Source organism: Fluviicoccus sp., from assembly GCF_030646115.1.
Taxonomy (GTDB): domain Bacteria; phylum Pseudomonadota; class Gammaproteobacteria; order Pseudomonadales; family Moraxellaceae; genus Fluviicoccus.
This window is the reverse complement of record NZ_JAUSMX010000008.1, coordinates 1-114543: the sequence shown is the minus strand read 5'-3', so window position 1 is coordinate 114543 and position 114543 is coordinate 1. Positions and strand designations below refer to the sequence as shown.

The window sequence follows — 114543 nt, the reverse complement described above, 5'->3', positions numbered from 1 at the left end:
ATGCCTGAGCACCGGCAGGCTTCACTGACAGCGCCACATACTCCATCCCGACGGGCACCGGCAGGGTGGCAGCCAGGTTGGTGATGATCTTTTTGCTGACATTGCTGTAGACCGCCCGGTATTCCAGGACTTCGCCTGGCTTGGCGGTCTTGCTTTCGGTTAAGGTTTCCTTACCGTTGACATCCACCACCTTGAAGGCCTGAAGAGCAACCTTGACTGGTTCGGCCGCAGGGGCCGCATGAGCCATAAAACTGAATGAAACGGTGAAGGCCAGCAGGAACTTGACGACCGTAGAACTGAAACGCATACAAACCTCACAAGGAGCAGCTATGGAATCCGGCATCTTGGCATGAACCATCTGCTATTGGGCGGCAACGCTAACCCGTATCGTGTTCAATAAATGTTAATTCATTTACGAAACACATTAACAAGAGACCGTGACATCCGCATGAACGCAAACGCAAAACTACGTCATCGACTCTGGTTAACATTGTGTAATCGTATCAGGGAATTTTGTGACGCGCTTTGCACAAACACCCACACTGGATGAACGGTCAAAATTCGGCGACGAATGTAGCCTTGACCCGCACCCAATGCATTTTGTATGACGTGTCACACTTTATATTGCCGCAATGGCAAGCGGTTTTTTGCATCTGGCGGCCAGGTTGCGTATCCTCAGGAAACCGACAGCCCACCCTCTCCGACCCTTCATGGACAAGACTTTTTTCCAACAGCTTTCACAATTGGTCGCCTTGCCCAGCGTGTCCTGCACCGACCCGACACTGGACCAGGGGAATCTGCCGGTGGTGAGCCTGCTTGCCGAGTGGCTGGAAGCCGCCGGATTCCGTTGCGAGATAATGCACGTTGCACCGGGCAAGGCCAACCTTATCGCCACCCTGGGCTACGGGGAAGGCGGGCTGGTGCTGGCGGGCCATACCGACACCGTCCCCTTCGACCGGCAACTGTGGAAAAGCGACCCGTTCACCGTCACGGAACGTTTCGGCAAACTTTACGGCCTGGGCATCGCCGATATGAAAGGCTTTTTCCCCGCTGCCATCAACGCCGCCCGAGCCTACAGCAAGACCCCGCTGAAAGCCCCTCTTATTATTATCGCCACCTGTGACGAAGAGTCCTCCATGGCCGGGGCCAAGGCGCTGGTGGAAGGCCGGCGGCCGAACGGACGCTTTGCCGTCATTGGCGAGCCCACCAGCCTGAAACCGGTACGCCTGCACAAGGGCGTGATGATGGAGCGCGTGCGTATCACCGGCAACTCCGGACACTCCAGCGACCCATCGCTGGGCAACAATGCCCTCGATGCCATGACCGTGGTGATGCAGCGGCTGATGGCCTTCCGCGCCGAGCTGGCGAAGCAATACCGTAACCCGGCTTTCAGCATCCCCTCCCCCACCCTGAACCTGGGCTGCATCCACGGCGGCGACAACCCCAACCGTATCTGCGGCCAATGCGAGATGCAATTCGACCTGCGGCCGCTGCCGGGCATGGACACCGATGACCTGCGTCAACGCATCCGCGAGCGCATCCGTGATATTCCGGCGCAGTTCGGCGTCACGGTGCTCTACGAGCCCATTTTTGAAGGCACGCCCGCTGCCGAGACCCCGGCGGATTCGCCGCTGGTGCAAATGGTGGAGAAATTGACCCAAAGCGAGGCCGGATCGGTCGCATTCGGCACCGAGGCGCCCTACTTCCGCCAACTGGGCATGGATACGGTGATTCTGGGCGCGGGCAGCATTGAAACCGCACACCAGCCCAATGAATATCTGGACATCAAAAATATCTCCCCGCTCTTGTTGTGGCTCAAGCAATTGATACATCATTACTGCGTTCAGGGCCATGCGGCCCTCTGATTCAGGAACCCCCAGCGTGACCGACGAATTTCTCTCTCCGGACGCAATGACGGAACAGTATGTGCACTGGTTCCGGAATTCCGCTCCGTATATCAACGCCCACCGGGGCAAGACCTTTGTATTGATGTTTGGCGGCGAAGCGGTCAACCACGACAACTTCCGCAACATCATTCACGACATCGCACTGCTGCACAGCCTGGGCATCAGCCTGGTGCTGGTGCATGGCGCGCGACCGCAAATAGATGAAAACCTGGTCGAGTACGGCCTGACCACGCCGTTCCATCAGGGCATCCGCGTCACCACGCGGGAATCGCTGCGCTGCGTGATGGATGCCGTCGGCTCCATCCGTCTGGAAATCGAGGCGCTGTTGAGCATGGGCCTGGCGAATTCGCCGATGTACGGTGCGCGCATTGACGCCGTCTCCGGCAACTTCGTCACCGCCAAGCCTTACGGCATTCGTGACGGCGTCGATTACCAGCTGACGGGCGAAGTGCGTTCCATCGACATCGAGGCCATCAACAAGAATCTGGTCAACCGCCATATCGTCATCCTCGGCCCTACCGGCTACTCCACCACCGGCGAAGTGTTCAACCTGCGCGCCGAAGATGTGGCGGTGCGCACGGCGATGGCCTTGAAGGCGGACAAGCTGATTTTGCTGGGCGAGCGGGAAGGCATTGCCGACACCGACGACCGCCTGCTGCGCGAACTGATCCCCAATGAGGTGGACCAATATCTGCGCGGCAAGACTTTCGATACTGAAATCCTGCGCTACATGGATGCCGCACGCGGAGCCTGCCGTGGCGGCGTGCGCCGCGTGCACATGATTTCCTACGCCCGCGACGGTGCGCTGCTGCAGGAGTTGTTCACCCGCGACGGCTCCGGCACGCTGATCACCCAGGACCCGTACGAAGAAATCCGCACCGCCGAAATTGAAGATGTGGCGGGCATGCTGGAGCTGATGCGGCCGCTGGAAGAAGAAGGCATCCTGGTGCGCCGCTCCCGCGAGCGCCTGGAAACGGAAATCAGCCAGTTCTGTGTCATTGAACGCGACGGCATGATTGTCGGCTGCGCGGCGCTGTACCCGTTGCAGGTGGATGCCGGTTCGGACCCGGCCGGGGAAATCGCCTGCGTGGCGGTGCACCCCAGCTACCGCAACTCCGACCGTGGCTCCGAACTGCTGGATTATCTCGAAGCACGCGCCCGCACCAAGGGCTTGAAGCTACTGTTTGTACTGACAACGCGCACCGGCCTGTGGTTCATTGAGCAAGGCTTCGAACCCGCCTCCGTGGACGACCTGCCAAAGGAACGCAAGGACATGTACAACTACCAGCGCAGTTCGCAGGTTTACCGCAAGAAAATTTGATTCACTACCGACCGAGATTTGTTTCCATGTGCGATACCCCCAACACCCGCAAATATTCCTCCGAAATGGTTGACGGAATCGAAGCCGCGCCTGGCCGCGCCATGCTGCGCGCCGTCGGTTTCACCGATGAAGACTTCACCAAGCCGCAGGTCGGCATTGCCTCGACCTGGGCCATGGTCACCCCCTGCAACATGCACATCAACAAGCTGGCCGAGGAAGCCGGGCGCGGCGTCGACGCCGCCGGCGGCAAGTCGGTGATCTTCAACACCATCACTATTTCCGACGGCATCGCCAACGGCACCAGCGGCATGAAGTACTCCCTGGTGTCCCGCGAAGTCATTGCCGACTCCATTGAAACCGTGGCCGGCTGCGAAGGCTTTGACGGCCTGGTCGCGGTTGGCGGCTGCGACAAGAATATGCCCGGCTGCATCATCGGCATGGCGCGCCTGAACCGCCCGTCCATCTTCGTTTATGGCGGCACCATCAAGCCCGGCGCCGGCAACACCGACATCATCTCGGTGTTCGAGGCCGTCGGCCAGCACGCCAAGGGTGAGCTGAACGCCATCCAGGTCAAGCAGATTGAAGAAGTAGCCATCCCTGGCCCCGGTTCCTGCGGCGGCATGTACACCGCCAACACCATGGCCAGCGCCATTGAAGCGCTGGGAATGAGCCTGCCGGGCTCCAGCGCCCAGGACGCCATCAGCACCGACAAGACCGACGACTGCTTCCGCGCCGGCCAGCAGGTGCTGGAACTGCTGAAGCGCGACATCAAGCCGCGCGACATCATGACCAAGAAGGCTTTCGAGAACTCCATCCGCGTCGTCATCGCGCTGGGCGGTTCCACCAACGCGGTTCTGCACCTGCTGGCCATGGCCAACTCCGTGGACGTGGACCTGACCTTGGACGACTTCGTACGTCTTGGGGACATTACGCCGCTGGTCGCCGACGTACGCCCGTCCGGCAAGTACATGATGAGCGAACTGGTGGCCATTGGCGGCATCCAGCCGTTGATGAAGCGCATGCTTGACGCTGGCATGTTGCACGGCGACGTCCTGACCGTGACCGGCAAGACGCTGGCCGAAAACCTGGCGGACGTGCAGGACTATCCGGAAGGACAGCAGATCATCATGCCGCTGGACAAGCCGATCAAGAAGGACTCGCACCTGGTGATCATGAAGGGCAACCTCTCGCCCACCGGCGCGGTCGCCAAGATTACCGGCAAGGAAGGCCTGCGTTTTGAAGGCACCGCCCGCGTCTATGACGGCGAGGAAGCGGCGCTGGCCGGCATCCTCAACGGTGAAGTGAAGGCTGGTGATGTGATCGTGATTCGCTACGAAGGCCCGAAGGGCGGCCCCGGCATGCCGGAAATGCTGTCGCCGACCTCGGCGGTGATGGGCAAGGGCCTGGGCAAGGAAGTGGCGCTGATTACCGACGGCCGTTTCTCCGGCGGCAGCCACGGTTTCGTGGTGGGCCACATTACCCCGGAAGCGGCGGAAGGCGGCCCGATCGGACTGCTGGAGAACGGTGACCGCATCACCATTGATGCCGAAACCCGCGAAATCAGCGTTGACGTCAGCGATGCCGACCTGGCGGCGCGCAAGGCCAAGTGGACCGCGCCGGAACCGAAGTTCAAGCGCGGCGTGCTGGCCAAGTACGCCAAGCTGGTCAGCAGCGCCTCCACCGGTGCGGTGACTGACTTGCCCTGAACCGGCTGGCAACCCGGCGCTTCCTGCCTGATCCGGCTTGAAGCGCCAGCCCCTCAAGCCCGCCCGGCAGCGGCCTGTTGCTGCCGCCAACGAGCCACCCGCATACGGATATCATCCAGATCCCTGACGATATCCACCTCTGCGATATCCCTTCGGCAAGAAGCCACCCCACTGCCCCCGGCCCACATATGGATATGAATCGGCAATTTGAGGCGCAATGCCTCCAATAACGGCACTGCCCTGCTGGGCGCAAACGACGCGCTGAATGAGAGCCCCACCACATCAATCCGGTGCTGAAACGCCGCATCCACAATATCCTGAAGTGACATCTCAGCGCCTGAATTGAGCACATCCACCTCATCCAGCCGCAATAAGCCCTCCACCATCAGCAAACCCAGCGTATGCAACTCATCAGGCACTGTCGCCAGCAAAATACGCGGCCTCAAGACCCCGGGGGGCAAACAACCAAGAGCCTTTTTCATTATTGATTGAATTTTTTCAGAATATAAATGTTCCTGTTCGACAGTGATTTTCCCGGTCATCCAGGCATCGCCCACCATCACATTCGCCAAGCGCATGAAATTCATGATAAAAGAGTGCAGGCCCATTTTATCAAGTTGCTGCTGCAGGTAATTTTCCAGGCTATCGGGATCTGCGCGGCATATCTCCCCCAGCAACTCTCTTTCCAGTTCACTGAGCAGGAAAAACCGGCTTCCCTTTGGGTCAGCAACACACAGCTGCTCCAGCTCTGCAATACTTAAACCCACTATTTTTCCAGGCCTGAAACCGCTATCAATCAAACGCCGGATAATACCCAGTTTATAAACTTGATTTTGCGAATATACCCGTTCTCCAAGCGCGTTTCGTTCCGGGTCAGGAAACCCGTAACGGCGCTCCCACATCCGCAATAATTCCTTGGGTATTCCGGTTTCACGTTCAACCGCATGAATGGGCAACAGTACAGACTCGGCATCCCCCGGTGACTGGTCAGGGCAAGCGGAGTAAAGAGGATTATCCATTGCCAAGCCCCTCTATATATTATTGTTATTGCCTGCAATTGACCTGCAACCCAGGTGACGACAACGATTCCCCCGCAATTCCGCCATAACGAACCAATTGATTATTGTTAATTGCAGGAGCCCACAATCAACCCAAGCCCACCCCCCCTCAAGTCTACAAACCCAGTTTTATGTGACGCATATCTCATTTATACAATTTTGTACAGGCGACAGCCGCCTTTGTATTGATAGCTTATGAAATGAGTTCTATTCTCACCCTATCGGGCGGCTGTTCTCCTCCCGATGGGGTGGTTTTGATTGCATGTACTAACGGTTTTCACGGGCTTCCCAAAGGCCTTGCGCGATCCACGGTCTGCAGCCACTGCAAAATGCCCCCTGTCCCAAAAAGGCAGGGGGCTTTTTTGCCACTGCCCCGGGTGTTCCCGCCGCTCGTTACTTCACTGGTTCACTGGCGCGCGGCGCCTCAACGCTTGCCGCCTTGGCCTGAACAATCAACTCCTGTACGGCCTCTCGCCAGGCTTGGGGAAAACGGCTGGCGTCGGTCAGCCAGCCCGCCAGAGCGCCGACAGCATTTTGAATCCCGCTGCGTTCGTCCACCACCGCAGAAACCAGCAAGCCGCCCGTTCCGGGCATCTTCCGGGTCCACTCCGCATCTGCATGCTGGTCAAACCAACCGGCCAGCATCTCAAAACATGCGTCGTCTATGCAGCGCTGCCGCCGCTGGTGCAGGCGATGCGCCGCCAACAACAGCCGCCGATATGTTTGATGCTTTTCCGGAACCGCCGTCACCAACTCGTCATGCAAAATATGCAAATGCGACTCCAGCATCCAGGTGGGCATGCCCCTGACCGCCAAAAGCCCGCCCAACCAGTGGATCTGCTCATCCACCACCACCTGTTCATTCTCCGACAAGGCGGTCAGCCAGGCGCTGTCACTGTGGGTAAAGCGCTCCCCCCTTTCCCCGTAGCGCAACCGGCAATATGGAAATACCTGCCAAGTGCGCTCCCCCGCCCTGAAGACAGCCTCCAACTCCCGGATATCATTGGTCACCACATGTTTGCCCGCTTCGAAATTCAATGCGTCAGCCCGGAATGAACAGGCGTCGGCATCCAGAGGATGCAGCGCTATAAAAATATTCGTCATGGCCTCAAAAGCCTCGTTGGCTGCCGCTGCGAGTCCGGCAACTTCGGAAGGCTTCCAGTCCATGGCCTGCATTTTTTGGCCGAATTCCTCCCACTGGCACTTTACGGACAGGCCGTGGCAAGACAGATAATCCAGGCCGCCGGACAACGGGTCCAGATGAAAACATCGTGCATATTGTATTTTCAGCAGCGTCCCGCCCAGCATGGAGCCTTCGAAGACATACCAGTACCCAGGCAGGGACCGGGGCTCCAGCAGAGCCCGGCGGCGGATTTTCTGGGCAAACAGATGCGCCTGCAGCATGGCCCGCACCGGTTCCGGCAGGCCCCGGGCTGTAAAATGCCGCCAGTCCTGCTCCACCAACGCCCTTTTTCCCGTCACTTCCACCCCCCATGACACGACACCCGGACAGGCCGCCCGCTGGAATGCCTGCTCCAGCACCTCGAAAACAACCCGCAACGCGGCCAGCCATCCGGCATAGGACGCCATCTCCAGTTTTTGCCCCTCCAGAGCCGTGAAATATGGCAGGCCGTGCAATGCCTGATGCTGCACCAGCGTTCCCTGCTTCAGAATTTCCATGACATTGAGGAGAATGCTCATAAGTATCCAGTCAAAAAATCATGCTCGCCTGGGTGATCACCATGATTCCCCATCTTGTTTTTTACAGCAGTGTCAGGCTTTCCAGTCCGTAATCCACCATGATGCGGCTCAGCACCCCCCGGTCCACCACACGGGCATCCCGGGTCACAATAATGCAGTCCGCCAGATCCTTCACGTCCACGTCCAGCTCACGGCCGCCGGAAAATGTCAGCAGGTCGTAGGGTGACGGAACCAGGACGCCGACAATCCTGCCGGGCTCGGGCCATGAACAGACCTTCAGCCAGCCATAGCCTTCGTCACCTTGTGCATCTAGCTTGATCCTAAAGACAAAAATCAGATCTCCCGGTTGCTGACTGTACTGGCGGAACAACTCCGGCAGACCCGCCTGCAGTTTACGGGTGGCCATGGCCAGATACGCCCGGGGATCACCCGCCTTGTCCGGCGAGACCACTTCAAGCCCCAGGAAACTGGCGATGCTGTATATCCAGCGGTTGTAATCATTTTCCCCGTCCCAGTCCCGGGGCGGCTGCGGAGTCACAAACAGGCAGTCACGGTCACAAATAACATCCCTCGCCCCGTCCGGCGCCGGCAGCAAGGCCAGGTGCACCGTCACCTTGCCGCCATGCCGGTTCTTGCGCGGCTGGTATCGCACCAGCGCCGGGCAGGTCTCCACGTCCAGCGTCGATATCTCCAGCGCCTCGGGAACCCGGTCCAGGGTTTTCAGCTTGAAGGCGATCAGTTCCGCCAGAAAATACCCCGCCCGGCAATGATTCGGGGCCACCGGGGATATCTGCAGGCCGGTGTCGCCATCAATGGCATAGAACCAGTGACGGCCGTCCTTCAGGGATGAGTGCATGACCATACCGAAATCAAACATGGCGTCCCTCTGTTTAATAGTCGCTCCACGGGATTCCGGAGCTATTTCTGGACCATGCCGGTCAGATAAACCGGCAGCTTTCCCAGCCGCACTACTTCAACCACTGCATCCAGCGCCAGCGCCGCCCCCGGCATGCCATAAACCACGGCGCTGGCGTTATCCTGGACAACGGTATGACAGCCCGCACGCTTCATCGCCAGCAGGCCGTCGGCGCCGTCCTCGCCCATACCGGTCATCAGCACGCCGATGCCCTGCCCATGCGTAACCTTGGCAACCGAGCGGAACAACTGGGTGACGGAGGGTCTCGCGCCATGAACCGGAGGACCATCATCCAGCCGGATGACCAGCCCGCCCATGCGCCGCTCCACTTGCATGTGGCAGTCATCCGGGGCGAGATAAACTGTTCCCGGCGTCAGCTTCATGAAGTTTTCCGCCAGGCAGATCTTCAACGGGGTATGCGCCTGTAGCCAGGTCACCAGACCGCCCACAAAGCCCTTGCTCATGTGCTGGGTAATGACAATGGGGACGGGAAAATTACGCGACAGCCCCTTGAGCACAGAAAGCAGGGCCTGAGGCCCGCCGGTCGAGCTGCCGATGGCAACGACTTCGGGGTAGTCGCCCAGAACCAGTTCCGGCGGCCGCCAGGCATCCGCCTCCACCGGGGCAGGCTCAGCTCTTGTCCGGGTCACCACCTTGATGCCGGACATGGCCCTGACGACGTGGACCAGCTCCCGGCGGTTGGCCTCGAAATCCGGATGGGAAAAGCCCACCGGTTTCTCAATGACCGCCAGCGCCCCCTCCTCAATGGCCCGGAACGAGGTTTGGAGTTCTGCATCGTTGATGCTGGTGCTGATGACCACAATCGGCAGCGGAATGTGCGTCATGATCTCGCGCGTGGCTTCAAAACCGTCCATGACCGGCATGCGGATGTCCATGGTGACAATATCCGGCTTCAATTCCAGGGCCATACGCACGGCGTCCAGGCCGTTCATGGCCTGGCCGACCACCTCCATATCGCCTTCCTGCTCAAAAATGGTCTTCAACAACAAACCCACGACGTTGGAATCCTCGGCTATCAATATACGTATCATCTTGTTTTCTCCTTTGGGTGTGCTTAACCGCTCATATCAACTGGTTGATGATGTTGAGCAGTGTGTCTGTCTCAAACTGGCTCTTGACGATGTAGGCGTCGGCGCCAGCGTCGATACCCCGTTGCTTGTCGGCTTCACTGGCCAGCGATGTCACCATCACCACAGGAATTCCGCCATAACGGGCATCGGCCCGGATGCGCCTGACCAACTCGAATCCGTTCATTTCCGGCATTTCGGCGTCGGTGACGACGAGATCGAAATCTCCGCCCTGCAAGGCTTGCCAGGCCAGGCTGCCGTCTATCGCCGTGGTCACTTTGTAGCCATGACTTTCCAGAATGTTCTTTTCCAGGGAGCGGGTGGTGATCGAATCATCCGCGACCAGAATATGCGGCGCTGAAACCGATGCTGCATCCCGTGCATGAATGCGGCCCGGGAATCCCGGCTGCAGCGCGGACTGCACCAGCTCGGCAGGATTGAGCACGATCAGCACCTTGCCGCTGCCCATCAGGGTGCCGCCGGTGACGTTGCGGACCGCCGCCAGCGGCGGCTTGAAGCGCTTGATGACGATTTCCCGCTCGCCGATAATGTCATCGACCATAAACGCCACCATTTGCCAGCCTTTCTCCACCACCACCGCCAGCAAACGCCCGCGATCGGCATCCGGTGCGGTATTTTGCAGAACCGCCGCCAATTCACAGACCGGCACGGCCTTGCCCTGGAAGCGTATGGCCTGCCGGCCGCCGACATTGACCAGTTCACGGGCGGCCACTTCCATGACCCGCACCACCGAGGTACTGGGCAGGACATAGCATTCGCTGCCAACCCGCACCATCAGCCCGCGGTCAATCGACATACTCAATGGCAGCGCTATCGTGAAGCGGGTTCCCCGCCCCTCCTCGGATTCCACCTGCACGGTTCCTTTCAGTTTCCGGATATTGGACAGCACCACGTCCAGCCCGACACCCCGGCCGGAGACATTGGTAATGATTTCATTACTGGAAAAGCCAGGCCGGAAAATCAGGTTCAGGGTGTCGGCCGGACTCAGCGCCTGGGCTTCCGCCGCCGACAGCAACCGCTTGCGAACCGCCGCTTCCGCCACTTTTTTCAGGCTGATCCCGGCGCCGTCATCCTCCACGGTCATGAGGATGCGGCTGCCTTCCCCCCGGACGCTGATGCAAAGACGGCCTGCCGACTCCTTGCCCTGCCGCAGGCGCTGCCCGGACTTTTCAATGCCATGATCAATACTGTTGCGCAGCAGATGCATCAACGGATCCTTGACTCCCTCCAGCAGCGGCCGGTCCATTTCGAACTCTTCGCCGATAACCTCGTAATTGACCTGTTTGCCCAACTCCAGGGCCAGGTCGCGAACCGTGCGGGCCATCGGCAACAGCAGGGTCGATACCGGCACCATGCGCATCATGCGCACCTGATCCTGCAAATTGCCCGAGATCAGGCCCAGGCGGTTATTGCCCGCCCGCATTTTCTTGAAGATCCGCTGGCTGTCCTTACGGAAATCGGCCAAGGTGGCGGCGGCGGCATCCAGCGGGTAGACATCCCGCAACAAGGCCGTGTTCACCGACGACTGCTGCATCATTCCCGAACCCAGCCTGGCCAGCAGCCGGGCGGAAGCGTTGGCCGCTTCAAGCAGCTGCTGGACCTCCAGAAAGTGGTCTTCCATTTCAATCTTGGTCGCCATCAGTTCCTCCACCAGCGCCGAGGCGGAATCCAGCCGATGCATGGCGATGCGGGTCAGGCCGGGGTCGCGCGCTGTCGCAATGACAGCTGCCGCCACCGCTGGCGGCTCGGCCCGGATAGCTGGCTCTTCCGGCTGCGACGCTTCCACAACCGGCTGCGCTTCCTTGCCGGCTTCTGACGTCAGGGAGTCCTGCCAGTGATTCAGCCGGTCCAGCAAGGCCTGCAAGTCAAACTCCAGCGGGCGGAACGGCATGAAGGCATCCATGGCCTCCTTCATGCCGTCCACACCCTGCAGGCACAGATCAATCATCCGGGAATCCGGCTCCAGCAAGCCCTGGCGCACGGCGCTCAGCATTGACTCCAGGCCATGGGCAATAAGCTCGACGTTGCTGACATTGACCCCGCGCGCCGCCCCTTTAATGTTGTGTGCGTCGCGAAACAGGTTGTCAACGCAGGTTTGACGCTCTTCGCCGCCCTTCAGCCGTTCCAGCGCAATCAGCCCGTCGGTCAGGGACTGCAGGTTCTCCTCCAGTTCGGCCCGGAACATCTGCACCAGTTGCGCCATGAACTCCGGATTCAGTGCATTAGCCACCGGCCTTCTCCAGGACTCCGGAGCCGCCCCCGGGTCGGTTGAACCTAGATTTTGTAAACACTGACACTGTCACGCAGTTTGCCCGCCACCACCCCCAGGCGGGTGGAGGCGGTTTTGGCTTCCTGCGTTCCGGCGACAAACTGGGTGGTCACCTTGTTGATCTCGCTCATGGAGAGGGTCACCTGTTTGATTCCGGTGACCTCCTGGCGGACGGCGGCCACAATCTGCTGGCTGGCCAAAGCGGTTTCATGAATGACTTCGCTGAGTTGCCGCATGACTTCGCCGCTTTTCTGAACCAGCAACACACCGGCGTCCACGCCTTTGCTGCCTTCCTCGGTCGCCATGACTGCCCGGTCGGTGGCCCGGCGGATGTCCTGCAATATTTTCTGGACTTGGGCGGTGGACTGCTGGGATTGCTCGGCCAGATCTTTGACCTCGGCGGCCACCACGGCAAACCCCCGGCCGGCATCCCCGGCCTTGGCGGCTTCGATTGAGGCATTGAAAGCCAGCATTTTCGATTGCTGCGCCAGATTGGTGACCACGGCCGTAATTTCCCCGATCTGCTGGGTGTGTTCGGACAGCGCCAGAATGGTCATGGCGATGTTTTCCACCCGGGAGCGGATTGCCTCCATGCCGCTAATGGTCTGTTTCACCGTCATCAGACCCTGCTCGCCTTCACGTCGGGTTCTCTCTGCCGACTCCCCCAGCTGCTGGGCCTTGCCCAAGGTCTGGGTGGACGTAGCCATGATTTCTTCCAGCGTCACCGTCGTTTCATTGACGGCCGCCGCCTGTTCGGAAGCTCCGGTTGACTGCACATCCACGGCCGACTGCAATTGCGACAGCGTGCTGAAAATCTCATTGCCGGCCTCGCCCACCTCTCCCGCCATGCGCGCCAGGCTTTCCGTCATGGCGTTCAGGTTGCCGCCAATCAGGCTCAGTTCATCATGACCCTGGGCATTGACCCTCTGCCGCAAATTGCCATGGGCCACTTCATCTATGAAGGCGCTGTAGCTTCTGACCCGCGCCTGGTAGACCACGTTCTGGGTTTTCTGGCTGGTAATGTCGTTGGCGTACATGACGATCTTGAAGGGCTTGCCATGCTTGTCGAGAATGGGGTTGTAGGTCGCCTGGCACCAGATTTCCTTGCCGTTCCTGGCAATCAGCTTGTACTCGCCGGCATCGTATTCGCCCCGGTTCAGCCTTTCCCAGAAAATCCGGTAATCGACATTATTGACATAGGAGGCATCCACCAGAATGCTGTGCGGCTTGCCGTATATTTCTTCCGGGGCATAGCCGAACATGTGCAGTGCGTTGGCGTTGGCATTGAGAATCGAACCATCCAGGCTGAACTCAATCACCCCCTGGGACATACTGATGGCTTCAATCTGGCCTTGATAGTCGGCAAATTTATTGTCCAGGCTGACCTTCAGATACGACTTGATCGCCAACTGGACATCTATGAAGACAATTTTATTCAAGGCCAGCAAGGCTTGGCTGCGAGCCATCCCGTTGAATCGGTATTTACGCAGGATCAGGGGCGTGATTTCCTGGACATAGACACTGAACGCGCCCAGATACCAGCCGGAGGACAAGCCGATACGCTGGTGAATCTCGCCAATGCGCAGGCGGTTCATGAAATAGTCGGAGTCATATTCACCCTGGAACAACTCCAGCAGGTAACGCTTCTGGACCTTTTTAAGGCGTTCGATAGTGGAGTCGGCCTTCTCAAGGGTGCTCATCAACTCCGGATGATGCCGGATGTTTTCATAGAACCGCTCCACAATGGCGTCTGCATTTTCCGTAACCACCGGCAGCAGCTCCTTCAGCGCCACTACATCCCCATAGGTAAAACCGATAAATGACTTGATACCCGCCGGATTGATGTCTTCATCAAAATCCTGCCGGTTGTCCGGATTGTCTTCGTTTCCATGGTTCATTATTTATCTTCCACTCCTGTATTGGATTCCCGCACCCGTTGGCTTAACGCCCGGGCGGCTCATTGACGGTCAACGCCTTATCGTTAAGCAACGCACTCGCGCTCAGAATCATCACATTGCCTTCATGAATCCCTACGACACAGGCATGAACTGACCCGGCGGCCGTCGCGATGAACGGCGTCAGGCTCTGGTTGGCATAGGCCGCTGTCGACACCACTTCGTCCACCAGCAACCCGGCCATTACCCTGCCCGCCCGGATCACCACCACCCTTGCCTCTGCCTCAGAGTCATGTTCAACGGCCTGAAAAAAGGTTTTGATGTCCAGAACACTCAACAGTTCCCCGCGGTAATTCGCCACCCCGGCATAGATATCCGGCGTACAAGGCACCCGGGTGATTTCCGGTAAGGAAATGATCTCCTCAATTTCCGTAAAGGGTATGCCGTACAGTCCGGCCAGACCCAGCCGGAAACACAGGTAAGGTTCCTGTTCCTGCTCACCGGAGAGCGGGCTGTCCAACCGGCGCGCCAACAGCCTGGCGCGCTCTTTCAATATGCCGCTGACCTGGTCATCGGACTGCCGGCCCTCCGTCACGGCAGGGTCATTGGCGGACACTGGCATCATCACCTCTGCTTGGTTTTATCCGGTTTTCAGCAATATGCCGTCGGCCCGACGCTGATAATGAATGGAGCCATCCGGGCCATGCACCCGAAGCAAGGACCTGAGCGACGCCGGGACATGGTCAGATGCGCCAAGCAACAGGGCGCCGCCCGCCGCCAGACTGCCGGCCAGCCGCGAGATCAGCGCCGGCACGCGTTCCGGCGACTGGTACACCAGTACATTCCGGCACAACACCAGATCCAGATTACCCTGACCGCCGTGCAGGGACGGGAACAGGTCTTCGGCCAGATTCAGATAGGAAAACCTCACCATGCGGCGCACATCATCGCAAATCACAAACTCGTACTCCGCCCGGTGGAAATAATGCATCCTGATGCCAGGAGGCGTGGACCGCAGCGACCATTTCCGGTATTTCCCCACTGCCGCTTTCTTCAGCGCCGATCGGTTGATATCCGTCGCCAACAGGGATATGCACCATGACTTCAGGTCCGGGATCAGTTCACGGAGCAGCATGGCCATCGTGTATATTTCCTGCCCCTCGGCGCAGCCGGCGCTCCAGATGCGCAGCGAAAGATCGCCGCTGAGGCGCTTGTCGGCAATGATCTCCGGCAACAAGCGGTGCTGCAGCAAGGCCATCTGGGAGGCGTCGCGAAAGAAATAGCTTTCACTGATCGTTATCCGGTCCACCAGAAAGTCGAATTCAGGTGTGCGGGACCGTGTCCGGAGGACCCGCAGGTAATCATTCCGGTCGGTGCGGCCGAACAACGCGCAACCTTCCTCAACCAGCGCCGGCAACTCAGCATACTGATGTTCCAGCAACACGATGCCGGTTCGCCGGCAGACCATATCGGCAACCTCATGTACCCCTGCGTCCACGGCCGGACGGCCCGCTGCGCCTTCCCCCCTCTCACGCACAAGCCCTGGCATGACCGTCCTCCTTTCCGGGCGCAATGCAGCCCTCCTCCATGGCCCTATCCGCCTTGCCATCACCCAGGCCGGACACCTCCAGAATGCCCGCCGTATCCAGCAGCATCACCAAGCCGTCCGGCAGGCTCACCACCGCCTTGAACGGCGTGTGGCCGACTCCCGGATCGGCCTGCCTGCTGATGGCGTCCACCGGCGACTTATCTACCCCCGTCACCTCGCTGACAATAAACGCCAGTCGATGCGCTCCGAGACGGCAGAGAATGACCGGTGTTTCCAGGCTGTAGGGGCGCATGGCCCCCATGCCCAGCCAACTGCCGAGGTCAATCACGGCGATGCCCTGGCCATGGTAATTCATCAGACCCGCGCAATAGTCGGGTCGTCCGGGAACCTGGATCAACTCCATGAACAGATAGACCCGCTCCACCTGCGACAGGTCAATGGCGCATTGCAAATCGCCCACGGTAAACCGCAACAGCGGCCTGAACCCTCCGCCTGCCTTTTCGGCGGGCTCCGTACTCAACGCACTTTGAAAAAACATCATGAACCTCCCTGGGCCTTGGCCCCGTCACCCGTTGCTTCCTCATGAATTCCGCCGCCAAACCCCGGTCTGCCTTCAGTTCCCCTCCTCAAAAAGTATTCAAACTCTTCCGGCGGAACCGCCGGTGAAAACAGGTAGCCCTGGGCGTAATCACAACCGGCGTCATAAAGCAGATCGCGCTGCGCCACAGTCTCCACGCCTTCGGCAATCACCCGCACTCCCAGTTTGTGCCCCAGGACGATAATCGCCTCAACAATGGCGCGACTCCGTGCGCTGACGGTCATATCCCGCACAAATGACTGATCAATTTTCAGGAAGTCCACGTCCAGATTTTGCAGGTACGCCAAGGACGAATAACCGGTGCCGAAGTCATCTATGGAGAATTCGATACCGGCCGCCCTCATCCCGGCCAACTGTTGCTGAACCTTGGGCGTCATGTTCAGCAACAAACCTTCCGTAATTTCCACCACAATGGCGCAGCCGGGCAATTCCAGCCCGCCCAGGCAATCAGACCAGTCCCCCGTGAAGTCATCCGACATGAATTGCGCCGGCGAACGGTTGACGCTGATCTGGAAGGTCTCGCCGCACCAGGCGCTCCAGCGCTGCGCCCACTGCGCCGCCTCACGGAACACCCAGTCCCCCATCTGCTTGATGACCCCGGAGGTTTCGGCGACCGGGATGAATTCCGCAGGCGGCACCATGCCCCGCAGCGGATGCAGCCACCGCATCAGGGCCTCCGCCTTGAGCACCCGGCCGGTCGCCAACGCCACGATCGGCTGGAAATAGACCCGGAATTGACCCAGCCCCAAGGCAAGGTGCAGATCATTCTGCATCCGCAGATGCGCCAGCGCATGCAACTGCATGTCCTGGCGAAAATAGCCGAAGCCATTACGGCCGTCTTTTTTGGCGGCGTACATCGCCTGGTCCGCGCCTTTCAGCAGACCGTCCGGGCTATCCGAATCGTCAGGAAACAATGCAATTCCGATGCTGGCGGACAGGAACAGGTTTTCGTCCTGCTGGGAAAACGGCTGCACGAGCTTGAGCAATATTTTCTGCGCCAGTGCGTTGACTTGCGCCATTTGTCCAACGCCGCTCAATATCACGGCGAACTCGTCGCCGCCCATCCGGGCGACCGTATCCGATTCACGCACACACGCCTTGATGCGCAATCCCGCCTCCATCAGCAAGCGGTCGCCGAACTCATGCCCCAAGGCATCATTGATGTCCTTGAAATGATCCATATCCACCAGCATCAATGCGAACTGCGTTCCTTCACGCTTAGCCTTGCGTATTTCCTGCTCCATCCGGTCCCTGAGCAGCCGCCGGTTGGGCAAATTGGTCAACAGATCAAAATTGGCCTGCCGCCATAACAGCGCGTCCGTATTTTTTTTCCCGGCGACATCTGAAAAAAGGATGACAAACCGGCTGTTGCGACCGCCTTCGTCACGCAGCGCATTAATATTCACCGACACCGTAAAGGTCCCGCCGTCCTTGCGATGCCCCACCAACTCCCCTTTCCAGGATCCCGTCGAAGCGCTGAAGGCCTGATAAAACTGAACGCCCGATCCGACGCCGGTTTGCCTGAAAATGGTTCCGGCCGCCCGGTCCAGAACCTCGGCCCCGGCATAACCGGTAATGCGGGAAAAAGCGGGGTTAACGGTGAGGATGCGGAAAACACGATCGCAAATCATCAGGGCTTCTTCACTGTATTGATAAACCACCGCCGCCACCTGCGAAACCACGCTAAGATCCATGTGCTCCTGTACCGTGGACTTCAGCGCCAGCGCCTGCTGCTGCAGGCTGGCGACCGAGCGATGCCAGGCCTCACCTTGCAGATCCGCCAGGCTTTCCGTGGGATACACCTGGTCATGGGCATGGCAGATGCGCTCAAAATGGCCTGCATGGCCTGACTGGTGGAACAGGCCAAGCGGATAGGCGCACAGCACATCGAGCCGGTGGTAGGGGGCGAACCGGCTCCAGATCTGTTCGAGCCGGACCGCCGCATCCATTTTCCCGGCGGCATAGAGCAAAGCCACCATTTCGCCGAACGCCGCCACCGGCCCGGAGGCTTCCGGCGACAGCAGCAACAGCATTTCATGCAGAACTTCCCTGAAGCGATCCTCGTCGGGGCTGTCGCCAACCATGAAGGTTTCCAGCATTCTCACGGCATCCAGGGCCAGATAAAACCCGTTTTCCGCCAGCGCCTCCACGTCATGACCGCCCTGGCCCCGCAACAGTCCGCCCAGCGCTTCGCGATGAGCCGCCGTCGCAATCACCATGCACGCCCGGCCCGCTGTCAAGCCGGAGTGAATATGCCCGTACAGTTTCCGGACCAGAAAGCCGTCGTCTTCATAGAACTGAACTGCATGGTTGCACATGGCCTTCAACTCCGCTCAGGAGACATCCCGGTCAGATATGCTTCCAGCCGCACCAGCAGAGCGATCAGCTCACGGGCATGGACAGGCTTCGGCAGCATCAGGGAGCTGACCCCCGCATGCTCCGCTCCATCGCCGTAATGCACCAGAATTTTACCCAGTGCCCTGGCCTGTTCCATGACGGCGTCGCCCGCAATTCCCACCGGTCCGATCACCACATCCGCTCCTGCCCCGGCCACGCATAGCCAGCGATGAAACTCACGGCGGCCGAAAGAAACCAGCACACTTCTGAGCAAGGCCTGTTCGTGTTGCAGTTCCGGCGTGAATCCAATGGTGTATGTGCGCATCTCTTCAGACTCCTTTCCCAAAAAATCGCGACTGCCCCGCCAAGGAGCATTAACGCACCATTAACAATACTGGATCATATCCACTGAACAACAAGTATAAATATGCGCAATTGATCACATATTTCAGAAATATATGCTATGCCATGCAGCACCATGGGTTTGCCAAAGGCCCCGGCCGTGAAAATCACGCTCTTGCGTATGATTTTCATGGCGTTATAGTGTCAACAGAAAGAGGACAGCTCATGCCCCTGCCACGCCGTTGGCTGCAGCCACTGTATTCCCGCGTCATCACCAGCCCGGTCACACGCCGACTCTGGCGCGCCGGTCATGACTGGCTGAGCCGGGCCACCCGGCAAGCGCCGGTGCTGACACTGTGGGCGGGCTTCGACGATCCGGAATCCTTCCTGCTGGTCCAGTCCCTGCCGCCGCTGCTTGAGCATTACGCCTTGTCGCTGGAGGTCAACCTCACTCCACCTCGCGCACCAGTGACCGGACTGGACATTCAGAATGCCTGGCATCTGGCGCAACAGCACCAACTGTCCTTTCATGCACTGACTCCGCCGCACCCGGCAGACTGCCGCCTGGCCGAGCGCATCCTGATGGCGTCCGCAGGCATGCCTCCTGCAGACCGTTTATGCCTGCTGCGGCAACTGTTTGTCTGTGTGTGGGAGCATCAGGCGGGCAAACTGGAAACCCTGGCGCTGCGCTTTCCCCCTGTCTCTCACGACGAGGCCCTGCAAACGCTGCAAACCTGGAGCGAAGCAAACTCCCACGACACCGAATCGCGCACAAAGGCGCGGCTGGTTTACCAAGGGGAATCCTTCATCGGTCTGGATGACCTCCCTGAACTGGCGGAGCGACTGGAGGAGTCTTCCCCTAACCTGCCGAACGCGAACCCGGAATTGACGACAGGCTTTTCCCCCGGCAGCGGCTTTCTGGTCAACGATCCGGAAATGCTGGCCGGGATTCGCTCACACCGCTATTGTCTGGATTTCTATTTCTGCTTCCGTGATCCATACTCTTACCTGAATCTGGACGATGTCATCGCCCTGTCCGACCACTATGGCTTGCGATTGCGATTGCTTCCTGTCACGCTGCCAGATGGCGGGGCCTCAAGTCCGGCTTTGCTGCCGCCCGCAGGCCTGCTGTGGCGCAGCGCCCGGCGCGCTGCAAGGCGCCGCCAGCCGTTCGGTGAGGTCTGCATGCCGGACCCGTCGGGCATCCGCCACTGTCATGCCTTGCTGGCCTATGCCGCCGGGCACGGACGCGAACGGCAGATGACCCGCAGTCTGTTGCAAGGCATCTGGGCCGGGGGACGGGATTTGACCTGCAAACCTCATCGGGCAAGCGTACTGCGGCAATCCGGATTCAGCACCACCGAACCGGAAGCCATCCCGTCGGCAGACGCGACGCTTCACAAGGCGCATGAGGCGCTGATCCGTCTCGGCCTGGCCTGCGTGCCCGCCCTTGTGCTGCATGCTGGCTCCACCCTGGCGCTTTGCGGCAGCGACCGGCTGGGAGCGCTGGACATGGCTGTGGCAGATACGCTGGACAACAAAAATACGGAATAGACCAGGACATGGCCGGACAACGGAAAGCACTCCTGTGGTTGCAATCATTGCTGCCCCGCAGCCTGGTCAGGTTGCTGGCTCTCCTTTCCGCTGCCTCCCTGCTGGCCGCGCTGGGCCTGTTTGCGCTCAGCATTTATCAGCAGCAACGTTACATCAACCAGCAGAACGCCATCGCCCAGGCATCGCTGATCGTCCGCAACCTGGGCACGGTGGTGGCCCAGGATGTACTGGCCTCCGACCGCAAGGGCATCCGCAGCCTGATGGCCAGCACCGCCATCTTCCCCGAAGTCCGTGAACTGGTGGTGACCGACTGGAACGGGGAAGTGCTGGTAGCGCTGGCGCACACCCCGGACAGCGATCCTCTGGAAGTGGAAAACCGCAAGGCGCTGGACCCTCCCAAGGGCAAGTCAAAAGGACAGTTCTACCGCACCAACGCCAATGACACCACCGAGGTCTGGCAGCCCATCGACAACAACGGTTGGGTCTATATTGTCTATGACTACTCCGCGCAGTCGCGTGACCAGTTGCGGGTGCTGGTCAAGTCGCTGATCAGCGGCATCATCCTGGCCATGATCGCCTCTCTGCTGTTCTTCTTTGTATTGCGCAGTCCGGTGCATGACCTGCACCAGCTGATCCGTTTCGCCAAGGAACTGGATGTCTATCGCGGCAGCCGCCAGATCCACATCACCTCGCATCTGGATGAGATCCGCGACCTGAATTCCGCGTTGAACCAATCCGCCATCCGGTTGTATGAACAAAGCCAGCAGGTGATCCAGTCAGAAGCACGCTACCGGCATGTGGTGAACCATGTGCATGAAGTGATTTTCCAGACCGACAACCAGACCGCTTTCACCTTCCTGAACCCGGCCTGGCACGAAGTCACCGGACTGCACGCCGAAGCCACGCTCGGCAAGCTGATGACGGACTTCATCCACCCCGATGACCAGGAAGACCTTTACCGCTCCCTGCAAAGGCTGTTCCTGAACGAAGCCGAGCAGGTGAGATGCGACACGAGGCTGCTGACTTCCGACCATGATTTTCGCTGGGTGCACTTGTGGATCAGCCTGCTTTATGACGAAAACCACAGCATCAGCGGCACCACCGGCACCATCAATGACATCACCATCCGCAAGCAGACGGAAGGGGCGCTGATTTCCGCCAAGGAAGCCGCCGAGGCCGCCACCCGCGCCAAGAGCGAATTCCTGGCGACCATGAGCCACGAAATCCGCACCCCCATGAACGGGGTGCTGGGCATGGCGCAACTGCTGCTGGAAACACCGCTCAATAACGAACAGAAAGAATATGCCGGCACGCTCTACCACTCCGGGCAGGCGCTGCTGACCATCATCAACGACATCCTCGACTTCTCCAAGATCGAGGCCGGCAAGCTGGGCATCGAGAAAATCCCCTTCAACATGCAACGGCTGGTGGAAGAAGTCTGCGACCTGCTGCAAGGGCAAATCCAGTCGAAAGGGCTGGAGATGGTGCTGTGCTACCACATCAACTGCCCGCGCCTGCTGATCGGCGACCCCAACCGCATCCGCCAGATCCTGCTCAACCTGCTGGGCAACGCCATCAAATTCACCCATACCGGCTACATTGCGCTGCGCATCAGTGCGCCGGTGATCACGCCCGCCAGCGTCAATATCTCACTGGAAGTGATCGACACCGGTATCGGCATACCCCAGGAGAAACAGGGCAAGCTGTTCCAGCTGTTCTCGCAGGCAGACGCTTCCACCACACGGCGTTTCGGCGGCACCGGCCTGGGGCTGGCCATCTGTAAGGGTCTGGCGGAACTGATGGGCGGTTATATCGAACTGAGGAGCAGCCAGCAGCAGGGATCGTCTTTCCGGGTGGAGTTACCGTTGAACCGGCAAACGGCGGTGGAGCGCACCCTGCCCCATTTCCCGGAACTGTATTTCTCGCCGGTCATCGTCATTGATGCTCTGGAAATCAACCGCCATTACCTGAACGAAAGCCTGCAGCGCTATGGCATGCGCGTGGAGCTGGCGGCCACCGCCGAGGAAGGGCTTGCCCACCTGAAGGCTATCCGTCTGGCCACCCACCGCATTCCCTTCGTGCTGATTGACAGCAGCCTGGTGCGCGGGGAAGGCGGCGCCACCTTTGCTCTGTCCATCCGCCAGAACCCGCAACTGTCGGACAGCTATTTGATCCTGATGAGCCAGACGCCCTTGCGGCAGATGGAGCCGGGCTTCTACCTGCCCTTCAACGGCTATCTCAACAAGCCGCTGCGCTTTTATGCCGTCATCAACGAAATCGCCTCGATCTTTGCGGGCAAGAAAACCATCATCCAGCCGCATGAATACCAGAAGGAACTGCCGCTCATCCCTACCCTGACGCCGCGCGCGGAGTCCCAAACCCGCAACTATGGCGGCCTAAAGGTGTTGCTGGCCGAGGACAACGCCGTCAACCAGAAGGTGGCGATGAAGATGCTGGAGAAGGCCGGAGCCTCGGTGGATGTGGCGCCCAACGGCAAGGAGGCCGTGCGGCTGTTCGGCCTGCGCAAATATGACTTGGTGCTGATGGACTGCCAGATGCCGGAAATGGACGGTTACGACGCCACCCGCGCCATGCGCACCTGCGACAAGGGCGTCAACGATCCGGCCTTGCCGATCATCGCCCTCACCGCCAACGCCCTGGAGGGTGACCGCGAGGCCTGTCTCGCCTCGGGCATGACAGATTTCCTGCCCAAGCCGCTGAAGCAGGAAACGCTTTACAAGCTACTGCAACAATACCGGCCTAGCGATACGTAGCCTTGGCCACGGAATAGCAGTCCTCTACATGCCGGTAGGCAATCTTGCGCATCACGAAATAGCCCAGCCCCGCCGCCACCAACTGCCCGCCCAGCGGCACGAATTTGGCCACCTGCTTCGAGATGATTTTGGTCGCCATGCCCTGAATGCTTTGCCGCACAATGGTCCGCGTCACCACCAGCCCCAGGAACTGCGAACCGCGCCGGGCAATTTCCCCCCAGGCCAGCTTGCGGGTTTCCGGGTCGAACGCCTCAATCTGTTCGGGAGCCAGCCCGAAACGGCGGCTGATTTCAGGAATCAGGGCCGTGAGGATGCCGGCGTCCACCACCACGTCCAGAAACGGCACCGGCACTACCGCCACCCCGGCAGACACCAGCGCGCGCTTGCGCACCAGCGCCTCGCACTCGGAGCGGATACGGTCAAGTTCAGGATTTCGCGAAGCCATCGGGTTACACCGCTGAGAGAAAATGGAAGTCCCGCAAAAACTACCTGAAAAATCCGGAAAATGCACCACGACCGTCATTGGCACGAATTGCCAATTCCCATCCGGCACGTTATGTTATATTGTAACAATAACAACATCCGGAGTGACATCATGCCCCGCCATTTCGCCCTGCCGGCCTGCCTGGTCCTGGCCATCCCCTTCGCCCATGCCGACAACAATCAGGCCGTTTCATCAGCAACCGGATTCAATCCGCAAATCTCGCTGATCCTGGACGGCAACATCTACCACGACAACCAGAACGGCGGCGGCGCCGGGCTGCTGGAAGAAATGGCCGGCATCGGCCACGGAGCGGCGGCTCACGGTCACGGCCATGGCGGGCTGGAAAACGGCTTCAACCTGGGTGAATCGGAGCTGGTGATGTCCGCCGTAGTTGACCCTTACTTTGACGGCAAGCTGACGCTGACCGTTGGCGGCGACGGAGCCACCGCCCTGGAGGAGTCCTGGCTGCAAACCCGGCAGCTGCCCGCCGGACTGAAAGTGAAAATGGGCAAATTCCTGAGTGAAATTGGCTACCAGAACAACCAGCACCCCCATGCCTGGGATTTCGCCGACCAGAACCTGGCCTACATGGGCATTCTGGGCGATCACGGGCTGATGGACGCCGGTGTGCAACTCAGCTGGGTCGCCCCCACGCCGTTTTACGCGCTGTTCGGCATCGAAGCGCTGCAAGGCAATGATCAGGAAAAATTCGGTACGCTGATTGAAAACGCGGACACCGTCGACCTAGTCACGGCGGCAATCACGGATCCGTTGCCCGAACACCGTGGCGGCCCCCGGCTGACCACTGCCTTCCTCAAGCTGGCTCCGGACCTGGGCGATGTTCACGCCCTGCAAGTGGGCCTCAGCTTCGCTAAGGCCCGCCAATTCCAGCAAATCATTGACGAAGACGGGACCGCCCAAAGCAGTGATGAATACGCCCTGGACGGTGACCAGACCCTGACCGGCCTTGATCTGGTCTATAAACGCGACAGCGCCGGGGAATACGGCGCCGGGGATTTCAAGCTGGCGGCTGAATACTTGCGCCTGAAAAAAACCATGACCGTAACGGCGGCCGATGCCGGTTCGCCGCTGGCCATGGGCGACAAGGTCGACGGCCTGCAGGACGGCTATTACCTCCAGGCCTCCTACGGTATTGCCCCGCGCTGGCAAATCGGCCTGCGGCACGATGTCAACGGCGACACCAATGAACTGGTTGAAGCCGGGGCCAAGGTGGCTTTCCAGTCCTCTCAACGGCAGACGCTGGCCCTCAGTTTCCACCCCAGTGAATTTTCCCGCTTGCGTTTGCAGGCCGCTCAGGGGGATATTTACGATGAAACCGGCGCCAAGACCGCGTTGAAGCAGATTTTCCTGCAATACACCCACAGCCTGGGTCCGCATGGCGCGCACAAGTTCTGACGGGAAAAACACCATGAAAAAAATACTGATGACCCTGGGCCTGTGTCTGACCAGCACCCTGGCGCTGGCCGACCTGAAAATCGTCGCCACCACCAGCAGCATGGGCATGCTCGCCCGCACCGTTGGCGGCAACCATGTCAAGGTCACCGAACTGGCCCCGCCCGACCGCGACGCCCATACCCTGCAAGTCCGGCCCTCCATGATGCAGGCGCTGCGGCAGGCCGATCTGGTGGTGTCGGTGGGGGCGGAACTGGAACTGGGCTGGCTGCCGGCCGCGACGGAGGGAGCGGGCAATCCACGGCTGCTGCCCGGCAACAGCGGCTATTTTGAAGCCGCCGCCCAAGTGCCGAGGCTGGACGCCAAGGGCAATGCCGACCGCAGCCAGGGTGATGTTCATCCGCTGGGCAACCCCCATGTACAACTGGACCCAGTGCGGATGGGCGACATTGCGCTGGCGCTGGCCAACCGGCTGGGCAAGCTGGACGCCGCCAACACCACCGCCTATCTGGCCGCCGCCATCGCCTTCAAGCAGTCCGTCGGCCAGCGCATGCCGCGCTGGCAGCAGGCCACGGCCGGCAGCCCCGGCGTACTGCTTTACCACCATGACGCCAATTATTTTCTGGACCGCTTCAACATTCCTGTGCTGGGATACATTGAACCCGTTCCCGGCATTCCGCCTTCAGCCGGTCATATCCTGAAGCTGGCGCAGCAGCTGCGGGGGAAAAAAGGTGTCATCCTGCATACGGTGTACCAGGGCAACAGCGGCATCGCCCGGCTGGCGGAACAACTGGGCTGGAATGAAGCCGCCCTGCCGCTGGACCCGCCCGCCAACAGCGGCCAGGACGGCTATTTCGGCCTGATCGACCAGTGGGCCGGGGCCGTGGCCCGCAACAAGCTCTGAGAGGCCAGAACATGCTGCTGACGCTGGAAAACGTGACAGTCGGCTACCGCAAGCCGGTGTTGGGTCCGCTTTCGCTGACGGTTTCCCGGGGAGAGGTCTTAGGCCTCTGCGGCAGCAACGGCTGCGGCAAGAGCACATTGCTGAAATCCCTGAGCGGCGAGTCGCGCATTTTCAGCGGCAGGCTGCTCAAAGCGCCCGGCCTGCAGATCAGCCTGCAGAAACAGCATCCGGCGCGGCTGTTCGGCTTCCCGCTGTCCACCAGCGAATACCTGCGGCTGATGGGCGCAGAAAACGCCGACCTGCCCGAGCGCCTGCAAAACCTGCGGCATATCCGGGTGGACAGCCTGTCCGGCGGCCAGTTCCAGCTGCTGAGCGTCTGGGCCTGCCTGGCCTCCGCCGCGCAATTGGTGCTGCTGGACGAGCCTACCAACAATCTGGACCCGGCCGGCGTCACCTTGTTGCAGGACCTGCTGCTGAAGCGACGCCCGGATCAGGCGGTTGTCGTGGTCAGCCACGAACAATCGTTCATGACCGGCATCGCCACCCGGCTGATTGATGTCTCCACCTTGCACAACTCCGAATTCTGATCATGGACCTGCTCTTTGACCCGTTGTTCCGCATTCCCTTACTGACCGGGCTGGCGGCCGCCCTGCTGCTGCCGCTGCTGGGCGCGCTGCTGCATGCCCGTGAGGAATGGCTGGCGGCGCTGGGCGTGGCGCATGTCACCGCCGCCGCCCAACTGGCCGGGGCGGCGCTGGGCCTGCCGCTGATGGCGGGCGGCGCGCTGGGTGCCTTCGTCGCCGTGGCAGCCAAGCAACTGGTCACCCGGCAGGGCAACCTGGGTTATGCCCTGCTGATGTTTGCAGGGTGGGCCGTGCTGTATCTGGTCGCGGTAAACAGCTCACTGGGCGAATCCTTGGCGCATGCCATGAGCGAAGGGCAGATTTTCCTGGTCGGCAAGGAGCATTTGATCGTGCTGGTGCTGGCAGGCTTGCCCTTCCTGATTGCATTACCCTGGTTGTCCCACCGCTTGCTGCGCGCCCGCTTCTTTCCCGGCTTTGAGCAGGCCAATGCTCTGCCGGGCTGGCGCTGGCATTTATCCTTCGACCTGCTGGCGGCGCTGCTGCTGGCCTTCGGCACCTCTTCGCTGGGACTGATGGCCAGTTTTGCGCTGGTGGTGCTGCCCGCCTGGTCCGTTTTCGTGTGGGTCAACAGCTGGCGGCTGGCGCTGTTCGCCAGTGTCGGCGTCGGCGTGCTCAGTTACGTGGCCGCGTTCATGCTGTCGCTGAAATTCGACCAGCCCTTTGCGCCGGTGCAAGTTGCGGTGTTGCTGGCGGTTGCTGTCCTGCTGCGCGGTTCGCACGGCTTGCTGCATCGCCACTGATCCGGGACGGGAGGGCCGGGTTTTCCACACCAAGTGAAGAACTAGGGAACCGACCGTGAATTCGCTGTGAAACCCGGCGAATTCGCTCGGAATCCGATTATCCCGGCTTGACCCTTATCCCTGTCCGGCATAGCCTTGCCTCGCCCGCCGCAAGGTTTCAGCCCCCATACGCCCATGTCCGCCCAAGATTTTCTCCACGCAAGCCAGAACCGTATCCAGGCCTGGCTGGAATGCTTCCTCCAGCGCCAGAACCCCCTGTCCGCCGATCTGACGGCCGCCATGAATCATGCCGTGCTCAACGGCGGCAAGCGCGTGCGACCGACCCTGGTTTACGGAGCGGCGCTGGCTTGCGGCGGCACGCTGAAAGCGGCCGATGCCGCCGCCGGAGCGGTGGAGCTGGTGCACTGTTATTCGCTGGTCCATGATGACCTGCCCTGCATGGACGATGACGACCTGCGTCGGGGTGTTCCCACCTGCCATAAGGTTTACGGCGAAGCCACCGCCCTGCTGGCGGGTGATACCTTGCAAACCCTGGCCTTTGTGGCCTTGAGCGAAGGCGGGCTGGAACCCGCGCTGACGGTGCGACAGATGCAGCGCCTCGCCGTCGCCAGCGCCGACATGGCGGTTGGACAGGGTTTGGATCTGGCTGCCGAAGGTCAGACGTTGAGCCTGCAGGAGCTGGAAAGTGTTCACCGCCACAAGACCGGCGCACTGATCCGCGCCAGCATTTTCCTGGGCGCCATGGCCGCCGGTTGCCGGGATGAGGCTGTACTGGCCGCACTCGAAACCTACGCCGACCGCCTGGGGCTGGCATTCCAGGTTCATGACGACGTGCTGGACGTGATTGGCGACACCTCAAAACTGGGCAAGAAGGCCGGCGCCGACGCCGAGCATGACAAGGCCACCTACCCATCGATTATGGGACTGGACGCCGCCCGCGCCTTTGCCACGCAACTGCACGACGAAGCCGTCGCTGCCATTGAGCCACTAGGTTGCCAGGCCAACGCCCTGCGCTGGCTGGCCGACTTTCTGGTGGCGCGCGACCACTGACCGACATGTATGACCAGACGATGACACGGTTTGGGCTATAATCGCCCGACCCCTGCCGAGGATGTCCGCCGACAATGTTCCACAGCATACCCCTGACCCGTCCCAATACCCCGCTGCTGGACCAGGCCGCCACGCCGGAACAGCTGCGCCGCCTGCCCGAGACCGTGCTGCCCGCACTGGCCCGCGAGCTGCGTGAATACCTGCTGTGGTGCACCGGCCAAACCGGCGGCCACTTCGGCGCAGGTCTGGGTGTGGTGGAACTGACCCTGGCGCTGCATTACGTCTACAACACCCCGGAAGACCGGCTGGTGTGGGACGTCGGCCATCAGGCCTATCCGCACAAGATCCTCACCGGCCGCAAGGAGCAGATGGTCAGCATGCGCCAGAAGGACGGCCTTGCCGCCTTCCCGCGCCGCGAGGAATCACCCTACGACACCTTCGGCGTCGGCCACTCGTCAACCTCCATTTCTGCTGCGCTTGGCATGGCGCTGGCGGCACGACGCCAGCTTTCCGGCCGCAAGGTTGTCGCTGTCATCGGTGACGGCGCGATGACAGCAGGCATGGCCTTTGAAGCCCTGAACGACGCCGCCCATCACGCCGCTGACATGCTGGTGATCCTCAACGACAACGCCATGTCGATTTCGCATAACGTCGGCGGCCTGTCGAACTACCTAGCGCGCATCTGGTCCAGTCGCAGCTACATTGCGCTGCGTGAGGGCGGCAAGAAGGTGCTGTCTTCCATGCCCAGCGCCTGGAATTTCGCCCGTCGCACCGAAGAAAGCGTCAAGCACATGGTTTCTTCCCCCGGTGCGCTGTTTGAAGCCATTGGTTTCAACTATGTGGGCCCCATCGACGGCCACAATCTGGAAGAACTGGTGCAGGTGATCCGCAACCTGAAACACGCCCCTGGCCCGCAACTGCTGCATGTCTACACTACCAAGGGCAAGGGCTTCTCCCCCGCCGAGGCAGACCCTATCGGCTACCACGCCATCACCAAGATTGCCCCGGCCAGCCAGCGCGGCCAGAACCCGCCCCTTAAAAAAGCCAAGTATTCCGATGTGTTCGGCGACTGGCTGTGCGATATGGCCGCCGCCGACCACAACCTGATCGGCATTACCCCGGCCATGTGCGAAGGTTCGGGCATGGTGCGTTTTGCCCGCCAGTTCCCCGACCGCTACCACGACGTCGCCATTGCCGAGCAGCACGCAGTAACGCTGGCGGCGGGCATGGCCTGCGAAGGCTTGAAGCCGGTGGTCGCCATCTACTCCACCTTCCTGCAGCGCGGTTACGACCAGCTGGTGCACGATGTTGCCCTGCAGAACCTGGACGTCACCTTCGGCATTGACCGCGCCGGACTGGTGGGCGAAGACGGGCCCACCCATGCCGGTGCCTATGACTATGCCTACCTGCGCACCATTCCCAACATGGTGATCCTGGCCCCGGCGGACGAAAATGAATGCCGGCAAATGCTCTATACCGCCTACCAGCACCCCGGCCCGGCCGCCGTTCGTTATCCGCGCGGCACCGGCCCCGGCGTGGCCCAGGAAAAGGCCATGACCGCCCTGCCGCTGGGCAAGGGTGAGATGCGCCGTCAGGGCCAAAAAGTCGCCATCCTGGCCTTTGGCAGCCTGCTGGAGGCCGCCCTGCTGGCGGCCGAACCCCTGGATGCCTCTGTCGCCAACATGCGCTTCGTGAAGCCTCTGGACGGCGAACTGGTGCGTGAACTGGCCGCCGGACATGAGCTGCTGGTGACGGTGGAAGAACACGCCGTAATGGGTGGCGCCGGCAGCGCCGTCAACGAATGGCTGGCGGCGGCGGGGATTGTCGTGCCGGTATTGAACCTGGGCATTCCGGATGCCTTCATTGAACACGCCGCCCACGGCGACATGCTGGCCTCCTGCGGCCTGGATGCCGCGGGCATTGAACACGCCGTCCGCGCCCGGCTGGCGGCCCTGCCACTTTAGGAGAACACCATGAGCAAAAACAAACAGTTGATCGGCGACGAAATCGCCCGCGCCCGCAACCACCTGCAGCAGCAGCCGCTGGCCGCCCCGCAGCACGACGAACTGTCGCGCACGCTGGCCGACATGGAACTGCACCTGCAACTTCACGAGAACCCCAAACCTGAAGAGTTCCTGAACACTCTTCAAGCTATGGAAGTGCAACTGGAAGCCGAGCATCCGGTGCTGGCGGGAGTCATTGGCAACATCGTGCGCGTTTTGGGCAGCATGGGCATCTGAACCCGTGTGCTGCACCGGTGTGGGTCGGGCATCCGCCTGAACCTGCACCCGCCGCCACCCCGATACGGAGCTCCGCTGCCCCGCTGGCGATCCGTTCATCAGCCAACCAGAACCGCCGGTCATGGATTCTGTCAGCCCCGTCACACTTCCCACTCCTTACCTGAGCCATTCCTGCCAGGTGGCCTGCTTCTTGCCTCTGTGTCAGTATCGTCTGCCGCAATAACTCAATGCCGAGCGCGGCCCCCTCATGGCGATCTTCCCGTTTCATTTTGACAACGACGTCAAAAGCCACCCGCATGGAGAATGCCCATGAATGCCCCGACGCTGTTCCATACTGCCCTGATGGCCCTGCTGGTGCTGTTGCCCGGCGTCCCCGCCTTTGCCCTGACCGATGCTGAAGCCGTCAACATGTCCGGCTTGCAGCGCATGCTGAGCCAGCGCACGGCGAAAACCTGGCTAATGCTGGGCCAGGGCGTCAAGGTGCTGGAGGCCCGCGAACAACGCACCAAAAGCGTTGCCCTGTTTGACAACAACCTGAAGACCCTGAAGGAATATGCCCCGACACCGGAAATCCGCGAGTCGTTTGCCAAGGTGGAAGCGGTCTGGGGCGGCTACAAGACCCGCATCCTTGGCTCCCCCGACAAGAGCGAAGCACTGAAAATGCTGCGGCAAAGTGATGAGTTGCTGAAGCTGGGCGAAGCCGCTGTCAAACAGATCCAGGACCATACCGGCGTCGCCAACGCCCGCCTGGTCAACGTCTCGGGACGGCAGCGCATGCTCAGCCAGCGCATTGCGCGGCTGTACCTGACCAAAAGCTGGGGGCTTAGTTATGAAGGGCTGGACAAGGACTTCCAGACGGCGATGCAGGAATATGAAAACGGCTTGAACGAGCTGAAAGGCAATCCGCAGAACACTCCGGAAATCAGCCAGGGACTGGCGCGGGTGCAAAGCCTGTGGAAATTTTCAAGGGCAGGCTTTGAACTGTCGAAGGAGGAGCTGTACGTTCCGACCGCCATCTGCGGCACCACCGAGAACCTGCTGAAACACATGCAGGGCATCACCAAGCTTTACGAAGTGGAAATGCAGCGGGTGGCATCGCGCTAGGCGTTCGCGTTACAGCAGGTGCCCCATCTTTTCCTGCTTGGTATCGAGGTACTGGTCATTGTGCGGGTTGCGGCCGGTCATCAGCGGCACCCGCTCCACGACCTGAATGCCATGTTTTTCCAGGGCCTCCACCTTGAGCGGGTTGTTGGTCATCAGCCGCACCTGGGTCACGCCCAGATGGCGCAGCATGTCCTCGCACATGGAATATTCACGCAGATCGGGGGCAAAGCCCAGTTGTTCGTTGGCCTCGACGGTATCCGCACCCTGATCCTGCAATTCGTAGGCGCGCACCTTGTTGACCAGACCGATGCCCCGGCCTTCCTGCCGAAGGTAAAGGATGACGCCGCGCCCTTCTTCCGCCACTTTCTGCATGGCGGCCTCCAGTTGCGGGCCGCAATCGCAGCGCAAGGAACCAAAACCGTCACCGGTCAGGCATTCGGAATGGACACGCATCAGCACCGGCTGACCGTTACCGACATCGCCCATGCTGAGGGCCACATGTTCCTGGCCGGTCTGCGGTTCTTCAAAGGCGTGGATGGTGAACAGCCCGTGGCGGGTGGGCAATCGGGAGGACGCGACAAAATCGACGGACACGCGCTTTATCTCGCTGGGGAACCGAAGGTGGGCGATTGTAGCAAGTGAAAGCTGCTTTGGGGAAATCCGCAACGCTTACCGGCCGGTCAGTTTCAGGCGGTTGTCCGCATGCTCCAGCTTCACACGCCCCAGAAAGGACATGCCCAGCAGCACCGGCGCACCGTCATCGGTATCACGCACGGCGGCATCCACGGCATCCACGACAATCGGCCCGACCTTGACCCGGCTCAGCAGCACCATCCAGCAGCGCACCGGGCCGTTGGCGGTCTGGCTGAGGCAAGGCTTGCCAAAACGGCGGAAATCCACGCCCAGACGGGTGGCCTGACCACGCGTCATCGAGACACTGCTGGCCCCGGTATCCACCAGGAATTCCACGATGCGGCCATTGATCATGCCGCTGGTCATGAACTGGCCCATGGCGTTGGCGCTGATTTCAACCACCCCGCCGCCGGACGTGTTACGGGCGCCGCCGCGATCCTGGCCCATGGTCAGCCGCTCTTCACGATCGCCGATACGCAGGCGCGCCTCACCGGCATTGACGCCCAGCAAGGTCATGTCATCCAGCGTTTCACCGATTCTCAAGAGGCGGGTTTCACCGTCGACCTTGAGGATGGCGCGATCCGCCATCAGCCCCACCACCACAATGTCACGGGCCGAAGCGGCTGCGGCGGTCAGCAACAGAATCAGAACAGCCAGTGATTGTAAGCGAGCAGCCATACACAGCCTCCTGCCGCCGCACCGGCCAGCACATCATCAAACATGATGCCGAAGCCGCCTTCCAGATGCTTGTCGCACCAGGAAATGGGCCAGGGCTTGAGGATATCGAACACCCGGAACAGGATGAAGCCGAGCATGACGTTGAGTACCGTCGCACCGTCCCACGCCGCCTCGCCCAGCAAGGGCAGCAGCGTCATCCACTGGCCGACGAATTCGTCCCAGACAATGCCTTCATGGTCATGCACGCCCAGGATTTCCGCCGCGCGGCCGCACAGCCAGACGCCGAATATCGCGGCGGCCACGATCAGGGCAACGCTACTCCACAGACCCAGCGCCGCCAGCACCGGAAAAAACAGCAGGGACAACAGCGAACCCGCCGTACCGGGCGCCTTGGGCGACAGCCCGGAGCCCAGTCCGAAGGCCAGGAAGATGACGGGATTGCGTATCGGATACTGGGTCATGGCTCACTCAAAAATGTTGATAGCCGGAGAATTCATGTTCAACCCGCACGCCGCGACTGGTCAAAACCAGCCCCGACGCGGCCGTCACCGTGCCGATACGGGTAACAGGCACATTGCCCGGCAAGGCCTGTGGCGAAAATCCGGGCGGCGCGGTGAAGCACAGTTCGTAATCATCCCCGGCGGCCAGCGCCAGTTGCCAGGCCTGAGTTTCCGGCAAGGTACGCAAGGCGGACGACAGCGGCAGCGCCTGCAAATCCAGCTCAGCCCCCACCCCGGAAGCGTCCAGGATATGTCCCAGATCCTGCGCCAGCCCGTCGGAGATGTCCAGACAAGCCGTCGCCTGCCCGCGCAAGGCTATGCCCAACGCCAAACGCGGCTGCGGATAATCCAGCCGCTGGCGGACAAAAGCGGCCTCGAAGGCGGACAGACTTGCATGGCCGGGCTGGAGCGCCTGCAGCAGACCCAATCCGGCGTCGCCGACCGTCCCGGACACGTAGATGCCGTCTCCCGGCCTGGCCCCGCTGCGGCGCAAGGCTTGGCCCGCAGGGACGCTGCCCATGGCGGTGATGCTGATGGCCAGCGGGCCGCGCGTGGTGTCGCCGCCCACCAACGTGATACCGGCTTCATCGGCCAGCGCAAACAGGGCGGAGGCGAATTCCGACAGGAAAGCGTCGGAAGCGTCAGGCAGGGTCAGGGCCAGCAGGAACCAGCGGGGTGTGGCCCCCATGGCGGCCAGATCAGAAAGATTGACGGCGAGCGCCTTGTGCGCGATGGCGGCAGGCGGGGTGTTCAGCGGGAAATGGCGTCCGGCAACCAGCGTATCCACCGTCACCGCCAGCACTTCCCCGGCGGGAGGCGCCAGCAGTGCGGCATCATCGCCCACCCCCAGCAGCACGCCGTCCGCAGGCGGCCGGGTGAAATACCGCTGGATCAGCCCGAACTCGGACGGCATCAGCCGGCCTGCCGTTCTGCCTGCCGGGCGGTCTTCGACACTTCGTCCAGCACGCCGTTGACGTACTTGTAGGAGTCGGTGGCGCCAAAGTCCTTGGCCAGCTCCACCGCCTCGTTCAACACCACCTTGTAGGGAATCTCGGGGTGGTGCAGCAGTTCATAGCTGCCCAGGCGCAGGATGGCGCGTTCCACCTGATTGATCTGGCTCATCTGACGATCCAGGAACGGCCGGAATACTTCATCCAGCTCCTCCGCCCGACGCACTGCCTGGTGCAGCAGTTCGTGGAAATACGGCAGATCGACCTTGTGCATCGCGTTTTCGACACGATAGCGGGCTTCGATCTCGAAGGGGGCGTTGCCCGACAGTTGCCACTCGTAGAGGCCCTGCATGGCAAAGCGCCGCGCCTTGCGGCGGGCGGCGGGGGTATTGACTTGTTGCTGGTGCATTACAGGGCCTTCAGCAGGGAAACCATCTCGATGGCGGTCATGGCGGCGTCGGAGCCCTTGTTGCCGGCCTTGGTGCCGGAACGTTCAATGGCCTGCTCGATGCTGTCAGTAGTCAGCACACCGAACACCACCGGGATGCCCGCTTCCAGACCGACCACGCCCAAGCCCTTGGCGCATTCGCCGGCCACAAAGTCAAAATGCGGGGTGCCGCCGCGAATGACCGCACCGAGGGCAATCACAGCGTCGTATTGCTTCTTCTCGACCAGCTTCTTGGCCGCCAGTGGCAGTTCCCACGCGCCGGGGGCGCGCACCAGGGTGATGTTGTCGTCGCTGACACCGTGTCGCTTCAGGGTATCCAGCGCGCCGTCCAGCAGGGCTTCAACCACAAAGCTGTTGAAACGGCCGACCAGGATGGCGTACTTGCCGTCGGCATTGCGGAAATCACCTTCGATAACTTTCATGAAACTCTCCAACAGGTTTTGTAGGTCGGGCTTCAGCCCGACAAATCACGGGTGTTCGATATTCGGTTTGGGCTCTGGCGGCGGTTGGTGTCGGGCTGAAGCCCGACCTACAGACCGCCAAGAGGATTAATCGGTCCCCAGGTATTCGACAATTTCCAGCCCGAAACCGGACAAGGCATTGAAGCGCATCGGTGAACTGAGCAGCTTCATGCGGGTAATGCCCAAGTCACGCAAAATCTGCGAACCGGCGCCGATGGTGCGGTACATGCCGGAACCATCCACCGCCGCGCGCGGGCGCTGGCTGAAAAAGCCCTGGATATGGTCCACCAACTCTTCCGAAGCGAAATCCTGTCCCAGCAACACCAGCACACCGGCCTCATGGTTGGCGATTTCCGCCAGACTCTTCTGCAGGTTCCAGCCGATACGGCCCTGATACTTGGCGTGCAGCAGGTCGCGCAGCGGGTTCAGGGCATGCACCCGCACCACCGGCGTACCATTGGCGACGTCACCCTTAACCAAAGCCAGATGGGTCTCGGTGCTGGCGTGTTCCTGATAGGTCATCAGCCTGAACGTGCCGTATTCGGTTTCCAGCGGATTCTCACTGGTGCGCTTGACGGTCTGCTCATTGACCATGCGATAGTGAATGAGGTCGGCGATGGTGCCGATCTTCAGGTTGTGTTCGGCGGCAAATTTTTCAAGATCGGGGCGACGGGCCATGGTGCCGTCTTCGTTCATGATCTCGACGATCACCGAAGCGGCTTCCAGACCGGCCAGGCGCGCCAGGTCGCAACCGGCTTCGGTATGACCGGCGCGGTGCAGCACACCGCCGGGCTTGGCCATCAGCGGGAAGATATGGCCGGGCTGGACGATGTCGGCGGGCTTGGCGTCACGCGCCACCGCCACCTGCACGGTATGGGCGCGGTCATGCGCCGAGATGCCGGTGGAGACGCCGCTGGCGGCCTCGATCGACAGGGTGAAATTGGTGCCATGGCTGGAGCCGTTGCGGTTGACCATCAGCGGCAGGTCGAGCTGGCGGCAGCGCTCCGGGCTCAGCGTCAGGCAGATGAGGCCACGGGCATGTTTGGCCATGAAGTTGATGTCTTCGGGCCGCACATGGCTGGCCGCCATGACGATATCGCCTTCGTTCTCGCGGTCTTCGTCGTCCATCAGGATGACCATCTTGCCGAGGCGGATGTCGTTAATGAGTTCTTCAACGGTATTCAGGGGCATGGGGAGCTCTCAACGGACGCGGCATCGGGACCGGATGCGATCAAAATTAACCGCGGATAATAGCACAGGGGTCCGGATTTCACCCGTCCCCCACCGGAAGGCCGACAAAAAACTAGCGTTTCAGGAACCCGTTTTCGGCCAGGAAGGCCATGCTGATGCCACCCTGGCTCCCGGCAGCGGCCTTGTCGCCCAGCATCAACCGTTCCAGGTAGCGCGCCAGTACGTCTACTTCCAGGTTGACGCGCGCGCCGGGCTGCCAGTCGCCGACATTGGTCTGGTCGGCGGTATGCGGCACGATGTTGAGGTCGAAAACAGCACCATCCACGGCATTGACGGTCAGGCTGATGCCGTCCACCGTCACGGAGCCCTTGTGGGCGATGTATTTCGCCAGCTCGTCCGGCGCACGCACGCGGTATTGCAGCGAACGGGCGTCACGCTTGAATTCGACGATTTCACCGACGGCGTCGACATGGCCGCTGACGATATGTCCGCCCAGCCGGCTGGTGGGCATCAGCGCCTTTTCCAGATTGACGCGGGTTCCGGTCTTCCAGCCGCCCAGCGTGGTATGGCGCAGGGTTTCGTTGGAAACATCAGCGGCATAACCCTGCCCGGTCAGTTCAATGACAGTCAGGCAGATGCCGTTGGTGGCGATGGAATCGCCCAGTTTGACGTCGGCCAGATCCAGACCGCCACTGCGGATGACCAAGCGCACGTCGCCGTTACGGGGAATGATCTGCTGGACAACGCCAACGGCTTCGATAATGCCGGTAAACATGGGTGCGTAACTCCATAAACTATAGCCGCAAGGATACTCAAAGCCAGGGGGTGTCAGCCAGCCTTACCGCCCGTCAGGTCTGATTCTAACCACAGAAAGACAGTGCTAGACTCCGGAGAGTCCCCTTTGGTCATCATATGGAGATACATCATGGCTGACTTTCCCCTGTTGCGGCGTCTGGCAACGCTGACGGCCGCCCTGGCGCTTGCCGGGTGCATCGGCGACAATGACGACGTGCTCTCCGCCCCCGCTCCTGCCGCTACCAACACCATTACCGTGACACCATCCCTGGGACGCATCAGCCATGCCCGGGTCGTGCTGCGCAATGCCCGCACCAACCAGGAATTGCAACGCCAGACCCTGGGCACGGGCGGCAGCATTCAGTTCAAGATTCCCGAATCCGTAGACGCCATTGTCGTGGAGGTGCTGGGCGAGGCTGGCGGCGATTATTTTGACGAAGCCAAGGGCCGGAAAGACCTTCCCGCTGATTTCATCATGCGCGCGGCAGGTCAGGTCAGCGGAGACCTGAATCTGGGCGTCACCGTTTTGACAGAGGCGGCCGTCCAGTATGCTGAAAAGCTGCCGGACGCCCTGACCAAACCGGCCAATATTGAGGCCGCACTGCTCAAGATCGGGGAAGCCGTCGGCATCGCCGACATCAACCAGCCACCCACCCCGGTCAACTCCGAAGCCGACTTCGCTTCACTGCAGGATAACCCGGCAGACCGTTACGCCCTGAAGCTGGCGGGGCTGGTCAAAGCCGCGTCCGAAAAAACCGCCTCTCCAACCCCTGCTCTGGAGCTGGTCAAAACCTTGGCCAAAGATTTGAGCGACGGGCAACTGGACGGCAAGGCCGGCAGCGACCCCGTCGCCGATCCACCCTATTCGCCCCTGCCCTCAGTCTTTGCCGAGTCCTGGAAATTCGGCATGGAAAATGTTCTGGAACACTTGCCGGAAGGTGATCTGAAGGATCAATTCCGGACCGCCGTGGTTGACACCACCGACGTCAAGGAGGACACCGGCAATGTCGTCTCGGGTGACACGGTTTTTGGCGGCGGCGATGGCAAATGGAAGGGGGAAATCTACCTGCTGGATGTCGGCATCGGCCAGTTGCCGGATTTTACGACCCTGACACCGATCGGCTCACTGTTTACCGACATCATCGACATCAGCCCGCGTTCCTTTACCGATCCGTTCCCCGGGGTACCCAGTGACCGGTTTGAATGGTTCGGTGTGCGCTATCAAGGTCCCCTCACCATCCGCGAAGCAGGGGACTACAGCTTCCGTACTGTCAGCGATGACGGTTCCAAGCTCTATGTGGATGATGTCTTGCTGGTCAACCATGACGGCCAGCACGCACCGTCATCCTCCGCCACCGCTACCGTGTCGCTTGCCAAGGGCGTCCACACCCTGCGAATCGAATATTTCCAGGGGCCGCGAACCCAAATAGCCCTGCAGGTCTTCGGCAACAAGGTCGGCAACCCGGAACAATTACTGCGGCCGGTGCTCTAGCACTCCGGCATCAGCCATGAGACAGGCCTGCTTGCAAAAGCAGGCTTGCTCGGTCCGATAACGGGGGCTTACACGCCTCACCACAAAGCTTACAGCTGATGCACTGACATATCCGGAAACATCAACGATGCTGCTCCTGTGACATTTTTATCGCACTTGAGGACGCATTCATGAAGAACCTGACTATTTCCCTACTGGCGCTGGCCGGCCTGCTGGCATCACCGCTGTCCCAGGCCGGAGACAGCGGCGCCGTGGTCGGCGCGGCTGTTGGAGGCGCGGTTGGCGCGGCGGTCGGCCAAAAAATGGATCCCCGGAACGGGGCGATTATCGGCGGCGCGATTGGCGGAGCCACCGGAGCCGCCATCGGCTCGCAAAGCAACCGGCCGGTCGAGAAAGTCGTGGTCCAGGAACGGGTGGTGGTGCAACAACCGGTTCAGTCACGACATGTGGTCTATGTTCGTGACAACGATGAACATCGCGACCATGGCAAGCACCGCGGCCACGGCAAGAAGCACAAGCGAAACCACCGCCACCATCACTGACACCGGTGACGGGTCCGGCTGAACCGGCCCCGTCTCACGCCGCTCCGTCAAACCCGGCCAGTAACCGGATATCCTTCCCAACCTGCCGCACATCCCGGATCTGCAAGGGCAACTGATCCTCCATGCGCCAGAACGGCAGCACAAACAACGGCCGCGCCAGGTTGCCCAACAGCGTCGGTGCAAGATAGATCACCAACTCATCTACCAACCGCTCGCTGACAAACGCCCCGGCCAGGGTGGCACCGGCTTCCACCAGCACCTCATTGGCCCCTTGCGCCGCCAGACGTTGCAGCAGCCCGCGCAGGCCTTCTTCCTCAGACAATTGCCAGACTTCCGCGCCCAGCGCCGTCAAGGCTTCAACCTTGGCCTGTTCCACGCCCGATGACGCCGCAACAATCACTTTGGTGTCTGCTTTCAGCACCTTTGCCGTAAGCGGGATACGCAGCTGCCGGTCGACGATAACGCGCCATGGCTGCACCGGTTCGCCGTAATGCCAGTCGGTCCAGTCCTGCGGCCGCACGTTGAGGCCGGGATCATCCGCCAGCACCGTGCCGATACCTGTGATGATGGCGCTGCTCATCGCGCGCCAATGTTGCACATCGCGGCGGGCATCCGGCCCGGTAATCCACTTCGACTCACCCGACGCCATTCCGGTGCGGCCATCCAGGCTGCCCGCCGTCTTCAACCGCACCCAGGGCAAGCCGCCTTGCATGCGCCGCAGGAAGCCCTGATTCAGCGCCGCCGCCTCGTTTTCCAGCACCCCGACCGTGGTGCGGATGCCCGCCGCCTCCAGGATGGCCCGGCCCTGCCCGGACACCAGCGGATTGGAGTCCAGCCCGGCCATGACGACGCGGCCGACGCCGGCTTCGACCAGAGCGTTGGCGCAGGGCGGCGTGCGGCCGAAATGCGCACAGGGCTCCAGCGTCACATAGGCGGTGGCCCCTTTGGCCAACGCCCCGGCCTGACGCAAGGCAAAGACTTCGGCATGCGGCTGCCCGGCGCTGGGGTGGAAGCCCTCGCCCACAAGTTGCCCGTCACGAACAATGACGCAGCCGACGCGGGGATTGGGATGGGTGGTGTACAAGCCGTGACGCGCCTGTTGCAGGGCGCGGGCCATCCAGACGTGATCGCTCACGGGGCATCATCCGGGGCGTTGAGGCGATCGATTTCAACCATGAACGCCGCCACATCCTTGAAGTCACGATAGACCGAGGCGAAACGGACATAGGCCACCTGATCCAGTTGCCGCAAGGCCTCCATCACCAGCTCGCCTATCAGCCGCGACTTGACCTCGCGTTCGCCGGTGGCGCGCAACTGGTGCAGGATGTGTTGCAGGGCGCTGTCGATCTGTTCAATGCTGACCGGACGCTTCTGCAGGGCGTGAAGCATGCTGCGGCGGAGTTTTTCCTCGTCAAACGGCACGCGGCTGCCGTCGGACTTGATGACGCGCGGTGTCACCAGTTCGGCGGTTTCAAAGGTGGTGAAGCGTTCGTTGCAGACCACGCATTCGCGGCGGCGGCGCACCTGCTCGCCTTCTGCGACCAGACGGGAGTCGATGACCTTGGTATCGGGAGCGCGGCAAAAGGGGCAGTGCATGGCGGGTTGTCAATATCGGGAAAAGATGGGGCGATTCTGCCCCGCCCTTCCCCGGAATGACAAGCCGTATATGACAGGCCTCGTACTGGAACAAGCTTTCAGGCGGAGTACCTGTGGCTGCAGGTCAGGCTAAGGTAGCTGGTCAGGGTGTGTTAATCCATTTCCCGTAGCGAATTCCACCGTCAAATTCCATCACCTCCTTGCCGCCGGGGGCAAAGATGGCCGTGGTGGTCACCGTCGGGTACAGCGCAGGGTTGCCTCGCTTGGGCACCACGCCCAGTACGGCCTTCATGCGCGGATCAAAGAGGACTTCACTGGGCGAAACAGCTTCCGGCACATAACGCACCCCCATCATCACGGTATTGTTGAGCTTTTGCGGCTGCTGCATCTCCTCAATCTTGTTCAAGCGGATGCCCTTGGCAAAACAAAAGCCCGGCCGGTGACGCGCTTCACCCGAACCTTCATCGGATTTGGTTTCACCCGGCGTGCAGGGAAAGCTGAAACCCACGGAGCGGTCATGGATATCCGAGTAATACAGGCCTTTGCCCTTATCTGTCAGGCGGAATGTCACCGTGGTGCCGTAGTTGCCTTCGTCATCCGAATAGCTTTCAGTATCCTTGTCGAGCAGGCCAACCTGATACAACTCCTCGCACTTCGGGCAACCCAGGGATGAGCCCGCCCTGCATTCCAGGGAACCATCGTAACGGCTGACCCAATGCGATCCACCCTGGCGGGTGTTATAGGGAAAGGGGCCGCCTTCCACGCAGACGCTTCTCTCGTTCTCAACCAGCATCCTGGACAATGCCTGCTCGACTACCGGCAACTTGCTGTCCACAACCTGCTTTTCCATCATGTGCTTGCCGCCCCAGAACATCCCGACCACGATGCCGGTGAATACCACGCGTGAAACCAGCTGCATTATTTCCCCCCCGATTTCCAGGAAATGTCACTTTCAACCACCGCCGGCAATGTGCGTGATTCCGGATAGTCCCCGGTGCCGAGAACCCCTTCGATATTCTCACCCCAGGTGTGGAGCTTGCCGTCCTCTGTCAGGGCAGCGGCATTGCGATAACCGGCCGCGATGGCAATCCAGCTGCGGCTGTTGTCCACCAGCGATGGGGCATAATGCGACTTGCCATCCACCGCACCGTTCTGCCCCCAGGCCCACAGCGAACCGTCCGCCTGGATGCCGTAGGTGGTTTGCGGTGCAATGGCTATCTCCAGCCACTGCATCTCGTTGAGCCGCCGAATGCCGGTTTCGGCAATCTTCAGATTGCGCTCGCCGGTACCCAACTCACCAAAGGAGGTACTGCCAAACCCCCACAGGTAATGGTCTTCATCCAGCGCCAGGACATGGTAGGTATTTTCACGGCAAAAGACCCGGCTGAACCGGGTGTCTGCCTTGATTTGCGTCAGCGGCAGACGGTCAGGCATCACGCCGCCATCCCGCTCATCCTTGGCCAAAATGTGCTTGAAGCTGTCCTTGGGCAGGTTGCTGCGCCATAGCCCGCCGTGGCTGTCCACAGCATAGAACATGCCCTGACCGACGCAGATATCGCGCCAGTCAAGTCCTCCATCTCCTGCCGGAAACAGGCGGGGTGCGCCATTTTCTTGCAGGACAGGGTCAGTCCAGTCATAGGCTTCTTCCGCCCACACCCAGAGTTTGTCCAGACCATCAACGCCGACGCCCAGCCGCCAATGCTCCTCAACCTTACGCCACTGGCGTTCGCCGAAAACCTGCCGGAAAGGAGTGTCAGACCTCATGCCGCCGTCTTCCCGACGGTTGGAGCCGCCAAGCGACCAGCGCCAAAGGTGTTTGTCGCTGTCAATGCCATAAACGGTATAGCTCCCGGCATGGATATAACGCCAGTCACCGGTGGTCGGGATGGCATGCGGCAGTGAGGTTTTTTTGACATCGGGAAGATCGAGTTTGCCCCAGCCGTGGAGACTGCCGATATGGTCAAGCACCAGCACCTGGTACCTGCCGGCGGATATGACACCGGAGAGCGTCTGCACCGCCGGAGTGAAGCTTGTTTGGGCGGACGTTGCAAGCGCTGCTGGGCGATGCTGAAAATGCAGCCAGACCATCACCAACAGCATCAGGCCAACGAGGTAACTCATTGTGCGGAGCATGCGAAATTCCTTTTATTAACAAGCATTATTTACCGCACAGACTACAGAAGCTCCTTATTAAAGACAATCCTTCCATCCTCGGCTCAAGCCGTGTCGGGCTGAAGCCCGACCTACAGGCCCCAGCGGAAGAAGTCCTGTCCCTCCGCCAGATAGGCCCGCGACAGCACCATCTTGTGGATTTCACTGGCGCCGTCCACCAGCCGCGCCTGCCGGGCGTAGCGGTAGATCCACTCAACCATGGTGTCCTTGGAGTAGCCGCGCGCACCCAGCAACTGGATGGCAGTGTCGGCGGCTTTCTGCAGCGTGTCCGCCACATGGATCTTGGCGATGGAAATGTCGGTGCGGGCGAAATCGCCCTGATCCAGCTTCCACGCCGCTTGCATCGTCAGCAGCCGGCCGATGTGGATATCCTTGGCGGCATCGCCCAGCATCCATTGCACACCTTCATGTTCAGCCAGCTTTTGGCCGAAACTCTGGCGCTGCGAAACGTAGGCCCCCGCTTCCTCCAGGCAGCGCTTGCTGAGGCCCAGCCAGCGCATGCAATGGGTGAGGCGCGCCGTACCCAGCCGGATTTGCGTGACTTTCAGGCCGTCGCCGACTTCCAGCAAACGGTTCTCATCGGGAATTTCCAGACCCTCAAAAACAATCTCGCAGTGACCGCCGTGCTCTTCCGGCCCCATGATGGCAATGCGACGTTCGATGCGCCAGCCGGGTTGTGAAGCATCAAACAGGAAGGCGGTGAGCCCCTTGCGCTCGTGATCGGAGGTGCGCGCCAGCAGGATAAAATGTTGCGCCCCTTCCGCGCCGGTAATGAACCACTTGCGGCCGGTGATGATCCATTTATCACCACGTTTCTCGGCCTTGGTGTAGGTCAGCGAAGGGTCGGAGCCACACCCGTCCGGTTCGGTCATGGCAAAGGCCGAGCGCACCTTGCCGTCGATGATCGGTTGCAGCCAGCGCTCCTTGAGCGCCTCGGTCTTCAGCAGTTTTTCCAGCACGATCATGTTGCCGTCGTCCGGCGGCGCGGCGTTGAACATCACCGGCCCGAAGGGCGAACGCGCCGCTTCTTCATAACAGGCGGCCATGCCCATGACGCCAATGCCCTGACCGCCCCGCGACTTCGGCATCTGGAACGCCCACAGCCCCTCGGCTTTTGCCAGGGCCCGGACTTGCGCCACTACGTCCTCACGGATGTTTTCATGCGCATCAAAGACGTCAGGACGTTTTTCCAGCGGCAGCACCTGCTGTTCCACAAAGGCGCGCACCCGCAGGCGGTAATCTTCAATTTCTGGCGAGAGGGTGAAATCCATGGTTCAAGGAACTCCGATGTGGAATGACGGATGGTCGGGAAAAGAATCCCCGACAATAATCTGAACCATGATTCGCATTCAACTCGCGTTCGCGGCGGGCGGCAGCTTCGTCACCAGAATCTGGTCAATACGGTAATTGTCGATATCGACGACTTCAAACTTGTAGCCCGCCAGTTCGATGCTGTCGGTGCGCTTGGGAATTTTCTTCAGCAGGTACATCATGAAGCCGGCGATGGTCTGGTAATTGTCCTCGTGCGGCAGCTCCTCGATATCCAGCGCCCGCTTCACGTCCTCCACCGGCGTCGCGCCGTCCACCAGCCACGACACCTCGTCGCGCCTGACGATCAGCTCCTCAATGAAGGAACTGACCAGATCGCCCATCAGCGTCTTCATCACATCATTGAGGGTGACGATACCCACCACCAGCGCGTATTCGTTGAGGATCAGCGCCAAATCCTGATTGGTGACCTTGAAGCGTTCCAGCAGCTCGGACAGCGTCAGCGAGTCGGGAATGGCCAGGATGTTCTTCACCACCAACTCCCGATTCAGGGAAATGGCTTGCTGGTTGAGCGTGCGCTTGAGGATGTCCTTGGATTCGACAAAGCCGACCACGGCGTCCACGTGGTCGTCGCAGACCACAAAGCGGGAATGCGGATGATCGGAAATCTTCGCCTTCAGCACGCTTTCATCATCCTGCAGGCGCAGGAAGACCACGCTTTCACGGGGCGTCATGGCGAAGGTGACGGTGCGGGTATCCAGTTCGAAGACGTTTTCAATAAGGTGCTGTTCCTGCTTGTGCAGGGCGCCAGACGCGGTCCCGGCATCCACCATGGCGCTGACATCATCAAAGGTGATGTGATCCTCACGGGTGATCTGGATGCCCAGCAGCCGGAACAGGCCGGTGGCGATGCCGTCATACATCAACACCACTGGCTTCAGCAGCATCAGGCTCAAGCCGATCGGCTTCACCACCAGCACCGCCACCTGCTCCGGCCAGGTCATGGCCAGCCGCTTGGGCATCAGGTCGGCAAAAACGATGAACAGCGAGGTGACCAGCAGGAAGGCCAGCAGGAAGCTGGCCTGGTCAATCCAGCCGGCCGGACCAAACAGTGCGTGCAACTGCGCGGCCAGATGCGGCGACAGCGCCTGCTCGCCGACGATGCCGCCCATGATGGCGATGGCGTTCAGCGCCACCTGCACCACCGTGAAGAAGATGCCGGGCTGCTCCCGCAGTGCCAGCACCCGCTGTGCCCGCAAGTCTCCCGCCTCCACCATCTGCTGCAGGCGGATGCGGCGCGCCGAAGCCAGGCCGATCTCGGCAAAAGAGAAGAAGGCGCTGACCACAATCAGCGAGGCTATGACCAGCAGGTTCTGGAAGAGGCTCATGGGAGCATGCAACGCCGGGGCGTTATCCTCAAATTCAAGATGGAACTAATATACGCCGCGAATATGACCGCTGCAAAAAAGCAAAAGGGCAGGATTGCCGCCCTGCCCTTCAACCGGTTGCGCAACCGCTGCCGTTTTACTCGTAACGCACTTCCGCAATCTCATACTCCACCTTGCCGGCGGGCGTCTGGATCACCACGGTGTCGCCTTCTTCCTTGCCGATCAGGCCGCGCGCAATCGGTGAATTCACCGAGATCTTGCCGATCTTCAGATCCGCCTCGTCGTCGCCGACGATCTGGTAGGTCTTGGTTTCGCCATTGCCGACATTTTCGATATCAACCGTGACGCCGAAAATCACCTTGCCGGTTTGCGGCATCTTGGAGATGTCGATGATCTGGGCATTGGACAGCTTGCCCTCGATTTCCTGGATGCGACCTTCGGCAAAGCTCTGCTGCTCGCGGGCGGCGTGGTACTCAGCGTTTTCCTTGAGATCGCCGTGGGCGCGCGCTTCGGCGATGGCGGCGGTGATGCGCGGACGCACCACTCCCTTGAGGTTGTCCAGTTCCTTGCGCAGGGCTTCCGCCCCGCCGACGGTCATGGGTACGCGTACCATTATGCCAACTCCTTGTGCAGATCCTGCAGGCGGCAGACCGACAGTTCGGCGTCAGACTTCAAAGCCTGGCAAACTGCATTGGCGCCGCTGATGGTGGTGGTGTAATACACCTTGCCTTGCAGCGCGCTGCGGCGGATCGAGAACGAATCCTGCTGCGCCTGCTTGCCTTCGGTGGTGTTGATGATCAGGCTGATTTCGCCGTTCTTCAGCATGTCGACAATGTGCGGACGGCCTTCGGTCACCTTGTTGACACGGCGGCAGGGCACACCGGCTTCTTCCAGCACGCGCTGCGAACCGCCGGTGGCAACCAGCTCGAAACCGATTTCGACCAGATCACGGCCGATCTGCGGCAGCAAGGTCTTGTCGGAGTCCCGCACCGAGATGAAAGCGCGGCCGCCGGTAGGCAGCTTTTCATTGGAGCCCAGCACCGCCTTGTGGAAAGCTTCGCCGAAGGTGACACCCACGCCCATCACTTCGCCGGTGGATTTCATTTCCGGCGACAGGATGGGGTCGACGCCGGGGAATTTGGCGAAGGGGAACACTGCTTCCTTGACACTGTAGTACGGCGGAATGATTTCCTTCTGGAACTTCTGGCTGGCTAGGGTCTGGCCGGCCATGCAGCGGGCGGCGACCTTGGCCAGCGATGCGCCGATGCACTTCGAGACGAAGGGTACGGTGCGCGAGGCGCGCGGATTCACTTCCAGCACATAGACTTCGTTAGCCTTGACCGCGAACTGCACGTTCATCAGCCCGACCACACCCAGCTCGCGGGCCATGGCGATGGTCTGGACGCGCATCACGTCCTGCACATCCTGCGCCAGCGCATAGGGCGGCAGCGAGCAGGCGGAGTCACCGGAGTGGATGCCGGCCTGTTCAATGTGCTGCATGATGCCGCCGATCACCACTTCTTCACCGTCGGATACGCAATCAACGTCGACTTCGATGGCGTCATCCAGGAAACGGTCAAGCAGCACCGGCGAGTCGTTGGAGACCTGCACGGCGGTGCGCATGTAATGGCGCAGCTCGTCTTCGTTGAAGACGATTTCCATGGCGCGGCCGCCCAGCACGTAGGACGGGCGCACCACCAACGGATAGCCGATCTCCGCCGCCAGGCGCACGCCGTCTTCGGCATTGCGGGCGGTGCGGTTGGGCGGCTGCTTCAGGTTCAGGCGTTCCACCATCTGCTGGAAACGCTCGCGGTCTTCGGCGCGGTCAATGGCGTCCGGGCTGGTGCCGATGATCGGCACCCCGGCGGCTTCCAGGTCTCGGGCCAGCTTCAACGGCGTCTGGCCGCCATATTGCACGATCACGCCCTTCGGCTTCTCGACGCGCACGATTTCCAGCACATCCTCCAGCGTCACCGGCTCGAAGTAGAGACGGTCGGAGGTGTCGTAATCGGTGGAAACGGTTTCTGGATTGCAGTTGACCATGATCGTTTCGTAACCGTCTTCGCGCATGGCAAGAGCGGCATGGACGCAGCAATAGTCGAACTCAATGCCCTGGCCGATGCGGTTCGGACCGCCGCCCAGCACCATGATCTTGTCACGACCGGAGGGCTTGGCTTCGCACTCTTCCTCGTAGGTGGAGTACATATACGCGGTGTCAGTGGCGAATTCGGCGGCACAGGTATCCACGCGCTTGTAGACCGGGTACACGCCCAGCTCCCAACGCTTCTTGCGCAGCTGCTTCTCGCGGACGCCCAGCAGGCCGGCGAGGCGGCTGTCGGCGAAGCCCTTGCGCTTCAGCTGCCACAGCACGTCACGGGTGCAACCGGCAAAGCCCAGTTGCTTGACCTTTTCCTCGGCCTTGATGATGTCTTCAATCTGCACCAGGAACCACGGATCGACGGCGGTGTATTCATAGACCTGCTCGACGCTGAGACCCATGCGGAAGGCGTCGCCGATGTACCAGATACGCTCGGCGCCGGGATTCTTCAGCTCATGGCGCAGCTTGTCCATGGCATCCTTCTGGCCGGGCTGGATCTTCGGGTTGAAGCCGTCGGAACCCACTTCCAGGCCGCGCAGCGCCTTCTGCACCGACTCCTGGAAAGTGCGGCCGATGGCCATCACTTCGCCCACCGACTTCATCTGGGTGGTGAGGCGGCCGTCGGCCTGGGGGAATTTCTCGAAGTTGAAACGGGGAATCTTGGTGACGATGTAGTCGATGGACGGCTCGAACGAGGCCGGGGTCTTGCCGCCGGTGATGTCCTTCTTCAGTTCGTCCAGCGTGTATCCGACGGCCAGCTTGGCCGCGACCTTGGCGATGGGGAAGCCGGTGGCTTTCGACGCCAGCGCCGAGGAACGGCTGACGCGCGGATTCATCTCGATCACGACCATGCGGCCGGTTTTCGGGTTGATACCGAACTGGACGTTGGAACCGCCGGTCTCGACGCCGATCTCGCGCAGCACCGCGATGCTGGCGTTGCGCATGATCTGGTATTCCTTGTCGGTCAGGGTCTGCGCCGGGGCGACGGTGATGGAGTCGCCGGTGTGCACGCCCATGGCGTCGAAGTTTTCAATGGCGCAGACGATGATGCAGTTGTCGTTCTTGTCACGAACGACTTCCATCTCGTACTCCTTCCAGCCGATCAGCGATTCGTCGATCAGCAGTTCCTTGGTCGGCGACAGGTCGAAACCGCGCTCGCAGATTTCCACGAATTCTTCGCGGTTGTAGGCGATACCGCCGCCCGAGCCGCCCATGGTGAAGGACGGACGGATGATGCAGGGGAAGCCCAGCGTCGCCTGGATGGCGAAGGCCTGTTCCATGTTGCCGGCGACAGCGGCGCGCGGGCACTCCAGCCCGATGCGGCGCATGGCCTGGTCGAACAGCTTGCGGTCTTCGGCCATCTTGATCGCATCCTTGGACGCACCGATCAGCTCGACATTGAATTTTTCCAGCACGCCGTGCTTGTCGAGGTCCAGCGCGCAGTTCAGCGCGGTCTGGCCGCCCATGGTCGGCAGCACCGCGTCCGGACGTTCCTTCTCGATGATCTTGGCCACGGTCTGCCAGGTGATCGGCTCGATGTAGGTGGAGTCGGCCATCGACGGGTCGGTCATGATGGTGGCCGGATTCGAGTTCACCAGGATGACGCGGTAGCCTTCCTCACGCAGGGCCTTGCAGGCCTGGGCGCCGGAGTAGTCGAATTCACAGGCCTGGCCGATGACGATCGGGCCCGCGCCAATGATGAGAATGCTTTTGAGATCGGTACGCTTTGGCATGATTCCGCCCTAAGATTTTTTAACGCAACCCTTTCCGCTTGAAGCGCCCTCTCCCGGGACGGGAGAGGGTTGGGGAGAGGGGTATAAACTTTACTTCCGCGCCTGCACCAGCTCGATGAAGTGATCGAACAGGCCGTCCGCATCGTGCGGGCCGGGGCTGGCTTCAGGGTGACCCTGGAAGCTGAACGCCGGCTTGTCGGTGCGGTGGATGCCCTGCAGCGAGCCGTCGAACAGCGACTTGTGCGTGGCGCGCAGGTTGGCAGGCAGCGTCGCCTCATCGGCGGCAAAACCGTGGTTCTGGCTGGTGATCATCACACGGCCGGTTTCCAGATCCTGCACCGGGTGGTTGGCGCCGTGGTGGCCGAACTTCATCTTCAGCGTCTTGGCGCCGGAGGCCAGAGCCAGCAGCTGGTGGCCAAGGCAGATGCCGAAGACGGGGATGTCGGTTTCCAGGAAGGCGCGGATGGCCTCGATGGCGTAGGTGCAGGGCTCGGGGTCGCCGGGGCCGTTGGACAGGAAAATGCCGTCCGGGTTCAGCGCCAGCACATCTTTCGCCGGGGTCTGCGCGGGCACCACGGTCACGTCGCAGCCACGGTCCACCAACATGCGCAGGATGTTGCGCTTGACGCCGAAGTCATAGGCAACAACCTTGAACTTCGGGGCTTCGGCGGGGGTCACGTGGCCCTTGCCGAGCTGCCAGCTGCCTTCGGTCCAGGCATAGCTTTCGGTCACGGACACGACCTTGGCCAGGTCGGCGCCCTTCAGTCCGGGGAAGGCGCGGGCCTGGGCCAGCGCGGCTTCTTCACTTATGTTGTCACCGGCCATGATGCAGCCGTTCTGCGCGCCTTTTTCACGCAGGATGCGGGTCAGGCGGCGGGTGTCGATATCGGCAATACCGACGATACCATGACGCGTCAGGTAGTCGCTGAGCGACTCCTGGTTGCGGAAACTGCTGGGAATCATCGACAGTTCGCGAATGATTAGACCGGCCGCCCAGGGCTTGGCGGACTCGGCGTCTTCATCATTAATACCGGTATTACCGATATGCGGGTATGTCAGGGTGACGATCTGCTGGCAATAGGAGGGGTCGGTGAGGATTTCCTGATAGCCGGTCAGGGCCGTATTGAATACCACTTCACCGCTGGTGCTGCTATCGGCACCAATGGAAATACCCCGGAAGATGCTGCCATCGGCAAGGGCGAGAATGGCGGGCTTACGCAAAAGAACCTCCGCACGGAACTGGGACAGACGCAGGCGTTTGCAGGGCCGTGTCGGGCAGCGCCTGCAAAAAAGCGAGACAGACCTAGACTCAACGGTGATGGGTATCGCCGCTGTCCCTGAATCTTCTCGCTTGCAAATGCGGCGGATTCTACAGAAAGGAGAGGGAAAAGTCGAATTCGGCGTGCGTCAATTCGGAGTGACACTGATGGGGAGTCACTCCGAGGAATCCGGCCGGAATGTGGAAAGGAAAGCTGTGGCGCACGTATGGAGCCGATCCATCAGGATCAAGCCGCCTTGCGCCCTTCCTTCCCCCGCTTCTGCTGCCCCTTCACCCACTTCACCACCTGCCGCACCGGCTTCGGCAGCTTGGGTTGCAGGAACTTGGCGGCGTTGTTGAACCACATCAACAGGCTGAAATCACCTTCCATCTTGATATCACCGGCCTGCATGCCCTTCATGAAGGCCATCGGCGAAGCCTTGGCCAGGGTTTTCAAGGCATATTCGGCATCCTTGAAGGTCAGCGTGAAATCCGGCTTGGCATGCGCCTTGGCGCGGGAATAGACCCGGCGGTTCTTGATGGAAAAATAACGCACCGTCTGGCCATCCGCCGTCTGCAACTGGATCACCGACTTGCGGTTGTGCAGCATGGCCATGAAACCGGCGTCATGCGAAGCCAGATAACGCATGCGGGTTGCCATGAACAGCAACATGAGCTGGAATTGATTCATGCCGTAACCTTCTTTTCTTATACGTTGAATGGGTGTGATTCCGGAATGTAGCAGGTCAAAAGACAAAGCCCAAGTACCGGATCGACCACCGCAGCGACAGAACCGGTCAGTAGCCGATGCCCAGCGTCAGGCTGGCCGCGCGCCGGCCGCCCTTCCCCTGCGCCAGGGTCAGGTACAGCGGCCCCAGCCGCGTATCCGCCGCCAGCACACCGCCCACACTCCAGGCAGCATGACTGAACAGTTCACTATGCCATTCGGTGTCCGGCAAGGCATTGCCCGCCTCCGCCACCACCCCCAGATAGACGCCGCCGCCCAGCACCGGCGGCATCTCCCGCACCTGCCGGTAACCCAGCACCCGGGTCAGGAAAAAGGTGTCGCCCGCCAACTCAGAGGGACGGTAGGCCGACAGGCTCATGGGGCCGCCCAGCTGGAATTCCTCGGCATAGGGCAAGGTGCTGCCCAGCGCACTGCCACCGCGCCCGGTCAGGAACAAGGTATAAGGCCCGCCGGTAAAGGCGCGACGCCAGTCCAGCGACACCTTGCTGTAATGGCGGTCGCTGCCCAGCCCAGTATCGGTGGTAAAGGCGTCCAGCTTCACCCAATTGCCGCTGCGGGGGAAACGGGGGCTGTCCAGCTGGTCATAGATCAGCTTCAGGCCATATCCCGCCTGGGTATAGGTCTCCCCCACCAGCGGAAACACGGTCTGCAAGGCGGAGGTCCATTTCACATGCTCACCTTTCAGATAAAAGCGCACCTCCCCCCACTTGTCGAGTTCCGAACCGAAATCGACCCCACCACCTACCCGCTTGACGCGATTACCCACCACTTTTTCATGATCGATCACCACATTTCGCGGTTCATCACGCAAATCGCCCCACGGCGCCACAAAAAATGCTCCGTTCAGCACCGTGGGCTGGAAGAATTCCGTGCGCAGGCTACGGGTTTCGCCAACTTCCCCCTGCGTCAGCCATTCCGCGCCCAAGCTGTTCAACCAGGTGCGGCGCAGGCTCGCCTTCAGGCCAAAACCGGAATCCCCGGAAAAGTCCGTATTCAGCTTCAAGCCCAGCCGCAGGAAGTCACGTCCGTCCTTTTCAATGGGAATGATGCGCAGCAACGAGCCGTCCGGTGAAGGCAACAACTGGTAGGTCAGACGGACAAAATCACCCCGGGCATAGATACGGTCGATACTGTGATGAAGTTCCGGCTGGTCCAGCGGCTCACCCTTGCGCACATCCAGCAGCGATTTCAGCACTTCCTTGCTCACCCAGCGCGTCGGGGTGATTTCCACCCGGCCGACTTGCCGGTGTTGCGGCTTGCGCGCCTCCACCCCGGCCCGCCACGCGGCATAATCCTCCGGGCTCAGCGCCAGCGCCCGCAAGCCGGGCAGCATGGCGCGGGCAGCCTTCTCACCGGCATCAATCATGCGTTTGGCTTCGTTGAAATCGGTGGAGGTGAGGCCGCTCAGATCCGGGGTAATCAACACGTCGCGCTTGCCCAGCGTTGCAATCTGCGCCTGCATGTCCTTCTGCACTGCAATGTTGATGGTTTGCTCACTGACCGCAAACAAAGACTCCAGCTTGTCCTTGGCAGCATTGGGTGAGGAGACGTTGACGGCCACCACCGCGTCGCCGCAAAGCTTGCGGCCCACATCCACCCCCATGTTCTTGACAATGCCGCCGTCCACCACCATCTGCTCCTTGTAGGAAACAGGGGGGAAAACACCCGGCACGCTCATACTGGCGCGCATCACCAGCGGCAGGTCGCCCTCGTCCATAATGACGGTGTCGCCGTTTTCGATGTTGGCGGCAATGGCGCGATAGGGAATGGGCAGCTGATCGAAACGGTCCACTTCCAGACCGCCGGTCAGCTCCCGGAAAAACTGGGTGATGTAATGCACGCCTACCAGGTTGCGCGGGGCCACCGGCCAGAAATTGCGCAGGGTCAGCGTGAAGTCGAAATAGTCCTGGCCGTCGTCACGCTTGCGGATATAGGGAATATCCCGGCGGTGCGGCTTGTCGCCAAAGAGGTAGTCCCAGTCCGCCCCTTCTACGCGCTGTTGCATCTCTCCGGCCGTCATGCCGGTGGCCGCCGCCCCGCCGACAATGGCGCCCATGCTGGTGCCCACCACGCAATCCACCGGCACCCGCGCTTCTTCCAGCACCTTCAGCACGCCTATATGGGCAATGCCACGCGCACCGCCGCCGGACAACACCAGCGCAACTTTGGGACGCTCGGCCGCCTGGACCAGGACGGAACAGGCAAGGGTCAGCAACAGCAGCAGGGGCCGCTTCATGGCGGAAGACTTCCGGTGGGAAAATTTGAGGGGATTATAGCGGAGGTGAGCCAAAAGCCTACGCGGGAAACGACAACGACGGTAGCGCCTTGGGAAAATATGGGGAAGTCAACCACAGGATGAAGGCCGGAGGTCATTCCCCCGGCGCTGCGCGCCAAGCTGCTGCGGCGGAAGGCTCAGGCCGCGCGAAACTGCGGAGTCGTCGCCACGGACGACTTGAACAGCGGTGTTGCCACCGCCTGTTTTTCGGAAGCTCTGGAATAGGCCTCCTCCTTGCTGCCGCAAAAAAGCACGGTGCGGCCGCAGGTGCCGCATACCCGCACCGCCGTATCTTCCGTGGGGCGCAAGGCGCTCCAGCTGCGCGGACAATCCCCGGTCTGTGTAAAACAGACAGCATCCTCTTCCACCAATATGACTTCACCGGACCCGGTCATCATCATCTCCCTGAAACCCTGGATAAGCACTAACGCGCCGCTTGTTTTTCCGACGCCGCCACCATCAAGAATATGAAACCTGTCACAATCATGAAAGACAGTACACCCGCCAAAACCGACAACTCGTCGGGCAATATCAACGCCACCAGACGCATCATGGCGCAAATCGCCGCCGCAAAAATCACGCCCCCCGCCGCAAAGGCCAGCCAGACACGGTACCGCGACATCAACAACAGGGAGGCTCCCAGAATCAGCATGGACAGCATCATGTTCTTTTTCTCCTGCATGAAGTTTGTGCAGGACCATTATGCAAAGTCTGATTGCGAGGCGGCAGTGGTTGAAACCTGCTCAGCGACCGCCTGTGTCGCGCGGGTTTGTGCGTCATAAACTGTCGTGCAAACAGGATTTCAGGCTTGAGTTCTGCGAACAGGCGGAGTAATTTCCAGCCACTTCAACGGCATTATTAAAAGACAATCCTCATGATGAGCAAGGAAAAAGCCGGCAGCCTACATCGACAATGGCTGATTCTGCAGCGGTTGCCGCAAGGCAAGTGGATCGGCACCACCGACCTGATGAAGTCATTGGTGAAAGACGGCGTCGAAGTGAGCCTGCGCACCATCCAGCGCGACCTGAACCAGTTGGCCGAACGCTTTCCGCTGGAACACAACAATGCCTCGCCCCAGGGCTGGCGCTGGCGCGCCGATGCGCAGATTTCCAGCCTGCCGCACATTACCACCAGCCAGGCCGTGACCTTCCTGATGGTGGAAGACCATTTGCGTCACCTGCTGCCGCCCAGCCTGCTGGATGAACTGCGGCCCTGGTTCGACATGGCGCAACGCACGCTGAACCTCAGCGACAGCAACCAGGGCCGCCACTGGCTGGATTGCGTGCGCATTATCCCGCCGACGCAGCCGCTGATTCCGCCCACCGTGCCGCGTGAGGCCCAGCAATCGGTGTATGAGGCGCTGCTGGCCAACCGCCAGTTGCAGGCCGGCTACCAGCGACGCTATGACAAAACCGCCGCCGAATACACCCTGAATCCGCTGGCCATTGTGCAGCGCGGGCCGGTGATCTACCTGGTGGCGACCCGGGCCGACAGCATGGAGAAAATCCGCTTGTTTGCGCTGCACCGCTTTGTCAACGCGGAGGTGCTGAAGACGGCAGCAGTTACCCCTGAGGGCTTCAGTGTCGATGATTATCTGGAAAGCGGGGCAATGGGCTTTGGCCAGGGGGAGCCGGTGCGGCTGCGGGCATTGTTTGAAGCTAGGGCGGGTGAACACCTGCATGAATGCCAGCTGAGCACCGACCAGACGATTACCGAACAGGATGACGGACGCCTGCTAGTGGAAGCGACCGTGCGCAATACCTCGCAATTACTGTGGTGGTTGCGCGGTTTCGGCAAGGCGGTGGAGGTGCTGGAACCGATGCTGGAGTTGTAGGAGGAAAGGAAGAATCTTTTCACGCCTGATGCAGATTGTTTTACCACCCAAACGAGGCTAATCTCGAACCCAGCGTTAACCATAATCATTACAATGACTGTCTGACGACCCCGACAGCCGCCACGCCACCCCTCAGGAACGAGGTACACAGGATGTCCGGGTTTTCTCTCCGTCACGCCATCGGCCTGACCAGTCTTCTGGCCTGCACGGCCGCCACCGCCAATCCCCTGGTCGTCCGCCAGCAAACCGACTGGAAAGCCGTTGACGGCTGCGCCCGCGAAATCTCCGTTGCTGAATTCGGCAAACCGCTGGTGGTGGGTTGCGCCGCCGGCGGGCCGGGCGGTTTCCAGATCTTCCGCCGCAACGGCTCCCAATGGGATCTGCAACCGGGGGCTGGCGTGAAAATCGCCGACCTGGGCAATGCGCTGACGCCCTTCATCATCGACAAGAACGGCGGGCTGTGGCGCGGCTCCGGAGCCCGGCAACCGGGCTGCGTCCAGGAAATCGCCTCCAGCACGCGGCCCGATCTATGGGCCGTCAACTGTGACCGGGCCTCCGGCGGCTACGTCATCCAGCGGGCGGACAACCTGACGCCGGTGGTGGCCGGTGGCAAACCCGGTGATTATGATGTCAGCACCTGGCAAACCCTGCCCTCCAAAAACGGCGCCTTGAAAGTCGCGGTGGGCGATACCGTCTGGATGATCAATCGCGACCGGCAAATCTACACCTTTGACCGCACATCCTCGCAATGGCAAATGAAGCCGGGCTGTGCGGTGGAAATTGCCGCCAACGGCCCGCATGCCTGGGTCATCGGCTGCGCCGCCGGAGGTGACGGCGGCAACCAGATCTTCCAGTGGAGTGCTTCCGGCTGGAAAATCGTCAAGGGTGCCGCCATGAAGGTGGCGGTGGACAACCTCGGTAACCCCTGGGTCATCGACAAGTCCGGCGGCATCTGGACCTGGACCTTCAAGACTCCCCGCTAATACGTGCGGGGCGCCCCAACGCCATGCAAAGACAACAACAAGCCACGAGGACTTTCCCCCATGTATGCACTGATCCGTATTTCCACCACGCTGCTGGGCCTGAGCCTGGCGTCCGCCGCCATGGCCGGGGTCGATCCCGCCTGCGCCCCGGTCATCAAGTCCAGCCTGGCCCGCGCCGCCGCCCCCGCCTGGGAAACCGTCACCGTAGTCAGCCCCGGCAATTTCAAGATGGAAGCCATCCAGGCTGGCGGCCAATCCTACATGCGCATGAACGGCGAACGCTGGAAAAAAGCCCCGGTGAATCTCGCCAAGGCGGAACAGCAAGTGGTCGCACAGATCAATAGCGGCCAGATCAAGCTCTCCAAGTGCAAGGATGGCGGCGACTCCACCATCGATGGCATTCCCACCCGAATGATTAACTACACCGTGGAAATGGCTGGCGCACCGGCGGCGGCGGCCACCCTGCATGTCGGCAAAGCGGATGGCCTGCCCTATGCCCAGACCGGCGACAAGGTGAAAACCCACATCCGCTATCGCGGCGTCACCGCCCCCAAACTCTGACCGGAGTCACTGCCATGCCCGCCTGCTTGCGCACCACCTTGCTGCTGATGCTGACCCTGATGCTGGGCGCGTGTGAGCAGAAAAAAGAAGCTCCCGAACCCGGCGACCTGCCCGCTTTCGGCGAGCCTGATCAACCGATTGACACTGCTGCGGCCCAAAAACCATTACCCACCCCCTGCTTACTGGTCTCGGCGGCGGATGCGCAGGCGGTCACCGCCCAGCCGATGGCGGTGATGAGCGACGAGCCCAAGCTCTGCGCCTATAACAGCACCGCCAGCGCCGGATCCTTCACCACTCTGATGGTCAACCTCAGCGACAACGACGATGAGGCCATGGCCATTGATGTCTTTCGCGCCATTGCCGGACTGCCCGGCAAGCTGAACAAGATGGTCAATGACCAGATGGGCGAGACCACCAAGAAATCAGGCCAGACCCTGGACGGTCTGGGTGATGAAGCCCGGCTGATGAAAGGCAATACCGACATGATCGGCCAGACTTCTTTGGTGGTGCGTAAAGGCCGGGTGGTGCTGAACCTGTCGGTGATCGGCATGGGCGGCGACCCGGAAACCGGCGCCAGACTGGAAGCCCTGGCGCGCAAGATCGTGGTGGCGTTATGAACAGGGCGCTCCGGCTGGCGGCCGGGGTGTGGCTGGCGGTTTCCGCCTGGCAGGCGGTGGCCGACGAAGCCCCGGTCAAGGCGACCGTCACCGTGCTGGTGACCCCGCCGGCGGTGCAGCCGGGTGAGGCCGTCACCGTCAGCGGCATTGCGCCGCTGGATGCCAAAGGGGCGGTGACAGTGCGCATTTCCCCGCCGGGTGGCAAACCACCGGTGGATCTGCGGGTCAACCCTTCCACCAATGGCGATTACAGCGTGAATTTCCGGGGCACAACTTGGGCCGGGGAATACAAAATCGGGGTTGTTTCTCCTGGCGGGCGTGTGACCGGTCAAGGCGTATTCACCGTCGCCGTGATGGAACCGCTGAACGAAATTGATGAGGCTGGCCAGGAGGCGCGCAAGATTGAAGCCGAGATCCGCAAGGTGGCGGCCGATATCGACTCCCAGGTCGCCCTGTTGCCCACCACCCCGGAAGCCTCACAACTCAAGGCCAAATGGAGTACCCTGAAACCGCAGCTGCTGCAAGCCGCCCGCGATGCCGGGGACATTGACGGCCTGCTGGAACCGTTGCCGGCGGCGGCGCGCCAAGATCCCGGCCTGCGTCCTGCCTTGCTGCCTTTTGCCAAGAAACTGGATGACTGGACCAAACTGGCCCGGCCCGAGCGGGAGCGCATCAGCCGTGAACTGGCCAAGAGCAAGCATGCGAATATCAAGTGTGAAAATCTGGAGAGACTAAAGGAAGGATTCAATTATGCAGCCGCCTTGCTGAACCTGACAGGCGGCCTGCTCAATGCCATCAAGTCAGTCGCCGTCGACTATGTAGCGGCGCAGGTGGCAAAAACCATCGACGACAAAGCCAAGGCCTTCTCCAAAAACTTCGGCTTCCCCGCTGGCGAATCGACCAAGGTGGCTATTGCCTTCACCGAAGCCGCCGCCAAAGGCAAATGGGGCGGCAATAAAACGGTGCTCAAACTGGCCGCCAAGGAAACCGCCCGGGGTTCCGTTTTCGGTCTTCTGGCAGACGCGGCCGCATTTGCGGCTGACCGCCTGTTTAACGCGAGTTGTGAACGGATGTCCGGCCCCATTCAGGGCTTCATGCATGCCGACTTCTTCGCCCGCTCCACCGGGGAGGTCTGGTGGAACTATGATATCCATTACTCCGGAAAGCTGGAGTTGCGTTACCCCAAGAATGCCAACTCCGGGGAAGCTTCGTCCGTGAAAGGAGAGTTCATGGGCCAAGCCACCAAATTCACGCTGTGGGAAGATTCAATGCGCATTGGTTTTCCAGGGCTGACCAACAGCGCCATCAAGTTCAAACGGGTGCTGCTGCCTCGTCCCCAGTTGTTTGCCAGTGGCTCGGCACAAGAGGGGACAATGGCTGGCAGCGAGGAAAAGCCCATTGATGTGGAAGGTAAAGTCGCCGCCACTTTCCTCAAACCGTACTCTTTTTATGTGCCGGTAGAGGGCGAGATCGTCAAAGGAGTATTAACCCTGCGTATCAGCCCTGCAACCAGTGACTACAATGCTGTGGCGCGAGTTGTTTATGTATTTATTTCGCCCCTCACGAATATGATCCCGGTAGCGACAACTTTTGAGCTACCCTACAAAGAAGCTAATTTCTTCTTCACCCGCGTTTCCAAGGGGGCTCCGCTGCAATTTCCCGTTGTCAAGGAGGGCAATGCCCTCAAAGTGGAAGGTACAGCGAAGAACAAGCAAGGCAACAATATCGCTGAGGGCTTTTATCAACTGAAAATCAAGATCTGCAACCCGGAAGGATCATGCTGAAACCCCTCCTCGCCCTGACCGCCGGCCTGTGGCTGTCCAACCTGCACGCCGCCGCCGCGGTTGCCGTCCCCCTGACGCCCGGTCTCACCGTCACCACCGCCCTGCTGGAGCCCGGCCGTGGCGACTACGAGTCCACCAAGCGGCTGGACGCCCGGCAAGGCGCAGGCTGGCGCATCACCTATCGAGCCACCTTCCCGCCCGGCCGCGCCGCCGGCAGCACCGAACGCGTGGACAGCCTGCGCCTGCAAAGCGACGCCGACCTGCAAAAAGCCACCACCTACCGCCAAATGTTTGAAACCGGCGTCGAGGAAGACTATCCCGGCACCACCGCCCTCGGCGCATCCACCCAAGTGCTGCGGCAATTGAAGCAACAGGGCAAAAGCCCGTTCCGGCTAGTGGAAAGCGTCAGCATCTTCCCGGCCGCCGCCGGTCAGGACAGAGCGCTGGGACTGGCCAACCTGTTGACCGAAGGCGAAGCCGAGTTCAAGGGTGAACTGAAGAAGCTGAAGTCCCTGACCGTGCCGGTGATCGTCAACGGCCGCGTGCAGCAACTGCCCGCCATTGCCGCACAGGGCGAATTCACGGCCAACGGCGCGGGACGCATCCCCGCTTCCTTCGTATTCCTGGACGACGAGCAGAACCCGCTGGCGCTGCGCTGGAGCATCGGCAAGAGTACGTTGAGCGTGGTGCGCATCGACTGGCCCAAGGCCGATGACGCGGCGACGCTGAACTCCGAACTGACCCAGCGCAAGCGCATCACACTGCCCGGCCTGTATTTCGACTTCGGTTCGGCCACACTGAAGCCGGAGTCGTCCACGGCGTTGAAAACCATCGTTGCTTTACTCAGGAAAACGGCAGGGCCGTTACGGCTGGAAGGCCATACCGACAACATCGGGGCCGCTGCCGCCAATCAGGCGTTGTCACTGGCGCGAGTGCAGGCGGTAAAGGCAGCACTGGTGAAGCTGGAACCGGCACTGGCGTCACGACTGACCCCGAACGGATTTGGCGCGGCGCGGCCGGTGGCGGACAACACCACGCTGGAAGGCCGGGCGCAGAACCGGCGCGTGGAACTGGTGCTACCGTAATGAATGCAAGGAACCCGGCATGAGCCTGAAATTATCGAAGCCGGTATTGATCATCGGCGTTATCGTGGTGGTGATTCTGGGAGCGTGGCTGCCCACCGGCCTGGAACTGCTGCGCGACACGCTGGCCTCGCCATGGGCGCATTCACTGCGCGGCGAGCCCACCCTCACCGGCCGCTGGCAAGGCCGCCTGGCTTACGCGGGCATCGGCCAGCGTCCTTTCACGCTGGAAATCCGCCACGACCCCATGGACGGCAAACGTGGCCAGTACTACGCCAAGCGCGGCGCCTTCAACGGCACGGCGGAAATGACCGATGAAGAAGGCTACCGCATGCAGTTTGAAATCTCCGGCGCTTCCAACCGCGACGGCTCGAAAATCCACATCAACCTGCGCGACCTGAACCGCAAGGTTTCCCCCCGGCAGCAACCACTGGTGGTGGACCTGAACGGCGTCTGGCATGGCAAGACGCTGGAGTTGAGCGGGGAATACAGCATGAACGTGTTCAACGGCACCGGTAACGTCTGGAACAGTGACTGGGCTTCGGGCAAAGTCACGGGCGTCTTGTCCAAGCCTTGAGTCTGCACCCGGAAAAACCCCGCCTGTCGGCAATCAGTTCCAAACCGGAACTATCTCATTTCGCGGAAAATGATGACGGCGTATAATGCTGAAAATCCCCCACCTCTGGAAACCACGCCATGAAATGGCAAGACATTGGTGACATCCCCTGCTCCATCGCCCGAAGCTTGGCAGTGCTGGGCGATCGCTGGACCTTGATGGTGCTGCGCAACTGTTTTCTGGGCATCAAGCGCTTTGATGATTTCCAGACCAATCTCGGCGTCACCCGGCACGTACTGGCCGAACGCCTGCAACGACTGGTGGAGGCCGGGGTGCTGCAAAAAGTCCCCTACCAGCAAAAGCCCGAACGCTTTGAATACCGGCTGACCGAACAAGGCCGCGATCTATACCCGGTGCTGATGGCTCTTGTAAGCTGGGGCGACAAGTGGCTGGATGAAGGACGGGGAGCGCCGCTTGAATACTTGCACCAGCCTTGCGGGCATAAATTCCGGCCGGTGATGGTCTGTTCGGAGTGCGGAGAGCCGCTGTCGCCCAAACAGGTGATGCCGATGATCGGGCCCGGCTTTCAGGTCGTCAAAACAGCCTGAAAAACAAAACGCTCCCGAAGGAGCGTTTTGCGTCACCTCAACCGCGATTCACGCCAGCATCGCCGGCACTTCCTTCGCCAACTGCGCTTTCAGCGCCGCATCCCCGGCAAAGCTGCCGGTCAGGGCAAATCCCAGCAACTGGCCGTCGGCATTGCGGAACGAGGCGCACACACTGCTGCCATCCTGCGCATCCACCGCCCACGCCCCGGCCACACCCGGCGCCACCGGCGACACCACCACCGGGCACACCGGCGTCTTCACCTGCACCGGCATCGCCGGGTAAACGATCGCCGTCGGCTGGCCGCTCAGGGTCTTGGCCAGCGCACGGGCGCCCGCCATCAATGGCAGCACGTAAGGCAAAACCAGGCCCTCGACCTCAGCACAGTCACCCAGCGCATAGATATCCGGGTTGCTGGTCTGCAACTCGCGATTCACCACCACGCCACGGTTCACCGCCAGCCCAGCATCCTTCGCCAGCGCCACGCGCGGCCGCAGGCCGATCGCCGACAACACCAGATCACCCGTAATCTCACGACCGTCCGACAAGGTGGCGCGCACGCCCTCGCCTTCTTTATTCACCGCCTGCACGCTGACCCCGAAATGGAAGGTCACGCCCAGACCGGCCAACGCAGCGCCTACCGCTTCGGACGCCACCGGCGGCAACAGCGCGGGCAGCACCCGGCCCACCGGCTCCACCAGTTGCACGGCATAGCCGCCGTTGCTCAGGTCATTGGCGTATTCACTGCCAATCAGGCCGCCGCCAATGACAATCACATGCTTCTTGCCGGTCGCCGCTGCCTGGAAGCGGGCATAGCCTTCAAGATCATTCACCGTCAGCACACGCTCCAGGCCGTCACCGGCCATCGGCGGTTGGAACGGATCGGCGCCCTGCGCCAGCACCAGCTTGTCGTAAGACAGGGTTGAACCGTCCACCGTCACCGTCTTCGTCGCCGCATCAATGGCGGTGACATTGGCGTGAGTGCGGATGTCCGCCTTAAGCTGCCCGGCCATTTGTTCGGCCGTTTGCATCGCCAGCTGGTCGGCGGTCTTGCCCTTGGTGTAACCGGTGGACAACATGGGCTTGGAATAGTTGCGGCCGTCGTCCCTAGTGAGGATGACCAGCGGCGCATCGGGATTGAGTTTCCGCCACTCACGGGCGAGGTTGTAACCGGCCAGACCGGAGCCAATGATGACAAGCGACATGGGAATTACCTGTGGAGGGAAATAAAACTCCCTCTCCCCATGTGGGAGAGGGTCGGGGAGAGGGGTGCGGAAAGATGCTGGACACTACGGTAACTCCAGAGTCACCGCAGCACCCCCCTCCCCTGCCCTCTCCCACAAGGGGAGAGGGGGACAAAGCAGGACGATTACAGTGCAACCATCTCGAAGTCTTCCTTGCCGACGCCGCAATCCGGGCAGACCCAGTCGTCTGGCACATCTTCCCACTTGGTGCCGGCGGGAATGCCTTCATGGGGGATGCCGACCGCTTCGTCATAGACAAAACCACAAACGATACATTGCCACTTTTTCATGTTGCACCTCTTGGAAAATTCGGGTTAAAGCCAGCTTCCGGCATGGAACGGAATCTTGGCTGGTTTCATCCTGTCAGACAAGATTAATTTATCACACTGTCACAGTGATCGATGTTTTGATTGTCCGGCAATCCGTTGCCATTCTCCGGCTTATCCGCCCTGCACCTCGTTCAGGCGCTGACGGTAGTGGTTGGCGTGACGCTCTTCCACCTTGGCCAGCGCGGCGAAGCGCTTGGCCGCCTTTTCCAGCACCTTGCGGAAAGCCCCGGCATGCTCCTGCGACTCGGCGATTTGCTCTTCGAACTCCCGCACCGCGTCCGGTTGTGATTCTGCCACAGCTGTATCGCGGAATTCAGGGTACATTTCAGTGTATTCGTAGGTTTCACCGGCAATCGCGATTTCCAGCATCTTCGCGGGTGTCAATTCGGCCGACGGATACAGCAAGTCCAGATGCCCGAAAGCATGCTGCACTTCCTGAGAAGCAGTCTCCTCAAAGGCCTTGGCGGTGTCTTCGTCCCCCATGGCGCGGGCCAGCTTGGCGAAGTAGCTGTATTTCATGAAGGCCATGGATTCACCGGCAAAAGCGCCTTCCAGGTTCCGGGCGGTGAGCGTTTTGGAATTGTGCGTGTTCATGTGTCTCTCCTCGTGATGCCTCGGGCGGTCTGCCCTGTTGAAGCCAGATTAAGCCCGTTCCCCCGTTCAATCCAATTAAATGAACATTCATTATTGATAGCTTTTTGCTATTACATGAAAGCTTGCATTCGCCCGGCGCTCTCGGCATCCTTCTGCGCACCCACCCACAGTCCAGACTCATGCCTAAATCCTCCGCCTGGCTACCGCCGCAACGCTACTGGCTGGCCCGTCCCGCACCGGCGCAACAGCCTTGGCTGCTTTGTGAAGGCTCACTGACGGCCGCACTGGTGCGGCTTAGCCAAGGCAGCTTCCGGGTGCGGGTGACCCACGAAGGCTGGCATCGTCCCCATGCCGATGAACGCGCCGCACTGCGGATGCCAACGCGACTGGTGGCCCGTATCCGCGAGGTGGAGCTGCTGGGCCGGGACGAAGTCTGGGTCAAGGCCCGCAGCGTCATTCCGCTAAATACCCTGCGCGGCAAGGGCCATCGCCTGCGCTATCTGGGTTCCCGCTCGCTGGGCACCCTGCTGTTCAAAGGCCGCGCCCGCCGGGGGCCGTTGGAAATCCGGCGTGAAGGCGGCTGCTGGCAGCGCCACTCCTGCTTCCACTATGACGGTCGGCCGTTGCTGGTGCGGGAACAATTCCTGCCAGCGCTGTTCAAGGCGGCGCAAGCCGGGAAGATGCGCTAAAATCAGCGCCGACTTCCCATCGCCTGTTCCCCGCCCATGTCCGCTTACTCCCTGAAACAACGTCTGCCCCTCTATGCCGAAGTCATGCGCCTGCACCGCCCCATCGGCATCTGGCTGTTGCTGTGGCCGACGTTATGGGCGGTCTGGATTGCCGGCAACGGCAAACCGGCATGGGATATCGTGCTGATCTTTACGCTGGGTGTGGTGATCATGCGTTCGGCTGGCTGCGTCATCAATGACTGGGCCGACCGTGATTTTGACGGCCAGGTGACCCGCACCCAAGGCCGCCCCATCGCCGACGGCCGCTTGCCCTCGCGGGAGGCCTTGTACCTGTTTGCCGCACTGATCCTTTGCGCCGCTGCCCTGCTGCCCTTCCTGAACCTGCAAACCTTCTTCTGGTCCTTCGGCGCACTGGCGCTGGCCAGCCTGTATCCATTCATGAAGCGCTTCACCTACCTGCCGCAGGTGGTGCTGGGCGCCGCGTTCTCATGGGCCATTCCGATGGCCTTTGTCGCCCAGGACCAGTCGCCGGGGCTGCTGTGCTGGCTGCTCTATGCCGCCAATCTGGTGTGGACCGTGGCCTACGACACCCAGTACGCCATGGCCGACCGCGACGACGACCTGAAGGCAGGCATCAAGTCCACTGCCATCCTCTTCGGCCGTTTCGACCTGGCCATCGTTGGCGGGTTGCAAGGGTTCTTCCTGCTCATGATGACGCTGTTAGGCCTGACGCTGCGTCTGGGTCCGGTCTGGCCGGTGGCGGTCGGCATCGCCGGCGGGTTATTCGTGTGGCAATTCCGCCACAGCCGCGACCGCGTGGCCATCCACTGCACCGAAGCCTTCCTCAACAACCACAAGGCGGGTATGGTGCTGTTTGCCGGACTGGCCATTGGCTATGCGCTGCGGTGAATTTGACATATCCTTAGATAGTTCGTGGTTATCGACGGCCGCACACGTGAATACCTGTACCTTGCAATATTTCTGCAATATCGCTGACATCTAATAGGACTATCGCATGTCACAGGCACAGGAGCCGGTCGTGAAGAGTGAACGCATCTTGATTGTCGACGACGAAGCAGCCATCCGCGAGATGATCGGCATAGCCCTGGATCTGGCAGGCTTTGAATGCTTGGAAGCAGAAGATGCCTTGCAGGCGCATCACAAAATTGTGGATGAACGCCCTGCCCTGGTGCTGCTGGACTGGATGCTGCCCGGCATGAGCGGCATTGAACTGTGCCGGCGCATGAAACGCGACGAGACCCTCAATGAAATTCCGGTCATCATGCTGACCGCCCGCGGTGACGAGGACAACAAGATCCAGGGTCTGGATGCCGGGGCCGACGACTACATCACCAAACCTTTCTCCACCCGTGAACTGGTCTCCCGCATCCGCGCCGTCCTGCGTCGCTCTTCCGCGCTCAGCGCTGAAAAAGCCATTGACGTGGAAGGGCTGAAGCTGGATCCGGTCAGCCATCGCATCACCGCTCACGAGAATGCAGTGGAAATGGGCCCCACCGAGTACCGTTTGCTGGCGTTTTTCATGAGCCATCAGGAACGCGCCTATACCCGCGCCCAGATGCTGGACCAGGTGTGGGGCGGCAATGTCTATGTCGAAGACCGCACCATTGACGTACATATCCGCCGTCTGCGCAAGGCGCTGGAACCGCACGGTTTCGACCGCTTCATCCAGACCGTGCGCGGCACCGGCTACCGCTTCTCCGTCAAACCCGACCCCGGAAGGCAAACCGCATCGTGACACTCCTTCTCCGCCGCCAACTGTTTTTCCTGCTGCAACTGCTGGCGGTATTCGCCATTCCGGCGGCGTTTTTCAACCTGGTGGGCCTGGGACTGTTCCTGGGACTGCTGGTCTTTGTCATCATCCATCTGCAACGCCTGCACCACCTTCACGTCTGGCTGAAAAAACCGCCCGGCGAGCCGCCGCCCGACCATCTGTCCGGTATCTGGGAAGATATCGCCGATACCGTTTACCGTTTGCGACGCAATGAGGATTCCGCGCGCACGAACCTGCTGGGCATTATTGCCCGCGCCCGGACCTCCATTTCCGCGCTGGAAGAGGCTGTGGCCATGGTCGACAGCCACGGGGCGCTGGAGTGGTGGAATCCCGCAGCCGAACGCCTGCTGGGCTTCAAACCGGGAGACGCGGGCAAGCCGGTATTGAACCTGATTCGCGACCCGTCATTTATCCGCCAGTACCAGCACCCCACTCCGGAAGGCCTGAAGCTGCCGTCATGGGTCAGCCCCGACCGCTTCCTGCAATTCGAGCTGACGCGCTTCGGCCACAATGACCGCCTGCTGATTGCCTATGACATTACGCGGCTCAACCAACTGGAACAGATCCGCACCGATTTTGTCGCCAATGTCTCGCACGAACTGCGTACGCCGCTGACAGTGTTGAGCGGTTATCTGGAAACGCTCTCCGACAACCCGGACGAAATGCCGCCGCGCTGGGGACGCGCCCTGAAGCAGATGCAGCAACAGGCCGTGCGCATGACCAATCTGGTGAACGACCTGCTGCTGCTGTCCCGGCTGGAAAGTGACGGCCACAAGAGCGCGCCGAAAACCGTGTTCATGGCGCCCTTGCTGGAGCAATTGCGCACCGAGGCGCAGGCCTATGACCCCGACAAGGAACACCGCATTGTGTTGCAGGTGGAGTCCGCCGCCAATCTGGTGGGCACGGAGGCGGACTTGCGCAGCGCCTTCAGCAACCTGGTCACCAACGCCATCAAGTACACGCCGCCACGGGGAGAAATCTTCATCCGCTGGCATGAGGACGGGCAAAACCGTTACTTCAGCGTCCGCGACAGCGGTATCGGCATTGAGGCCCGGCATATTCCCCGGCTGACGGAACGCTTCTACCGGGTGGACGCTGCGCGCAGCTCCGCCACCGGCGGCACCGGTTTGGGCCTGGCGATTGTCAAACATGTCCTGCTGCAACATCGGGCCATGCTCAATATCGAATCCACACCGGGCAAGGGATCGACGTTCAGTTGTGTGTTTCCTGAGTCTACGTCTGAGTCCTGATACACCCCTTCCCGTTTCCAACACGCCCGCCCACAAAGCAGAAACAACACAAACCGCATACTTGGGCGCTGGAAATCTGACCTGCATTCACCGCGGCCATAAAAAAACCTCCGGCCAGCGGAGGTTTTTATGGACTGACGTCTGCTCAGGCCAGACCGCTCAGCTTCTTCTCAATCACTTCATAGCTGGTATGGCGCACATCCGCCCCTTTCACCATGTAAATCAGCTGCTCGGAAATATTGCGGGCATGATCGCCGATGCGCTCCAGGCACCGCAGCACCCACAACACATTCAACACCCGAGTAATGAAGCGGGGGTCTTCCATCATGTAGGTCATCAGCGCCCGCGTCGCGGTTTTGTATTCAATGTCGATGTTGCTGTCTTCACGCATTACCTTGAAGGCCTGATCGACATCCAGACGGGCAAAGGCATCCAGCGTATCGTGGATCATCAACCGCACCTGGTTGCCAATGTGCCGGGTCTCCACATAACCGCGCGGCGACTCCCCTTCCTCGCACAAGGCCTTGGCGTAACGGGCAATCTTCGCCGATTCATCACCAATACGCTCCAGATCGGTAATCGACTTGCTGACGGCAATGATCATCCGCAGGTCGGAAGCCGCCGGCTGGCGGCGCGCCAGAATCCGCACCAGCTCTTCGTCAATGCGGGTTTCCATCATGTTGATCTTCTGGTCATTCTGCATCACCGTCTCGGCCAGGGCAGAGTCCCCGTCCAGCAAGGCATGCATGGCGTCGCTCACCTGCTTTTCCACCAGCCCGCCCATGGCCAGGAAGTGGGTGCGAATCTCTTCCAGCTCGGCATTGAACTGCTGGGAAATGTGGTGGCCGTAATCTTCTTTGTTCATGGCGGCGTGCTCCCTGTACTTAGCCGTAGCGGCCGGTAATGTAGTCTTCGGTCTGCTTGATCATCGGGTTGGTGAACAGTGTGTCGGTGTCCCCGTACTCGATCAGCTTGCCAAGGTACATGAAGGCCGTGTAGTCGGAAACCCGGGCGGCCTGCTGCATGTTGTGGGTCACGATCAGGATGGTGAAGCGGTCCCGCAGTTCGTGAATCAGTTCTTCGATCTTCAGCGTCGAAATCGGATCCAGCGCCGAAGCGGGCTCATCCAGCAGCAGCACTTCCGGTTCAATGGCAATGGCGCGGGCAATAACCAGACGTTGCTGCTGGCCGCCGGAAAGCCCGAGGGCGGAATCCTGCAAACGGTCCTTGACCTCATCCCACAGCGCAGCACCTTTCAGCGACTGCTCCACAACCTCATCCAGAATGCGCTTCTTGTTGATACCTTGCAGGCGCAAGCCGTAGGCAACGTTTTCATAAATGGTTTTGGGGAAAGGGTTGGGCTTCTGGAAGACCATGCCGACCCGGCGGCGCAGGCTGGTGATGTCCATGCTGCGATCAAAAATATCGTCGCCGTCCATCAAAATATTGCCGGTAATGCGGCAGCCGTCCACCAGGTCATTCATGCGGTTGAATGTTCGCAGCAGCGTCGACTTGCCGCAGCCCGAAGGGCCGATGAACGCCGTCACACGCTTGCGCGGAATCAGCATGTTGACATCAAACAGCGCCTGCTTCTCGCTGTAGAACAAATTGAGATTACGGGCTTCCAGGCAGATGTCTTCATCAGCCAGGTTCAGGCTGCGGCCTTCGCGCCCCAGAGCTTCCATATCCATGGCGTGGGTACCGGCATTGACTTGGGCGGGATTCGCATTCATGGTGGTTTTTTCCACTACGTGATTCATGTTGGGTGCCTCCAAAGTGTACAACAGCTGGCCGCTGCTCAGGTTTCAAGCGCCTTGTATTTTTCGCGCAGCCGGTTGCGCAGGCCAACGGCGGACAAGTTCAGCACCGCCACCACCAGCACCAGCAGGAACGCCGTGGCATACACTACCGGACGCGCCGCCTCCACGTTCGGGCTCTGGAAACCGACATCATAGATGTGGAAGCCCAAGTGCATGAACTTGCGTTCCATGTGCAGGAAGGGGGCATTCATATCCAGCGGCAGCGTCGGCGCCAGCTTCACCACGCCCACCAGCATCAAGGGAGCCACTTCACCCGCTGCGCGGGCAATGGCCAGAATCATGCCGGTCATGATGCTGGGCGTCGCCATCGGCAACACCACGCGCCATAAGGTTTCCGCTTTGGTGGCGCCCAGCGCCAGCGAGCCTTCCTTCAAGGCGCGGGGAATACGCGACAAGCCTTCTTCCGTAGCGACAATCACCACCGGCAAGGTCAGCAACGACAGGGTAATCGACGCCCACAGCAGTCCCGGCGTGCCAAACACCGGCGAAGGTGCAGCTTCAGGGTAAAACAGGCGGTCCATGCTGCCGCCCAGGAAGTAGACAAAAAACCCCAGGCCGAACACGCCGTAGACAATGGAAGGCACCCCGGCCAGATTATTGACCGCAATCCGCACCGTCTGGGTGACCACGCCCTGGCTGGCATATTCACGCAGGTAAATCGCCGCAATCACACCCAGCGGCGTCACGATCACAGTCATGATCAGTACCATCAGCACCGTGCCGAAAATGGCCGGGAACACCCCGCCTTCGGTATTGGCCTCACGCGGATCATCCGCCAGGAAGCCCCACAGGTTATGCAGATAGGCTCCGGTCTTGGCGAAAACCCCCATGGCATTCGGGCGGGAAGCCGCGACAATCTTGCCGATCGGGATTTCCCGTTCACTGCCATCGGCAATGGAAAAGACCGCACTGTCACGGGACAGGTCCTGGTTCAGTTTCTCCAGTTGCAGCCGCAAAGTTTCATAGCCTTTGTTCAGGGCATCACGCTCACCGGCCAGACGCTTCAGCGCCGCATCATTCAGCTGATTCTTCAACTGCAGGCGCCGCTCCTCCAGCCGCAATTCTTCCAGCTTGAAATTGATCGAGCCGATAGGGCCTTTCTCAATGTCGGAAATCTGGTCGTGAATGCTATTGCTGCGCTCAAGGCGTTTATTGAATTCCGCCCACGCCGCCTCACCGGAAGCCACCGGATTACCGCTTTCCTTCACGGACATCAGGCGGCCATAGAAGTTGCCCCACTCCAGGCGCTCCAGCCTGACGATGTCTTCAGGATATTGCCGGTTGGTCAGCTTGTCCGCCATGACCCAGCGGAAGTCCTGGCCGGTCACATCCTTGTTGCCCTGCTTGATGGAATAGCGGGTGACATGATGCACACCCGCCGGAATATCCACTCCGGCTTCCCGCAGGCGGGCCGCCGTATCCACCTTTTCATCAAACAACTCACCAATGATGGTCTGGGTGGTGCCATTGTCGCTGTAGGAGGCCTGCATCACATCAGCCGTCCAGAAGTGGCCCAGCCCGCGTGAGGCCACCAGCCCCAGCAAACCCACCACCATGATCAGACAGATGGCCACGGAGCCGGCATTCAGCCAGACCCAGGCATCACCTGTGCGGAAGTACTCACGGACTTTCATGTTTCAATCCTCACAGGGAACCGTATTTCTTGCGCAGGCGAGCCCGAATCACTTCCGCCACCGTATTCAGCACAAACGTGATCACAAACAACACCAGCGCCGACAGGAACAACATCCGGAAGTGCGTGGAACCAACCTCGGCCTCGCCCATTTCCACGGCCACGTTGGCGGACAGCGTGCGCATGCCCTCGAAAATGTTCCACTCCATGACCGCCGTGTTGCCGGTGGCCATCAGCACGATCATCGTTTCGCCCACGGCGCGGCCGAAACCGATCATCAACGCCGAGAAAATACCCGGGGAAGCCGTAGGCAACACTACCCGCACCAAGGTCTGCCATTGGGTGGCGCCCAGCGCCAGCGAACCGTTGGTCAGATGACGGGGCACGGCAAACAGTGCATCCTCGGCAATCGAGAAAATCGGCGCGATCACGGCAAAGCCCATCACCAGCCCGACAATCAGGGCGTTTCGCTGGTCAAACTTCAGGCCAACCGCCGTTTCCAGCCAGCGGCGCACGTCGCCGCCAAAAAACGCCTGCTCTATGGGTGAGGACATGGCAAAGGACAACCAGCCGCCCAGCAGGATCGGCGCAATCAGCAGCACCGGAGCCCAGCCATCAGGAATGCGGCTGCGTTTTTCCAGGGGAATCTGCATCCACAGAAAACCGCAGAGCAGAATTATGACAGGCGTAATCAGCAATAAACTGAATATGCCCGGCAAACTGTTTTCCACCACCGGCGCCAGCCACAACCCGGCCAGGAATCCCAAAATCACCGTCGGCAGGGCCTGCATCAACTCAATGGCCGGCTTGACCTTGGTGCGCAAACCGGGCGACATGAAAACCGCTGTGTACATGGCGCCGCAAATCGCCAAGGGTGCCGCCAGCAGCATGGCATAGAACGCCGCCTTCAAGGTGCCGAAGGTCAGGGGCACCAATGACAGCTTGGACTCAAAATCCGCGTTGCCGGACGAAGACTGCCAGGTATAGGAAGGCTCAGGGTAAGACTCGTACCAGACCTTGCCCCACACAGCGGACGCTGACATATCGGGATGTTCGATATGCAGACTCCAGAAAGCGGCGTCTTTGGCGGACTGGACAAAAACCCCTTCCGAACGCGCAGACACGCTTAACGCCGTAACCGGCCCGGTGACCGCCTGCTGTACGGCGAGAGTGCGTCCCGAGGTGGTGTAGAAATAGCCCACCCGGCCGGCAGCGTCACCGGCGACGAAACCCTTGCGCTTGGCTTCCGCCGCCAAGGCGGTCACCGGAGCATTGCCCATGCTGAACGAGCGGATGCGCTGCATGGTGAATCGCTCTTCACCGGATTTATTGTCACGAACCAGGAACCATTGGCTGACCTGACCGTGGCTGTCGCCCACCATCAGCGAAATTTCGCCCTGCAATGCCACCACGGCGGTGACTTTGTCCGGCCCCGGCGACAAATCAGTTTCGGTATACAACTGCGAACCGTTTTCACCGAAACGGAATACCGAGAGCTTGTCGTCCGGTGAAATGGCATAGGCCCAGCGCGCACCCTGACCGATAACCACATGATCGGCGACAGCGCCGCCCTGCGTCAGCACTTCGCTAGACAAACGCACAAAGGGCAATTCACCTTCTCCGGTGGGTGCCTCCTCCTCCATGGCCAACCCCAGCCCGCCCAACCCGGCACCCTCGGCTTGCTCCTGGCCGAATTTCTGCCAGACGATCTGGTTGCCGATGCCCGCCAGCACCTTCAGGTCGTTCTCACCGGCATGTACCGCAAAATGCTGCAATGGACGCGCCTGGTCGTCCACCGTCAACGGCGTCCTGCCGAACGGATAGCCAATGCCGGGGGTCACAACCCGGCCTTGTTCCTGACTGTCCACCGCATAACCCGGCTTGATGACCAGCAACTGTCCATTGGACAGGCCGATGCCCGCCAAGCCCTGCAATACGGCGCTCCGCACCACGCCCGTCACCTGGACGCCGGCCGGCACCGGCAACTGCTCCTCACCGATGGCTTCCCCGGAACTGACCCGGAAAAAAGTCATCTTGCCTTCCGGGCTCAGACGCATTCCGGTCTGGTTGTATTCATCCATGTCCACCCACAGCGCCGCCTGTTGGGTTGCCTTGTAAGTGCGCTCCTGCCGGAAGTCGGCGTCGCGGAACAACGGCCAGCTTTCAAAGAGCAGATAAAAAAAGATGAGCGCAATCGCCACAATAATGAACACACCGCCGAAGGCGATGGTCAGATTGGCGAAGCGGTCCTTGAGTCGACGTCGACGATCAAGACGAGCCATGGTGGCGTCGTCCAGCAGGGCGCGTACGGCTTTACTCATAACGTTCTCTGGTTACCGGGAAACGGACGGTATTATCAGCGAAAACAACCGGAAAGGCACGAATGCCACATGACAAACGGGGCCCGAAGGCCCCGTTGACTGGCGGATATTACAAACCCAGTCGGGCGCGGACCTTTTTAACCTCGGAGGCCGGCAACGGGACATAACCATCCTTTTCCACAATCGCCTGTCCCTGCTGCGACAGCACCAGCTTCAGGAACTCGGCCTGCAGCGGCTGCAAGGGCTTCTTTGGGTCCTTGTTGACATAAACATAAAGGAAACGCGCCAACGGGTATTTGCCGGACAGCGCATTCTTCGGGGTGGCGGCCACAAACTCACCATCACTGCCCTTCAGCGGCACCGCCTTGACACCGGAGGTCGTATAACCGATCCCGGAGTAGCCAATCCCGTTGATGGAATTCGCAACGGACTGCACCACCGAGGCTGAACCGGGCTGCTCATTGACGTTGGCCTTGAAGTCCCCCTTGCACAGGGAATGTTCCTTGAAGTATCCGTAAGTACCGGACACCGAGTTACGGCCAAATAACTGCAGGTCACGACCCACCCAAGCGCCGCTCAGGCCGACATCACCCCACTTCTTGACTTCCTTCTCGAAGCCGCACTTGCGGGTGCTGGAGAACACCGCATCCACCATCGGCATGGACATGCCCTTGATCGGGTTGTCCTTGTGCACGAACACAGCCAGCGCATCCACCGCCACCGGCACAGCAGTCGGCTTGTAACCGTATTTCTTCTCGAAATCCTGAATTTCATTATCCTTCATGGGGCGCGACATCGGACCAAAATTCGCGGTGCCCTGGGACAACGCGGGAGGCGCCGTGGAGGAGCCGGCGGCCTGAATCTGGATATTGACGTTCGGATACTCCTTCTTGAAATCTTCCGCCCAGAACGTCATCAGATTCGCCAGGGTGTCAGACCCCACGCTGGAGAGGCTTCCGGAAATCCCGGACGTTTTCTTGTAGACCGGAATACCGGCATCCACGGCGGCGTTCGCCAGGGTCATACCGAATGACAGGCCCACAGCCATCGCCAATTGCAGCATCTTCATCGTCTTCTCCAGAGGATTGCGCAGGTTTTTTAACATGATGGCCATACTAGGGGCAGGCTGTGACAAAATTATGACAGTCTGTCATTAAGTGTACTTCTTGCATTTCCCGGCAATGCACTTATCATGGCCCCGAACGATTGTGAATCAACCTCATGCCGCCCGACCACTCCGATCCGGCCCTGCAACCGCAAGGTGCCCCCGTGCTGCAACTCCAGGCGCAACCCGCTGACACCAACGTCCAAGGCGACATGTTCGGCGGCTGGCTGGTGCAGCAAATGGATATCGCTGGCAGCATCACCGCCCGTGAACGCGCCTGCGGCCGCATTGCCACCGTTGCCATCGACAGCATGGTCTTCCTGCGGCCGGTGCGGGTCGGCGACCTGATGAGCTTCCATACCTGCATCCTGCAAACCGGCTCCAGTTCGCTGCAGGTACAGGTCGAAGTCTGGATTCATCCTACCCTGGGCGACCCCTGCAAACTGACCGAAGGCCGCTTCACCTTTGTCGCCATTGATGTTCACGGCCGCACCCGACCCCTTCCGGCGGTATGACCCGCGACAAGTCCCGCCGGGCAAACTTCCGGGCATTTCCATTTGTCGGGTTGGTGTTATACTCGGGTCAGATTGACAGGCCGCAAGGTCCCCTCCGGATACAGGGATCGCCGGAATAGTCCCAATCATGAGGCGACACCTCCCTGCCGTCGCCCTGACAATAACAAAGATGACCCGCATTCAGCGCCCGGATGCCGCCAAATGAATGACCAGCCGGGTGAACTGGAGCCTGCACAGCATGACCGACCAGGACACGCAACGTTCCGGACCGCCGCATAAGGCTGATTTGCCGGATAACTCCGGACAACTTTCTGATCGCCTGGACCACCTGCAAATCCAGCAGGTTGTGCAGCAATTTCCCTTTTTCGGGCTTATATCCCTGGTCGCCATTGTTGCGGTCGCCATCCTGTACGCCAGTGAAATGGAAAGCCGGCCCGCCGCCTATCATGCCTGGATAGCCGGATCGGTATCGCTGGTCATCCTGGTCATGTACGGCATGCGCCTGCTGGGCAGCCAGGCTGACCGCCTGGCCCCGGCATGGCTTCCTCGCATGATCCCGCTGGGCGCGGGCCTGATGGGCGGCATCTGGGGGGTGGCAGCCGTGCTTTATGTCACCGCCATGCCCGACATCGAGAAAAACTTCTCTGAATTCTATCGCCCCACCCTTTTTGCCGTGCTGATTTGCTGGCAGGCAATCAACGCTTTGTCCACCTATATCACCCGCTTCAAGAGCTTCCTGCTGTTTGTGACGCTGGCCTTTGTGCCCGGGCTGTTGTATCTGGCCATCACACCGTCCCTCATCAATAACAGCATGGCCGGTGTCGGCAGCCTGTTTTATTGCTTTATCGTACTCTCCGGACGGCGGCTCAGCGAAATCAGCTTCCGCTCGCAATGGCTGCAATTGCGCAATGAAGACCTGATCCGCTTTTTGGAAAACTCGAAAAATACGGTCGAAAGCGTCAATCGCCAGCTGGCCTCGGAAATCGAGGAGCGCCGTAGCGCCGAAGCGCAATTACAGGAAATCAACCTCAACCTGGAACAGAAGGTCCGGGAAAGGACATTGGCGCTTTCCGACATCAACCGCGCCCTGCGCAGCAGCCAGGAACGTCTGACCCTGGCCATTGATGCCTCCGGCATCGGCCTGTGGGACTGGAACCTGGTCACCAACGAAATTTATCACTCCAATTTCGAGCAATTACTGGGTTATTCGCGCCTGGAACTGAAGGCGTTCATGGGGCAGATGCACAAAATCATCCATCCCGAAGACTACGCACAGGTAAGACGGGCGCTGGTCCACCATCTGCGCAAACGCCGTCCGCTCTATGAGGCGGCCTACCGCATCCGCCACCGCCTGGGTCACTGGATCTGGGTGGAGGACAGTGGACGGGTAGTCGCCTGGAACGAAAAAGGCATGCCCATCCGGCTGATCGGCACCCGTCGCGACATCACGCCGGAACGCGAGACCGAGGAAAAACTCCGGCTGTCGGCCTCGGTATTCGAGCATGCGGCGGAGGGAATTTATATCCTTGACGGCGACATGCGCTATCTGTCGGTCAATCCCCGCTTCAGCCAGATTACCGGTTACAGCGATGACGAACTTCATGGCCGCCATATCTTTGAAGAGGCCCTGACCCAGCCTGGCAAGCAGATGCACTACCCCACCATCCTGCAGGGATTGAACCGGGATGGCGAATGGCAGGGTGAAATCACCGAGTACCGCAAGAGCGGGCAACCTTTCCCGGAGTGGCTGCATATTTCCGCCGTCCACAACGGCCATACCGAAGTCACCCACTATGTGGGCATCATTTCCGACCTCAGCCAACGCAAGGAGGCCGAGGAAAAACTGCGTTACCTCTCGAATTACGACCGGCTGACCGGCCTTGCCAACCGCAACCTGTTCCGCGACCGCCTGCATGCCGCCATCCTGCGCGCCCGTGACCAGAGCAAGGGTCTGGCGGTGCTGTACATCGATATGGACCGCTTCCGCACCATCAATGACAGCCTCGGCCATGAACTCGGTGATGAACTCCTGAAAAAAGTAGGCGAACGCCTGATCAACGCCGCCGTTTCCGCTGACACGCTGGCGCGTATCGGCAGCGACGAATTCACCGTCATTCTCGACCAGCAGGTCAGTCGCGGCAACCTGGAAGCCTATTGCGAGAAAATCATTGATGAATTGCGCCGCCCCTTCCGCATCGGCGAGCATGAGTTGCTGCTGGGGGTTTCCATCGGCGTCAGCCTGTTCCCTGAGCACGGCCGCGAACTGCAGGTGCTGATCAATCATGCCGACCTGGCGCTTCAACAGGCCAAGCGCATGGGCGGCAATACCATGCGCTTCTTCAGCTCGGATGTGCATGTGGTGTCGGTCGAGCAGGTCAATCTGGAGAGCGCCTTGCGCAAGGCCATCTTCCGCGATGAGTTCGTGGTCTATTACCAGCCCAAGGTCTGCCTGAAGTCAGGGCTGATCGTCGGGATGGAGGCGCTGGTGCGCTGGATGCATCCGTCCATGGGCCTGCTGGGTCCGGGGCAGTTTATTCCCTTGGCGGAAGAGGCCGGACTGATTTCCGCCATCGGCGAGATCGTGCTCGACAAAGCCTGCCGTCAAACACGGGCATGGCAGGAACAGGGCTTCGGCCATATTTCCACCTCGGTCAACGTCGTCGCCCAGCAACTCAATCGCGGCAACCTGCTGGAAATCCTTGACCGGGTGCTGGTCAACACCGGTCTTGATCCTGAATTGCTGGAGCTCGAAATCACGGAGTCCTCGCTGATGGAAGACCGTGATGAAATCCAGCATATCCTGGAAGAAGTGCGCATGCGCGGCATCCAGATTGCGCTCGATGATTTCGGCACCGGCTACTCCTCGCTGTCCTACCTCAAACGCTTCCCGATCGACATCCTCAAGATTGACCAATCATTCATTTTCGAGATCGGTCACAATGAAAATGATGAAGCCATCGTCCGCGCCATTTTCGCCATGGCGCAAAGCCTGGGCCTGAAGGTTGTCGCAGAAGGAGTGGAGACCCAGCAGCACATGGATTTCCTGCGGGAGCAGGACTGCGATCTGGTGCAGGGCTTTTTCATCAGCCGCCCCGTTCCGGCCGATGACATTACGGTTCTGCTGGAAAGGCAGCGCCAAAGCCTGCCGCATTCTGCCTCCGCCGGTTAGAGCGCATAAAAAAACCGCCGGGAATACCGGCGGTTTTTTGGCGGGGGCGGGTTTACTCGACTGTCACCGACTTCGCCAGATTGCGCGGCTGGTCAACATCCGTACCCTTGATCACAGCCACGTGATACGACAGCAGTTGCAGCGGCACGGTATAAACAATCGGTGCTACTTCGTCAGCCACACTGGGCATGGGCAGCACGGTGATGCCCGGTTCGGCCGTCAGATGGGCATTATGGTCGGCAAAAACGTACACCACCCCGGCACGGGCCCGAACCTCCTGCAAATTGGACTTCAGTTTGTCCAGCAGGTCATTGTTCGGGGCCACCACCACCACTGGCATGTCGCGATCGACCAGCGCCAGCGGGCCGTGCTTGAGCTCACCCGCCGGATAAGCCTCGGCATGGATGTAGGAAATTTCCTTCAGCTTCAGCGCCCCTTCCATCGCCACCGGGTACTGGCTGCCACGGCCCAAGAACAGGGTATGGTGCTTTTCGCCAAAATCGGCAGCCATACGCTCAATGATCTTATCCATGCCCAGCACACTTTCCAGCACGACCGGCAGGTTCTGCAACTGGCGGATAATGCGCGATTCGGCATCCGCAGCCAGCGTACCCCGGGCCTTGCCGGCCGAGAGCACCAGCAGCATCAAGGCCACCAGCTGCGTGGTAAAGGCCTTGGTGGAGGCCACGCCGATTTCCGGCCCAGCGTTGGTGATGAATGACAGGTCGGACTCGCGAACCAGTGTCGACGTCGGCACATTGCAGATGCACAATGACGCCAGAATACCCTGACGACGCGCTTCGCGCAGGGCCGCCAGGGTGTCCGCCGTCTCACCGGACTGGGAAATGGTGACAAACAGGGTGTTTTCCGGCAACACCGACTTGCGGTAACGATATTCGCTGGCGACCTCGACGTTACAGGAAATGCCAGCCAAACCCTCAAACCAGTAGCGAGCCACATAACCGGCATGGTAGCTGGTGCCGCAGGCGATGATCTGGATATGGCGGACCCGGGCCAGAATTTCCGGTGCCTTGACGCCGAAGGTCTGGATATCGACCCCTTGCGCACCGATCCGTCCTTCCAGCGTCCGCTGGATGGCCTGCGGTTGCTCGTAGATTTCCTTGAGCATGTAATGGCGGTAGCCGCCCTTGTCACTGTTATGCAGCTGGGCGTCCAGCTCGGTCACATCGCGCTGCACGGGACGGCCTTCGCCATCATAGACACGGACCTCATCACGATAAATTTCGGCAAAATCAGCTTCATCCAGATAAATGAACCGATTGGTGACCGGCAGCAAGGCCAACTGGTCGGAGCCGATGAAGTTTTCCCCAATACCCAGCCCTACCACCAACGGCGAACCCCGACGCACGGCAATCAGCCGTCCCGGTTCGGAAGCGCGAATGATGCCCAAGGCATAGGCGCCATGCAGGTAGGTAACCGACGCTTTCACCGCCGCAAAAAGATCGTGGGTGTGCTGGAGCTCGCGATGCACCAGATGCGCCACCACTTCAGTATCAGTCTGGGAAACAAACTCGTAACCCTGCGCCTTCAATTCTGTGCGCAGGGACTCATAGTTTTCGATAATACCGTTATGCACAACGGCCACATCACCGGACACATGCGGGTGGGCGTTATCCTGAGTCGGGGCGCCGTGGGTGGCCCAACGGGTATGGGCAATGCCGATGTGCCCTTTGAGGCCTGCTTCGTTGACAGCAGCCTCAAGCTCCCGGACCTTGCCGGTGCGTCGTTCGCGATGGATACAATCCTTGTCAATCACCGCCAGTCCTGCCGAGTCATAACCCCGATATTCCAGACGCTTGAGCCCCTCAAGAAGAATACCCGACACATTGCGCTCAGCAACTGCACCTACAATCCCGCACATAAACCTGCTCCTGCCACCATTCAAGCTGTTCCGGAAATCCGGACACCATTATCTTATTTACCCGGTTTGCGCGGGCGGTTCCATCTTTCAATATTACGTTGCAATCCCCGGGCCACAGCCAGAGCACCGTCAGGCACATCCCGGCTTATGGCTGAACCGGCGCCGGTGGTTGCACCCTCACCTACCGTCACCGGTGCAATCAAGGAAGAGTTGGAGCCGATGAAAGCGTCATCGCCAATTACGGTGCGATGCTTGAAAGCACCGTCATAGTTGCAGGTGATGGTGCCAGCGCCGATATTGGCGCGGGCGCCGACATCGGCATCACCCACGTAGGCCAGATGATTCGCTTTCGCGCCCTGGTTAAACCGGCTGTTCTTGACCTCGACAAAGTTGCCGATATGCACGTCATCCTCCAGCTCACTGCCGGGGCGAATCCGGGCAAATGGTCCGACTTGCACCCGCTGCCCGATCACGGCATCTTCAATTATCGAATGCGGACGAATGATGGTGCCCTCACCCAGCGTACAATTCTTCAGGACACAGTTGGCCCCTATCCGAACATTGTCACCCAGGTTGACCTCACCTTCAAAAATGACATTGACGTCAATCTCAACATCCGTGCCGCACGATAGATTGCCCCGGACGTCGATCCGGTTTGGGTCGAGCAGGGTCACGCCGGCCTTCATCAAAGTCTCGGCCTGCTGACGCTGATAAACGCGCTCCAGGGCCGCCAACTGCAACTTGTCATTGACGCCCTCCACCTCCCAGGCGTACGCCGGGTGAGAGGTGCGCACACCAATACCGTCAGCCACCGCCATGGCAATGATATCGGTCAAATAATACTCACCCTGAGAATTATTATTACCCAGGCGCGGCAACCAATTGTGTAAATGCCGGTTTGGCACACAAAGAATGCCGGTATTCACCTCGCGGATCGCTTTTTCAGACTCGGTCGCATCTTTTTGTTCAATGATTCTCTGCACTTGGCCCTCGGCGTTGCGGACGATACGTCCATAGCCGGTCGGGTTCTCCAGATGCACAGACAGCAGCCCCATGGTTTGTTCGTCCCGCACCTGGTTCATCAGAATCTGCAAGGTGCTGACCGAGGTCAACGGCACATCGCCATACAGGATCAAAGTCTTGCCGGTCGTCGGCAGCTGCGGCAGGGCCACTTGCACCGCATGCCCCGTGCCTTTCTGCTCTGCCTGCAACACCCAGCCCAGCTCGTCTGCCTCGAAGTGGCGACGAACCACATCCCCGCCATGTCCGTAAACCACCATGGTTTTGACGGAATGCAGATCACGAGCTGTTTTCAGCACATGGGCCAGCAAAGGGCGGTTAGCAAGCGGCTGCATGACTTTGGGCAATATGGACTTCATGCGGGTGCCCTTGCCAGCGGCAAGAATAAGGACGCTCAACTCCATCTGGATGATACCTGTCGGTTAACGAGGAATATAAAAGCAGAAAGGGTAGCATAAGCTACCCTTTCTGGCTGCATATTGCACGGCCCAAGCCACGCGATCACGCGCGGTTTTTGAGCTTTTGCAAGGTTCGCAATTGACCGGCAACTTCTGCCAACGCAGCCATGGCAGCACCCGTGTCCATTTCGGACTTCTGGTTCTGCAATGACGCCATGGCGGCATTACGGGCCTCAATGGCGGCCGCTTCATCAATATCGGCCGCACGAACGGCTGTATCAGCGAGCACGGTTACTACATGGGGCTGAACTTCCAGCACGCCGCCGGAGACGTAGAACAGCTCCTCGTCACCGTTTTCCTTGATGACGCGGACCGGACCGGGGTGTAACTGGGTCAGCAGCGGTGCATGCCCGGGCAATACGCCCAGATCACCAACATTGCCGTGCGCAACCAGCATCCGGACACTACCGGTAAAGATAGATTCCTTCACGCTGACGATGTCGCAGTGCAAACTGTTCGCCATAACAATCACCTCTGGAGAGCGTGTGGCAACCTGAGGCTGCCACACGCCTTGTCCCCTGCTGGATTACAGTTTCTTCGCCTTTTCAATGGCTTCTTCGATGCCGCCGACCATGTAGAACGCCTGTTCGGGCATATGGTCATACTCACCGGCAAGAATGCCCTTGAAGCCGCGAATGGTTTCCTTCAGCGGCACGTACTTGCCGGGCGAACCGGTGAAGACTTCGGCCACGTGGAACGGCTGCGACAGGAAGCGCTGGATCTTACGCGCCCGGTACACCACGAGCTTGTCTTCTTCAGACAGTTCGTCCATACCCAGAATCGCGATAATGTCCTTCAGTTCCTTGTAACGCTGCAGCACGGTCTGCACGCCGCGGGCGACGTTGTAGTGCTCTTCACCCACCACCAGCGGATCAAGCTGGCGGGAAGTGGAGTCCAGCGGATCGACGGCAGGGTAGATACCCAGCGAGGCGATGTCACGGCTCAACACAACGGTGGCGTCGAGGTGGGCGAAGGTGGTGGCCGGCGACGGGTCGGTCAAGTCATCGGCAGGGACGTAAACGGCCTGCACGGAGGTGATCGAACCGGACTTCGTGGAAGTGATGCGTTCTTGCAACACGCCCATTTCCTCGGCCAGCGTCGGCTGGTAACCCACGGCGGAGGGCATACGGCCCAGCAGCGCGGAAACTTCGGTCCCGGCCAGCGTGTAGCGGTAGATATTGTCGACGAACAGCAGCACATCGCGGCCTTTACCGGAAGCGTCCTTTTCGTCACGGAAGTACTCAGCCATGGTCAGGCCGGTCAGCGCAACGCGCAGACGGTTTCCGGGAGGCTCGTTCATCTGGCCGTAAACCATCGCGACCTTGTCAACGACACCGGAGTCCTTCATTTCGTGGTAGAAGTCATTCCCTTCACGGGTACGCTCACCCACGCCGGCGAACACGGACAGACCGCTGTGCGCCTTGGCGATGTTGTTGATCAGCTCCATCATGTTCACGGTCTTGCCGACACCGGCACCACCGAACAAGCCGACCTTGCCGCCTTTGGCGAACGGGCACAGCAGATCAATAACCTTGATGCCGGTTTCCAGCAACTCGGTACCGCCGGACTGCTCGTCATAGGTCGGAGCCTTGCGGTGGATGGACCATTGAATTTCTTCGCCGATCGGGCCGGCTTCGTCAATGGGCGCGCCCAGCACGTCCATGATGCGACCCAAGGTCTTGACCCCGACCGGCACGGAAATGGGGGCCTTGGTGTTGGTCACCGGCAGGCCGCGCTTCAGGCCTTCGGTGGAACCCATGGCGATGGTGCGAACCACACCGTCACCCAGCTGTTGTTGTACTTCGAGAGTGGTGGCGGTGCCATCCACTTTCAGGGCGTCATAGACCTTCGGTACGCTGTCACGCGGAAACTCGACGTCGATAACTGCACCGATAATCTGAACGATTTGACCGCTGCTCATCGGACTTTCCTCTTAAACTGAATACTGCGCTTAAACCGCGGCGGCGCCGCCGACGATTTCGGAAATTTCGCGGGTAATGGCTGCCTGACGCAGCTTGTTGTACACCAGCTGCAAACTCTTGATCAGGTCACCGGCATTGTCGGTCGCCGCTTTCATGGCAACCATACGGGCGGCCTGCTCACAGGCGATGTTTTCCACAACCCCTTGATATACCTGGGATTCAATGAAACGCACCATCAGGGCATCCAGCAGCGGCGCTGCCTCGGGCTCGTACAGGTAGTCCCAGCCATGCTCGCGCTTCAGGTTGCTGGCTTCATCCGTAGGCAGCGGCACCAGTTGCTCCATGACCGGTTTCTGGGTCATGGTATTCACAAACTGGTTGTGCACCAGGTAGATCCGGTCAACCTGGCCCGTATTGAAGGAGTCCAGCATCACCTTGACCGCCCCGATCAGCTGGTCGATGGACGGTGCATCACCCATGTGGGTCTTGACCGCCACGACCTTGCCGCCTACCGACTTGAAGAAGGTAGTGGCCTTTTGCCCGATCAGGGTAAATTCCACTTCGACGCCTTGTTCACGCCAGGATTTCACAGACTGCACGACACGCTTGAACACGTTGATGTTCAGGCCGCCGCACAAACCGCGATCCGATGACACGATAATATACCCGACACGCTTGACCGGACGCTCCACCATATAGGGGTGCTTGTATTCCGGGTTGGCCTGTACCAGGTGGGCAATCACACGACGCATCTTCTGGGCATAGGGGCGACCCGATGCCATGCGCTCTTGCGCCTTGCGCATTTTGGAGGCTGCCACCAATTGCATCGCTTTAGTGATCTTCTGCGTGCTCTTGATGCTGGCGACCTTGCTGCGAATCTCTTTTAAGCCGGCCATAGTCTCACCGAGTTGTTATGCCGGACGGGCCTAAACCCGGCCGGCAAGTTACGACTTACCAGGTCTGGGTAGCCTTGAAGGTTTCAATACCCTTGCGCAGCTCGGCTTCGATCTCGCCATTGTAGTTAGCCGTGGCATTGATGTTGTCCATCAGGGCCTTGTGCTGACTATTCATGTAGCTGTGCAGGCCGGCTTCGAAAGCACCGATCTTGGCAACGGCAACATCCTGCAGATAACCTTCGTTAGCGGCAAAGATGGACACAGACATGTCGGCAATGTTCAACGGTGCAAACTGCTTCTGCTTCATCAGTTCGGTTACACGCTGACCATGTTCCAGCTGCTTGCGGGTGGCCTCATCCAGATCGGAAGCGAACTGCGCGAATGCCGCCAGCTCACGGTACTGGGCCAGCGCGGTACGGATACCGCCAGACAGCTTCTTGATGATCTTGGTCTGGGCAGCGCCACCGACACGGGATACCGAGATACCGGCGTTGACGGCCGGACGGATACCCGAGTTGAACAGGCTGGTTTCCAGGAAGATCTGGCCGTCGGTAATCGAAATCACGTTGGTCGGCACGAAAGCGGAGACGTCACCAGCTTGCGTTTCGATGATCGGCAATGCGGTCAGGGAACCGGTCTTGCCCTTTACGGCACCGTTGGTGAACTTCTCGACATACTCTTCGGACACGCGGGAAGCGCGCTCCAGCAGACGGCTGTGGAGATAGAACACGTCGCCAGGATAGGCTTCACGTCCGGGCGGACGGCGCAGCAGCAGCGAAATCTGGCGATAGGCCACGGCTTGCTTGGACAAATCATCATAAATGATCAGGGCGTCTTCGCCGCGGTCACGGAAATATTCACCCATGGTGCAGCCGGAGTACGGCGCCAGGAACTGCATGGAGGCAGGTTCGGCGGCGGCGGCGGCAACCACGGTGGTGTATTCCATTGCGCCGTATTCTTCCAGCTTGCGCACGACGTTGGCAATGGTCGACTGCTTCTGGCCCACAGCAACGTACACACACTTGATGCCGGAGCCCTTCTGGGCAATGATCGTGTCGATCGCCATCGCGGTCTTGCCGGTCTGACGGTCACCGATGATCAGTTCGCGCTGGCCGCGACCGATGGGGATCATGGCATCAACGGCCTTGTAACCGGTTTGCACCGGCTGGTCGACCGACTTACGCCAGATCACGCCCGGAGCAACCTTTTCAACTGCATCGGTCATCTTGGCGTTGATGGGGCCCTTGCCGTCGATCGGCTTGCCGAGGGCGTCAACGACGCGACCCAGCATTTCCGGACCCACCGGCACTTCCAGGATGCGGCCGGTGCAACGCACCTTCTGGCCTTCCTGCAAGTCGAGGAAGCCACCCAGCACCACAGCACCGACTGAATCCTGTTCCAGGTTCAGGGCCATGCCGAAGAGGCCGCCTTCGAACTCGATCATTTCGCCGTACATGACATCGGCAAGGCCGTGAATGCGGACAATACCGTCAGACACCTTCACCACCGTGCCTTCGTTGCGGGCCTCGGCAGTGGCGTTGAGATCGCTGATACGCTGTTTGATCAGCGCACTGATCTCGGAAGGATTCAGTTGCTGCATGATGCGCAGTTCCTCAAAAATTATGAATTCAGGGTGGCGCTCAGTTTCGCCAGTTTGCCGCGCACGGAGGCATCAATCACCAGATCACCGGTGCGGATGATGGCGCCGCCGATCAATGACGCGTCCACAACCGCATTGACCGTCACCTTGCGACCGAGACGGGCGGCGAGCTGACCGGCGAGGGCCTGCTGCTGGGAATCCGTCATTTCGAAAGCGCTGGTGACCTGGACATCGGCGGTGCGTTCGGCATCGGCCTTCATTTGCTCAAAAAGTTCGGCAATGGCGGGCAGTGCAGCCAAACGCTTGTTCTGGGTAATGAAAGCCACAAAATTAGCGCTTTCAGCACCCAGGCGGTCGCCAGCGGCCGTGAAAAACGCGCCCGTCTGTTGCTCCACCGTCATGCTGGGGCGGGACAGGTATGCCATGAATTCGGCATCCCCGGCCAGCGCCGCCGCAAAGGAAAGCTGGGCAGACCACTCGGCCAGCTGAGCCTTGTCCTGGGCAAAGGCAAAAGCAGCCTTGGCGTATGGACGTGCTACCGTGGTTAGTTCAGCCATGATTCACCGCCTACGGTTAGAGCTCAGCCGCCAACTGGTTGAGCATTGCTGCATGGGCCTGTGCGTCAACCTGGACTTGCAGGATCTTTTCAGCGCCGGCCACAGCCAGCGCCGCCACTTGGGCGCGCAGAGCGTCACGGGCGCGATTGATTTCCTGCTCAATCTCTTCACGGGCCTGGGCCTTGATGCGCTCGCCTTCGACCTGAGCCTGGGCGCGAGCCTCTTCCACCATCTGGGTGGCGCGACGATGAGCCTGATCCAGCAGCACCGCTGCCTGATCCTTCACAGCCTTCATCTCAACGGCAACCTGGTCTTGGGCGGAAGCCAGATCACGCTGCGCTTTGTCAGCGGCGCCAAGGCCGTCTGCAATGCGCTTCTGCCGCTCAGCCAGAGCCTCCATCATCGGAGGCCAGACGAACTTCATGCAGAAGATCACAAAGAGCGCAAACGAAATGGCCTGTCCCACCAGGGTCAGATTAATGTTCACACTAACACCTCATTCGGCAGTTGCGGGAAAAATTGCGTCTGTCGAATTACTGGGGCAGCATGCCGATGAACGGGTTGGCAAACACGAAGAACAAGCCAATACCCACACCAATCATCGGAACAGCATCAAGCAGACCAGCGACAATGAACATCTTCACTTGCAGTTGCGGAGCCAGTTCAGGCTGACGTGCAACGCCTTCCAGGAACTTGCCACCCAGCAGGCCGAAGCCCACGGCGGTACCCAAGGCACCGAAAGCGATCAGGATAGCGGCGGCGATAGCGGTCAAGCCAATCACGGTTTCCATTGTAATTACCTCTGCGTCGTAGTGTTTAAAGGGGAAAAGGGTTTATCAGTGATGCTCACTGGCCATGCTCAGGTACACAATGGTCAGCATCATGAAGATGAATGCCTGCAAAGTGATGACCAGAATGTGGAAGATGGCCCAAGGCACCGACAGCATCCACTGCAGACCAAAAGGCAGCAGGGCGATCAGGATGAAGATCAACTCACCGGCATACATGTTGCCGAACAGTCGCAGGCCCAGCGACACCGGCTTGGCAATCAGGGTCACACCTTCCAGAATCAGGTTGATGGGAATGAAAAACGCCTTGAGCACGGGATTGGCCGGGTTGAACGGATTCAGCGCCAACTCACCGGCAAACCCGCTCACACCCTTCATCTTGATGCTGTAGAAAAGAACCAACAGGAACACCGAAATCGACATGCCCAACGTGATGTTGGGATCGGTGGACGGCACCACCTTCATATAATGCAAACCCATCGCCTGCGCTGCGGTCGGAATGAAATCCACCGGAATCAAGTCCATGAAGTTCATCAGGAAAATCCAGCAGAAAATCGTCAGCGCCAGCGGGGCGATCAAGGATGATGTGCCATGAAAAGTATCACGGACATTGGTATCCACAAACTCAACAATCGTTTCAATGAAGTTCTGCAGCCCACCGGGGACTCCGCTAGTGGCCTTCTTGGCGACCGCACGGAAAATCAGGCAGAAAATGAGACCCAAGCCAATGGACCAGCCCATGGAATCCAGATGGATTGCCTTGAAACCCATGGCCTTGGCTTCGTCACCGCTATGCGCAAGAGTCCAGGTCGCCTCGGTCAGCGTCTCCTGACCATGCTCACCATGACGCACATAACCCGCCGGCAACTCGCCGTAGGTCAGATTGGTCAAGTGATGCTTAATATACTCTGAGGAATTTCCAGCCATAACTGCACCCGTTAGGACCTGTCACGCAGCGCATCCCGCAAGGGACTCAGCCACGCCACAAGCTGCACCAAAAAGAAACCGGTCAGCACCCAGCCCGCCCGCAGATCCGGGATCATGCGAAAGGCGGCGGCGAAGAGGAGGACGGTCAATGCAAACTTGCCCGCCGCTCCCTTGTAGAAACTTTTCACGATCTGCCTGGCTGAAGCTGCGCCGGCATGACGAAAGGCCTGACAGGTGAAATAAGCACTGCCGGCAACTGCGATTCCCGCGCCGATACCTGCGGACATTCCAGAGTGAACGCCTGACAACATAACCAGCAAAGTCAGCACGACTGCAACTGCCACCTGCCCCTTCAGAAGGCGCCAGGCTGGTGTTGCGTCGACGAGCGGCTGGGGTCGGCTCACAATAGTTCCACGCAGGTAACAATGAGCGGCAACGCGGGGATTGCCACTTTCAGCGCCGCGAATTGTATAGATTGCATTCTGGCTTGGCAAGTCTTACAGTAATTTCTGAAAGAACCGTTTATCGGATATTATTTGTGCAAACCTACCCGGATATTCCGGCGTTCCTTAGCCGCCTCCGGCTGACAGCAGCCCTGTTGTGCGTGTTATTTCTCAGCGGCTGCGTTTCGCCTCCGGTCAGTCCGCCCCACCCCGCCGCCCGGCTACCCTGCGATGATTGCATGCCGGGAGTGCTCAACTTCACCCGCGTGTCACCGGCCTTATGGCGGGGCGCGCAACCGACCCGTGAAGGTTTCCAGTCGCTGGCCAAGGCAGGCGTGACAACGGTCATCAACTTGCGGATTGGTGATGACAACAGCGACCTGCCGCTCCTGACCGGCACCGGACTCCGCTATTTACAGATACCCATGAAGGCCTGGAGACCGGACGCCGACAAAATACGGTTGTTCTTGCAGGAAGTTGAGCAGGTGCGCCAACAAGGGGGTGGGGCTGTATTTGTTCACTGTCAGCAAGGGCGCGACCGTACCGGTTACTCGGTGGCGGCCTACCGGATGATCATGGAGGGATGGACCGCCGATCAGGCCATCCGCGAGATGTTTGATTTCCGGTTCAATCGCATCTGGTTCGGCAACCCCGGTTTCTTGCGGGATCTGGATGCTACCAGCCTGAAGCCGCCTCATCGCTGATAAGCGGGCGGCAACTGGCTCATCGCTCGATGCCTCAAGGCATCGGCAGGGAAGGCAAGGGGCGCGTCGTCAACTGCTGCAGGCCCGCCACCAGATAATGCATGGCTTCGGGATCATTCAGGTGCTGCAACAGCCGTACATACTCGGCGTAGGTTTCACTGTTTTTACCCAGGCTCAGGCTCTGCTCCAGACAGGCGCGGGCTGACGCCCAATCCCGGTTCTGCAGGTTGAGCCGCCCCAGGGTCAGCAGCAGCAGGGGGTTGGCCGGATGGCGCGTTTGCCAGGCCTGGGCCTGCCGCAAGGAATCCTCCGGATGTGAACAACGGATGCGGCCGTAGAGGGCAACCAGCCCGTTGTGCCAGTTTCGGGCCAGCATTTCCCGCACCAACGGCTCCGCCTCGTCATCAAAACCCTGCCGCACCATCGACTCGGCGCAGGCCTCCACCAACTCCGGATGCTCCCGCAGGGCGGCAGGCAGACCCGCCCAATAATCTTTCAACCGACGCAGCGAGGCGACACGGTCCATGCGGTTACCGGTATGCGCCATCCAAAGCATCACTTGCCGGTGCGCCTCCACGGCCAGCGTCACCGCCTTCTCACTGCCGAGCATGCCCGACAATTTCGGCAACCAATCGGCCAAATCCTGCCAGGCCTGCAACCGCGTCAAGGCATTCACCAGCAACTCCGCGAGGGCGGGCTCCTTGCGATAATGGGAATACAGGCTTTTGGCGCGGGCGGCAACAGCCTCCCACTGACCGCTGTCCATCCACAGCCGCAGCCGGGCCAACTCCAGCGGCAAGTGGAGCGCACGTGCAGACACCATGTCCAGATAGTCCTCGGCCAGCCGGTATTCCCCCCGCTGGCGGGCGGCCTCGCTGGCCAGCCAGGCCGGAGTAAACGGATGGGGAGAGAGGTGAACGGCCTGCAGCCATTTCTTTTCCGCGCGAACCGCATGGCCTTGTAACAGCAACTCCGCGCCTTCCGCCATGCATTGCTGGGCGCGCTGCACCTTGCGCTGCTCTGACCATTGGCGGATAACCCGCCGCAACCCGAAAACTCCCAGCGACAGTTCGAGAATGATGAGCCCGGCCACGGCCGCGCCCAGCATCAGCAACAACGCCAACGTCAGCGACATTTCCACCGAAGTCTGATGCCAGGCCACCAGCACGTAGCCGGGGTCATGCAGGAACAACCACCCCAAGCCGCCGCCCAGCAGCAGAATGACAAGAACCATCAGAAAGAAATTCATGGCTGGGCAGCCCCGGCAGTAACCGGATGCAAGTCCTTGAGCGCGGTCAGGGCCAGCCGGGACTTAGGCAGCGTCAGGGGTATTGCCGGCAAGTTCTGGACCGCCAGCAAACCCAGTTCCTGCTGCAATGCAGAAAAGGCAGGATCCATGGCCGCATAATCCTTGAGCAACGACTGGACATTCGCCAGGCTCTGGTGATATCGGGAATTCTGGTTTCGCCACAACGCCAGTTGCGCCTGGGTCAACTCCAGATAAACCGATTGCTGCAACAGCCAGCGCTGGTCGTCGCCCAGCAAGGGTCGCACCGGGGCGTCATAGCGCCTGATGGTGATGAGCTCACGGAAAGATTGCCAGCCCTTTTCCCAGACGGCGGCGTGGGGAGCAGCCACCGGCTTGTCCACCGACCCTGAGGGCGGTTGGCCGGCCCGCATCGGCAGGGCCAGCCGGGTGGCCTGCTGCTTGAGTGCATCCAGCCGCAAGGACAACCCGGCGTGGTCGACCTGCTGCACAATCATCAACTCAAGACGGTCGGCCGCCAGGCCTTCGCGCAGCCGGGCCAGGCCGGGATCGGCATGAGGGGCCAGCAGGCTGTCGGCCAACTCGATCAGGCGCATGGCCGGCGTGACATCCTGCTGCAATTGCAGGTGCTGCTCGGCCAGATCCAGATAATAGGCTGTTTCATTCGCCAGCCATTGTCTGCGCTCGACCGGGGACAAGCTCTGGCCCAGCGTATCCAGCCGTCCGCGCAAGCCTTCCTGTTCACGCCGCAGCCCTGACAGCTCCGCTGACAGCGTATCGCGGGAATGCAGCAATTGCTCGAACTGGTGCTGCACGAGCCGGTCATGGTTCTGACGCTCGGCCAGTTGTTGTTGCCAGAACCACCAGAGTCCGTAAAACGCCCCCGGCAGCAGCAGGAAAATCAACAGGATCACAGGCAGACGATAGCGCGTCTTGACCGGGGCGGAATACCCCAGGGAGCGGCGGATGTCTGTCATGGCGCGTGAACCTGTTGTTTATATGGGGCGGGAACCCTAATCAATACCATGCCGGACGGCCTCCCGCCAAGCCTGAAGCGCGGCAACGATGGCCTCCGGGCGGGTTCCATCCGCCACGACCACCTCCGGTATGCCGTCCTGCCGGGCCTGAGCCGCCAGTCGCGGACTGATGACCACCGCCGGAATGCGGGTTGCAGCTCCGGCTGCCAAGGCCAGCCAGTGCCGGAGCGACTCACCGCTGGTCAGGATCACCGCGTCCGGCACGGATTGACTTTCCAGCGCTTGCCACAGGCCCACGGAAGACAAAGGGAAGCGGCGCTGGTACAAGTCCAGATAGTCCACGCGCACGGATTTGGCTTGCAGCCAGTCCCGCACCAGATTGCGGCCGCCTTCGCCACGCAACACCAGCACCCGGTCTCCGGGTCGTAATGCATTCAGTGCAGGAAGGGCCAGCACGCCTTCGCTGGTTTCAATGGCGGGAACCTGCGGATCAAGCCCGGCCTTGACCAGCTCATGCGCGGAGGCCGCGCCCACCGCCACCCACGCTACGCCCGCCGGCCATTGCGGCCAATAATCCAGCAGCAGTTCCAGACCCAGCATGGCGGCCGTCGGGCTGACCACAAAGACGACCTGATACCGGTCCAGATCCATGAGTTGCCGCCGCTGCTCCGGACCCATCTCCATAGGGGCAATTTCCAGCAAGGGCAGAAAATCTACGGCCGCACCGGCCGCCTCAAGCGCTGCGCTCAAGGCTGGCGCACGATCGGCCGGGCGCGTATTGATGACACGCAGCCCGGCCAGTGGGCGCGGCTGAGATGAAGCGGCAACCGGCATCATCATCAAGCCAGGCCGGAGGCCGCCAGCAAGGCGGCGGCACCATCACCCAGCAGTTGTTCAGCCACTTCCACACCCAGGACTTCCGCGCGGGCAGGATCGGACGTCTCGGCCGCAGCGCGCAGAATCCGCCGACCGTCCAGACTGCCCACCAGCCCGCGCAGGCTGAGCACACCCTCCCGCAATACGGCATAACCGGCGATGGGTACCTGACATCCGCCATGCAGGCGGCGATTCATGGCGCGCTCCGCCAGCACACAGGTCGCAGTCGACTGATGATGCAGGGGAGCCAGCAACGCCAGGGTTTCCGTATCATCCAGACGTGCTTCAATGCCGACGGCGCCCTGCCCTACCGCCGGCAGCAGCAAGTCGTCGCCCATATATTGCGTGATCCGCTGCGGCAAGCCCAAACGCAGCAGTCCGGCGCTGGCAAGGACAATCGCGTCATATTCACCGCCATCCAGCTTGCCCAGCCGGGTGCCGACATTACCGCGCAGGTCCTTCAACACCAGATCGGGGCGCACGGCGCGTAACTGGCACTGACGCCGGAGACTGGACGTACCGACCACGGCTCCGGGCGGCAGCATCTCCAGCGAGCCGTAACGACCCGACACCAATGCGTCCAGCGGATTTTCGCGCTGGCAGATGGTGACGATGCCCAAGCCATCCGGGCAGTCCATTGGCACATCCTTCATCGAATGCACGGCGATATCCGCAGCGCCTTCCAGCATGGCGGCTTCCAGTTCCTTGACGAACAGTCCCTTGCCGCCGATTTTGGCCAGAGGGGCGTCAAGAATGCGATCCCCCTGGGTCGTGAAGGTCACCAGTTCGATGTTCAGGCCGGGATGGTATTGCTGGAGCAAGGACTTGACATACTCAGCCTGCCAGAGCGCCAGGGGGCTCTTGCGGGTGGCGATGCGGAGGGTTTTCATGGGGGCGCCTGCCGGTAAAAATAACTGGGGGCATTATGGCGGCTGGAATGCGCCGATAAAAGGGGGATATCCTGTCGGAGCGCCGAAGCAGGTTGAAACCGGCGCGCCCCGGCAGGGACGCACCTTCAGGCCGGAGCGACCGCCTTAGTTGCCGTAAACCACGATCGTGACATCGGCAATGACACCCATAATGCTCTGGGTTTCATAATCGACATGATGAATGCGGCTGATACCGGCGTTCTTGGCCGCCTGTTCGATACTGGCGTTACCCACTGCATAGACCCCGAGGATGGAGCGGGCGGTGGAACGGCCGATCTTGGTGGGCTTTTCCGGGTTGTCAGTAGCCGCCAGCGGGCCGGAGACATTGGTATAGAAAGTGCCGGTAACCGGGCTCATTCCCGTGGCACATCCTGTCAGGGCCGCTGCCAGCAGCGCCGGGCCGATCAGTTTCTTCATGGATCAATTCCTCGTGGTCATGGTCAGTTGTTGGTAGCGCGAACGATAGGCCGTCTTCCCGGACTCTTCATCCTGGCCGGATTCAGAAACTTCAATGTATTCACCCGGATTCTTCGCCCGGTCGGCAATCGCCTTGGCTGCGTGGGTGTCCAGCCAGCCGGTGATGTCGGTCCAGACCTTGTCCTTGTCCACATCGTGCAAAGTGGCGTGGCGCATGCCGTCGTACAGCTTCAGGGTCTTGTCGGCGCTGACCGCCTTGTCCATCAGCAGCTGGCTGCCGGCCTTCGACACCAAGGCGTCACGAGTGCCTTGCAGGACAATAAAGGGAATCCGGACATTGTTGACATTTTGCTGAAGCCGCTGGGTGACATCCTGCATGGCGACCAGGAAACTGGCGGGAAGGGCTTTGTGCGCGGTATTGGGGTCGCTCCAGAAGCGCTCCTTGACCGCCGGGTCCTGAACGACGGTCCAGGTGAAACTTTTCCAGATCGGCAGCACCGGCGCTTCTGGGAAATTCTTGGCGCCCTGAGCGGCTGTCCACAATCCGAAACCGGCAAAACGGTTGGGGATGCCGAGGAATTTACCGGGATTCAACTGAATAGCGGGCGCATTCAACACCAACCCGTCGCTGGCGACCCGTCCGGAGATATGCGCCATCAGCACCACGGCGCCGCCCAGAGACTCCCCCTGCAAATAGACCGGTTTGCCAGGGAAGCGACGGCGCACTTCACGCCGGGCGATCTCGATATCCTCGACGTACTCATCAATCTTGCCCACTGAACCCCGGCGACCATAACCCTGGGACTGGCCCCAGCCGCGCAAGTCAATACCGAACACCGCATAACCGCGGCTGTTCAGGTCTTTGGCCCAGGGATCATAAAAACCGGAATGGACGGCGGTGCCGTGCGCCAGCAGCACGACAGCCTTGGGGCTGCCCGCCGGCAACCACCATTGGCCGAAAAGGCGCAAGCCGCTGCGGGTGAAGAAATGCCGGGATTCGCCAGCGCCGGGGGCCAGGGTATATTTCTCAGGTTCCTCGGACTTGACGGCAGGCAGGCTGCTGCAGCCGGACAGAGCGGCAACAACCACCCATAGCGCCAAAATGTGGCGCATAAACATCCACTTACCCATATAACAACCCCAGCCGCACAGTCGCGGCTCTTCTTTTTGTGACGGCTTTATTCTGATTGTCGGCAACTAACGGCGGCGACAGCCACCCTTTTTATCACAAATTATGCATTTTATCGCGGATATCCGCCAAATGACGACGGCTGACCAGCAGCTTGTCCGGAATGCCTTTCAGCCGCACCTGATACTGTCCGGAAGCCAGCAATTCCAGCCCTTCCAGATAGGTGGCCGACATCAGGGCGTTGCGATGCACCCTGATGAAACGGTTGCCGAATTCGGTTTCCAGCTCCTTCAGCGTCTCGTCAATCAGCACCGTGCCCTTGGTGTGGCGGACGGTGACGTATTTTTGATCCGCCAGAAAGTAATAGATATCGTCAAGCGGCACCAGCTCCAGTCCGCGATGGGTGCGGGCGGTAATGTGGTTGCGGGTGACGCCCGGTTGTCGCTCCTCGTCATTGGCCTGCACCCGCAAACCCTGCAATTGGGCGCGGTTGACACGGGTGGCGCGGGACAAGGCTTCGTTCAACTGGTCACGGCGCACCGGCTTCAGCAGGTAGCCAATGGCCTCGACCTGAAAAGCGGCCAAGGCATGCTCGTCGAACGCGGTAATGAAAATGACGGCCGGGGGGTTGGGCAAGCGGGCCAACTCTTCGGCGCAGGCAATACCATCCATGACCGGCATGCGTATATCCAGCAGCACCAGATCGGGCGTCAACGTCGCGACCTTGCTTAGCGCCTCCAGGCCGTTCTCGGCCTCGCCGACCACTTCACAGTGGGCGGCATCGCGCAACATGCGCACCAGACGGTCCCGGGCCAGGGCTTCATCGTCGCATACCAGAACTCTCATAGGGCCTCCGTTGTTATCTCTTTATTCTTCGGAAGTTTTGCCAACCTGCTGCACCAGAGCAAAAGGATAGCTCAGGTAGGTGGTGTAGAGGTTTTCCGTCGCCTTCGTCTGTAGTTTAGCTTTTTCGCCGTAATGTGCATGCAGACGTTCGCGGATATTACCCACCGCCATCTGGTTACCCTTGTGGTGACTCCGCTTGTGCGCATGATACGGGTTTGTGATCACAATCGTCACCTCCTGTCCGGTCCACGAAACCAGAATGGTGACCTTGGCCGGCTCCGAAGCGGGTTCCACACCATGATAAATGGCATTTTCCAGCAAGGGTTGCAAGGTCAACGCCGGAATTCGCAGTCCGGCGGGCAAATTTTCCACCCGCCAGTCCATCAGCAAACGGTTTCCCAGACGCAGTTTCTCGATATTGAGATAACGCTCGCAGAGGGAAATCTCCTCGGTCAGCGGCACCTCCCCTTCCGCCTTGAGGCTGGCGCGGAACAGCGTGGAAAGATCTTCAACCACCTCTTCGGCCAAATCCGGATCAACCGTGATCAGGCTGGCGATGATATTCATGGAGTTGAACAGGAAATGCGGACGGATACGCGCCTGCAAAGCCTGCAACCGGGCGGTCAGCTCGGTGCGCTGGCGGCGCAGCAGTTGCTCCTGCAGGTAGAAATAACGAAGCACCAGCCCGGCGATAATGCCGCCCATGAACAGATTGCGAACCAGCGACAACCCCAGGTTAACTTCTCCCGGCTGGTGGATGCCCAGAAACAGCAACACGCCTTCCGCCAGAAACGTGAAAAAAGCCACCAGCGCCAGAAACAGGAAAAATATGACAAAGGCTGCCGAGGAGCGCCGCATCTTCTGCAATAGCCCGCGCAAGGCGCAGAACAGGCCGGCCGAACTGATCGCCACCCAGGACAGCAACAGCGATTTCAGGCCCAGCGCCACCCAGGGAAAAGGGCTCAGGGTGCTGATTTCCGACATCAGCAGAAACAGCGCCAGCAATTGGCTGACCACCAGCAGCTTGAACACCGCCGCCATGTTGCAGAAATCGGGCAGGAAAAAATCATCACCGGCGACGGGGCTTCCGGCCTGCGCGGGCTTGGGGGTTTCGGACATGATTCCTGATATACTCTTCGTTATTTTTTCCACCCAGACTCGATTCCTATGAGCACACCTTCTTCTTCCATGTGGGGCGGGCGCTTCAGTGAAGCCACAGACGCCTTTGTGGCCGAATTCACGGCTTCTGTCAATTTCGACAAGCGACTATATCGTCACGACATCCAGGGTTCCATTGCCCACGCCACCATGCTGGCCCGCGCTGCGGTGCTTACCGATGCCGAGCGTGACGCGATCATCGAGGGACTGACCGCCATTCAGGCCGACATTGAGTCCGGCAACTTCGAGTGGCGCGTCGACCTGGAAGACGTGCACATGAACATCGAGTCGCGCCTGACCGACCGCATCGGCATCACCGGCAAGAAACTGCATACCGGACGTAGCCGCAACGACCAGGTCGCCACCGACATCCGTCTCTACCTGCGCGATGAGATCGACTTCCTGCGCGGCGAAATCCACCGTCTGCAAACCGGCCTGCTGGATCTGGCCGAGCGTGAGGCCCACACCATCATGCCCGGCTTCACCCATTTACAGACCGCCCAGCCCGTGACTTTCGGCCACCACCTGCTGGCCTGGTTCGAGATGCTTGTGCGTGACAGTGAGCGCCTGGCTGACTGCCGCAAGCGCGTCAACCGCCTGCCGCTGGGCTCGGCCGCCCTCGCCGGCACCACCTATCCCATCGACCGCGCCTACACTGCTGAGTTGCTGGGTTTCGAGGCCGTCTGCGAGAACTCGCTGGACGCCGTGTCCGACCGCGACTTCGCCATTGAATTCTGCGCCGCCGCCGCGCTGACCGTGACCCACCTGTCGCGGATGAGCGAAGAGCTGATCCTGTGGAATTCCCAGCAGTTCAAGTTCGTCGATATCCCGGACCGCTTCTGCACCGGCTCCAGCATCATGCCGCAAAAGAAAAATCCGGACGTGCCGGAACTGGTGCGCGGCAAGAGCGGCCGCGTTAACGGCCATCTGATCAGCCTGCTGACGCTGATGAAGGGCCAGCCACTGGCCTACAACAAGGACAACCAGGAAGACAAGGAGCCGTTGTTCGACGCCATCGACACCATGAAAGGCTGTCTGCGCGCCTTCGCCGACATGGTGCCGGCGTTGAAGCCTAACCGGGAGTCGATGCGCGAAGCGGCGCTACGCGGTTTCGCCACCGCCACCGACCTCGCAGACTATCTGGTGAAGCGCGGCACCGCCTTCCGCGACGCCCATGAAATTGTCGGCAAGGCCGTGGCCTATGGCGTGCAGACCGGCCAGGACCTGGGCGCAATGACGCTGGACGAACTGCGCCAGTTCAGCGACACCATCCAGCAGGATGTTTTTGATGTGCTGTCGCTGGAAGGCTCGGTGAACGCCCGCAACCATATTGGCGGCACGGCTCCCAACCAGGTGCTGGCCGCCGTGGCGCGGGCCCGCGTCCGTATCGGCTAAGAGGAAATAAACATGACCCGTACCGTGATGTGCCGCAAGTATCAGCAAGAGCTGGAAGGAATGGCGTTTGCACCCTTTCCCGGCCCCAAGGGCCAGGATCTGTTCGACAACGTATCGAAGCAGGCCTGGCAGGAATGGCTGAAGCACCAGACCATGCTGATCAATGAAAACCACCTCAACGTGATGCAGCCGGAAGCGCAAACCTTCCTGTCCGAGCAGCGCGAAAAATTCCTGAGCAACACCGACTACGAACGGCCGAAGGGCTGGACACCGGAAAAGAAGTGAACTGACCGGTCACACCCGCGCACGGAAAACAAGCAGGAATTGCCGTATACACGGAGGGTCAGCCTGCCTGACCTTCCGTTTTCCCCGTTACGCGAGGTGTGTGTCATGAGTCAGCTGTTAGCCATGTACAACAGTGCCGGCAATGCCGCGTTCAGCGGCATGATCGGCCAGATCGCCCCCTTCTTCAGCACCATCAATGCCCAGTTCACCGAACTTCGCCCCAATTTCGCCGAAATCACCATGCCGTTTCGCCGCGAGGTGACCAACCACCTCGGCACCGTGCACGCCATAGCCATGTGCAATATGGCGGAACTGGTGGCCGGGACCATGACCGACGCCTCCATTCCCGCCGGTTGCCGCTGGATTCCCAAGGCGATGAGCGTGCAGTACCTGGCCAAGGCCAAGACCGACCTGCGGGCGGTATCAAGCGGCGAAGGCCTGGACTGGGCGGCGGGTGGCGACATCGAGGTGCCGGTGGACGTGTTCGATACCAAAGGTGTCAAAGTATTCTCCGCAAAGATCACCATGAACGTGAGGCCCGGCGATCTGGTGCTGAGCGCAGACGCGCAGACGCTGGCCTGAGCCGTGTGGCGCTCGCTGCGGTTCTGGCTGCATTTCGGCGCGCTGATGCCGGTGGCGGTGCCGCAAGCGCTGCACACCAAACGCACCGCGCTGCGGCTGCCGGAAGCGGAGGGGCCGCAACATGGGGCCTTTGCAGGGGAAGGCGTGCCGTGGCGGCTGGTGGTAATCGGCGAATCGACGGTGGCCGGGGTCGGAGTGGCGCAGCAGGCGGAAGGTTTGGCCGCCGGAGTCGCCAAGGCATTTTCCGTGCAAACCGGTCGCCCCGCCCACTGGCGGGCGCACGGCCGCAATGGTGCGCGCATCCGCGATGTCCGTCGCGACCTGCTTCCGGACGATTTGCATCAGGCGGACATGGTGCTGGTGGGCATCGGCGTCAACGACACCACCGGCTTCAGCTCGCAACGGCACTGGCGTGAACAACTGCGGCATCTGGTCGCCGACATCCGGCGGCAAACACAGGCCCCAATCGGCTTCTTGGCCTTGCCGCCGATGCACCACTTCACCGCCCTTCCCCAACCCTTGCGCAGTGTCATCGGTCATCGCGCGGGACTGATGGACCATAACCTGCGCCGGGCGCTGGCCGGACTGCCCGGCTGCCGGGTGCTGGATTATGCAAGCGACATGCATCCGCGCTATCTGGCGGCGGACGGCTATCATCCTTCGGCGGAAGGTTATACTGCGATTGGCGAAGCCGTTGCGCTCCACCTCCAGAGTCGCTTTACTCCCTGACCAGCCCCGATATACTGAAACCCAGCCAAACCCCTTCAGAGACCGTCGACAATGACAACAACCGGACTCGTGGCAACCCTCAAGCTGGTCATCCGCGCCGCCAACGTGCTGGGCCTGCTCGGCCTGTTCCTGCACCTGCCGAACGCCCTGCCCGGCTTCCTCGCCTGCCACCTCACCGCCACGCTGGCAACAGTAGGGCTGGCCTTCCACCTGAAACGCTCGGTGCCCGGCTGGGGCTTGGGGGCGCTGATCCTGCCGTTCCTCACCAGCACCTGGCTGACCTTCCGCCCGGAAAACACCCCGGACGCCATGACCGCCGGCGACAACTGCTGGTACAGCATGGAGCGGGAAGTCAACCACATGATCGTGGTCGGCATCCTGTTCTTCGAGCGCACTCCGGAAAAGGCGGCGCTGGAGAAGCTGATTACTGAACGGCTGTTGAAATTCGACCGCTTCCGCCAGGTGCCGCGCCTGCGCAACGGCCACCGTTACTGGGAAGATGACGAAGATTTCCAACTGGACCGCCACCTGCATTTCCGCCCCTTGCCTGAGGCGTCGCTGCAAACCTTTCAGGAACGCGTGGATACGCTGTCCGGGCAGAAGCTGGACTTTGAACACCCGCTGTGGGATCTGGAAGTGGTGCCGAACCATCCGCAAGGTGCGGCGATCATTGTCCGCATCCATCACTGCAACGCCGACGGCATCGCGCTGGTGCGGGTGCTGCTGTCGCTGACCGACAAGGCCGCCTCCACCGTCGAGAACACCACCGAGGCCCCGCGTGCGTCCCGCCCGAGACATCATCCGCTGAAGCTGCTGTGGGAGCTGATCGTCGCCTTCCCGCGCATGCTGATGCTGCCGGACAGCCGCACCAGCTTCAAACACCCGCTGACCGGCCAGCGCGGCACCGCCTGGTCCAGTCCGCTGCCCTTGCAGGACATCAAGCAACTGGCGCATGCCCACGGCGGCAAGATCAACGATGTAGTGCTGGCCGCCACCGCCGGAGCGGTGCGCCGTTACTTCCAGCAGAACAACGAGCCGGTGGACGGCATTACCTTTCGCGTACTGGTGCCCATCAACGTTCGACCGCTGGACGGGCCGATCGTGCTGGGCAACCAGGTCGGGTTCATCTACCTGCCGTTGCCGGTGGGCGTGGCCGATCCGATTGGCCGCCTGCGCGCGGTGAAGGCGGGCATGGATGCGATCAAGAGCGGCAAGGAAGCGGTGCTGGCCTATTTCTCGCTGTCGTTGATGGGAACGCTGCCGCGCGGCGTGCAGCATGCGCTGATGGATGCCTTCAACGACAACGCCTCCTCGACCATGACCAACGTCCCCGGCCCCCGCGAGCAGTTGTTTTTTGCCGGGGAAGCGATCCGCAACATGGTGTTCTTCGGGCCTCAATCGGGGAAGATGGGGGTGGGCCTAAGCGTATTCAGCTATCAGGACACGCTGACGATGGGCATTTCCGCCGACAAGGGCATGATTCCGCATCCCGAGGTTTTTACCGCCTGTTTCGAGCAGGAAATGCGGGAGTGGCTGGCGCATCCGAGCTGAATCTGACCGGCATTTTTTGCAGGACCACTGCCAGAAAATGCCGGACTCTCCTTTAAACCCAAACAACACTCACCCGGATCTTTCTTGTTTTTAAAGACTTTTCATTTAAGTCCAACCTTGGCACTCCGCTTGCTTTTTCCCTGACAGCATCATCCGATGCCTGACTCAGGGAAATACGCCATGAACACGCTGCTAAAACCTCTCTTCGCCGCCTCGGCTTTCAGCATCCTCCTGCTGCAAGGGTGCAGCTCCTCCCCCAGCGCCGCCGGTCTGGCCAAGGCGGAAGCCCAACTCGACCAGAAACGCCGTGACTCCGCCCAGCTTCAGGCCGAAAAAGCCATCGACGCCATGCCCGTCTGGGCGCAGGCGACACCGCGTCCGGACAGTTCCGGCATCTTTGCGCTGGGTATCGGCGAAAGCGACAAGCTGCCGCTGGCATTGAAGAAGGCGCAATTACAGGCGGAATACGCGCTGGCCAAGAACCTGCAACAGGAACTGGCCGGGAACGAACGCATGATCCAGCAGGACAACAACGGCAGCGCCAGTGGCCAGTACGACAGCGTCATCACCTCGCTGGTGGATTACGTGTCGGTGGTTGGCTGTGAGGAAGTGAAGCGGGAAACGGTGGCGGTCAATGGGCGCTTCCAGACCTACATCCTGCTGAAGATGCCTTACGAGGCCTTCAACCAGGCCTTGCAGGCCAAGAAACAGCAGAACCGCGACAGCCAGATGCAGCAGGCTTACAACCGGCTGGAAAAGCAGCTGGACAAACGTCGCCAGACCGCCGTTCCTGCCGCCACGACGATTCAGTAAACACGGTCAGCCGAACACCGTCACCGTTTGCCGGCTGACAGCAACCAGACGCCCGTCGGCCGCCCACAGCCGCGCCCCGGCGTGGCCATAACCGTCGGCGGCGAGGTCGGTGCAGACACGGTAATGCCACCACGCCGCCGGGTCCGGGTCCAAGGCCTCCTCCAGCAACTCCAGCGTCCAGCACAGGGTGCTGGCGGGCGCCAGTGTGTTCATCATCGGCAGCACTGACGGCGGCCAGGTATCCACCAGCGCCACAAAATGCTCCAGCGTGAACGGAACCGAGGTATCGCGGAAACGGACGCTGCCCATAAAGTCAGGCTTGTCCTGGCCGCTGAACGGGAAGCCTCCCTCCGACCACACCATTTCGAACTGTTGCAGGAATTCCGGCATGCGGCCAGGCAGGTATGGCATCGGGCGACCGGCCGCCGGAACCGGGATTTCACTCAACAGGGCGGATGGCACACGCACCGCCGATTCGCGATGCGCACCATAGCTGGCCAGCAGCACCGCTTGCACGCCGCCATTCTGCAGCAGGCGGGCTTCGGCCTGTGTCACCGACTTGCCGCTGCGGAAAACCGTGGTTTCCAGCGTCGCCAAACCCGGCGCGACCGGCCCGACAAAGGATATCGACATTGAGCGCAACCGCCGGTCCGAGGGCACTTCCGCCGACAACCGCGCCAGCAGCACGGCTGCCACCAAACCACCGAAACTGGCGCGTCCCTGCCCCCAGCCCGCCTCGATTTCCACCTGCGCCGACGCCTTCGCGGCTGCCATCATCGTTGCAAACGACATCGCCTTAACCCGAGTTCTGTTTTGGAACCATCAATCTAGCAAGCATGGCGCTTGGGGGAAAGCGGAAAACGAAACCCGCCGGTCACATCAGGGTTTGAGCAGCGGCTTCAGGTGCGGCCAGACGTTGTCGGCCAGCCGGTCCTGCGCCTGCGCGTTGGGATGGATGCCGTCCTCCTGCATCAGTTCCGGACGGCCGCCCACCCCATCCAGCAGAAAAGGCAGCAGCGGCACTTTGACCGCCTTGGCGACTTGGGGGAAGGTGGCAGCAAAAGCCTCGGTATAGGCCTTACCGTAATTGGGCGGAATACGCATGCCGACCAGCAGTACCCTAGCCTTTTGCTGCCGCGCCTGCCCGATCATGGACGTCAGGTTTTTCGCCATCAGCGGCAGCGGCTGGCCGCGCAGGCCGTCATTGCCGCCCAGCTCCAGCACCAGCACATCCGGCTTGAACTGCGCCAACACCTTGGGCAGGCGCAACACTCCGCCCTGCGTGGTTTCACCGCTGACGCTGGCGTTGATCACCTTGTGCTTGCCCGGCTGCTCGCGGTCCAGTCTCTGTTGCAGTTTTGCAACCCAGCCTTTGTTGACCTCCAGACCATAGGCGGCGCTGATACTATCGCCGAAAACCACCACCGTGGCCGCCTGCGCCGACATCGCCGACGCCAGCAGCCCCGCCAGCAGGACAGTCCTCATTCGCATCATGAATACAGCTCCCGAAAACGCACTAGTTGTCCGCCACCTTAGCAAAAGCGTCACCGGTCCGGACGGATCGCTCACCATACTGCAACAGATGGATTTTACGGTGCGCACCGGGGAAAGCATCGCCATCGTCGGCGCGTCCGGCTCCGGCAAGTCCACGTTGCTGGGGCTGCTGGCCGGGCTCGATACGCCAACGGACGGCTCGGTAACGCTGCTGGGCCACGACCTGAGCCTGCTTGACGAAGACGGCCGCGCCGAGGTGCGTCAACGCCATGTCGGTTTCGTCTTCCAGTCCTTCCACCTGCTGCCGCACCTGTCGGCGCTGGAAAACGTGCTGCTGCCGCTGTCTCTAGCGGGACGTGAAGACCGGGCGCTGGCCATCGACTGCCTGCAACGGGTGGGGCTGGGTGAACGGCTGCAACATACGCCGCGCCAGCTGTCCGGCGGCGAACAGCAACGGGTGGCCATTGCCCGCGCCTTCGCCTGCCGCCCGCAAATCCTCTTCGCCGACGAACCCACCGGCAACCTCGACGCCCGCACCGGCCAGCAGATTATTGAACTGCTGTTCGCCATGAACCGCGAACAAGGCGCGACGCTGGTGCTGGTCACCCACGACCCGGCGCTGGCGCAACGCTGCGGCCGCAGCCTGCGCCTGGACAGCGGCTGCCTACTGGAGCCTGAAGCATGAGGGCGCTGGCCTGGCGCTTGCTGCGCCGCGACTGGCGCGCCGGGGAACTGACGTTGTTGCTGGCGGCGCTGACACTGGCCGTCGCTGCGACAACGACCCTGCGCTTCTTCAGCAGCAGCCTGGAACAGGCGATGCATCAGCAGGCCGCGCAGTTGCTGGGCGCAGATCTGGTCGTAGGCAGCACGCGCGGCATCCGGCCGGTGTGGGTGGAGGAAGCGCAGCGCCTGCAACTGCGACAGACGCAAACGCTGGAATTCGGCAGCATGGCCCAGCGCGGCGAACAGTTCCAGCTGGTGTCAGTGAAGGCGATCAGCGCCGGATACCCTCTGCGCGGGGAACTGAAGCTGCGCAACGGCCTGACCGGCATTCCGGCCGCCGGGACGGTCTGGGTGGAAGAACGCCTGCTGGGGCTGCTGCAAGCCCGCGAGGGCGACCCCCTGCAAATCGGCGAATCGACACTGCGCATCACCGCCATCCTCGACCGCGACGCTGACAGGGGCAACGGTTTCTCCGCCTTGTCGCCGCGCCTGATCATGAACCTGGCCGACGTGCCCGCCACCGGCATCCTGCAGCCCGGCAGCCGCGTCAGTTACCGCCTGCTGCTGGCCGGTCCGCCCTCCGCTCTGCAGAAATACCAGACTTGGGGCAAGTCCCGGCTGGAGCCGCATGAACGCCTGCGCGATGTCACCAGCGGCAACAAACGCGTCAGCGGCCCGATCAATAACGCGGGCAGCTACCTCAGCCTCGCCGCCATCGCCGCCGTGCTCTTGTCAGGCATTGCTGTCGCCCTCGCCACCCGCCGCTACGCCGACCGTCACCTGGACGCCCTGGCCCTGATGCGTTGCCTCGGCAGCACCCGGCGGCAACTACTGGCCTTGTTCGGCTGGCAACTGCTGTTCCTGTGGCTGACCGCGATGCTGACGGGTGGTCTGCTGGGCTTTCTCGCCTCGCAAGGGCTGCACCGGCTGCTGGCCAACTTGTTGCCGGTGACGACGCTGGAATTTGCCATCGCACAGCCGCTGCTGACCGGCATCGCCACCGCCACGCTGACACTGGCCGGCTTCGCACTGCCCGCCTTCCTCAAGCTGGCGCAGGTGTCGCCATTGCGGGTGATGCGCCGCGACCTGCAACCGGCCGACTGGTCAACCCTGCGCCTGACCGCACTGGCCTTGGCGGCGCTGTTTGCGCTGATGACGCTGGAAACCGGCAAGTTATGGCTGACCTCGCTGGTGCTGCTGGGGGGACTGGGACTGGCCGCGCTCTGCGGCGGCCTGCTGTGGCTGGGCCTTCGCCGCTGGCGGACGCGGGCGGCCACCGGTCACGCCCCGCTGACACAGGCGCTGGACAGTCTGGCCCGCCAGCCGATGGCCACCATCAGCCAGGTGCTGGCGCTGGGCCTGGGCCTAACCGCCATGCTGCTGGTATTCAGCCTGCGCAGCGAACTGCTGGAACAATGGCGCGCCGACCTGCCCGCCGACACCCCCAACCAGTTCGCCATCGCCATTCCCGCCGACCAGGTGCGGCCCTTGCAGGCAGTGATTCAACAGCACCACTGGCGGTCCTCGCCGTTCTACCCGGTGGTTCGTGGGCGGCTGGTGGCAATCAACGGCAAGACCGTGCAGAAACCGGCGGATGCCGAACCGGATTCCGGCAACCGCGACAACGCCCTGGACCGCGAGCTGAGCCTGACCTGGAGCGACACCCTGCCCGAGAAAAACACCCTGACCGAAGGCGCATGGTTCAAGCCCGGCGCCGCCGAAGTCTCGGTGGAGGCCGAATTGGCGAAGCGCCTCGACCTGAAGCTGGGCGACACCCTGCGCCTGCAAATGGCCGAAGGCAGTGTCGAGGCACGCATCAGCAACCTGCGTACGGTCGACTGGAACAACTTCCGCCCCAACTTCTATCTGGTATTCCCCCGGCAGCTGCTGGAAAACTACCCGGCCAGTTACCTCGCCAGCTTTCATGTGCCGGACGCCGACAAGGCGGAGATGAGCGGCCTCGTGCGCGGCTTTCCCACGGTGGTGTTTGCCGATATCGGCCAGATCATGGCGGAATTGCAGAAATTGATGGATCAGTTGGCGGACGCTGTGCAGGCCATCCTAGTGTTTGTAGTGCTGGCGGGAGGGCTGGTGCTGCTGGCCAGCATCGCCGCCGGGCTGGACAGCCGTCGCCAGGAAGCCGCGCTGTTGCGGGCCTTAGGAGCGAAGCAATGGCAACTGCAACGCCGCGCTGGTGCGGAATTGCTGGTGCTGGGCGGCATGGCGGGTGTACTGGCGGTGCTGCTGAATGAAATCCTGCTGGCGGTGCTGACCGTGCAATTGCTGGAAGCGACACCAACCGTGCATCCGTTGTGGTGGCTGGCAGTACCGGGCGGCAGCGCGCTGTTGACGCTGGTGGTAGGATTGGCAGGGATGCGGCGGGTTTGGACGGTTTCGCCGATGGCGGTGCTGCGGGAAAGTTGAATCCGGCATGCGCCGGACAGGAAAAACGCCGGGCAAGGCCTATACTGACCTCATGCCCGCATCACTGGAGAAATAACATGGATACCGGAAAACACACCCTGCCAGCCCTCTTCGCCCAGTTGGGACTGGCAGCCGATGCTGCTTCAATTGCCCGGTTTGCCGGGACACACTCCTTGCCGTCCGGAACATCACTGGCGAACGCCGGGTTCTGGACTCTGTCACAAGCCGCCTTGCTGCGCGAAGCGCTGGCCGACGATGCCGAGTGGTCGGAAGCCGCCGATGAACTGGCCAACCTGCTGGGCAGCCCTCCATAGCGGTTGCCCGGAACCTGACGGATCACCCCCGCTTGCACAACCCCAGCATCACCCGCCACTGCTCCTCACTCACCGGCATCAGCGACAGTCGGTTGCCCTTGCGCACCAGCGCCAGCTCGGCCAGCTCCGGAAGCGTTTTCAGCTCGGTCAACGACAGCGTGCCGTTGAACTTTTCGACAAATTCGACATCCACCCCGGTCCAGCGCGGATTGTCCGCTGTCGACTTCGGATCGAAGTACTTGTGCTCGGGATCGAACTGCGTCGGGTCAGCATAACCCCCCTTCGCAATGCGCATCAGCCCGACAATGCCCGGAACATCGCAATTGGAGTGATAAAAAAAGGCCATATCGCCCTTTTGCATTTGCCGCAGGAAGTTGCGTGCCTGATAATTGCGCACCCCGTCCCACAAGGCCACCTTCCGCCCGATCAGGTGGTCGATTCCGAACACCGACGGTTCCGATTTCATCAGCCAGTACGCCATCTATGCCTCTCCCGCTTCCGCCGCTCAGTCTGTATGTACATGTGCCCTGGTGCGTGCGCAAATGCCCCTATTGCGACTTCAACTCGCACGCCAGCCCGGCGAGTTTACCCGAAGCCGAGTACATTGCGGCATTGCTGCGCGATCTGGACGAAGATCTGCGCTGGGTGGCGGACCGGCCGGTCCAGTCGATGTTTGTCGGCGGCGGCACGCCTTCGCTGTTTTCGGCGGAAGCCTACCAGCAGCTGATGACGGGACTGAAGGAACGCCTGGTTTTTGCGCCCGATGCCGAGATCACGCTGGAGGCCAACCCCGGCACCGTAGAACACGGGCGTTTTGAAGGCTACCGCGAAGCGGGCATCAACCGCATCTCGCTGGGCATCCAGAGTTTCGATCCGGAACAGTTACAAAAACTGGGCCGCATCCACGGCCGTGACGAGGCCCGCCGCGCCATCCAGTCCGTGAAAGATGCCGGTTTCGACAACTTCAACCTCGACCTGATGCACGGCCTGCCCGGCCAAACCGTTGAAGGCGCGCTGGATGACCTGCGTCAAGCACTGGCGTTCAACCCGCCGCACCTATCGTGGTACCAGCTGACCATCGAACCGAATACCGCTTTCTACCGCCAGCCGCCGGTGCTGCCGGAGGACGATGCGCTGTGGACCATCCAGGAAGCCGGACAGGCGCTGCTGGCTGAACATGGGTTGGTTCAGTATGAAGTCTCCGCCTACAGCGCCGGACGACCGGCCCGGCACAACCTCAATTATTGGCAGTTCGGGGATTATCTGGGCATCGGCGCGGGCGCTCATGGCAAAGTCACCACGGCGGAAGGCGTATTCCGGTATCGCAAGACGCGATTGCCCAAGGACTATCTGGCCGCAGCCCCTCAAGGCTTGGCGCGCGTCGGCCCGGAACAGGTCGCTGATGATGAGTTGCTGTTCGAATTCATGATGAACGCCTTGCGGCTGAAGGAGGGGGTCAATAGCCAACTGTTTGCTGAACGGACCGGGCTGGCCATCGCAACCGTGCAGGATAAAATCCAGGATCTGCAGCGCCGCAGCCTGCTCGAAGACCGGGCCGACCGCTGGCAATGCACGCCGACCGGCTACAACCACCTCAACGCCGTACTGGGACTGCTCAGCTGACGCCGGTCAGGGCGAACCCGATATCAGTCAGCTCGCCCGGCTCCCCCGCCACCCAGGTGCGCTCCACCAAACGGCCACGTTGCCCGTCCAGCAACAGCACTGTCGAAGCCCGCGTACCGTACATCGGCGAGCGGATGAACGCCGTCCCCAGCAACCGCTCCCAGACCAATCCCACGCCGGTATCAGGAAGATCAGCGTCATCTGCGGTCGTGGTGTCTTCCAGTAACTCCAACAAGGCCTGTACATCGGCCGCTTGAGACACCGTCGGCTCCCCCGCCGTGACCTGACGCGCCAAGCCGCTCTTCAAACGTTCAGTTTTCGGCCAGGGACTGTCCAGCAAGTGGTTGCTCAGTCCATACAGTCCGGGCTCCAGCCGTCGCGGTTCGGTGCCCCGGTTGCTGCACACCGCCGCCTCCAGACGATCCCCTACCAGCAGGTTGAACCCGTTGTAACGTCCGGCCTCTTGCGCCACCGACTCGGCAAGCGCCAGCGGCGGGATGTCACCGCAGAGGTAATCCGCCACCAGCTTGCCGCGCGACAGTTCCCCCGGCTGCATGCCGCCCGGCTCCCGGTAATTGGTCAAGGCCGCCCAGCGTCCGGCCCGCGTCACGCCCAGCCAGGTGCCGCCTTCCTTCTCGTCACGCCCGGCCAGCACCTGCGGTGCATCCTCCCAGAATCGCACCGGCGATGCCGGGCGGGCATAGAACTCGTCCCGGTTGCCCAACAGGATCAAGGGTTGCTGCGGCGACAATTGCCAGGCGAAGGCGATCAGACACATAAAGCCACCTCAAACGGGAAACGGTTTTCGATTAGAATGGCGCCCTTGCCCCGGAGAACGCCGCTGATGCTAGTGTATCCCCAAATTGACCCGGTTGCCGTCCACCTCGGCCCGCTGACTGTCCACTGGTACGGCCTGATGTACCTTTGCGCCTTTGCTGCCGCTTATGCCATGGGCAAATACCGCGCCCGTTCGCTGCCAGGCTGGCAACAGAACGCCGAACAGATTTCCGACCTCATTTTCTATGCCGCCATGGGCGTCGTGCTCGGCGGCCGTCTGGGCTATGTGTTTTTCTACAGCTTCGACCACTTCCTGGAAGACCCGCGCTGGATTTATCAGGTCTGGAAAGGCGGCATGAGCTTTCATGGCGGCTTCCTCGGCGTCCTGGCCGCCATGGTGTTGTACGCCCGCCGCTACAAACTGACATTCTGGGGCGTCATGGACTTCGTGGCCCCGCTGGTGCCGCTGGGCATTTTCTTCGGACGCATCGGCAACTTCATTGGCGGCGAACTCTGGGGCCGCCCGGTGGAGAATCCGGATTATCCGTTCGCCATGATCTTCCCGCAGGTAGACCACCTGCCCCGCCACCCGTCACAGCTGTATGAAGCGGTGCTGGAAGGGCTGCTGCTGTTTGCCATCGTCTGGATGTTCTCCTCGCGCCCGCGCCCGGAAAAGGCGGTGGCCGGCGTCTTCGCCCTGGGATATGGCTGCGGGCGCTTCTTTGTCGAATTCTTCCGGGAACCGGATGCCGACAAGGGCTATATTGCCTTCAACTGGCTGACCATGGGCCAGTTGCTGTCCACCCCGCTGATCCTGCTGGGCGTCATCTTGCTGGTGCTTGCGTATCGCACCGGCAACCCTCCGAAAACCGCCTGACTGCGAGCCTGCCGCCATGAAACAGTATCTCGACCTGATGCGCCACATCCGCGATCACGGCACATACAAGGAAGACCGCACCGGCACCGGCACCCGGTCGGTTTTCGGCCACCAGATGCGCTTCAATCTTGCCGACGGCTTCCCGCTGCTGACCACCAAGAAAGTCCACCTGAAGTCGATCATCCACGAACTGCTGTGGTTCCTGCAGGGCTCCACCAACATCCGTTACCTCAAGGAAAACGGCGTCAGCATCTGGGATGAATGGGCGGATACCGAGGGCAACCTCGGCCCGGTCTACGGCTCGCAATGGCGAAGCTGGCCAACGGCTGACGGACGGCACATCGACCAGATCAGTCAAGTCGTGCAACAGCTCAAAACCAATCCGGACAGCCGCCGCATCATCGTTTCCGCCTGGAATGTCGGCGAAATTGAAAACATGGCGCTGCCACCCTGCCACGCCTTTTTCCAGTTCTACGTGGCGGACGGCAAGCTTTCCTGCCAGCTGTATCAGCGTAGCGCCGACGTTTTTCTCGGCGTTCCCTTCAACATCGCCAGCTATGCCCTGCTGACCATGATGATGGCGCAGGTCTGCGGGCTGGGGTTGGGGGACTTTGTCTGGACCGGCGGTGACTGTCATTTGTACAGCAACCACATGGAACAGACCGAACTGCAGCTCAGCCGCGAACCGTATCCCCTCCCCGTGATGCGGATCAACCCGGAAATACAGGACATTTTCGGCTTCAGTTACAGCGACTTCACCCTGGAGCAATATCAGTCACATCCGGCCATCAAAGCGCCGGTCGCTGTCTGAACTCGCATGATTCCCCGGTTGCTGGCGACGTTCTGGATCACGGCACTGCTGGCAGGCTGCGCCGTCCACAACCCGTATTACGACCCGGCCAAGCCGCATCACACTCCGACAGGCTTCCAGAATCTTTACCAGCCCTCCCGGAATCTGGATCTCGACGCCCTGAAATGGCAATGGCAGCGGCTGTTGCAAGGCTTCCCACCGTCACCACCCCATGAGTCTGTTCTGGGTGTTACCCCGGACACCGGATTCCTGCATCACAACCACACCGTCCCCAGCATCACCTGGATAGGCCATGCCACGTTGCTGGTCCAGATCGGCGGCCTGAACATCCTCACCGACCCGGTCTTTTCTGAACGCGCCTTTCCGGTCTCTTTTCTAGGCCCCAAGCGCCATCAGCCGCCGGGTGTGGCCTTGAAAGACCTGCCGCACATCGACGCCGTTGTCATTTCCCACGACCACTACGATCATCTGGACCTGCCCAGCGTCCGCGCCCTCTATCAGCAAGCCGGCGGACCGCCACTTTTTCTGGCACCGCTGGGCATCCATGACTGGCTGGCCAACAACGTCAGCCATGGCGACCGAGACCACATCCGCGGGCTCGACTGGTGGGCCAAGGCTCAGCTTGACGGGGTAGAGTTCCAGTTATTGCCTGTACAGCATTGGTGTGCACGCGGAGTTCGCGACCGCAATCGTCGGCTGTGGGGCGCGTGGGGCATTCTTCACCCCGATCTGCGCTTCTTTTTCGGAGGCGATCTGGCGCTGTCTCCGGATGTCGACACGCTCGGCGCGCAAGCCGGGGACTTCGATCTGGCCGCCTTGCCGATTGGGGCCTACGAGCCGCGTTGGATGATGAAGCCCGCCCATATCAACCCGGCTGAAGCCGTCGAGATCAAGCGGCGAATTCATGCGGCCAAGGCCGTCGCCATGCACTGGGGAACGTTCGAATTGTCCGACGAATCCCTGGATGAGCCGCCACGGGCGCTGACTCGAGCCCGACAACAGGCCGGACTCCCCGAACAGGACTTCTTTCTCCTGAAACATGGCGAAACCCGGGTTTTAAAGACAGGTGACTGGGTCGCTCCAACCCACTAGAATGCGCGGGCTTATCCGGATCGCGGAAGAATTGCCATGCCCCGTCTCGCCCTCATCGCCGCCCTCGCGGAAAACGGCTGTATCGGTATCAACAACCGTTTACCCTGGCATCTCCCGGAAGACCTCAAGTATTTCCGGCGACTGACTACTGGCGGCATCGTGGTCATGGGCCGCAAAACCTACGAATCGATCGGCAAGCCGCTGCCCAACCGCACCAACATCGTCATCAGCCGTAACCCCGACTTCACTGCCGAAGGCATCAAAGTCGTGCCAAGCCTGGACCAGGCCCTCGAACTTGCCGACAGCATGGCCGAAATCAATGGCAACGATGAAGTTTTCGTTATTGGCGGCGCACAAATCTACGCCTTGACGCTGCCCAGAGCGGGACGCCTGTATCTCACCGAAGTTGCCAAGACCGTGCACGGCGATGCCTTCTTCCCCAGCATCGACCGCAGCCAATGGCGTGAACTCGGTCATGAGGCGCATTACTACGAACCTGCCGACACCCACTACCGTTTCTCCGTATACGAGAGAACCCAGTAGCGCAGCATTTTATGGCGGGGTTCCTGGTGCTTGCTGCAGCGCTTCCCGCTCCTTCTGGTACTCTTCGTAGGGCAGGCGGTTAATTTCTTCCAGACAGCGCTGTACTGCCTCATTATCAGCCTTCCTGTAGCATGTCTGCCGTGCCGACTCCTTGCCCCCCTCATACCAGGCTTGCCGGGAGCACGCCCCCACCATCACCGCACTGAGAATCACGATCAACATTCCTGCTTTCTGCAACATGCCTGTAGTCCCCTGTAACAACGTCAATGCACCAACATCCAATCAGTATGTCCCATCGCCAAGAGCATCGCTCCACACTACTATGTCCTTCAACACACAGGGAGTCATCAATTCATGAATATTGCCATATTGGGCGGAGGTTGTTTCTGGTGTCTGGAAGCCGTCTTTGAAGAAGTTCGTGGTGTCGAGAAGGTTATTTCGGGTTATGCCGGGGGCCTGCGCCCCAACCCATCCTACGAACAGATTTGTACCGGCGCAACCGGCCATGCCGAAGTGGTGCAACTGCATTTTGATCCTGCCGTGATCAGCTTCAGGCAGTTGTTGGAAGTGTTTTTTGCCATTCACGACCCCACGACACCCAACCGCCAAGGCAATGATATCGGCAGCCAGTATCGCTCGGTGATCTTCTGCCAGTCCGATAGTCAACGCCTTGATGCCGAAGCATTCATTGCCGAACTGAACAATGGCAAGCACTACCCCTCCCCCATTGTCACCGAGGTCAAGGGCGAGACGCCTTTCTATGCGGCGGAGGAGTATCACCAGCACTACTTCGCCCGCAACCCCCGCCAGGGTTATTGCCAGTTCGTTGTTGCGCCAAAGGTGCTCAAGTTCCGGAACTACTTCAAGAACTGGCAAAAGTAATCTGGCACGTGCTTATTTCGTGGTCTATATCATTAAGAGAGCTCTTCAACTCTTCAACCGCCCTACAGGGAGTCCAAAATGACCACGATCACCTTGCGCGATGTGGATCCTCGCACCATCCACCGACAAATCACCCAACTGGAAACCCTTCATAAGGCCATGATGGCCGATGACGGCGCTGATGCCGAAGCGATGAAGGAAACCCTGCGACTACTCCACCAGATTGAGGAAACCATTCGGCACGACGCACGTGAAGCCCATCATATGCATCATTGATGGCAGATATATCCCCGTAACTCCAAACCCGCCGAGTCGCTTAAAAGTCCCGCGACAGCAAACACCTTAGCTTTGGTCTTTTGATTCCCCAAATCAAAAACCCCTTCAGGATACCCTGAAGGGGTTTTTGGTATTTGATGTCTGGCGATGACCTACTCTCACATGGCGAATGCCACACTACCATTGGCGCGGAGTGGTTTCACTTCTGAGTTCGGGAAGGGATCAGGTGG

The 114543-nt window shown here is 60.6% G+C and carries 112 protein-coding genes and 1 rRNA gene (1 of these 113 only partly in view); 46 read left to right on the top strand and 67 right to left on the bottom strand.

What is annotated here, in order from left to right; genetic code table 11:
• Positions 1-307, bottom strand: partial view of a hypothetical protein gene (locus tag Q7T36_RS04785; RefSeq protein ID WP_304844600.1) — the 5' portion only. 182 nt of this gene lie to the left of the window's left edge; 307 of the gene's 489 nt are visible here — the first part of the coding sequence; the start codon lies at positions 305-307; the stop codon falls past the left edge of the window.
• A gap of 403 nt (positions 308-710) precedes the next feature.
• On the opposite strand from Q7T36_RS04785, the gene argE reads away from it, so the two are divergent.
• The 3 genes from argE to ilvD are packed head-to-tail and all read left to right on the top strand — an operon-like array spanning position 711 to position 4934.
• A complete protein-coding gene (gene argE, locus Q7T36_RS04780; protein WP_304844598.1) occupies positions 711-1865 on the top strand; it encodes an acetylornithine deacetylase in 1155 nt (384 codons plus the stop codon).
• 46 nt (positions 1866-1911) lie between these two features.
• Positions 1912-3228, top strand: coding sequence for an amino-acid N-acetyltransferase (gene argA / locus Q7T36_RS04775; protein ID WP_304844984.1), 1317 nt, complete (start codon positions 1912-1914; stop codon positions 3226-3228).
• Positions 3229-3254: 26 nt separating this feature from the next.
• A complete protein-coding gene (gene ilvD / locus Q7T36_RS04770) occupies positions 3255-4934 on the top strand; it encodes a dihydroxy-acid dehydratase (RefSeq protein WP_304844596.1) in 1680 nt (559 codons plus the stop codon).
• Between the two features lie 53 nt (positions 4935-4987).
• Here ilvD and Q7T36_RS04765 read toward each other — a convergent pair whose 3' ends face one another.
• The 11 genes from Q7T36_RS04765 to Q7T36_RS04715 form a co-directional block, all read right to left on the bottom strand.
• Complete coding sequence (locus Q7T36_RS04765; RefSeq protein ID WP_304844594.1) at positions 4988-5953, bottom strand: MerR family transcriptional regulator; 966 nt, start codon at positions 5951-5953, stop codon at positions 4988-4990.
• Positions 5954-6385: 432 nt separating this feature from the next.
• Positions 6386-7693: a biliverdin-producing heme oxygenase gene (locus Q7T36_RS04760; RefSeq protein ID WP_304844592.1), complete on the bottom strand. Its 1308-nt coding sequence runs from the start codon at positions 7691-7693 to the stop codon at positions 6386-6388.
• 61 nt (positions 7694-7754) lie between these two features.
• Positions 7755-8570: a hypothetical protein gene (locus Q7T36_RS04755; RefSeq protein ID WP_304844590.1), complete on the bottom strand. Its 816-nt coding sequence runs from the start codon at positions 8568-8570 to the stop codon at positions 7755-7757.
• A 41-nt stretch (positions 8571-8611) separates the two neighbouring features.
• Positions 8612-9661, bottom strand: coding sequence for a chemotaxis-specific protein-glutamate methyltransferase CheB (cheB, locus tag Q7T36_RS04750; RefSeq protein ID WP_304844588.1), 1050 nt, complete (start codon positions 9659-9661; stop codon positions 8612-8614).
• Positions 9662-9692: 31 nt separating this feature from the next.
• Complete coding sequence (locus Q7T36_RS04745) at positions 9693-11948, bottom strand: hybrid sensor histidine kinase/response regulator (protein ID WP_304844586.1); 2256 nt, start codon at positions 11946-11948, stop codon at positions 9693-9695.
• 44 nt (positions 11949-11992) lie between these two features.
• Positions 11993-13885, bottom strand: a complete 1893-nt coding sequence (locus tag Q7T36_RS04740; protein ID WP_304844584.1) for a protoglobin domain-containing protein — start codon at positions 13883-13885, stop codon at positions 11993-11995.
• Positions 13886-13928: 43 nt separating this feature from the next.
• Positions 13929-14507 (bottom strand): chemotaxis protein CheW, encoded by a 579-nt coding sequence (locus Q7T36_RS04735; RefSeq protein WP_304844582.1) that lies wholly within the window; start codon positions 14505-14507, stop codon positions 13929-13931.
• A gap of 15 nt (positions 14508-14522) precedes the next feature.
• Positions 14523-15431: a protein-glutamate O-methyltransferase CheR gene (locus Q7T36_RS04730; RefSeq protein ID WP_304844580.1), complete on the bottom strand. Its 909-nt coding sequence runs from the start codon at positions 15429-15431 to the stop codon at positions 14523-14525.
• Positions 15412-15972, bottom strand: coding sequence for a chemotaxis protein CheW (locus Q7T36_RS04725; protein ID WP_304844578.1), 561 nt, complete (start codon positions 15970-15972; stop codon positions 15412-15414). The genes Q7T36_RS04730 and Q7T36_RS04725 overlap by 20 nt, the downstream gene beginning before the upstream one ends.
• The gene (locus tag Q7T36_RS04720; RefSeq protein ID WP_304844576.1) at positions 15969-18347 is read right to left on the bottom strand and encodes an EAL domain-containing protein; all 2379 of its coding nucleotides are present in this window, start codon (positions 18345-18347) and stop codon (positions 15969-15971) included. The genes Q7T36_RS04725 and Q7T36_RS04720 overlap by 4 nt, the downstream gene beginning before the upstream one ends.
• A gap of 5 nt (positions 18348-18352) precedes the next feature.
• Complete coding sequence (locus tag Q7T36_RS04715; protein WP_304844574.1) at positions 18353-18691, bottom strand: hypothetical protein; 339 nt, start codon at positions 18689-18691, stop codon at positions 18353-18355.
• 242 nt (positions 18692-18933) lie between these two features.
• On the opposite strand from Q7T36_RS04715, the gene Q7T36_RS04710 reads away from it, so the two are divergent.
• Together Q7T36_RS04710 and Q7T36_RS04705 are read left to right on the top strand one after the other, a co-directional pair.
• Entirely contained in the window at positions 18934-20262 is a 1329-nt protein-coding gene (locus Q7T36_RS04710) for a DsbA family protein (protein ID WP_304844571.1), read from the top strand.
• An 8-nt stretch (positions 20263-20270) separates the two neighbouring features.
• Positions 20271-23036, top strand: a complete 2766-nt coding sequence (locus Q7T36_RS04705; protein WP_304844569.1) for a response regulator — start codon at positions 20271-20273, stop codon at positions 23034-23036.
• Here the strand turns inward: Q7T36_RS04705 and Q7T36_RS04700 are convergent.
• On the bottom strand, positions 23023-23481 hold the full coding sequence (locus Q7T36_RS04700; protein WP_304844567.1) for a hypothetical protein: 459 nt from the start codon (positions 23479-23481) through the stop codon (positions 23023-23025). The two genes, Q7T36_RS04705 and Q7T36_RS04700, sit on opposite strands and share 14 nt — an antisense overlap.
• A 150-nt stretch (positions 23482-23631) precedes the next feature.
• Between Q7T36_RS04700 and Q7T36_RS04695 the strand changes: the two genes are divergently transcribed.
• The 8 genes from Q7T36_RS04695 to Q7T36_RS04660 all read left to right on the top strand — a co-directional run bounded on the left by Q7T36_RS04695 (position 23632) and on the right by Q7T36_RS04660 (position 31615).
• Positions 23632-24936: a TonB-dependent receptor gene (locus Q7T36_RS04695; RefSeq protein WP_304844565.1), complete on the top strand. Its 1305-nt coding sequence runs from the start codon at positions 23632-23634 to the stop codon at positions 24934-24936.
• 13 nt (positions 24937-24949) lie between these two features.
• Positions 24950-25837 carry a metal ABC transporter substrate-binding protein gene (locus tag Q7T36_RS04690; RefSeq protein ID WP_304844564.1) on the top strand — a complete coding sequence of 296 codons (888 nt, stop codon included), beginning with the start codon at positions 24950-24952 and terminating at the stop codon, positions 25835-25837.
• An 11-nt stretch (positions 25838-25848) separates the two neighbouring features.
• Positions 25849-26424, top strand: coding sequence for an ATP-binding cassette domain-containing protein (locus Q7T36_RS04685; RefSeq protein ID WP_304844562.1), 576 nt, complete (start codon positions 25849-25851; stop codon positions 26422-26424).
• Positions 26425-26426: 2 nt separating this feature from the next.
• Positions 26427-27221, top strand: a complete 795-nt coding sequence (locus Q7T36_RS04680; protein ID WP_304844560.1) for a metal ABC transporter permease — start codon at positions 26427-26429, stop codon at positions 27219-27221.
• Between the two features lie 174 nt (positions 27222-27395).
• Positions 27396-28271, top strand: coding sequence for a polyprenyl synthetase family protein (locus Q7T36_RS04675; protein WP_304844558.1), 876 nt, complete (start codon positions 27396-27398; stop codon positions 28269-28271).
• Positions 28272-28345: 74 nt separating this feature from the next.
• A complete protein-coding gene (gene dxs, locus Q7T36_RS04670) occupies positions 28346-30235 on the top strand; it encodes a 1-deoxy-D-xylulose-5-phosphate synthase (RefSeq protein WP_304844556.1) in 1890 nt (629 codons plus the stop codon).
• A gap of 9 nt (positions 30236-30244) precedes the next feature.
• Entirely contained in the window at positions 30245-30511 is a 267-nt protein-coding gene (locus tag Q7T36_RS04665) for a DUF4404 family protein (RefSeq protein ID WP_304844554.1), read from the top strand.
• A gap of 309 nt (positions 30512-30820) precedes the next feature.
• Positions 30821-31615, top strand: a complete 795-nt coding sequence (locus Q7T36_RS04660; protein WP_304844552.1) for a type IV pili methyl-accepting chemotaxis transducer N-terminal domain-containing protein — start codon at positions 30821-30823, stop codon at positions 31613-31615.
• Between the two features lie 9 nt (positions 31616-31624).
• On the opposite strand, the gene ribA is transcribed toward Q7T36_RS04660, so the two are convergent.
• The 8 genes from ribA to Q7T36_RS04620 all read right to left on the bottom strand — a co-directional run bounded on the left by ribA (position 31625) and on the right by Q7T36_RS04620 (position 37251).
• The gene (ribA, locus tag Q7T36_RS04655; RefSeq protein ID WP_304844550.1) at positions 31625-32209 is read right to left on the bottom strand and encodes a GTP cyclohydrolase II; all 585 of its coding nucleotides are present in this window, start codon (positions 32207-32209) and stop codon (positions 31625-31627) included.
• A gap of 75 nt (positions 32210-32284) precedes the next feature.
• Positions 32285-32926, bottom strand: coding sequence for a TIGR02281 family clan AA aspartic protease (locus Q7T36_RS04650; RefSeq protein ID WP_304844548.1), 642 nt, complete (start codon positions 32924-32926; stop codon positions 32285-32287).
• Complete coding sequence (locus Q7T36_RS04645) at positions 32893-33387, bottom strand: phosphatidylglycerophosphatase A (RefSeq protein ID WP_304844546.1); 495 nt, start codon at positions 33385-33387, stop codon at positions 32893-32895. The genes Q7T36_RS04650 and Q7T36_RS04645 overlap by 34 nt, the downstream gene beginning before the upstream one ends.
• Positions 33388-33394: 7 nt before the next feature.
• Positions 33395-34339, bottom strand: a complete 945-nt coding sequence (gene thiL / locus Q7T36_RS04640; protein WP_304844544.1) for a thiamine-phosphate kinase — start codon at positions 34337-34339, stop codon at positions 33395-33397.
• On the bottom strand, positions 34339-34785 hold the full coding sequence (nusB, locus tag Q7T36_RS04635) for a transcription antitermination factor NusB (RefSeq protein WP_304844542.1): 447 nt from the start codon (positions 34783-34785) through the stop codon (positions 34339-34341). Before nusB ends, thiL begins: the two co-directional genes overlap by 1 nt.
• Positions 34785-35246, bottom strand: coding sequence for a 6,7-dimethyl-8-ribityllumazine synthase (gene ribE, locus Q7T36_RS04630; RefSeq protein ID WP_130410973.1), 462 nt, complete (start codon positions 35244-35246; stop codon positions 34785-34787). The genes nusB and ribE overlap by 1 nt, the downstream gene beginning before the upstream one ends.
• 126 nt (positions 35247-35372) lie before the next feature.
• Positions 35373-36476, bottom strand: a complete 1104-nt coding sequence (gene ribBA / locus Q7T36_RS04625; protein ID WP_304844538.1) for a bifunctional 3,4-dihydroxy-2-butanone-4-phosphate synthase/GTP cyclohydrolase II — start codon at positions 36474-36476, stop codon at positions 35373-35375.
• Positions 36477-36588: 112 nt separating this feature from the next.
• Positions 36589-37251, bottom strand: coding sequence for a riboflavin synthase (locus Q7T36_RS04620; RefSeq protein ID WP_304844536.1), 663 nt, complete (start codon positions 37249-37251; stop codon positions 36589-36591).
• 150 nt (positions 37252-37401) lie between these two features.
• Between Q7T36_RS04620 and Q7T36_RS04615 the strand changes: the two genes are divergently transcribed.
• Together Q7T36_RS04615 and Q7T36_RS04610 are read left to right on the top strand one after the other, a co-directional pair.
• Positions 37402-38763: a PA14 domain-containing protein gene (locus Q7T36_RS04615; RefSeq protein ID WP_304844534.1), complete on the top strand. Its 1362-nt coding sequence runs from the start codon at positions 37402-37404 to the stop codon at positions 38761-38763.
• Positions 38764-38933: 170 nt separating this feature from the next.
• Positions 38934-39305: a glycine zipper domain-containing protein gene (locus Q7T36_RS04610; protein WP_304844532.1), complete on the top strand. Its 372-nt coding sequence runs from the start codon at positions 38934-38936 to the stop codon at positions 39303-39305.
• Positions 39306-39339: 34 nt separating this feature from the next.
• Here the strand turns inward: Q7T36_RS04610 and ribD are convergent, their stop codons facing one another.
• The 13 genes from ribD to Q7T36_RS04545 all read right to left on the bottom strand — a co-directional run bounded on the left by ribD (position 39340) and on the right by Q7T36_RS04545 (position 54506).
• Complete coding sequence (gene ribD, locus Q7T36_RS04605) at positions 39340-40422, bottom strand: bifunctional diaminohydroxyphosphoribosylaminopyrimidine deaminase/5-amino-6-(5-phosphoribosylamino)uracil reductase RibD (RefSeq protein ID WP_304844981.1); 1083 nt, start codon at positions 40420-40422, stop codon at positions 39340-39342.
• Positions 40423-40436: 14 nt separating this feature from the next.
• Positions 40437-40901, bottom strand: coding sequence for a transcriptional regulator NrdR (nrdR, locus tag Q7T36_RS04600; RefSeq protein WP_304844530.1), 465 nt, complete (start codon positions 40899-40901; stop codon positions 40437-40439).
• Positions 40902-41043: 142 nt separating this feature from the next.
• Positions 41044-41820: a hypothetical protein gene (locus Q7T36_RS04595; protein ID WP_304844528.1), complete on the bottom strand. Its 777-nt coding sequence runs from the start codon at positions 41818-41820 to the stop codon at positions 41044-41046.
• Positions 41820-43034: a hypothetical protein gene (locus tag Q7T36_RS04590; RefSeq protein ID WP_304844526.1), complete on the bottom strand. Its 1215-nt coding sequence runs from the start codon at positions 43032-43034 to the stop codon at positions 41820-41822. The genes Q7T36_RS04595 and Q7T36_RS04590 overlap by 1 nt, the downstream gene beginning before the upstream one ends.
• 110 nt (positions 43035-43144) lie before the next feature.
• Positions 43145-44344 carry an acyl-CoA dehydrogenase family protein gene (locus tag Q7T36_RS04585; RefSeq protein ID WP_304844524.1) on the bottom strand — a complete coding sequence of 400 codons (1200 nt, stop codon included), beginning with the start codon at positions 44342-44344 and terminating at the stop codon, positions 43145-43147.
• A gap of 78 nt (positions 44345-44422) precedes the next feature.
• Complete coding sequence (locus Q7T36_RS04580; RefSeq protein ID WP_304844522.1) at positions 44423-45730, bottom strand: hemolysin family protein; 1308 nt, start codon at positions 45728-45730, stop codon at positions 44423-44425.
• A 136-nt stretch (positions 45731-45866) separates the two neighbouring features.
• A complete protein-coding gene (gene greA, locus Q7T36_RS04575) occupies positions 45867-46343 on the bottom strand; it encodes a transcription elongation factor GreA (protein WP_304844520.1) in 477 nt (158 codons plus the stop codon).
• Positions 46343-49561, bottom strand: a complete 3219-nt coding sequence (carB, locus tag Q7T36_RS04570; protein ID WP_304844518.1) for a carbamoyl-phosphate synthase large subunit — start codon at positions 49559-49561, stop codon at positions 46343-46345. The genes greA and carB overlap by 1 nt, the downstream gene beginning before the upstream one ends.
• A 90-nt stretch (positions 49562-49651) precedes the next feature.
• A complete protein-coding gene (carA, locus tag Q7T36_RS04565) occupies positions 49652-50782 on the bottom strand; it encodes a glutamine-hydrolyzing carbamoyl-phosphate synthase small subunit (RefSeq protein WP_304844516.1) in 1131 nt (376 codons plus the stop codon).
• 284 nt (positions 50783-51066) lie between these two features.
• Positions 51067-51510: an SCP2 sterol-binding domain-containing protein gene (locus Q7T36_RS04560; protein ID WP_304844514.1), complete on the bottom strand. Its 444-nt coding sequence runs from the start codon at positions 51508-51510 to the stop codon at positions 51067-51069.
• 106 nt (positions 51511-51616) lie between these two features.
• Positions 51617-53803 (bottom strand): patatin-like phospholipase family protein, encoded by a 2187-nt coding sequence (locus Q7T36_RS04555; protein ID WP_304844512.1) that lies wholly within the window; start codon positions 53801-53803, stop codon positions 51617-51619.
• A 176-nt stretch (positions 53804-53979) separates the two neighbouring features.
• Positions 53980-54237: a hypothetical protein gene (locus tag Q7T36_RS04550; protein WP_304844510.1), complete on the bottom strand. Its 258-nt coding sequence runs from the start codon at positions 54235-54237 to the stop codon at positions 53980-53982.
• A gap of 29 nt (positions 54238-54266) precedes the next feature.
• On the bottom strand, positions 54267-54506 hold the full coding sequence (locus Q7T36_RS04545; protein ID WP_304844508.1) for a hypothetical protein: 240 nt from the start codon (positions 54504-54506) through the stop codon (positions 54267-54269).
• 204 nt (positions 54507-54710) lie between these two features.
• Here Q7T36_RS04545 and Q7T36_RS04540 point away from each other — a divergent pair, with 204 nt between their 5' ends.
• The 8 genes from Q7T36_RS04540 to Q7T36_RS04505 all read left to right on the top strand — a co-directional run bounded on the left by Q7T36_RS04540 (position 54711) and on the right by Q7T36_RS04505 (position 61867).
• On the top strand, positions 54711-55676 hold the full coding sequence (locus Q7T36_RS04540; protein WP_304844979.1) for a YafY family protein: 966 nt from the start codon (positions 54711-54713) through the stop codon (positions 55674-55676).
• 152 nt (positions 55677-55828) lie between these two features.
• Positions 55829-56659, top strand: coding sequence for a hypothetical protein (locus tag Q7T36_RS04535; protein WP_304844506.1), 831 nt, complete (start codon positions 55829-55831; stop codon positions 56657-56659).
• 60 nt (positions 56660-56719) lie between these two features.
• Positions 56720-57220: a hypothetical protein gene (locus Q7T36_RS04530; protein ID WP_304844504.1), complete on the top strand. Its 501-nt coding sequence runs from the start codon at positions 56720-56722 to the stop codon at positions 57218-57220.
• A gap of 14 nt (positions 57221-57234) precedes the next feature.
• Positions 57235-57837 (top strand): hypothetical protein, encoded by a 603-nt coding sequence (locus tag Q7T36_RS04525; RefSeq protein ID WP_304844503.1) that lies wholly within the window; start codon positions 57235-57237, stop codon positions 57835-57837.
• Complete coding sequence (locus Q7T36_RS04520; RefSeq protein ID WP_304844501.1) at positions 57834-59621, top strand: hypothetical protein; 1788 nt, start codon at positions 57834-57836, stop codon at positions 59619-59621. Before Q7T36_RS04525 ends, Q7T36_RS04520 begins: the two co-directional genes overlap by 4 nt.
• A complete protein-coding gene (locus tag Q7T36_RS04515; protein ID WP_304844499.1) occupies positions 59615-60706 on the top strand; it encodes an OmpA family protein in 1092 nt (363 codons plus the stop codon). The genes Q7T36_RS04520 and Q7T36_RS04515 overlap by 7 nt, the downstream gene beginning before the upstream one ends.
• A gap of 19 nt (positions 60707-60725) precedes the next feature.
• Positions 60726-61280, top strand: coding sequence for a hypothetical protein (locus Q7T36_RS04510; RefSeq protein ID WP_304844497.1), 555 nt, complete (start codon positions 60726-60728; stop codon positions 61278-61280).
• 119 nt (positions 61281-61399) lie between these two features.
• Positions 61400-61867 carry a helix-turn-helix domain-containing protein gene (locus Q7T36_RS04505; protein ID WP_304844495.1) on the top strand — a complete coding sequence of 156 codons (468 nt, stop codon included), beginning with the start codon at positions 61400-61402 and terminating at the stop codon, positions 61865-61867.
• A 48-nt stretch (positions 61868-61915) separates the two neighbouring features.
• On the opposite strand, the gene Q7T36_RS04500 is transcribed toward Q7T36_RS04505, so the two are convergent.
• The 3 genes from Q7T36_RS04500 to Q7T36_RS04490 all read right to left on the bottom strand — a co-directional run bounded on the left by Q7T36_RS04500 (position 61916) and on the right by Q7T36_RS04490 (position 64032).
• Positions 61916-63070, bottom strand: coding sequence for an FAD-dependent oxidoreductase (locus tag Q7T36_RS04500; protein WP_304844493.1), 1155 nt, complete (start codon positions 63068-63070; stop codon positions 61916-61918).
• Positions 63071-63234: 164 nt separating this feature from the next.
• Complete coding sequence (locus Q7T36_RS04495; RefSeq protein ID WP_130410991.1) at positions 63235-63399, bottom strand: rubredoxin; 165 nt, start codon at positions 63397-63399, stop codon at positions 63235-63237.
• 150 nt (positions 63400-63549) lie between these two features.
• Positions 63550-64032, bottom strand: a complete 483-nt coding sequence (locus Q7T36_RS04490) for a rubrerythrin family protein (protein WP_304844488.1) — start codon at positions 64030-64032, stop codon at positions 63550-63552.
• Between the two features lie 179 nt (positions 64033-64211).
• Between Q7T36_RS04490 and Q7T36_RS04485 the strand changes: the two genes are divergently transcribed.
• The 4 genes from Q7T36_RS04485 (at position 64212) to phoR (ending at position 67763) form a co-directional block, all read left to right on the top strand.
• Positions 64212-64721 carry a chorismate lyase gene (locus tag Q7T36_RS04485; protein ID WP_304844486.1) on the top strand — a complete coding sequence of 170 codons (510 nt, stop codon included), beginning with the start codon at positions 64212-64214 and terminating at the stop codon, positions 64719-64721.
• A 36-nt stretch (positions 64722-64757) separates the two neighbouring features.
• A complete protein-coding gene (ubiA, locus tag Q7T36_RS04480; RefSeq protein ID WP_304844483.1) occupies positions 64758-65630 on the top strand; it encodes a 4-hydroxybenzoate octaprenyltransferase in 873 nt (290 codons plus the stop codon).
• 130 nt (positions 65631-65760) lie between these two features.
• A complete protein-coding gene (gene phoB, locus Q7T36_RS04475; protein WP_304844977.1) occupies positions 65761-66477 on the top strand; it encodes a phosphate regulon transcriptional regulator PhoB in 717 nt (238 codons plus the stop codon).
• Positions 66474-67763, top strand: coding sequence for a phosphate regulon sensor histidine kinase PhoR (phoR, locus tag Q7T36_RS04470; protein WP_304844481.1), 1290 nt, complete (start codon positions 66474-66476; stop codon positions 67761-67763). Before phoB ends, phoR begins: the two co-directional genes overlap by 4 nt.
• 145 nt (positions 67764-67908) lie before the next feature.
• Here the strand turns inward: phoR and phoU are convergent, their stop codons facing one another.
• The 5 genes from phoU to Q7T36_RS04445 all read right to left on the bottom strand — a co-directional run bounded on the left by phoU (position 67909) and on the right by Q7T36_RS04445 (position 74642).
• Positions 67909-68628, bottom strand: a complete 720-nt coding sequence (gene phoU, locus Q7T36_RS04465; RefSeq protein ID WP_304844479.1) for a phosphate signaling complex protein PhoU — start codon at positions 68626-68628, stop codon at positions 67909-67911.
• A gap of 19 nt (positions 68629-68647) precedes the next feature.
• Positions 68648-69448 (bottom strand): phosphate ABC transporter ATP-binding protein PstB, encoded by an 801-nt coding sequence (gene pstB, locus Q7T36_RS04460; protein WP_304844975.1) that lies wholly within the window; start codon positions 69446-69448, stop codon positions 68648-68650.
• Between the two features lie 113 nt (positions 69449-69561).
• Positions 69562-71217, bottom strand: coding sequence for a phosphate ABC transporter permease PstA (pstA, locus tag Q7T36_RS04455; RefSeq protein WP_304844477.1), 1656 nt, complete (start codon positions 71215-71217; stop codon positions 69562-69564).
• A 10-nt stretch (positions 71218-71227) separates the two neighbouring features.
• Positions 71228-73537 (bottom strand): ABC transporter permease subunit, encoded by a 2310-nt coding sequence (locus Q7T36_RS04450; RefSeq protein ID WP_304844475.1) that lies wholly within the window; start codon positions 73535-73537, stop codon positions 71228-71230.
• 109 nt (positions 73538-73646) lie between these two features.
• On the bottom strand, positions 73647-74642 hold the full coding sequence (locus Q7T36_RS04445; protein WP_370690046.1) for a PstS family phosphate ABC transporter substrate-binding protein: 996 nt from the start codon (positions 74640-74642) through the stop codon (positions 73647-73649).
• A gap of 116 nt (positions 74643-74758) precedes the next feature.
• Between Q7T36_RS04445 and Q7T36_RS04440 the strand changes: the two genes are divergently transcribed.
• Both Q7T36_RS04440 and Q7T36_RS04435 read left to right on the top strand, forming a co-directional pair.
• Complete coding sequence (locus Q7T36_RS04440; protein ID WP_304844473.1) at positions 74759-75157, top strand: acyl-CoA thioesterase; 399 nt, start codon at positions 74759-74761, stop codon at positions 75155-75157.
• Between the two features lie 205 nt (positions 75158-75362).
• A complete protein-coding gene (locus Q7T36_RS04435; protein ID WP_304844471.1) occupies positions 75363-78326 on the top strand; it encodes a bifunctional diguanylate cyclase/phosphodiesterase in 2964 nt (987 codons plus the stop codon).
• Positions 78327-78378: 52 nt separating this feature from the next.
• Here Q7T36_RS04435 and glmS read toward each other — a convergent pair whose 3' ends face one another.
• From glmS to Q7T36_RS04380, 11 genes are all read right to left on the bottom strand, one after another.
• Positions 78379-80208, bottom strand: coding sequence for a glutamine--fructose-6-phosphate transaminase (isomerizing) (gene glmS, locus Q7T36_RS04430; protein WP_304844469.1), 1830 nt, complete (start codon positions 80206-80208; stop codon positions 78379-78381).
• 53 nt (positions 80209-80261) lie between these two features.
• Positions 80262-81632, bottom strand: coding sequence for a bifunctional UDP-N-acetylglucosamine diphosphorylase/glucosamine-1-phosphate N-acetyltransferase GlmU (glmU, locus tag Q7T36_RS04425; RefSeq protein WP_304844467.1), 1371 nt, complete (start codon positions 81630-81632; stop codon positions 80262-80264).
• 97 nt (positions 81633-81729) lie between these two features.
• Positions 81730-82149, bottom strand: a complete 420-nt coding sequence (locus tag Q7T36_RS04420) for a F0F1 ATP synthase subunit epsilon (protein ID WP_304844465.1) — start codon at positions 82147-82149, stop codon at positions 81730-81732.
• A gap of 63 nt (positions 82150-82212) precedes the next feature.
• Entirely contained in the window at positions 82213-83607 is a 1395-nt protein-coding gene (gene atpD / locus Q7T36_RS04415; RefSeq protein WP_304844463.1) for a F0F1 ATP synthase subunit beta, read from the bottom strand.
• Between the two features lie 30 nt (positions 83608-83637).
• Complete coding sequence (gene atpG / locus Q7T36_RS04410) at positions 83638-84504, bottom strand: F0F1 ATP synthase subunit gamma (protein WP_304844462.1); 867 nt, start codon at positions 84502-84504, stop codon at positions 83638-83640.
• 55 nt (positions 84505-84559) lie between these two features.
• The gene (atpA, locus tag Q7T36_RS04405; RefSeq protein ID WP_304844460.1) at positions 84560-86104 is read right to left on the bottom strand and encodes a F0F1 ATP synthase subunit alpha; all 1545 of its coding nucleotides are present in this window, start codon (positions 86102-86104) and stop codon (positions 84560-84562) included.
• A 20-nt stretch (positions 86105-86124) separates the two neighbouring features.
• Positions 86125-86661, bottom strand: coding sequence for a F0F1 ATP synthase subunit delta (locus tag Q7T36_RS04400; protein WP_304844458.1), 537 nt, complete (start codon positions 86659-86661; stop codon positions 86125-86127).
• Between the two features lie 16 nt (positions 86662-86677).
• Positions 86678-87148, bottom strand: coding sequence for a F0F1 ATP synthase subunit B (locus Q7T36_RS04395; protein WP_304844456.1), 471 nt, complete (start codon positions 87146-87148; stop codon positions 86678-86680).
• A gap of 46 nt (positions 87149-87194) precedes the next feature.
• Positions 87195-87452, bottom strand: coding sequence for a F0F1 ATP synthase subunit C (atpE, locus tag Q7T36_RS04390; protein ID WP_304844454.1), 258 nt, complete (start codon positions 87450-87452; stop codon positions 87195-87197).
• A gap of 45 nt (positions 87453-87497) precedes the next feature.
• Positions 87498-88376 carry a F0F1 ATP synthase subunit A gene (atpB, locus tag Q7T36_RS04385; protein ID WP_304844452.1) on the bottom strand — a complete coding sequence of 293 codons (879 nt, stop codon included), beginning with the start codon at positions 88374-88376 and terminating at the stop codon, positions 87498-87500.
• An 11-nt stretch (positions 88377-88387) separates the two neighbouring features.
• On the bottom strand, positions 88388-88780 hold the full coding sequence (locus Q7T36_RS04380) for an ATP synthase subunit I (protein WP_304844450.1): 393 nt from the start codon (positions 88778-88780) through the stop codon (positions 88388-88390).
• A 134-nt stretch (positions 88781-88914) separates the two neighbouring features.
• Between Q7T36_RS04380 and Q7T36_RS04375 the strand changes: the two genes are divergently transcribed.
• Positions 88915-89523 carry a dual specificity protein phosphatase family protein gene (locus Q7T36_RS04375; RefSeq protein WP_304844448.1) on the top strand — a complete coding sequence of 203 codons (609 nt, stop codon included), beginning with the start codon at positions 88915-88917 and terminating at the stop codon, positions 89521-89523.
• Between the two features lie 34 nt (positions 89524-89557).
• Here the strand turns inward: Q7T36_RS04375 and Q7T36_RS04370 are convergent, their stop codons facing one another.
• The 8 genes from Q7T36_RS04370 to Q7T36_RS04335 form a co-directional block, all read right to left on the bottom strand.
• Positions 89558-90772 (bottom strand): heme biosynthesis HemY N-terminal domain-containing protein, encoded by a 1215-nt coding sequence (locus Q7T36_RS04370; RefSeq protein WP_304844446.1) that lies wholly within the window; start codon positions 90770-90772, stop codon positions 89558-89560.
• Positions 90769-91767, bottom strand: a complete 999-nt coding sequence (locus Q7T36_RS04365; protein ID WP_304844444.1) for a uroporphyrinogen-III C-methyltransferase — start codon at positions 91765-91767, stop codon at positions 90769-90771. Before Q7T36_RS04365 ends, Q7T36_RS04370 begins: the two co-directional genes overlap by 4 nt.
• Before the next feature lie 36 nt (positions 91768-91803).
• Positions 91804-92607, bottom strand: a complete 804-nt coding sequence (locus Q7T36_RS04360) for a uroporphyrinogen-III synthase (protein WP_304844442.1) — start codon at positions 92605-92607, stop codon at positions 91804-91806.
• Positions 92607-93533: a hydroxymethylbilane synthase gene (hemC, locus tag Q7T36_RS04355; RefSeq protein WP_304844440.1), complete on the bottom strand. Its 927-nt coding sequence runs from the start codon at positions 93531-93533 to the stop codon at positions 92607-92609. Before hemC ends, Q7T36_RS04360 begins: the two co-directional genes overlap by 1 nt.
• Before the next feature lie 144 nt (positions 93534-93677).
• A complete protein-coding gene (locus tag Q7T36_RS04350) occupies positions 93678-93989 on the bottom strand; it encodes a TRL-like family protein (protein ID WP_304844438.1) in 312 nt (103 codons plus the stop codon).
• Positions 93990-93992: 3 nt separating this feature from the next.
• A complete protein-coding gene (locus Q7T36_RS04345; protein ID WP_304844436.1) occupies positions 93993-95102 on the bottom strand; it encodes an alpha/beta hydrolase in 1110 nt (369 codons plus the stop codon).
• Positions 95103-95214: 112 nt separating this feature from the next.
• Entirely contained in the window at positions 95215-95964 is a 750-nt protein-coding gene (locus tag Q7T36_RS04340; protein ID WP_304844434.1) for a LytTR family DNA-binding domain-containing protein, read from the bottom strand.
• 21 nt (positions 95965-95985) lie between these two features.
• On the bottom strand, positions 95986-97083 hold the full coding sequence (locus Q7T36_RS04335; protein ID WP_304844432.1) for a sensor histidine kinase: 1098 nt from the start codon (positions 97081-97083) through the stop codon (positions 95986-95988).
• Positions 97084-97131: 48 nt separating this feature from the next.
• Between Q7T36_RS04335 and argH the strand changes: the two genes are divergently transcribed.
• From argH to Q7T36_RS04305, 6 genes are all read left to right on the top strand, one after another.
• Positions 97132-98517: an argininosuccinate lyase gene (argH, locus tag Q7T36_RS04330; RefSeq protein ID WP_304844430.1), complete on the top strand. Its 1386-nt coding sequence runs from the start codon at positions 97132-97134 to the stop codon at positions 98515-98517.
• A 12-nt stretch (positions 98518-98529) separates the two neighbouring features.
• A complete protein-coding gene (locus tag Q7T36_RS04325) occupies positions 98530-98802 on the top strand; it encodes an oxidative damage protection protein (RefSeq protein ID WP_304844428.1) in 273 nt (90 codons plus the stop codon).
• 105 nt (positions 98803-98907) lie between these two features.
• Complete coding sequence (locus Q7T36_RS04320; protein WP_304844426.1) at positions 98908-99384, top strand: hotdog fold domain-containing protein; 477 nt, start codon at positions 98908-98910, stop codon at positions 99382-99384.
• Between the two features lie 3 nt (positions 99385-99387).
• On the top strand, positions 99388-100113 hold the full coding sequence (locus Q7T36_RS04315) for an SGNH/GDSL hydrolase family protein (protein WP_304844424.1): 726 nt from the start codon (positions 99388-99390) through the stop codon (positions 100111-100113).
• A gap of 51 nt (positions 100114-100164) precedes the next feature.
• Complete coding sequence (locus tag Q7T36_RS04310) at positions 100165-101664, top strand: WS/DGAT domain-containing protein (RefSeq protein ID WP_304844422.1); 1500 nt, start codon at positions 100165-100167, stop codon at positions 101662-101664.
• Positions 101665-101844: 180 nt separating this feature from the next.
• A complete protein-coding gene (locus tag Q7T36_RS04305; RefSeq protein WP_304844420.1) occupies positions 101845-102477 on the top strand; it encodes a hypothetical protein in 633 nt (210 codons plus the stop codon).
• Positions 102478-102483: 6 nt separating this feature from the next.
• Here Q7T36_RS04305 and Q7T36_RS04300 read toward each other — a convergent pair whose 3' ends face one another.
• Together Q7T36_RS04300 and Q7T36_RS04295 are read right to left on the bottom strand one after the other, a co-directional pair.
• The gene (locus tag Q7T36_RS04300; protein WP_304844418.1) at positions 102484-103269 is read right to left on the bottom strand and encodes a thioesterase family protein; all 786 of its coding nucleotides are present in this window, start codon (positions 103267-103269) and stop codon (positions 102484-102486) included.
• Between the two features lie 87 nt (positions 103270-103356).
• Positions 103357-103971 carry an arylesterase gene (locus Q7T36_RS04295; protein ID WP_304844416.1) on the bottom strand — a complete coding sequence of 205 codons (615 nt, stop codon included), beginning with the start codon at positions 103969-103971 and terminating at the stop codon, positions 103357-103359.
• Between Q7T36_RS04295 and Q7T36_RS04290 the strand changes: the two genes are divergently transcribed.
• The 3 genes from Q7T36_RS04290 (at position 103970) to Q7T36_RS04280 (ending at position 107432) form a co-directional block, all read left to right on the top strand.
• A complete protein-coding gene (locus Q7T36_RS04290) occupies positions 103970-104656 on the top strand; it encodes an ABC transporter ATP-binding protein (RefSeq protein ID WP_304844414.1) in 687 nt (228 codons plus the stop codon). The genes Q7T36_RS04295 and Q7T36_RS04290 overlap by 2 nt on opposite strands.
• Positions 104653-107118: an ABC transporter permease gene (locus Q7T36_RS04285; RefSeq protein WP_304844412.1), complete on the top strand. Its 2466-nt coding sequence runs from the start codon at positions 104653-104655 to the stop codon at positions 107116-107118. Before Q7T36_RS04290 ends, Q7T36_RS04285 begins: the two co-directional genes overlap by 4 nt.
• A gap of 77 nt (positions 107119-107195) precedes the next feature.
• Positions 107196-107432 carry a DUF2789 domain-containing protein gene (locus Q7T36_RS04280; protein WP_304844410.1) on the top strand — a complete coding sequence of 79 codons (237 nt, stop codon included), beginning with the start codon at positions 107196-107198 and terminating at the stop codon, positions 107430-107432.
• Between the two features lie 22 nt (positions 107433-107454).
• Here Q7T36_RS04280 and Q7T36_RS04275 read toward each other — a convergent pair whose 3' ends face one another.
• Entirely contained in the window at positions 107455-107913 is a 459-nt protein-coding gene (locus Q7T36_RS04275; protein WP_304844408.1) for an EVE domain-containing protein, read from the bottom strand.
• Between the two features lie 2 nt (positions 107914-107915).
• Between Q7T36_RS04275 and hemW the strand changes: the two genes are divergently transcribed.
• On the top strand, positions 107916-109055 hold the full coding sequence (gene hemW, locus Q7T36_RS04270) for a radical SAM family heme chaperone HemW (protein WP_304844406.1): 1140 nt from the start codon (positions 107916-107918) through the stop codon (positions 109053-109055).
• Here the strand turns inward: hemW and Q7T36_RS04265 are convergent.
• Positions 109048-109833 (bottom strand): NRDE family protein, encoded by a 786-nt coding sequence (locus Q7T36_RS04265; RefSeq protein ID WP_304844404.1) that lies wholly within the window; start codon positions 109831-109833, stop codon positions 109048-109050. The genes hemW and Q7T36_RS04265 overlap by 8 nt on opposite strands.
• A 66-nt stretch (positions 109834-109899) precedes the next feature.
• Between Q7T36_RS04265 and lgt the strand changes: the two genes are divergently transcribed.
• From lgt to Q7T36_RS04245, 4 genes are read left to right on the top strand one after another with little or no spacing between them, the layout of a single operon-like run.
• Entirely contained in the window at positions 109900-110709 is an 810-nt protein-coding gene (gene lgt / locus Q7T36_RS04260; protein WP_304844402.1) for a prolipoprotein diacylglyceryl transferase, read from the top strand.
• Between the two features lie 16 nt (positions 110710-110725).
• Positions 110726-111520: a thymidylate synthase gene (locus tag Q7T36_RS04255; RefSeq protein ID WP_304844400.1), complete on the top strand. Its 795-nt coding sequence runs from the start codon at positions 110726-110728 to the stop codon at positions 111518-111520.
• Positions 111521-111526: 6 nt separating this feature from the next.
• Positions 111527-112612 (top strand): MBL fold metallo-hydrolase, encoded by a 1086-nt coding sequence (locus Q7T36_RS04250; RefSeq protein ID WP_304844398.1) that lies wholly within the window; start codon positions 111527-111529, stop codon positions 112610-112612.
• A 36-nt stretch (positions 112613-112648) separates the two neighbouring features.
• Complete coding sequence (locus Q7T36_RS04245; RefSeq protein ID WP_304844396.1) at positions 112649-113155, top strand: dihydrofolate reductase; 507 nt, start codon at positions 112649-112651, stop codon at positions 113153-113155.
• Between the two features lie 9 nt (positions 113156-113164).
• Here Q7T36_RS04245 and Q7T36_RS04240 read toward each other — a convergent pair whose 3' ends face one another.
• Positions 113165-113395, bottom strand: a complete 231-nt coding sequence (locus Q7T36_RS04240) for a hypothetical protein (RefSeq protein WP_304844394.1) — start codon at positions 113393-113395, stop codon at positions 113165-113167.
• 114 nt (positions 113396-113509) lie between these two features.
• Between Q7T36_RS04240 and msrA the strand changes: the two genes are divergently transcribed.
• On the top strand, positions 113510-114037 hold the full coding sequence (msrA, locus tag Q7T36_RS04235; protein ID WP_304844392.1) for a peptide-methionine (S)-S-oxide reductase MsrA: 528 nt from the start codon (positions 113510-113512) through the stop codon (positions 114035-114037).
• A 78-nt stretch (positions 114038-114115) separates the two neighbouring features.
• The gene (locus Q7T36_RS04230) at positions 114116-114313 is read left to right on the top strand and encodes a hypothetical protein (RefSeq protein ID WP_304844390.1); all 198 of its coding nucleotides are present in this window, start codon (positions 114116-114118) and stop codon (positions 114311-114313) included.
• A 139-nt stretch (positions 114314-114452) separates the two neighbouring features.
• Here Q7T36_RS04230 and rrf read toward each other — a convergent pair.
• Positions 114453-114543, bottom strand: a 5S ribosomal RNA gene (rrf, locus tag Q7T36_RS04225); the annotation flags it as partial.

Coding starts and splice junctions, on each gene's coding strand:
- Q7T36_RS04590 (WP_304844526.1), bottom strand. CDS start 43,034: ATGCTCCGCACAATGAGTTACCTCGTTGGCCTGATGCTGTTGGTGATG.
- pstB (WP_304844975.1), bottom strand. CDS start 69,448: ATGGAAGCTCTGGGGCGCGAAGGCCGCAGCCTGAACCTGGCTGATGAA.
- Q7T36_RS04240 (WP_304844394.1), bottom strand. CDS start 113,395: ATGTTGCAGAAAGCAGGAATGTTGATCGTGATTCTCAGTGCGGTGATG.
- Q7T36_RS04595 (WP_304844528.1), bottom strand. CDS start 41,820: ATGCAGCTGGTTTCACGCGTGGTATTCACCGGCATCGTGGTCGGGATG.
- atpG (WP_304844462.1), bottom strand. CDS start 84,504: ATGGCCGGCTTAAAAGAGATTCGCAGCAAGGTCGCCAGCATCAAGAGC.
- Q7T36_RS04400 (WP_304844458.1), bottom strand. CDS start 86,661: ATGGCTGAACTAACCACGGTAGCACGTCCATACGCCAAGGCTGCTTTT.
- Q7T36_RS04735 (WP_304844582.1), bottom strand. CDS start 14,507: ATGATGCCAGTGTCCGCCAATGACCCTGCCGTGACGGAGGGCCGGCAG.
- Q7T36_RS04320 (WP_304844426.1), top strand. CDS start 98,908: ATGAGTCAGCTGTTAGCCATGTACAACAGTGCCGGCAATGCCGCGTTC.
- Q7T36_RS04740 (WP_304844584.1), bottom strand. CDS start 13,885: ATGAACCATGGAAACGAAGACAATCCGGACAACCGGCAGGATTTTGAT.
- Q7T36_RS04450 (WP_304844475.1), bottom strand. CDS start 73,537: ATGAGTAAAGCCGTACGCGCCCTGCTGGACGACGCCACCATGGCTCGT.
- Q7T36_RS04340 (WP_304844434.1), bottom strand. CDS start 95,964: ATGAGAGTTCTGGTATGCGACGATGAAGCCCTGGCCCGGGACCGTCTG.
- Q7T36_RS04485 (WP_304844486.1), top strand. CDS start 64,212: ATGCCTAAATCCTCCGCCTGGCTACCGCCGCAACGCTACTGGCTGGCC.
- argH (WP_304844430.1), top strand. CDS start 97,132: ATGAGCACACCTTCTTCTTCCATGTGGGGCGGGCGCTTCAGTGAAGCC.
- Q7T36_RS04290 (WP_304844414.1), top strand. CDS start 103,970: ATGAATACAGCTCCCGAAAACGCACTAGTTGTCCGCCACCTTAGCAAA.
- Q7T36_RS04755 (WP_304844590.1), bottom strand. CDS start 8,570: ATGTTTGATTTCGGTATGGTCATGCACTCATCCCTGAAGGACGGCCGT.
- Q7T36_RS04365 (WP_304844444.1), bottom strand. CDS start 91,767: ATGACAGACATCCGCCGCTCCCTGGGGTATTCCGCCCCGGTCAAGACG.
- ribD (WP_304844981.1), bottom strand. CDS start 40,422: ATGGCCCGCGCCCTGCAACAGGCGCGTCACGGCTTGTACACCACCCAT.
- Q7T36_RS04545 (WP_304844508.1), bottom strand. CDS start 54,506: ATGATGCTGTCCATGCTGATTCTGGGAGCCTCCCTGTTGTTGATGTCG.
- argA (WP_304844984.1), top strand. CDS start 1,912: ATGACGGAACAGTATGTGCACTGGTTCCGGAATTCCGCTCCGTATATC.
- Q7T36_RS04730 (WP_304844580.1), bottom strand. CDS start 15,431: ATGCCAGGGCTTGTGCGTGAGAGGGGGGAAGGCGCAGCGGGCCGTCCG.
- Q7T36_RS04490 (WP_304844488.1), bottom strand. CDS start 64,032: ATGAACACGCACAATTCCAAAACGCTCACCGCCCGGAACCTGGAAGGC.
- Q7T36_RS04555 (WP_304844512.1), bottom strand. CDS start 53,803: ATGAAGCGGCCCCTGCTGCTGTTGCTGACCCTTGCCTGTTCCGTCCTG.
- thiL (WP_304844544.1), bottom strand. CDS start 34,339: ATGCCGTCCGAGTTCGGGCTGATCCAGCGGTATTTCACCCGGCCGCCT.
- hemW (WP_304844406.1), top strand. CDS start 107,916: ATGCCTCTCCCGCTTCCGCCGCTCAGTCTGTATGTACATGTGCCCTGG.
- Q7T36_RS04710 (WP_304844571.1), top strand. CDS start 18,934: ATGCCCCTGCCACGCCGTTGGCTGCAGCCACTGTATTCCCGCGTCATC.
- Q7T36_RS04245 (WP_304844396.1), top strand. CDS start 112,649: ATGCCCCGTCTCGCCCTCATCGCCGCCCTCGCGGAAAACGGCTGTATC.
- lgt (WP_304844402.1), top strand. CDS start 109,900: ATGCTAGTGTATCCCCAAATTGACCCGGTTGCCGTCCACCTCGGCCCG.
- Q7T36_RS04250 (WP_304844398.1), top strand. CDS start 111,527: ATGATTCCCCGGTTGCTGGCGACGTTCTGGATCACGGCACTGCTGGCA.
- Q7T36_RS04530 (WP_304844504.1), top strand. CDS start 56,720: ATGTATGCACTGATCCGTATTTCCACCACGCTGCTGGGCCTGAGCCTG.
- Q7T36_RS04610 (WP_304844532.1), top strand. CDS start 38,934: ATGAAGAACCTGACTATTTCCCTACTGGCGCTGGCCGGCCTGCTGGCA.
- Q7T36_RS04585 (WP_304844524.1), bottom strand. CDS start 44,344: ATGGATTTCACCCTCTCGCCAGAAATTGAAGATTACCGCCTGCGGGTG.
- Q7T36_RS04510 (WP_304844497.1), top strand. CDS start 60,726: ATGAGCCTGAAATTATCGAAGCCGGTATTGATCATCGGCGTTATCGTG.
- Q7T36_RS04505 (WP_304844495.1), top strand. CDS start 61,400: ATGAAATGGCAAGACATTGGTGACATCCCCTGCTCCATCGCCCGAAGC.
- Q7T36_RS04620 (WP_304844536.1), bottom strand. CDS start 37,251: ATGTTTACCGGCATTATCGAAGCCGTTGGCGTTGTCCAGCAGATCATT.
- Q7T36_RS04665 (WP_304844554.1), top strand. CDS start 30,245: ATGAGCAAAAACAAACAGTTGATCGGCGACGAAATCGCCCGCGCCCGC.
- ubiA (WP_304844483.1), top strand. CDS start 64,758: ATGTCCGCTTACTCCCTGAAACAACGTCTGCCCCTCTATGCCGAAGTC.
- Q7T36_RS04445 (WP_370690046.1), bottom strand. CDS start 74,642: ATGTTAAAAAACCTGCGCAATCCTCTGGAGAAGACGATGAAGATGCTG.
- dxs (WP_304844556.1), top strand. CDS start 28,346: ATGTTCCACAGCATACCCCTGACCCGTCCCAATACCCCGCTGCTGGAC.
- Q7T36_RS04520 (WP_304844501.1), top strand. CDS start 57,834: ATGAACAGGGCGCTCCGGCTGGCGGCCGGGGTGTGGCTGGCGGTTTCC.
- Q7T36_RS04685 (WP_304844562.1), top strand. CDS start 25,849: ATGCTGCTGACGCTGGAAAACGTGACAGTCGGCTACCGCAAGCCGGTG.
- glmS (WP_304844469.1), bottom strand. CDS start 80,208: ATGTGCGGGATTGTAGGTGCAGTTGCTGAGCGCAATGTGTCGGGTATT.
- Q7T36_RS04695 (WP_304844565.1), top strand. CDS start 23,632: ATGCCCCGCCATTTCGCCCTGCCGGCCTGCCTGGTCCTGGCCATCCCC.
- ilvD (WP_304844596.1), top strand. CDS start 3,255: ATGTGCGATACCCCCAACACCCGCAAATATTCCTCCGAAATGGTTGAC.
- Q7T36_RS04675 (WP_304844558.1), top strand. CDS start 27,396: ATGTCCGCCCAAGATTTTCTCCACGCAAGCCAGAACCGTATCCAGGCC.
- msrA (WP_304844392.1), top strand. CDS start 113,510: ATGAATATTGCCATATTGGGCGGAGGTTGTTTCTGGTGTCTGGAAGCC.
- phoU (WP_304844479.1), bottom strand. CDS start 68,628: ATGAACAAAGAAGATTACGGCCACCACATTTCCCAGCAGTTCAATGCC.
- atpD (WP_304844463.1), bottom strand. CDS start 83,607: ATGAGCAGCGGTCAAATCGTTCAGATTATCGGTGCAGTTATCGACGTC.
- Q7T36_RS04440 (WP_304844473.1), top strand. CDS start 74,759: ATGCCGCCCGACCACTCCGATCCGGCCCTGCAACCGCAAGGTGCCCCC.
- Q7T36_RS04525 (WP_304844503.1), top strand. CDS start 57,235: ATGCCCGCCTGCTTGCGCACCACCTTGCTGCTGATGCTGACCCTGATG.
- ribE (WP_130410973.1), bottom strand. CDS start 35,246: ATGAAAGTTATCGAAGGTGATTTCCGCAATGCCGACGGCAAGTACGCC.
- Q7T36_RS04720 (WP_304844576.1), bottom strand. CDS start 18,347: ATGTGCAACCATGCAGTTCAGTTCTATGAAGACGACGGCTTTCTGGTC.
- Q7T36_RS04515 (WP_304844499.1), top strand. CDS start 59,615: ATGCTGAAACCCCTCCTCGCCCTGACCGCCGGCCTGTGGCTGTCCAAC.
- Q7T36_RS04350 (WP_304844438.1), bottom strand. CDS start 93,989: ATGAAGAAACTGATCGGCCCGGCGCTGCTGGCAGCGGCCCTGACAGGA.
- cheB (WP_304844588.1), bottom strand. CDS start 9,661: ATGATACGTATATTGATAGCCGAGGATTCCAACGTCGTGGGTTTGTTG.
- Q7T36_RS04435 (WP_304844471.1), top strand. CDS start 75,363: ATGACCAGCCGGGTGAACTGGAGCCTGCACAGCATGACCGACCAGGAC.
- Q7T36_RS04305 (WP_304844420.1), top strand. CDS start 101,845: ATGAACACGCTGCTAAAACCTCTCTTCGCCGCCTCGGCTTTCAGCATC.
- Q7T36_RS04580 (WP_304844522.1), bottom strand. CDS start 45,730: ATGAGCCTCTTCCAGAACCTGCTGGTCATAGCCTCGCTGATTGTGGTC.
- Q7T36_RS04495 (WP_130410991.1), bottom strand. CDS start 63,399: ATGAAAAAGTGGCAATGTATCGTTTGTGGTTTTGTCTATGACGAAGCG.
- nrdR (WP_304844530.1), bottom strand. CDS start 40,901: ATGCACTGCCCCTTTTGCCGCGCTCCCGATACCAAGGTCATCGACTCC.
- nusB (WP_304844542.1), bottom strand. CDS start 34,785: ATGCACCAGCAACAAGTCAATACCCCCGCCGCCCGCCGCAAGGCGCGG.
- Q7T36_RS04345 (WP_304844436.1), bottom strand. CDS start 95,102: ATGCGCCACATTTTGGCGCTATGGGTGGTTGTTGCCGCTCTGTCCGGC.
- Q7T36_RS04760 (WP_304844592.1), bottom strand. CDS start 7,693: ATGAGCATTCTCCTCAATGTCATGGAAATTCTGAAGCAGGGAACGCTG.
- carB (WP_304844518.1), bottom strand. CDS start 49,561: ATGCCAAAGCGTACCGATCTCAAAAGCATTCTCATCATTGGCGCGGGC.
- hemC (WP_304844440.1), bottom strand. CDS start 93,533: ATGAAAACCCTCCGCATCGCCACCCGCAAGAGCCCCCTGGCGCTCTGG.
- Q7T36_RS04725 (WP_304844578.1), bottom strand. CDS start 15,972: ATGATGTTTTTTCAAAGTGCGTTGAGTACGGAGCCCGCCGAAAAGGCA.
- Q7T36_RS04690 (WP_304844564.1), top strand. CDS start 24,950: ATGAAAAAAATACTGATGACCCTGGGCCTGTGTCTGACCAGCACCCTG.
- Q7T36_RS04265 (WP_304844404.1), bottom strand. CDS start 109,833: ATGTGTCTGATCGCCTTCGCCTGGCAATTGTCGCCGCAGCAACCCTTG.
- argE (WP_304844598.1), top strand. CDS start 711: ATGGACAAGACTTTTTTCCAACAGCTTTCACAATTGGTCGCCTTGCCC.
- Q7T36_RS04615 (WP_304844534.1), top strand. CDS start 37,402: ATGGCTGACTTTCCCCTGTTGCGGCGTCTGGCAACGCTGACGGCCGCC.
- Q7T36_RS04285 (WP_304844412.1), top strand. CDS start 104,653: ATGAGGGCGCTGGCCTGGCGCTTGCTGCGCCGCGACTGGCGCGCCGGG.
- Q7T36_RS04650 (WP_304844548.1), bottom strand. CDS start 32,926: ATGGCTGCTCGCTTACAATCACTGGCTGTTCTGATTCTGTTGCTGACC.
- Q7T36_RS04680 (WP_304844560.1), top strand. CDS start 26,427: ATGGACCTGCTCTTTGACCCGTTGTTCCGCATTCCCTTACTGACCGGG.
- Q7T36_RS04705 (WP_304844569.1), top strand. CDS start 20,271: ATGGCCGGACAACGGAAAGCACTCCTGTGGTTGCAATCATTGCTGCCC.
- Q7T36_RS04715 (WP_304844574.1), bottom strand. CDS start 18,691: ATGCGCACATACACCATTGGATTCACGCCGGAACTGCAACACGAACAG.
- Q7T36_RS04500 (WP_304844493.1), bottom strand. CDS start 63,070: ATGTCGCTTGTCATCATTGGCTCCGGTCTGGCCGGTTACAACCTCGCC.
- Q7T36_RS04335 (WP_304844432.1), bottom strand. CDS start 97,083: ATGTCCGAAACCCCCAAGCCCGCGCAGGCCGGAAGCCCCGTCGCCGGT.
- Q7T36_RS04310 (WP_304844422.1), top strand. CDS start 100,165: ATGACAACAACCGGACTCGTGGCAACCCTCAAGCTGGTCATCCGCGCC.
- Q7T36_RS04535 (WP_304844506.1), top strand. CDS start 55,829: ATGTCCGGGTTTTCTCTCCGTCACGCCATCGGCCTGACCAGTCTTCTG.
- Q7T36_RS04360 (WP_304844442.1), bottom strand. CDS start 92,607: ATGATGATGCCGGTTGCCGCTTCATCTCAGCCGCGCCCACTGGCCGGG.
- Q7T36_RS04230 (WP_304844390.1), top strand. CDS start 114,116: ATGACCACGATCACCTTGCGCGATGTGGATCCTCGCACCATCCACCGA.
- greA (WP_304844520.1), bottom strand. CDS start 46,343: ATGGTACGCGTACCCATGACCGTCGGCGGGGCGGAAGCCCTGCGCAAG.
- glmU (WP_304844467.1), bottom strand. CDS start 81,632: ATGGAGTTGAGCGTCCTTATTCTTGCCGCTGGCAAGGGCACCCGCATG.
- Q7T36_RS04660 (WP_304844552.1), top strand. CDS start 30,821: ATGAATGCCCCGACGCTGTTCCATACTGCCCTGATGGCCCTGCTGGTG.
- Q7T36_RS04325 (WP_304844428.1), top strand. CDS start 98,530: ATGACCCGTACCGTGATGTGCCGCAAGTATCAGCAAGAGCTGGAAGGA.
- Q7T36_RS04420 (WP_304844465.1), bottom strand. CDS start 82,149: ATGGCGAACAGTTTGCACTGCGACATCGTCAGCGTGAAGGAATCTATC.
- atpA (WP_304844460.1), bottom strand. CDS start 86,104: ATGCAGCAACTGAATCCTTCCGAGATCAGTGCGCTGATCAAACAGCGT.
- Q7T36_RS04550 (WP_304844510.1), bottom strand. CDS start 54,237: ATGACCGGGTCCGGTGAAGTCATATTGGTGGAAGAGGATGCTGTCTGT.
- atpE (WP_304844454.1), bottom strand. CDS start 87,452: ATGGAAACCGTGATTGGCTTGACCGCTATCGCCGCCGCTATCCTGATC.
- Q7T36_RS04275 (WP_304844408.1), bottom strand. CDS start 107,913: ATGGCGTACTGGCTGATGAAATCGGAACCGTCGGTGTTCGGAATCGAC.
- Q7T36_RS04645 (WP_304844546.1), bottom strand. CDS start 33,387: ATGACCCAGTATCCGATACGCAATCCCGTCATCTTCCTGGCCTTCGGA.
- Q7T36_RS04700 (WP_304844567.1), bottom strand. CDS start 23,481: ATGGCTTCGCGAAATCCTGAACTTGACCGTATCCGCTCCGAGTGCGAG.
- atpB (WP_304844452.1), bottom strand. CDS start 88,376: ATGGCTGGAAATTCCTCAGAGTATATTAAGCATCACTTGACCAATCTG.
- Q7T36_RS04295 (WP_304844416.1), bottom strand. CDS start 103,971: ATGATGCGAATGAGGACTGTCCTGCTGGCGGGGCTGCTGGCGTCGGCG.
- Q7T36_RS04300 (WP_304844418.1), bottom strand. CDS start 103,269: ATGTCGTTTGCAACGATGATGGCAGCCGCGAAGGCGTCGGCGCAGGTG.
- Q7T36_RS04280 (WP_304844410.1), top strand. CDS start 107,196: ATGGATACCGGAAAACACACCCTGCCAGCCCTCTTCGCCCAGTTGGGA.
- Q7T36_RS04560 (WP_304844514.1), bottom strand. CDS start 51,510: ATGAATCAATTCCAGCTCATGTTGCTGTTCATGGCAACCCGCATGCGT.
- Q7T36_RS04255 (WP_304844400.1), top strand. CDS start 110,726: ATGAAACAGTATCTCGACCTGATGCGCCACATCCGCGATCACGGCACA.
- Q7T36_RS04370 (WP_304844446.1), bottom strand. CDS start 90,772: ATGAATTTCTTTCTGATGGTTCTTGTCATTCTGCTGCTGGGCGGCGGC.
- Q7T36_RS04765 (WP_304844594.1), bottom strand. CDS start 5,953: ATGGATAATCCTCTTTACTCCGCTTGCCCTGACCAGTCACCGGGGGAT.
- pstA (WP_304844477.1), bottom strand. CDS start 71,217: ATGAAAGTCCGTGAGTACTTCCGCACAGGTGATGCCTGGGTCTGGCTG.
- ribBA (WP_304844538.1), bottom strand. CDS start 36,476: ATGCCCCTGAATACCGTTGAAGAACTCATTAACGACATCCGCCTCGGC.